The organism is Sphingomonas sp. BK345 (genome assembly GCF_014193845.1).
Lineage (GTDB): Bacteria > Pseudomonadota > Alphaproteobacteria > Sphingomonadales > Sphingomonadaceae > Sphingomonas.
Window position 1 is genome coordinate 1 of record NZ_JACHZX010000008.1, and the last position, 112,299, is coordinate 112,299.

The 112,299-nt window shown below is 70.2% G+C and carries 107 protein-coding genes, 3 tRNA genes and 1 other RNA gene (1 of these 111 only partly in view); 51 read left to right on the forward strand and 60 right to left on the reverse strand.

Annotated elements, in window-relative coordinates; translation table 11 throughout:
• Positions 1 to 146: 146 nt before the first annotated feature.
• From FHY03_RS18525 to FHY03_RS18540, 4 genes are all read right to left on the reverse strand, one after another.
• Positions 147 to 671: a GNAT family N-acetyltransferase gene (locus FHY03_RS18525; RefSeq protein WP_183932013.1), complete on the reverse strand. Its 525-nt coding sequence runs from the start codon at positions 669 to 671 to the stop codon at positions 147 to 149.
• A 1-nt stretch (position 672) separates the two neighbouring features.
• On the reverse strand, positions 673 to 1,095 hold the full coding sequence (gene ndk, locus FHY03_RS18530; protein ID WP_183932014.1) for a nucleoside-diphosphate kinase: 423 nt from the start codon (positions 1,093 to 1,095) through the stop codon (positions 673 to 675).
• A 74-nt stretch (positions 1,096 to 1,169) separates the two neighbouring features.
• Positions 1,170 to 1,610, reverse strand: a complete 441-nt coding sequence (locus FHY03_RS18535) for a DNA polymerase III subunit chi (RefSeq protein WP_183921407.1) — start codon at positions 1,608 to 1,610, stop codon at positions 1,170 to 1,172.
• A gap of 32 nt (positions 1,611 to 1,642) precedes the next feature.
• Entirely contained in the window at positions 1,643 to 3,097 is a 1,455-nt protein-coding gene (locus tag FHY03_RS18540; protein ID WP_183932015.1) for a leucyl aminopeptidase, read from the reverse strand.
• Positions 3,098 to 3,242: 145 nt separating this feature from the next.
• Between FHY03_RS18540 and FHY03_RS18545 the strand changes: the two genes are divergently transcribed.
• The 4 genes from FHY03_RS18545 to rsmA all read left to right on the forward strand — a co-directional run bounded on the left by FHY03_RS18545 (position 3,243) and on the right by rsmA (position 8,819).
• Positions 3,243 to 5,486, forward strand: a complete 2,244-nt coding sequence (locus FHY03_RS18545) for an LPS assembly protein LptD (RefSeq protein ID WP_311722321.1) — start codon at positions 3,243 to 3,245, stop codon at positions 5,484 to 5,486.
• 111 nt (positions 5,487 to 5,597) lie between these two features.
• A complete protein-coding gene (locus FHY03_RS18550) occupies positions 5,598 to 6,977 on the forward strand; it encodes a peptidylprolyl isomerase (protein WP_183920336.1) in 1,380 nt (459 codons plus the stop codon).
• Between the two features lie 34 nt (positions 6,978 to 7,011).
• The gene (gene pdxA / locus FHY03_RS18555; protein WP_221190349.1) at positions 7,012 to 7,989 is read left to right on the forward strand and encodes a 4-hydroxythreonine-4-phosphate dehydrogenase PdxA; all 978 of its coding nucleotides are present in this window, start codon (positions 7,012 to 7,014) and stop codon (positions 7,987 to 7,989) included.
• Complete coding sequence (gene rsmA, locus FHY03_RS18560) at positions 7,986 to 8,819, forward strand: 16S rRNA (adenine(1518)-N(6)/adenine(1519)-N(6))-dimethyltransferase RsmA (RefSeq protein WP_183932017.1); 834 nt, start codon at positions 7,986 to 7,988, stop codon at positions 8,817 to 8,819. Before pdxA ends, rsmA begins: the two co-directional genes overlap by 4 nt.
• Positions 8,820 to 8,994: 175 nt before the next feature.
• Here the strand turns inward: rsmA and greA are convergent, their stop codons facing one another.
• The 3 genes from greA to carA form a co-directional block, all read right to left on the reverse strand.
• Positions 8,995 to 9,471 carry a transcription elongation factor GreA gene (greA, locus tag FHY03_RS18565; protein ID WP_132907901.1) on the reverse strand — a complete coding sequence of 159 codons (477 nt, stop codon included), beginning with the start codon at positions 9,469 to 9,471 and terminating at the stop codon, positions 8,995 to 8,997.
• 75 nt (positions 9,472 to 9,546) lie between these two features.
• Positions 9,547 to 12,891, reverse strand: coding sequence for a carbamoyl-phosphate synthase large subunit (gene carB / locus FHY03_RS18570; protein ID WP_183932018.1), 3,345 nt, complete (start codon positions 12,889 to 12,891; stop codon positions 9,547 to 9,549).
• 80 nt (positions 12,892 to 12,971) lie between these two features.
• Positions 12,972 to 14,144, reverse strand: coding sequence for a glutamine-hydrolyzing carbamoyl-phosphate synthase small subunit (gene carA, locus FHY03_RS18575; protein ID WP_183932019.1), 1,173 nt, complete (start codon positions 14,142 to 14,144; stop codon positions 12,972 to 12,974).
• A gap of 95 nt (positions 14,145 to 14,239) precedes the next feature.
• On the opposite strand from carA, the gene FHY03_RS18580 reads away from it, so the two are divergent.
• The 7 genes from FHY03_RS18580 (at position 14,240) to FHY03_RS18610 (ending at position 22,765) form a co-directional block, all read left to right on the forward strand.
• Entirely contained in the window at positions 14,240 to 14,695 is a 456-nt protein-coding gene (locus FHY03_RS18580; protein WP_183920326.1) for a GatB/YqeY domain-containing protein, read from the forward strand.
• A 297-nt stretch (positions 14,696 to 14,992) separates the two neighbouring features.
• Entirely contained in the window at positions 14,993 to 16,888 is a 1,896-nt protein-coding gene (gene dnaG, locus FHY03_RS18585; protein ID WP_183932020.1) for a DNA primase, read from the forward strand.
• Positions 16,888 to 18,924 carry an RNA polymerase sigma factor RpoD gene (rpoD, locus tag FHY03_RS18590; RefSeq protein WP_183920322.1) on the forward strand — a complete coding sequence of 679 codons (2,037 nt, stop codon included), beginning with the start codon at positions 16,888 to 16,890 and terminating at the stop codon, positions 18,922 to 18,924. The genes dnaG and rpoD overlap by 1 nt, the downstream gene beginning before the upstream one ends.
• 133 nt (positions 18,925 to 19,057) lie before the next feature.
• Positions 19,058 to 19,948 (forward strand): PAS domain-containing protein, encoded by an 891-nt coding sequence (locus FHY03_RS18595; RefSeq protein ID WP_183932021.1) that lies wholly within the window; start codon positions 19,058 to 19,060, stop codon positions 19,946 to 19,948.
• A gap of 75 nt (positions 19,949 to 20,023) precedes the next feature.
• Positions 20,024 to 20,680 carry a DUF6975 family protein gene (locus FHY03_RS18600; RefSeq protein WP_183932022.1) on the forward strand — a complete coding sequence of 219 codons (657 nt, stop codon included), beginning with the start codon at positions 20,024 to 20,026 and terminating at the stop codon, positions 20,678 to 20,680.
• Between the two features lie 42 nt (positions 20,681 to 20,722).
• Positions 20,723 to 21,577, forward strand: coding sequence for a MoxR family ATPase (locus tag FHY03_RS18605; RefSeq protein WP_183932023.1), 855 nt, complete (start codon positions 20,723 to 20,725; stop codon positions 21,575 to 21,577).
• Between the two features lie 9 nt (positions 21,578 to 21,586).
• Positions 21,587 to 22,765: a VWA domain-containing protein gene (locus tag FHY03_RS18610; protein ID WP_183932024.1), complete on the forward strand. Its 1,179-nt coding sequence runs from the start codon at positions 21,587 to 21,589 to the stop codon at positions 22,763 to 22,765.
• 7 nt (positions 22,766 to 22,772) lie between these two features.
• Here the strand turns inward: FHY03_RS18610 and FHY03_RS18615 are convergent, their stop codons facing one another.
• The 4 genes from FHY03_RS18615 to FHY03_RS18630 all read right to left on the reverse strand — a co-directional run bounded on the left by FHY03_RS18615 (position 22,773) and on the right by FHY03_RS18630 (position 25,285).
• Entirely contained in the window at positions 22,773 to 23,477 is a 705-nt protein-coding gene (locus tag FHY03_RS18615) for a ribonuclease T2 family protein (RefSeq protein WP_183932025.1), read from the reverse strand.
• A complete protein-coding gene (locus FHY03_RS18620) occupies positions 23,474 to 23,920 on the reverse strand; it encodes a hypothetical protein (RefSeq protein ID WP_183932026.1) in 447 nt (148 codons plus the stop codon). The genes FHY03_RS18615 and FHY03_RS18620 overlap by 4 nt, the downstream gene beginning before the upstream one ends.
• A 64-nt stretch (positions 23,921 to 23,984) precedes the next feature.
• Positions 23,985 to 24,830: a carboxylating nicotinate-nucleotide diphosphorylase gene (gene nadC, locus FHY03_RS18625; protein ID WP_183920306.1), complete on the reverse strand. Its 846-nt coding sequence runs from the start codon at positions 24,828 to 24,830 to the stop codon at positions 23,985 to 23,987.
• A complete protein-coding gene (locus FHY03_RS18630) occupies positions 24,827 to 25,285 on the reverse strand; it encodes an SH3 domain-containing protein (RefSeq protein ID WP_260159464.1) in 459 nt (152 codons plus the stop codon). The genes nadC and FHY03_RS18630 overlap by 4 nt, the downstream gene beginning before the upstream one ends.
• Before the next feature lie 129 nt (positions 25,286 to 25,414).
• Here FHY03_RS18630 and FHY03_RS18635 point away from each other — a divergent pair, with 129 nt between their 5' ends.
• Positions 25,415 to 26,413 carry a D-glycerate dehydrogenase gene (locus FHY03_RS18635; RefSeq protein ID WP_183932027.1) on the forward strand — a complete coding sequence of 333 codons (999 nt, stop codon included), beginning with the start codon at positions 25,415 to 25,417 and terminating at the stop codon, positions 26,411 to 26,413.
• 409 nt (positions 26,414 to 26,822) lie between these two features.
• Here the strand turns inward: FHY03_RS18635 and FHY03_RS18640 are convergent, their stop codons facing one another.
• Positions 26,823 to 27,836: a hypothetical protein gene (locus FHY03_RS18640; RefSeq protein WP_183932028.1), complete on the reverse strand. Its 1,014-nt coding sequence runs from the start codon at positions 27,834 to 27,836 to the stop codon at positions 26,823 to 26,825.
• A gap of 270 nt (positions 27,837 to 28,106) precedes the next feature.
• On the opposite strand from FHY03_RS18640, the gene FHY03_RS18645 reads away from it, so the two are divergent.
• Positions 28,107 to 28,598: a nucleoside deaminase gene (locus FHY03_RS18645; RefSeq protein ID WP_183920300.1), complete on the forward strand. Its 492-nt coding sequence runs from the start codon at positions 28,107 to 28,109 to the stop codon at positions 28,596 to 28,598.
• Between the two features lie 132 nt (positions 28,599 to 28,730).
• On the opposite strand, the gene FHY03_RS18650 is transcribed toward FHY03_RS18645, so the two are convergent.
• Positions 28,731 to 30,065, reverse strand: a complete 1,335-nt coding sequence (locus FHY03_RS18650) for an AarF/ABC1/UbiB kinase family protein (RefSeq protein WP_183932029.1) — start codon at positions 30,063 to 30,065, stop codon at positions 28,731 to 28,733.
• A gap of 151 nt (positions 30,066 to 30,216) precedes the next feature.
• Between FHY03_RS18650 and FHY03_RS18655 the strand changes: the two genes are divergently transcribed.
• Positions 30,217 to 32,556 carry a GH92 family glycosyl hydrolase gene (locus FHY03_RS18655; protein ID WP_183932030.1) on the forward strand — a complete coding sequence of 780 codons (2,340 nt, stop codon included), beginning with the start codon at positions 30,217 to 30,219 and terminating at the stop codon, positions 32,554 to 32,556.
• A 408-nt stretch (positions 32,557 to 32,964) separates the two neighbouring features.
• Here the strand turns inward: FHY03_RS18655 and FHY03_RS18660 are convergent, their stop codons facing one another.
• The 5 genes from FHY03_RS18660 to FHY03_RS18680 all read right to left on the reverse strand — a co-directional run bounded on the left by FHY03_RS18660 (position 32,965) and on the right by FHY03_RS18680 (position 43,629).
• Positions 32,965 to 35,295, reverse strand: a complete 2,331-nt coding sequence (locus FHY03_RS18660) for a GH92 family glycosyl hydrolase (RefSeq protein WP_183932031.1) — start codon at positions 35,293 to 35,295, stop codon at positions 32,965 to 32,967.
• Positions 35,296 to 35,315: 20 nt separating this feature from the next.
• A complete protein-coding gene (locus FHY03_RS18665) occupies positions 35,316 to 36,725 on the reverse strand; it encodes a glycoside hydrolase family 125 protein (RefSeq protein ID WP_260159465.1) in 1,410 nt (469 codons plus the stop codon).
• A 17-nt stretch (positions 36,726 to 36,742) separates the two neighbouring features.
• The gene (locus FHY03_RS18670) at positions 36,743 to 39,082 is read right to left on the reverse strand and encodes a GH92 family glycosyl hydrolase (protein ID WP_183932033.1); all 2,340 of its coding nucleotides are present in this window, start codon (positions 39,080 to 39,082) and stop codon (positions 36,743 to 36,745) included.
• 28 nt (positions 39,083 to 39,110) lie between these two features.
• On the reverse strand, positions 39,111 to 42,233 hold the full coding sequence (locus FHY03_RS18675; RefSeq protein WP_183920288.1) for a TonB-dependent receptor: 3,123 nt from the start codon (positions 42,231 to 42,233) through the stop codon (positions 39,111 to 39,113).
• A gap of 211 nt (positions 42,234 to 42,444) precedes the next feature.
• Positions 42,445 to 43,629, reverse strand: coding sequence for an ROK family transcriptional regulator (locus FHY03_RS18680; RefSeq protein ID WP_183932034.1), 1,185 nt, complete (start codon positions 43,627 to 43,629; stop codon positions 42,445 to 42,447).
• 219 nt (positions 43,630 to 43,848) lie between these two features.
• On the opposite strand from FHY03_RS18680, the gene FHY03_RS18685 reads away from it, so the two are divergent.
• Positions 43,849 to 44,802 carry an ROK family protein gene (locus FHY03_RS18685; RefSeq protein ID WP_183932035.1) on the forward strand — a complete coding sequence of 318 codons (954 nt, stop codon included), beginning with the start codon at positions 43,849 to 43,851 and terminating at the stop codon, positions 44,800 to 44,802.
• Positions 44,799 to 47,165 (forward strand): GH92 family glycosyl hydrolase, encoded by a 2,367-nt coding sequence (locus FHY03_RS18690; protein ID WP_409314219.1) that lies wholly within the window; start codon positions 44,799 to 44,801, stop codon positions 47,163 to 47,165. Before FHY03_RS18685 ends, FHY03_RS18690 begins: the two co-directional genes overlap by 4 nt.
• 369 nt (positions 47,166 to 47,534) lie before the next feature.
• On the opposite strand, the gene FHY03_RS18695 is transcribed toward FHY03_RS18690, so the two are convergent.
• The 5 genes from FHY03_RS18695 to FHY03_RS18715 all read right to left on the reverse strand — a co-directional run bounded on the left by FHY03_RS18695 (position 47,535) and on the right by FHY03_RS18715 (position 54,172).
• The gene (locus FHY03_RS18695; RefSeq protein WP_183920282.1) at positions 47,535 to 47,960 is read right to left on the reverse strand and encodes a hypothetical protein; all 426 of its coding nucleotides are present in this window, start codon (positions 47,958 to 47,960) and stop codon (positions 47,535 to 47,537) included.
• Between the two features lie 284 nt (positions 47,961 to 48,244).
• Positions 48,245 to 48,862 (reverse strand): TetR/AcrR family transcriptional regulator, encoded by a 618-nt coding sequence (locus FHY03_RS18700; protein WP_183920281.1) that lies wholly within the window; start codon positions 48,860 to 48,862, stop codon positions 48,245 to 48,247.
• Between the two features lie 143 nt (positions 48,863 to 49,005).
• Complete coding sequence (locus FHY03_RS18705) at positions 49,006 to 50,631, reverse strand: DUF5597 domain-containing protein (RefSeq protein WP_409314221.1); 1,626 nt, start codon at positions 50,629 to 50,631, stop codon at positions 49,006 to 49,008.
• Positions 50,628 to 52,805 carry a hypothetical protein gene (locus FHY03_RS18710; RefSeq protein WP_260159424.1) on the reverse strand — a complete coding sequence of 726 codons (2,178 nt, stop codon included), beginning with the start codon at positions 52,803 to 52,805 and terminating at the stop codon, positions 50,628 to 50,630. Before FHY03_RS18710 ends, FHY03_RS18705 begins: the two co-directional genes overlap by 4 nt.
• A gap of 278 nt (positions 52,806 to 53,083) precedes the next feature.
• Positions 53,084 to 54,172: a LacI family DNA-binding transcriptional regulator gene (locus FHY03_RS18715; RefSeq protein WP_183920279.1), complete on the reverse strand. Its 1,089-nt coding sequence runs from the start codon at positions 54,170 to 54,172 to the stop codon at positions 53,084 to 53,086.
• 145 nt (positions 54,173 to 54,317) lie between these two features.
• Here FHY03_RS18715 and FHY03_RS18720 point away from each other — a divergent pair, with 145 nt between their 5' ends.
• Both FHY03_RS18720 and FHY03_RS18725 read left to right on the forward strand, forming a co-directional pair.
• Complete coding sequence (locus FHY03_RS18720; RefSeq protein WP_183932036.1) at positions 54,318 to 56,717, forward strand: glycoside hydrolase family 3 protein; 2,400 nt, start codon at positions 54,318 to 54,320, stop codon at positions 56,715 to 56,717.
• Entirely contained in the window at positions 56,714 to 57,718 is a 1,005-nt protein-coding gene (locus FHY03_RS18725; protein WP_260159426.1) for an alpha/beta hydrolase, read from the forward strand. Before FHY03_RS18720 ends, FHY03_RS18725 begins: the two co-directional genes overlap by 4 nt.
• Before the next feature lie 222 nt (positions 57,719 to 57,940).
• On the opposite strand, the gene mltG is transcribed toward FHY03_RS18725, so the two are convergent.
• The 6 genes from mltG to fabD all read right to left on the reverse strand — a co-directional run bounded on the left by mltG (position 57,941) and on the right by fabD (position 62,834).
• Complete coding sequence (gene mltG / locus FHY03_RS18730; protein WP_183932037.1) at positions 57,941 to 58,909, reverse strand: endolytic transglycosylase MltG; 969 nt, start codon at positions 58,907 to 58,909, stop codon at positions 57,941 to 57,943.
• A 12-nt stretch (positions 58,910 to 58,921) separates the two neighbouring features.
• Complete coding sequence (fabF, locus tag FHY03_RS18735; protein WP_183932038.1) at positions 58,922 to 60,178, reverse strand: beta-ketoacyl-ACP synthase II; 1,257 nt, start codon at positions 60,176 to 60,178, stop codon at positions 58,922 to 58,924.
• Between the two features lie 137 nt (positions 60,179 to 60,315).
• A complete protein-coding gene (locus tag FHY03_RS18740) occupies positions 60,316 to 60,552 on the reverse strand; it encodes an acyl carrier protein (RefSeq protein ID WP_028056834.1) in 237 nt (78 codons plus the stop codon).
• 130 nt (positions 60,553 to 60,682) lie between these two features.
• A complete protein-coding gene (gene fabG, locus FHY03_RS18745) occupies positions 60,683 to 61,420 on the reverse strand; it encodes a 3-oxoacyl-[acyl-carrier-protein] reductase (protein ID WP_183932039.1) in 738 nt (245 codons plus the stop codon).
• A 3-nt stretch (positions 61,421 to 61,423) separates the two neighbouring features.
• Positions 61,424 to 61,873, reverse strand: a complete 450-nt coding sequence (locus FHY03_RS18750; protein WP_183932100.1) for a GxxExxY protein — start codon at positions 61,871 to 61,873, stop codon at positions 61,424 to 61,426.
• A 1-nt stretch (position 61,874) separates the two neighbouring features.
• The gene (gene fabD, locus FHY03_RS18755) at positions 61,875 to 62,834 is read right to left on the reverse strand and encodes an ACP S-malonyltransferase (protein ID WP_183932040.1); all 960 of its coding nucleotides are present in this window, start codon (positions 62,832 to 62,834) and stop codon (positions 61,875 to 61,877) included.
• 209 nt (positions 62,835 to 63,043) lie between these two features.
• Between fabD and rpsF the strand changes: the two genes are divergently transcribed.
• Genes rpsF through rplI form a run of 3 tightly spaced genes read left to right on the forward strand, consistent with a single transcriptional unit; the run spans position 63,044 to position 64,302 of the window.
• A complete protein-coding gene (gene rpsF / locus FHY03_RS18760; protein WP_132907505.1) occupies positions 63,044 to 63,472 on the forward strand; it encodes a 30S ribosomal protein S6 in 429 nt (142 codons plus the stop codon).
• Positions 63,472 to 63,696, forward strand: coding sequence for a 30S ribosomal protein S18 (rpsR, locus tag FHY03_RS18765; RefSeq protein ID WP_007403456.1), 225 nt, complete (start codon positions 63,472 to 63,474; stop codon positions 63,694 to 63,696). The genes rpsF and rpsR overlap by 1 nt, the downstream gene beginning before the upstream one ends.
• 12 nt (positions 63,697 to 63,708) lie before the next feature.
• A complete protein-coding gene (gene rplI / locus FHY03_RS18770; RefSeq protein WP_183920267.1) occupies positions 63,709 to 64,302 on the forward strand; it encodes a 50S ribosomal protein L9 in 594 nt (197 codons plus the stop codon).
• 839 nt (positions 64,303 to 65,141) lie between these two features.
• On the opposite strand, the gene mutL is transcribed toward rplI, so the two are convergent.
• Entirely contained in the window at positions 65,142 to 66,920 is a 1,779-nt protein-coding gene (mutL, locus tag FHY03_RS18775) for a DNA mismatch repair endonuclease MutL (protein WP_183932041.1), read from the reverse strand.
• Positions 66,921 to 67,067: 147 nt separating this feature from the next.
• Here mutL and FHY03_RS18780 point away from each other — a divergent pair, with 147 nt between their 5' ends.
• The 9 genes from FHY03_RS18780 to FHY03_RS18820 all read left to right on the forward strand — a co-directional run bounded on the left by FHY03_RS18780 (position 67,068) and on the right by FHY03_RS18820 (position 74,418).
• Positions 67,068 to 68,108 carry a rod shape-determining protein gene (locus tag FHY03_RS18780; protein ID WP_132907502.1) on the forward strand — a complete coding sequence of 347 codons (1,041 nt, stop codon included), beginning with the start codon at positions 67,068 to 67,070 and terminating at the stop codon, positions 68,106 to 68,108.
• A 24-nt stretch (positions 68,109 to 68,132) separates the two neighbouring features.
• On the forward strand, positions 68,133 to 69,035 hold the full coding sequence (mreC, locus tag FHY03_RS18785; RefSeq protein WP_183932042.1) for a rod shape-determining protein MreC: 903 nt from the start codon (positions 68,133 to 68,135) through the stop codon (positions 69,033 to 69,035).
• On the forward strand, positions 69,032 to 69,541 hold the full coding sequence (gene mreD / locus FHY03_RS18790) for a rod shape-determining protein MreD (RefSeq protein ID WP_183920259.1): 510 nt from the start codon (positions 69,032 to 69,034) through the stop codon (positions 69,539 to 69,541). Before mreC ends, mreD begins: the two co-directional genes overlap by 4 nt.
• Positions 69,541 to 71,652 (forward strand): penicillin-binding protein 2, encoded by a 2,112-nt coding sequence (gene mrdA / locus FHY03_RS18795; RefSeq protein WP_183921400.1) that lies wholly within the window; start codon positions 69,541 to 69,543, stop codon positions 71,650 to 71,652. Before mreD ends, mrdA begins: the two co-directional genes overlap by 1 nt.
• Positions 71,649 to 72,755 (forward strand): rod shape-determining protein RodA, encoded by a 1,107-nt coding sequence (gene rodA, locus FHY03_RS18800; protein WP_183920258.1) that lies wholly within the window; start codon positions 71,649 to 71,651, stop codon positions 72,753 to 72,755. The genes mrdA and rodA overlap by 4 nt, the downstream gene beginning before the upstream one ends.
• A gap of 113 nt (positions 72,756 to 72,868) precedes the next feature.
• A tRNA-Lys gene (locus tag FHY03_RS18805) sits at positions 72,869 to 72,944 on the forward strand.
• An 86-nt stretch (positions 72,945 to 73,030) separates the two neighbouring features.
• Complete coding sequence (locus FHY03_RS18810; RefSeq protein ID WP_183920256.1) at positions 73,031 to 73,399, forward strand: DUF6481 family protein; 369 nt, start codon at positions 73,031 to 73,033, stop codon at positions 73,397 to 73,399.
• Complete coding sequence (locus tag FHY03_RS18815) at positions 73,396 to 74,061, forward strand: spermidine synthase (RefSeq protein ID WP_183932043.1); 666 nt, start codon at positions 73,396 to 73,398, stop codon at positions 74,059 to 74,061. Before FHY03_RS18810 ends, FHY03_RS18815 begins: the two co-directional genes overlap by 4 nt.
• 84 nt (positions 74,062 to 74,145) lie before the next feature.
• A complete protein-coding gene (locus FHY03_RS18820) occupies positions 74,146 to 74,418 on the forward strand; it encodes a DUF1488 family protein (protein ID WP_132907495.1) in 273 nt (90 codons plus the stop codon).
• A 496-nt stretch (positions 74,419 to 74,914) separates the two neighbouring features.
• On the opposite strand, the gene FHY03_RS18825 is transcribed toward FHY03_RS18820, so the two are convergent.
• Together FHY03_RS18825 and pspF are read right to left on the reverse strand one after the other, a co-directional pair.
• On the reverse strand, positions 74,915 to 75,529 hold the full coding sequence (locus FHY03_RS18825; RefSeq protein ID WP_183932044.1) for a superoxide dismutase: 615 nt from the start codon (positions 75,527 to 75,529) through the stop codon (positions 74,915 to 74,917).
• A 63-nt stretch (positions 75,530 to 75,592) separates the two neighbouring features.
• A complete protein-coding gene (pspF, locus tag FHY03_RS18830; protein WP_183932045.1) occupies positions 75,593 to 76,666 on the reverse strand; it encodes a phage shock protein operon transcriptional activator in 1,074 nt (357 codons plus the stop codon).
• A 175-nt stretch (positions 76,667 to 76,841) separates the two neighbouring features.
• On the opposite strand from pspF, the gene FHY03_RS21225 reads away from it, so the two are divergent.
• The 9 genes from FHY03_RS21225 (at position 76,842) to FHY03_RS18870 (ending at position 80,063) form a co-directional block, all read left to right on the forward strand.
• Complete coding sequence (locus tag FHY03_RS21225; protein ID WP_260159435.1) at positions 76,842 to 76,973, forward strand: hypothetical protein; 132 nt, start codon at positions 76,842 to 76,844, stop codon at positions 76,971 to 76,973.
• An 81-nt stretch (positions 76,974 to 77,054) separates the two neighbouring features.
• Positions 77,055 to 77,717, forward strand: a complete 663-nt coding sequence (pspA, locus tag FHY03_RS18835) for a phage shock protein PspA (RefSeq protein WP_183920248.1) — start codon at positions 77,055 to 77,057, stop codon at positions 77,715 to 77,717.
• Position 77,718: 1 nt separating this feature from the next.
• Positions 77,719 to 78,015, forward strand: coding sequence for an envelope stress response membrane protein PspB (gene pspB, locus FHY03_RS18840; RefSeq protein ID WP_183920246.1), 297 nt, complete (start codon positions 77,719 to 77,721; stop codon positions 78,013 to 78,015).
• Positions 78,015 to 78,395 (forward strand): envelope stress response membrane protein PspC, encoded by a 381-nt coding sequence (pspC, locus tag FHY03_RS18845; protein WP_183920244.1) that lies wholly within the window; start codon positions 78,015 to 78,017, stop codon positions 78,393 to 78,395. Before pspB ends, pspC begins: the two co-directional genes overlap by 1 nt.
• A gap of 31 nt (positions 78,396 to 78,426) precedes the next feature.
• Complete coding sequence (locus FHY03_RS18850; RefSeq protein ID WP_183932101.1) at positions 78,427 to 78,735, forward strand: hypothetical protein; 309 nt, start codon at positions 78,427 to 78,429, stop codon at positions 78,733 to 78,735.
• Positions 78,736 to 78,758: 23 nt separating this feature from the next.
• On the forward strand, positions 78,759 to 79,046 hold the full coding sequence (locus FHY03_RS18855) for a hypothetical protein (RefSeq protein ID WP_260159436.1): 288 nt from the start codon (positions 78,759 to 78,761) through the stop codon (positions 79,044 to 79,046).
• Between the two features lie 42 nt (positions 79,047 to 79,088).
• A complete protein-coding gene (locus FHY03_RS18860; protein ID WP_260159437.1) occupies positions 79,089 to 79,325 on the forward strand; it encodes a hypothetical protein in 237 nt (78 codons plus the stop codon).
• A 26-nt stretch (positions 79,326 to 79,351) separates the two neighbouring features.
• The gene (locus tag FHY03_RS18865) at positions 79,352 to 79,591 is read left to right on the forward strand and encodes a hypothetical protein (protein ID WP_183920240.1); all 240 of its coding nucleotides are present in this window, start codon (positions 79,352 to 79,354) and stop codon (positions 79,589 to 79,591) included.
• A 55-nt stretch (positions 79,592 to 79,646) separates the two neighbouring features.
• Positions 79,647 to 80,063, forward strand: coding sequence for a SufE family protein (locus FHY03_RS18870; RefSeq protein ID WP_183932047.1), 417 nt, complete (start codon positions 79,647 to 79,649; stop codon positions 80,061 to 80,063).
• A 193-nt stretch (positions 80,064 to 80,256) separates the two neighbouring features.
• Here the strand turns inward: FHY03_RS18870 and FHY03_RS18875 are convergent, their stop codons facing one another.
• From FHY03_RS18875 to FHY03_RS18935, 13 genes are all read right to left on the reverse strand, one after another.
• Entirely contained in the window at positions 80,257 to 80,559 is a 303-nt protein-coding gene (locus FHY03_RS18875) for a (2Fe-2S) ferredoxin domain-containing protein (protein ID WP_183932048.1), read from the reverse strand.
• Complete coding sequence (locus tag FHY03_RS18880; protein WP_132907483.1) at positions 80,556 to 81,104, reverse strand: J domain-containing protein; 549 nt, start codon at positions 81,102 to 81,104, stop codon at positions 80,556 to 80,558. The genes FHY03_RS18875 and FHY03_RS18880 overlap by 4 nt, the downstream gene beginning before the upstream one ends.
• 55 nt (positions 81,105 to 81,159) lie before the next feature.
• Positions 81,160 to 81,552, reverse strand: an RNA gene (gene rnpB / locus FHY03_RS18885) — RNase P RNA component class A.
• Between the two features lie 39 nt (positions 81,553 to 81,591).
• Positions 81,592 to 82,281 carry an N-acetylmuramoyl-L-alanine amidase gene (locus FHY03_RS18890; RefSeq protein WP_183920231.1) on the reverse strand — a complete coding sequence of 230 codons (690 nt, stop codon included), beginning with the start codon at positions 82,279 to 82,281 and terminating at the stop codon, positions 81,592 to 81,594.
• Positions 82,278 to 83,195 (reverse strand): DMT family transporter, encoded by a 918-nt coding sequence (locus FHY03_RS18895; protein WP_311722364.1) that lies wholly within the window; start codon positions 83,193 to 83,195, stop codon positions 82,278 to 82,280. Before FHY03_RS18895 ends, FHY03_RS18890 begins: the two co-directional genes overlap by 4 nt.
• 19 nt (positions 83,196 to 83,214) lie before the next feature.
• Positions 83,215 to 84,063 carry a CheR family methyltransferase gene (locus FHY03_RS18900; protein WP_183932049.1) on the reverse strand — a complete coding sequence of 283 codons (849 nt, stop codon included), beginning with the start codon at positions 84,061 to 84,063 and terminating at the stop codon, positions 83,215 to 83,217.
• Positions 84,060 to 85,148 (reverse strand): chemotaxis protein CheB, encoded by a 1,089-nt coding sequence (locus FHY03_RS18905; RefSeq protein WP_183932050.1) that lies wholly within the window; start codon positions 85,146 to 85,148, stop codon positions 84,060 to 84,062. Before FHY03_RS18905 ends, FHY03_RS18900 begins: the two co-directional genes overlap by 4 nt.
• 35 nt (positions 85,149 to 85,183) lie before the next feature.
• Entirely contained in the window at positions 85,184 to 85,549 is a 366-nt protein-coding gene (locus FHY03_RS18910) for a response regulator (RefSeq protein WP_183932051.1), read from the reverse strand.
• Positions 85,550 to 85,816: 267 nt separating this feature from the next.
• Complete coding sequence (locus FHY03_RS18915; RefSeq protein WP_183920222.1) at positions 85,817 to 86,257, reverse strand: chemotaxis protein CheW; 441 nt, start codon at positions 86,255 to 86,257, stop codon at positions 85,817 to 85,819.
• On the reverse strand, positions 86,254 to 88,557 hold the full coding sequence (locus tag FHY03_RS18920) for a chemotaxis protein CheA (protein ID WP_183932052.1): 2,304 nt from the start codon (positions 88,555 to 88,557) through the stop codon (positions 86,254 to 86,256). Before FHY03_RS18920 ends, FHY03_RS18915 begins: the two co-directional genes overlap by 4 nt.
• A 116-nt stretch (positions 88,558 to 88,673) precedes the next feature.
• Positions 88,674 to 89,525 carry a hypothetical protein gene (locus tag FHY03_RS18925; protein WP_183932053.1) on the reverse strand — a complete coding sequence of 284 codons (852 nt, stop codon included), beginning with the start codon at positions 89,523 to 89,525 and terminating at the stop codon, positions 88,674 to 88,676.
• Positions 89,526 to 89,725: 200 nt separating this feature from the next.
• Positions 89,726 to 90,370: a histidine phosphotransferase family protein gene (locus tag FHY03_RS18930; protein WP_183932054.1), complete on the reverse strand. Its 645-nt coding sequence runs from the start codon at positions 90,368 to 90,370 to the stop codon at positions 89,726 to 89,728.
• A gap of 9 nt (positions 90,371 to 90,379) precedes the next feature.
• On the reverse strand, positions 90,380 to 90,832 hold the full coding sequence (locus FHY03_RS18935; protein WP_183920215.1) for a Mov34/MPN/PAD-1 family protein: 453 nt from the start codon (positions 90,830 to 90,832) through the stop codon (positions 90,380 to 90,382).
• A 22-nt stretch (positions 90,833 to 90,854) separates the two neighbouring features.
• Between FHY03_RS18935 and FHY03_RS18940 the strand changes: the two genes are divergently transcribed.
• From FHY03_RS18940 to mtgA, 4 genes are all read left to right on the forward strand, one after another.
• Entirely contained in the window at positions 90,855 to 91,802 is a 948-nt protein-coding gene (locus tag FHY03_RS18940) for an RluA family pseudouridine synthase (protein ID WP_183920213.1), read from the forward strand.
• A 73-nt stretch (positions 91,803 to 91,875) separates the two neighbouring features.
• Positions 91,876 to 92,778, forward strand: coding sequence for an RNA polymerase sigma factor RpoH (rpoH, locus tag FHY03_RS18945; protein ID WP_183932055.1), 903 nt, complete (start codon positions 91,876 to 91,878; stop codon positions 92,776 to 92,778).
• A 1-nt stretch (position 92,779) separates the two neighbouring features.
• On the forward strand, positions 92,780 to 94,000 hold the full coding sequence (locus FHY03_RS18950) for an NAD(P)/FAD-dependent oxidoreductase (protein ID WP_183932056.1): 1,221 nt from the start codon (positions 92,780 to 92,782) through the stop codon (positions 93,998 to 94,000).
• 69 nt (positions 94,001 to 94,069) lie between these two features.
• Complete coding sequence (mtgA, locus tag FHY03_RS18955; RefSeq protein ID WP_183920208.1) at positions 94,070 to 94,744, forward strand: monofunctional biosynthetic peptidoglycan transglycosylase; 675 nt, start codon at positions 94,070 to 94,072, stop codon at positions 94,742 to 94,744.
• A gap of 186 nt (positions 94,745 to 94,930) precedes the next feature.
• Here the strand turns inward: mtgA and FHY03_RS18960 are convergent, their stop codons facing one another.
• From FHY03_RS18960 to ald, 4 genes are all read right to left on the reverse strand, one after another.
• Positions 94,931 to 95,164, reverse strand: coding sequence for a hypothetical protein (locus FHY03_RS18960; RefSeq protein ID WP_183932057.1), 234 nt, complete (start codon positions 95,162 to 95,164; stop codon positions 94,931 to 94,933).
• Between the two features lie 84 nt (positions 95,165 to 95,248).
• Positions 95,249 to 95,572, reverse strand: coding sequence for a YbaB/EbfC family nucleoid-associated protein (locus tag FHY03_RS18965; RefSeq protein ID WP_183920204.1), 324 nt, complete (start codon positions 95,570 to 95,572; stop codon positions 95,249 to 95,251).
• A complete protein-coding gene (locus FHY03_RS18970) occupies positions 95,569 to 97,200 on the reverse strand; it encodes a DNA polymerase III subunit gamma/tau (protein WP_183932058.1) in 1,632 nt (543 codons plus the stop codon). The genes FHY03_RS18965 and FHY03_RS18970 overlap by 4 nt, the downstream gene beginning before the upstream one ends.
• A 173-nt stretch (positions 97,201 to 97,373) precedes the next feature.
• Positions 97,374 to 98,459 (reverse strand): alanine dehydrogenase, encoded by a 1,086-nt coding sequence (gene ald, locus FHY03_RS18975; RefSeq protein ID WP_183932059.1) that lies wholly within the window; start codon positions 98,457 to 98,459, stop codon positions 97,374 to 97,376.
• Between the two features lie 112 nt (positions 98,460 to 98,571).
• Between ald and FHY03_RS18980 the strand changes: the two genes are divergently transcribed.
• Complete coding sequence (locus tag FHY03_RS18980) at positions 98,572 to 99,054, forward strand: Lrp/AsnC family transcriptional regulator (RefSeq protein WP_183932060.1); 483 nt, start codon at positions 98,572 to 98,574, stop codon at positions 99,052 to 99,054.
• A gap of 110 nt (positions 99,055 to 99,164) precedes the next feature.
• Here FHY03_RS18980 and FHY03_RS18985 read toward each other — a convergent pair whose 3' ends face one another.
• The 10 genes from FHY03_RS18985 to FHY03_RS19025 all read right to left on the reverse strand — a co-directional run bounded on the left by FHY03_RS18985 (position 99,165) and on the right by FHY03_RS19025 (position 105,230).
• The gene (locus FHY03_RS18985) at positions 99,165 to 100,694 is read right to left on the reverse strand and encodes a tryptophan halogenase family protein (RefSeq protein ID WP_183932103.1); all 1,530 of its coding nucleotides are present in this window, start codon (positions 100,692 to 100,694) and stop codon (positions 99,165 to 99,167) included.
• A 159-nt stretch (positions 100,695 to 100,853) separates the two neighbouring features.
• Positions 100,854 to 100,997 carry an entericidin A/B family lipoprotein gene (locus FHY03_RS18990; RefSeq protein WP_183920196.1) on the reverse strand — a complete coding sequence of 48 codons (144 nt, stop codon included), beginning with the start codon at positions 100,995 to 100,997 and terminating at the stop codon, positions 100,854 to 100,856.
• Between the two features lie 58 nt (positions 100,998 to 101,055).
• Positions 101,056 to 101,937, reverse strand: coding sequence for a hypothetical protein (locus FHY03_RS18995; RefSeq protein WP_183932061.1), 882 nt, complete (start codon positions 101,935 to 101,937; stop codon positions 101,056 to 101,058).
• Between the two features lie 2 nt (positions 101,938 to 101,939).
• Entirely contained in the window at positions 101,940 to 102,116 is a 177-nt protein-coding gene (locus tag FHY03_RS19000; protein ID WP_183932062.1) for a hypothetical protein, read from the reverse strand.
• Positions 102,113 to 103,612: a PAS domain S-box protein gene (locus FHY03_RS19005; protein WP_221190344.1), complete on the reverse strand. Its 1,500-nt coding sequence runs from the start codon at positions 103,610 to 103,612 to the stop codon at positions 102,113 to 102,115. Before FHY03_RS19005 ends, FHY03_RS19000 begins: the two co-directional genes overlap by 4 nt.
• 25 nt (positions 103,613 to 103,637) lie before the next feature.
• Positions 103,638 to 104,009 carry a CsbD family protein gene (locus FHY03_RS20795; protein WP_221190345.1) on the reverse strand — a complete coding sequence of 124 codons (372 nt, stop codon included), beginning with the start codon at positions 104,007 to 104,009 and terminating at the stop codon, positions 103,638 to 103,640.
• A 13-nt stretch (positions 104,010 to 104,022) separates the two neighbouring features.
• Positions 104,023 to 104,295, reverse strand: coding sequence for a hypothetical protein (locus FHY03_RS19010; RefSeq protein ID WP_183932064.1), 273 nt, complete (start codon positions 104,293 to 104,295; stop codon positions 104,023 to 104,025).
• A gap of 93 nt (positions 104,296 to 104,388) precedes the next feature.
• Complete coding sequence (locus tag FHY03_RS19015) at positions 104,389 to 104,553, reverse strand: hypothetical protein (RefSeq protein ID WP_183932065.1); 165 nt, start codon at positions 104,551 to 104,553, stop codon at positions 104,389 to 104,391.
• A gap of 195 nt (positions 104,554 to 104,748) precedes the next feature.
• Positions 104,749 to 104,824: transfer RNA gene (locus FHY03_RS19020), tRNA-Ala, on the reverse strand.
• A gap of 85 nt (positions 104,825 to 104,909) precedes the next feature.
• The gene (locus tag FHY03_RS19025) at positions 104,910 to 105,230 is read right to left on the reverse strand and encodes a TIGR02300 family protein (protein WP_183920184.1); all 321 of its coding nucleotides are present in this window, start codon (positions 105,228 to 105,230) and stop codon (positions 104,910 to 104,912) included.
• A 100-nt stretch (positions 105,231 to 105,330) separates the two neighbouring features.
• Between FHY03_RS19025 and aroA the strand changes: the two genes are divergently transcribed.
• From aroA to FHY03_RS19060, 7 genes are all read left to right on the forward strand, one after another.
• Positions 105,331 to 106,674, forward strand: coding sequence for a 3-phosphoshikimate 1-carboxyvinyltransferase (gene aroA, locus FHY03_RS19030; protein ID WP_183932066.1), 1,344 nt, complete (start codon positions 105,331 to 105,333; stop codon positions 106,672 to 106,674).
• A complete protein-coding gene (gene cmk / locus FHY03_RS19035; RefSeq protein WP_183920181.1) occupies positions 106,671 to 107,321 on the forward strand; it encodes a (d)CMP kinase in 651 nt (216 codons plus the stop codon). The genes aroA and cmk overlap by 4 nt, the downstream gene beginning before the upstream one ends.
• 336 nt (positions 107,322 to 107,657) lie before the next feature.
• The gene (gene rpsA / locus FHY03_RS19040; protein WP_183932067.1) at positions 107,658 to 109,364 is read left to right on the forward strand and encodes a 30S ribosomal protein S1; all 1,707 of its coding nucleotides are present in this window, start codon (positions 107,658 to 107,660) and stop codon (positions 109,362 to 109,364) included.
• A gap of 208 nt (positions 109,365 to 109,572) precedes the next feature.
• On the forward strand, positions 109,573 to 109,857 hold the full coding sequence (locus tag FHY03_RS19045; protein ID WP_183920177.1) for an integration host factor subunit beta: 285 nt from the start codon (positions 109,573 to 109,575) through the stop codon (positions 109,855 to 109,857).
• 49 nt (positions 109,858 to 109,906) lie between these two features.
• Positions 109,907 to 109,990 (forward strand) — tRNA-Leu (locus FHY03_RS19050).
• Positions 109,991 to 110,064: 74 nt separating this feature from the next.
• Positions 110,065 to 111,450, forward strand: coding sequence for an ABC transporter substrate-binding protein (locus tag FHY03_RS19055; protein WP_311722369.1), 1,386 nt, complete (start codon positions 110,065 to 110,067; stop codon positions 111,448 to 111,450).
• 5 nt (positions 111,451 to 111,455) lie between these two features.
• Positions 111,456 to 111,878, forward strand: coding sequence for a DUF4112 domain-containing protein (locus FHY03_RS19060; protein WP_183932068.1), 423 nt, complete (start codon positions 111,456 to 111,458; stop codon positions 111,876 to 111,878).
• A 3-nt stretch (positions 111,879 to 111,881) separates the two neighbouring features.
• Here the strand turns inward: FHY03_RS19060 and FHY03_RS19065 are convergent, their stop codons facing one another.
• On the reverse strand, positions 111,882 to 112,299 hold the end of the coding sequence (locus FHY03_RS19065; protein ID WP_260159449.1) for an anhydro-N-acetylmuramic acid kinase. It continues 698 nt past the right edge of the window; only the last 418 of its 1,116 coding nucleotides appear in the window; its start codon lies off the right edge, out of view — the gene reads right to left on this strand; its stop codon occupies positions 111,882 to 111,884.

Below are 112,299 nucleotides of genomic sequence, written 5' to 3' on the forward strand. Positions count from 1 at the left end.
CGCCCTCGCCGCCGTCATGCGAAAGATCGTCACCATCGCCAACGCGCGCCTCCGCGACCTCCCACACCCCGCGTCACAACTGACTTGATGACGCCATGAAAGGGGTGACGCCAGCGATCACGGCGTTGTGTAGGGAGAAACGCGCTCTACACCGCCCGCCCGTAGACGCGATCGTCGTGCCAGGTCGCGCCGACGAGGAAACGCCGTTCGCCTATCACTGCGAAACCGTGCTTCTCGTAGAAGCGATGCGCGCGCCGGTTGCCGCCGTACACGCCGAGCAGCACACGGCCGCGTCCCGCTTTGCGCGCGTCGTCGAGCGCACGCGCGATCAGTGCCGCGCCCAATCCAGTGCCGTGATACGGTGCCAGCGCGTAGATTCGCTTGAGCTCGATATCACCCGGCTTCGGCACCACTGGCAGGTCGGGTTCGGTGAGCAACGTGTAGCCCACCGGCGCGGCGCCCGGCTCGACCTCGGCCAGCGTCGCGATCCCGCCCTCGACCAGATAGCGCGCGAACGCCGCCGCACTGCTGTTGCGCCCGACGTGGGCGACGATGTCGGCGCCGTCGAGCACGCCCGCGAACGCCTCGAGGAAGGTCGCGCCCGCGACCAGCGCGAGCGCGTCCGAGTCCACGGCGCTGGCGCGACGCAGTCGCCACGCCGGCACCGTCATCTCAGCCGACGATCTCTTCGGGCTTGAAGAAGTACGCGATCTCGATCGCGGCATTCTCGTCCGAGTCCGAACCATGTACCGAGTTCGCCTCGATCGACTCCGCCAGCTCCTTGCGGATCGTGCCCGGGGCGGCGTTCTCGGGGTTGGTCGCGCCCATGATGTCGCGGTTGCGCTGCACCGCGTTCTCGCCCTCGAGCACCTGGACGACCACCGGACCCGAGATCATGAAGCTGACCAGGTCACCGAAGAACGGCCGCTCCTTATGGACGGCGTAGAAGCCCTCGGCCTGCTCCTTGGTCATCCGGATGCGCTTGGACGCGACGACGCGGAGCCCCGCTTCCTCCAGCATCTTGGTGACGGCGCCGGTCAGGTTGCGACGCGTCGCGTCGGGCTTGATGATCGAGAAGGTACGGTTCGCGGCCATGACGGTCACGGGCTCCTGCTTTTAGATAAGGGAAGTGGCGCTCCCCTAGGCGGGGGCGCGGCGCGAGGCAAGCGCTACGCCGCCTGCTCCCAGCGCCCGCTCTCGTTCTGTTTCCAATAGCGCCGCGCCACACCGGGACGCTCCGCCAGCGCTTTCCAGGCCGCGCGCGCGGGCGCGATCTGATCCTCGGCGAAGAAGTGGAACACGCGGTCGAAGTCGAGCGCGTCGTCGCGCCACGCGCCGTCCACCAGTGCGACGTGGCGCGCGCCGTTGGCGGCATCGAGCGACTCCGCAATCAGCACCGGCTGGCGCTGATCGTCACCTTCGCCCAACCGCGCGTGCGGCAGGAAGCTGACGGGCGTGTAGCTCCACAGCAGCCGGTCGAGCGCCAACCGCTGCTCCTCCTCGGCGGCGACGATCAGCAGCCGCGCGCCGTTCGCCACCACTTTCTCCGCCACCTGCGGCAGCGCGCGCTCGAGCGGCATGCGGGTCAGGTGGTAGAAGTCCACCTGCACCGTCCGCTCGCTCGGGCCGCCCGCCACCGCGCTCACGCCTCACAGGCGTCCGCGACGAAGCGGTCGAGCACGCGCACGCCATAGCCGGTCGCGCCCTTGGCCCAGGTCGGCCCGTCCTTGTCGGCCCAGACCATGCCAGCGATGTCGAGATGCGCCCAGGCGACGCCCGCGTCGACGAAGCGCTGGAGGAACTGCGCCGCGGTGATCGAGCCGGCGCCGCGCGGGCCGACGTTCTTCACGTCCGCGATCGGCGAGTCGATCAGCCGGTCGTAGGCGTCCGCGAGCGGGAAGCGCCAGAGCTGATCGCCCGAGGCACGCCCGGCGGCGAGCAGCGCGTCGGCCAGCGCATCGTCGTTGCTGAAGAGACCGCCATATTCGTTGCCGAGGCTGACGATCATCGCGCCGGTCAGCGTCGCGAGGTCGACGATCCGCGTCGGCTTGTGCTCGCGCTGCACCCAGGTGAGGCAGTCGCACAGCACCAGCCGCCCTTCCGCGTCGGTGTTGATCACCTCTACGGTCTGACCCGACATGGTGGTGACGACATCGCCCGGTCGCTGCGCGTTGCCGTCGGGCATGTTCTCGACCAGCCCCATCACGCCGATGACATTGGCCTTGGCGCCGCGCTTCGCCAGCGCGAGCATCGCGCCCGCCACCGCCGCGGCGCCCCCCATGTCCCACTTCATGTCCTCCATCCCCGCCGCCGGCTTGATCGAGATGCCGCCGGTGTCGAACGTCACCCCCTTGCCGACGAGCGCGGTGAGCGGCGCGCCCCCGCCCGCGCCGGTCCAGCGCAGCGCGAGGATGCGTGCGTCGCGACGCGAGCCCTGGCTGACGCCGAGCAGCGCGCCCATGCCGAGCTCGCTCATCTCCGCCTCGGTCAGCACCGTCGTCTCCAGCCCCAGTCCGTCCACCGCGGCGAGCACGCGCTCGACGAACGTCTCGGGGTAGAGGATGTTGGGCGGCAGCGTGGCGAGCAGGCGGGCGAGCGCGACGCCGTCGGTCACCGCGGCGCGGTCGCGCCACGCCGCGTCGCTACCCACCACGGTGAGCGAGGCCAGCGTGGGCCTCTGTTTGTCGGCGAGCTTGGTGCGATATTCGTCGAAGCGCCAGGCGCGCTGCGCCGCACCCGCGGCGAAGCGCGCCGCCGCCAGCGGCGCCGCGGCGCTAAGGTCGGCCACCGCGGCGGTGACGCCGCTAGTGAGCAGCCGCGCGGTCAGGGCGCCGCCGGCGCGCTCATAAGCGGCATCGTCACCCGCGCCGACCCCGAGCAGCAGCACGCGTCGCCCGCCGCCCTCGGCAGGGACGAACAGCTCGGCGACGCCGCCCGCCTCGCCGTCGAACCGCTGCCCCGCGGCCGCCGCGGCGAGCAGCGCGTCGCCGCCCTCGACCAGCCCGGCGGTGCCGCCGCCCTTCTGTACCGGCAGCGCCAGCACCTCGCCCGCGATGGAGGCGGTGTCGGGGCGGGTGGCGGCGAACGCGATCTTCATGCGACTGTCCTTCTCGATCATGCGCGTTGAATAGGGCCGAGCGCGTGAACTGGCAAAGCGTTGCAGCCGCGCCTGTGCGATGCGATAGGGCGGCGTTGCGCCGTCGCCATCCCGGCCGCGCGCGCGGGGGTGCAACGGAAGCGACGTGACGCGTAACGATCTTCTCGCCGGCGGCGCGCTGTGGCTGCTCGCCGCTGTCCCGGCCGCGGCGCAGGCACCCGGCGCACCGGTCGCGCCGGCGATGCCCGCCGCCTCAACCCCCGCCCCGGCCGCAGCGACCGAGACAGAGCAGGTCCAGTTCAGCGCCGCCGCGCTCGAATATGACACCGAGGCCGACATCGTCACCGCCACCGGCGAGGTACGGATGACGCGCGGCGCCGACCGGCTGCGCGCCGAGCGGGTGGTATGGAATCGCAAGACCGGCAAGGTGGTGGCGACCGGCAATGTCGCGGTGACCGATCCCGAGGGCGACATCGCCTACGGCGATTCGATCGAGCTGACCGACACGCTGCGCGACGGCATGGTCGACAACCTGCTGGTGGTGCTCGAACAGGGCGGCCGGCTCGCCGCGGTGCGCGGGACGCGCGAGCCAAGCGGCATCTACAATCTGGACCACGCCGTCTATTCTCCCTGCGCGGTGACCGATTCGGACGGCTGCCCCAAGGAACCCGCGTGGAAGATCACCGCCGTCAAGGTGACCTATGACGCCGACCGGCAGCGCGTCTCATACGAGGGCGCGCGCTTCCACCTCTTCGGCCTGACCAGCCCCTCGCTGCCGCGCTTCAGCCACTCGATCGCGCAGAGCAACGACAGTGGCCTGCTCACGCCCTCAATCGGTCTGACCCGCCTCAACGGCGCCGAGCTGGTGCTGCCGTTCAACTTCGCGCTCGGCCCCAGCCGCTCGCTCGTCATCGCGCCGCACCTCTTCTCCTCCGAGGTGCCGATGCTCGAGGCGCGCTACAGCGCGGTCAACGAGCTCGGCGCCTATTCGATCGCGGGCTATGCCACCAGCAGCCGGCGCAGCGACGACCTCTCGAGCGGCTTCGTCTCGGACACGACTCGCGCCTTCCGCGGCTATCTCGACGGCAGTGGACGCTTCCAGCTCGATCCCAACTGGAGCATCTCGGGCTCGATGCGGATCGTGACCGACCGCACCTTTCTGCGCCGCTACGACATCTCCAACGACGACCGGCTGCGCACCACGATCGCGCTCGAGCGGATCGACACCGACAGCTATTTCTCGCTCGCCGGCTGGGCGGTCCAGACGCTGCGGGTCGGCGATCGCCAGGGCATGCAACCGGTGGCGCTGCCCGAGCTGGACTATCGCCGCCGCATCACCGACGCGCCGCTCGGCGGCGTGCTCCAGCTCCAGTTCAACACGCTCGCGGTCGGGCGCAAGGCAGGCCAGGATACGCAGCGCGCCTTCGCCAGCGCGCGCTGGGACTGGCGTGGCGTCACCGTCGCGGGCCAGGAAGTCACGCTGACCGCTTATGCCCGCGGCGACGCCTATAACTCGGACGACACCGTCGCCACCGCGGTCGACCAGTATCGCGGCGTCGAGGGTTTCCAGACGCGCGCGATCGGTGCGCTCGCGGCGGACGTGCGCTGGCCCTTCGTCGGCGAGCTGTTCGGCGGGTTGCAGCGCTTCTCGCCGCGGGTCCAGGTTGTCGCCACGCCGCGCACGCGCAACATCCAGGTGCCCAACGAGGACGCGCGCGCGGTCGATCTCGAGGATTCCAACCTCTTCGCGCTCAACCGCTTCCCCGGCTACGACCGGTGGGAGGATTCGAGCCGCGTGACCTACGGCGCGGACTGGTCGCTCGACCTGCCCGGCGTCGCGATCACCACCAACGTCGGGCAGAGCTATCGCCTCAACTCGCGACCGAGCATCCTCCCCGATGGCACCGGCCTGTCGGACCGCTTCTCCGACATCGTCGGCCGCACCAACGTGCGGATCGGCGAGTTCGTCACGCTCACGCACCGCTACCGGCTCGACAAGGACAACTTCGCGGTGCGCCGCAACGAGCTCGACGCCACGGTGGGCTCGCGCCGCACCTACGCCAGCGTCGGCTATCTCCGCCTGAACCGCGACATCACCGAGCTGGAGGATCTGCAGGACCGTGAGGAAGTCCGCGCCGGCGGGCGCGTCGCGTTCGCGCGCTTTTGGTCGCTGTGGGGCTCCGCGGTGGTCGACCTCACCGACCGCGCCGAGGACCCGCTGTCGCAGGCCGACGGCTTTACCCCGATCCGCCACCGGCTCGGCGTGGCCTATCAGGACGATTGTCTCGAACTGGGCCTGACGTGGAAGCGCGACTATCGCACCGTCGGCGATGCCCGTCGCGGCGACAGTTACCTGTTGACGCTTTCCTTCAAGAACCTCGGCCGCTAAGCCCCTGTTCAGTTCGCTCCGGGCAGGAACGGCCGCTGCGGCCCTTGTCCGGGAGCCGTGGTGGACGCGATCGACGTGCGGCGACGCGATAGGGATTTCGAGACAAACGTGATGATCAAGACGAGGCGCGCGACGCTGACCCGCCGGTTGCTGGCGGCGCTGCTGATGGTGGGGACGGCCGGCGTGGCGATCGCGCAGACCGCCGCGGACCAGGACGGCGCCGAGCAGGAGGCGCAGGGCGTCGACCCGACCGGGCTCGGCCTGCCCGCCAACCTTCAGGTGTTCGGCAACGTCGACCCCAACGTCCGCAAGGCGACCGCGATCGTTAACGAGGCGGTGATCACGCGCACCGACGTCGACCAGCGCGTCGCGCTGATCGCCGCCGCCAACAACGTCAAACTGTCCGATCAGGAGCGCGACCGGCTCCAGCTCCAGGTGTTGCGCCAGCTGATCGACGAGACGCTGGAGATCCAGCAGGCCAAGACCGCCGACGTCACCATCACCAAGGACCAGATCGACCAGAGCTTCGCCCGCGTCGCCCGCAACTTCGGCAAGACCCCCGAGCAGTTCGCCGCCTTCCTCCGCGAGAACGGCTCGTCCGACCGCTCGATCCGCCGCCAGATCGAGGGCGAGCTGGCGTGGAGCCGCTATCTCAGCAAGCGGGTCGAGCCGTTCGTCAACGTCGGTGACGAGGAGGTGAAGGCGATCCTTGACCGGCTCGAGGCGGCCAAGGGCACGGAAGAGTTCCACCTCAACGAGATCTATCTCGGCGCGACGCCCGACCGGCAGGAGCAGGTGTTCACCAACGCGCGCCAGCTGATCGCCGAGATCGGCCAAGGCAAGGCACCCTTCGCTTATTTCGCGCGCAACTTCTCCGAGGCCTCGACCCGCGGCGTCGGCGGCGATCTCGGCTGGGTGCGCGCCGCGCAGCTGCCCGATGCGCTGGCTCAGACCGCGACGACGATGCAGGTCGGTCAGGTCGCCGGTCCGGTGGCCACGCCCGGCGGCTTCTCGATCCTCTACCTCGTCGACAAGCGTCGCGTCGGCAGCGCCGATCCGCGCGACTCGCGGCTCAGCCTGAAGCAGCTGACGATCAAGTTTCCCAGCGGCACCACCCAGGCGCAGGCGACCGCGCGCACCTCCGCCTTCGCCGAGGCGATCCAGAAGCTGCAGGGCTGCGGCTCGGTCGACAAGGTCGCCGCGACCCTCAACGCTGAGGTGGTCAACAACGACGCGATCCGCATCCGCGACCTGCCGCCGCAGCTGCAGAACATCATGGTCAACCTTCAGGTCGGTCAGGCCACCCCACCGTTCGGTTCGCCGACCGAGGGCGTGCGCACGCTGGTGCTGTGCGGGCGCGACGAGGCGCAGGGCGGGCAGCTGCCCGGCGCGCAGCAGGTGCAGAACCAGCTCGAGCAGCAGCGCGTCAACCTGCGCGCACAGCAGGCACTCCGCGATCTGCGCCGCGACGCGGTGATCGAGTATCGCTGAGGGCCGCCGCGTGACCCAGCCGATCGTCATCTCGATGGGGGATCCCGCGGGGATCGGGCCGGAGACGATCGCCAAGGCGTGGATGGAACGCGAGGCCCGCGCGCTGCCGCCGTTCGTCGCGGTCGGCGACGGGCGAGCGGTGGCACGCGTATGGGACGGACCGATCGCGCCGGTGAGCGACCTTGCCGTGGTGGACCGCGTCTTCGCCGAGGCCTTGCCCGTCCTCACCGTGCAGGACGCGGGCGAGATCGTGCCGGGGCAACCAGATGCCGACGGCGCGCGCTGCGCGCTCCACGCACTGGAGCTCGCCGCCGGGCTGGTACGCTCGGGCGCCGGCCGCGCCCTGGTGACCGGACCGGTGTCCAAGTCGCAGCTCTATGGCGTCGGCTTCACGCATCCGGGCCAGACCGAGTTCGTCGCCGAGCGCTGCGGCATCGCGCGCGACAACGCGGTGATGATGCTGGCTGGTCCGGGGCTGCGCGTGGTGCCGATCACCACCCACGTCGCGCTCGCTTCCGTGTCGGGGCTGCTGAGCGTCGAGCTGATCGTCGCCAAGGCACGCGTGACCGCGCGCGGGCTGACGCGCAACTTCGGGATCGCCGCGCCGCGGCTCGCCTTCGCGGGCTTCAACCCACACGCGGGGGAGGAGGGTACGATGGGGCGCGAGGAGATCGACGTGATCCGCCCGGCGATCGAGCAGCTCGTCGCCGAGGGCATCGATGCGCGCGGCCCCTTCCCCGCCGACACGATGTTCCACGCGCGCGCGCGGGAGCAGTATGACGCGGCCTTGTGCTGCTACCACGACCAGGCGCTGGTGCCGCTCAAGACGCTCCACTTCGACGATGGCGTTAACATCACGCTGGGGCTGCCGATCGTGCGCACCTCGCCCGATCACGGCACCGCCTTCGGTATCGCCGGCACGGGCGTGGCACACCCCGGCGCGACGATCGCCGCGATCGCCATGGCAGACGCCGCGGCCCGCCAGCGCGCGCTCTGCGCAGCACCGGCGTGAGTGACGGTCCAGCGCCGGCGACGCTGCCGCCGCTACGCGACGTCATCGCGCGCTATGGACTGAATGCGTCCAAGGCGCTGGGGCAGAACTTCCTGTTCGACTCGCAGCTGCTCGCCCGCATCGCGCGCGTTCCCGGCGATCTCGCCGGCGCGGAGGTGCTCGAGGTCGGTCCCGGCCCGGGCGGTCTGACTCGCGCGCTGCTCGCCGCGGGGGCGCGCGTCACCGCGATCGAGCGCGATCGCCGCTGCATCCCAGCGCTGGCTGAGCTGGGCGGGGCCTTTCCGGGGCGGCTCGTGGTGATCGAAGGCGACGCCACCGCGATCGACGCGCGCGCGCTGTTCACCAGCGCGCCGCACATCGTCTCCAACCTGCCCTACAACGTCGGCACCGCTCTGCTGGTCGGCTGGCTCTCGGCCGAGTGGCGACCGTGGTGGCAGTCGCTGACGCTGATGTTCCAGCGCGAAGTGGCGGAGCGGATCGTCGCGCCGGTCGGCGGCGACGCTTATGGTCGGCTCGCGGTGCTCGCGCAGTGGCGCGCGAGCGCGCGGATCGCCATGCCGGTGCATCGCTCGGCCTTCACCCCGCCGCCCAAGGTGATGTCGGCGGTTGTCCATATCGTGCCGGGAGAGGCGCCGGACGGCGTGCGGCTGGAGACGCTCGAGCGGCTGACCGCGGCGGCGTTCGGGCAGCGGCGCAAGATGCTGCGGCAGAGCCTGCGCGGCGTGCCCGGCGCGATCGCCGCGGTCGAGGCGGAAGGGATCGACCCGACGCGGCGCCCGGAGACGGTCAGTGTGGCGGAGTTCGTCGCCGTGGCGCGCCGGCTGGGCTGAGGGCGCCCACGCCAGGTATCGCGGCCTTCGTACAAAAGCTGTTCCCCGGCGAAAGCCGGGGTCCGGTCGCGAAGGCTGTCGTGATACTCATCGGCGTCCCCCATCTAGGCCCCGGCTTTCGCCGGGGAACAGGGAGGGCGAGCAGTGTTGAGTGCAAAGCAGTGCTAGAAGTGCCTCAGATGAACTCGATCTTCGAGACCACATAGTAACGGTCTCCCGCCGGCACCGCGACCTCGACCTCGTCGTCGACGCTGCGCCCGATCAGCGCGCGGCCGAGCGGCGAGTTGTAGCTGATGCGGCCGGTCTTGGCGTCGGCCTCGGTCTGGCCGACGATCTGGTAGCGTACCGGCTTGTCGTCCTCGTCGATCAGCGTGACCGTGGCACCGAACACGATCTTGTCGCCCGACAGGTCGCGCGGGTCGATGATCTGCGCGCGGCTGAGCTTGTCCTCGATGTCGGCGATCGACGCCTCGATCTGGCCCTGGCGCTCCTTGGCGGCATGATATTCCGCGTTCTCCGACAGGTCGCCGTGGGCGCGGGCTTCCTCGATCGCGTCGACGATCTGCGGCCGCTCGGTCTTGAGGCGCTTGAGATCAGCGTTCAGCTTCTCATAGCCCTCTTGCAGCATCGGCATCTTCTCGACCGTCGCCATCGTCTATCCTTCGAATAACACCCCCCGAGCGGCCGCGTCGTCGCGACCGCCCGCACCATCCGGATTGTCTGGGGATCAGTTGTGCGGCTGCGAATAATAGGCCTGCAGCGGACGCACTTCAAGCTTGCCCCCGGAATTGCCCGCCACACCGGCGCGGATCGCCGCCGCGGCCTGCACCGCCGCCGAGGCGGTAGTGAAATAGGGTATCTTGCCGTTGACCGCCGAGGCGCGGATCGGCTGCGAGTCCTTGAGGCTCTGCCATCCTTCGGTGGTATTGAAGATCAGGTCGATCTTGCCGTCCTTGATGCGGTCGACGATGTGCGGCCGGCCCTGCGCCACCTTGTTGATCCGCTCCACCGGCAGCCCCGCGCGCTCGAGGTGGTCCGCGGTGCCAGTGGTGGCGACGATGGCGAAGCCGGCCTCGACCAGCGCGCGCACCGCGGGGACGATCGCCTCCTTGTCGCCCTGCTTCACGCTGACGAACACCGCGCCCCCGCTGGGCAGTATCGTGCCCGCGCCGAGCTGCGACTTGGCGAAGGCGGTGGTGAAGTCGCGGTCGATCCCCATCACCTCGCCGGTGCTCTTCATCTCGGGCGACAGCACCGGGTCGATCCCGGGGAAGCGGCTGAACGGGAACACCGCTTCTTTCACCGCGAAATAATCGATGTCGCGATCGATCGCGGGCAGATCGGCGAGCTTCTCGCCCGCCATCACGCGCGCCGCGATCTTGGCGATCGGCGCGCCGATCGCCTTCGCGACGAAGGGCACGGTGCGGCTGGCGCGCGGGTTGACCTCGATGAGATAGACCAGCCCGTCCTTGACCGCGAACTGGATGTTCATCAGCCCGCGCACGGAGAGGCCGTTGGCCAACGCTTCTGCCTGGCGCTCGATCTCGGCGACGATCTCGGGCGCGAGCGAATAGGGAGGGATCGAGCAGGCGCTGTCGCCCGAATGGACCCCCGCCTCCTCGATATGCTGGAGCACGCCCGCGACGACCACCTGATCGCCATCGCAGATCGCGTCGACGTCGACCTCGACCGCGTCGCGCAGATATTGGTCGATCAGCACCGGGGCGTCGCCGGACACCTGCACCGCGGTCTGGATGTAGTCCTCGAGCTGCTGGTCGCTGTCGACGATCTCCATCGCGCGCCCGCCGAGCACGTAGCTCGGCCGCATCAGCACCGGGTAGCCGATGCGGTTGGCGACGTTGAGCGCCTCCTCGCGGCTGCGCGCGATGCCGTTGGCGGGCTGAAGCAACTTGAGCCGGTTGACCAGAGCGGCGAAGCGCTCGCGGTCCTCGGCGAGGTCGATCGCGTCGGGCGAGGTGCCGAGGATCGGGATGCCCGCCTGCTCCAGCGCGCGCGCGAGGTTGAGCGGGGTCTGGCCGCCGAACTGGACGATCACGCCGACCAGTTCGCCCGACTGCTGCTCGACGTGGAGGATCTCGAGCACGTCCTCGGCGGTGAGCGGCTCGAAATAGAGCCGGTCCGAGGTGTCATAATCGGTGCTCACCGTCTCCGGGTTGCAGTTGACCATGATGGTCTCATAGCCTTGGTCCGCTAGCGCGAAGCAGGCGTGGCAGCAGCAATAGTCGAATTCGATCCCCTGCCCGATCCGGTTCGGTCCGCCGCCCAGGATCACGATCTTGCGCCGGTCGCTCGGCTGCGCCTCGTTCTCGGGCTCGCCGAACATCGGCGCCTCGTAAGTGGAGTACATGTACGGCGTCTTGGCCTCGAACTCGGCGGCGCAGGTGTCAATGCGCTTGAACACCGGGCGGACACCCAGCTTGATGCGGTGCTGGCGCACCTCCGCCTCGGTCACGCCGCCGGTCATCGCCTTGACGGCCTCGTGGATCAGCCCCGAGCCGCGCGCGATGCCGCGCTCCATGCCGCGCAGGTTGGCCGACTGGAGCGCGAGCCAGGCGAGCCGCTTGTCGGAGAAGCCCATCGCCTTGAGCCGGCGCATGCCCGGCGCGTCGATCGGCAGGCCGTTCGCCATCACCTCGGCCTCGGCGGCGACGATCTCGGCGATCCGCTCGAGGAACCAGGGGTCGTACTTGGCGATGGCGTGCACCTCCGCGACGGTGAAGCCCTCGCGCAGCGCCTGGGCGGCGACGAGCAGCCGGTCGGGCGTCGGCGCGGCGAGCGCGGCCTCGATCTCGGCGCGCGGCGCGCCGACGAGCCGCTCGACCTGATCGAAGCCCGACAGGCCGGTCTCCAGCCCCCGCAGCGCCTTCTGCATCGACTCGTGGATGTTGCGTCCGATCGCCATGACCTCGCCGACCGACTTCATCGCGGTGCCGAGCGTCGCCTGCGCACCCTTGAACTTCTCGAAGGCGAAGCGCGGGATCTTGGTGACGACATAGTCGATCGTCGGCTCGAACGAGGCCGGGGTGGCACCGGTGATGTCGTTCTCGATCTCGTCGAGCGTGTAGCCCACCGCCAGCTTGGCGGCGACCTTGGCGATCGGGAAGCCGGTCGCCTTGCTCGCCAGCGCCGAGGAGCGCGACACGCGCGGGTTCATCTCGATGACGATGAGCCGCCCGTCCTTGGGGTTGACCGCGAACTGGACGTTGGAGCCGCCGGTCTCGACGCCGATCTCGCGCAGCACCGCGATGCTGGCGTTGCGCATGATCTGATATTCCTTGTCGGTCAGCGTCAGCGCCGGCGCGACGGTGATGGAGTCGCCAGTATGGACGCCCATCGGATCGATGTTCTCGATCGAGCAGATGATGATGCAATTGTCCGCGCGGTCGCGGACCACCTCCATCTCATATTCCTTCCAGCCGAGCAGCGATTCCTCGATCAGCACCTCGGTGGTGGGTGAGGCGTCGAGCCCCTTACGGACGATCTCGAGGAACTCCTCGCGATTGTAGGCGACGCCGCCGCCCGTGCCGCCGAGCGTGAAGCTGGGGCGGATGATCGCGGGCAGCCCGACCTTGTCGAGCCCGGCGAGCGCCTCGGCCTCGGTGTGGGCGATATGGCTGCGCGCGCTCTCCAGCCCGATCTTGTCCATCGCGTCGCGGAACTTGAGCCGGTCCTCGGCCTTGTCGATCGCCTCTGCGTCGGCGCCGATCATCTGGACGCCGTATTTTGCCAGCGTGCCGTCGCGGAACAGCGCCAGCGCGGTGTTGAGCGCGGTCTGGCCCCCCATCGTCGGGAGCACCGCGTCGGGGCGCTCCTTGGCGATGATCGTGGCGACCACCTCGGGGGTGATCGGCTCGACGTAGGTGGCGTCGGCGAGCTCGGGATCGGTCATGATCGTCGCCGGGTTCGAGTTGACCAGGACGATGCGATAGCCCTCTTCCTTGAGCGCCTTGATGGCCTGCGTGCCGGAATAGTCGAACTCGCACGCCTGGCCGATGATGATCGGCCCCGCGCCGATGACGAGGATCGAGGAGATGTCGGTGCGTTTGGGCATGCGTCAGGTCCTGCCTTCAAGGCTTCTTTGTTTCGGGCACGGGCACCGCCGCTCGCCCGCTATGTCGTCGCGTCGCGGCGTCAGCCCGCGCGCAGCGCTCCCACGAACCGCTCGAACAGGTACAGGCTGTCCTGCGGCCCGGGGCTCGCCTCGGGGTGATATTGCACGCTGAACGCCGGCCGGTCGGTCAGCTCTATCCCCGCGTTCGACCCGTCGAACAGCGACACGTGCGTCTCGCGCGCGTTGGCGGGCAGCGTCTCGCGCTCCACCGCGAAGCCGTGGTTCATGCTGGTGATCTCGACCGCGCCGTCGCTGAGCCGCTTGACCGGGTGGTTGGCGCCGCGGTGGCCCTGAAACATCTTGGTCGTCCGCGCCCCCACCGCCAGCGCGAGCAGCTGGTGGCCAAGGCAGATGCCGAACAGCGGCTTGCCCGTGCCGAGGAGCTGGCGGATCACCGGCACGGCGTATTCGCCGGTCGCGGCGGGATCGCCGGGGCCGTTGGAGAGGAAGATGCCATCGGGCGCGAGCGCCATGATCTCGTCGAAGGTCGCGGTCGCGGGTACCACCGACACCTTCGCCCCGGCCTGAACGAGATTGCGGAAGATGTTGAACTTGCTGCCGTAATCCACCGCGACCACGTGCGGCCGCGCGCCCTTGCCACCGCCGTCATAGCCGAAGCCGAGCCGCCAGATGCCGCCCTCCCAGCTGCCATGCGTCTCGCGCGTGACATCCTTGGCGAGGTCCATCCCCTCCAGCCCGGGCCAGCCGCGCGCCAGCTTGAGCAGGAGGTCGAGATCGAACTGCCCGTCGGGCGCGTGCGCCACCACGCCGGTCGGGGCCCCGCCGCCGCGGATGCGGCGCGTCAGCGCGCGCGTGTCCACGCCCGCCAGCCCGATGCGCGCGTGCCGCTCCATCCAGCCGGCGAGATTTTCCATCGCGCGGAAGTTGCTCGGCGCGGTCGGATCCTCGCGCACGATCATGCCGAGCGCGTGCGGGTTGTCGGCCTCGACGTCGTCGGGGTTCGCCCCGACGTTGCCGATATGCGGGAAGGTAAAGGTGATGATCTGACCGGCGAAGCTCGGGTCAGTCATGATCTCCTGATAACCCGTCATGGCGGTGTGGAAGCACACCTCGCCCACCGCCTGGCCGGTCGCGCCGAAGCCGCGGCCCCACGCCACCTCGCCGCTGGCGAGGACGAGGACGCCCGTCGCTCCATCCGGTCTGGGCGCGTGCGGAAACGTGGCGTCGGCCATGGCAGGCGGGCACTCCTTGTGTGGATCGGCGATGTCGCTAAGCCCCGCCCGCTAGAGACGCGCGCCGGACGCGTCAATCGGTTAAGGACACGGGTATGATTCGGGACGACATCAAGGCCGCGCAGATCGCGGCGATGAAGGCGGGCGACAAGGAGGCGCGCGCCACCATCGGGCTGATCCAGGCGGCGGTGAAGAATCGCGACATCGAACTGCGCACCGGCGCGACACCGGCGGACGACGACGCGGTGGTGGTCGAGGTGCTGCAGAAGATGGTCAAGCAGCGCCGCGAGTCGATCGCGATGTACGAGCAGGGCGGCCGCCCCGAGCTGGCCGCGGCGGAACAGGCCGAGGTGACGGTGATCGAGCGCTTCCTGCCGCAGCAGATGGACGAGGACGAGACGCGCGCCGCGATCGAGTCGATCAAGGCCGAGCTGGGCGCGGGCGGGATGAAGGACATGGGCCGCGTGATGGCCGAGCTGAAGGCGCGCCACGCCAGCACGCTCGACATGAGCAAGGCGAGCGCGCTGGTGAAGGCGGCGCTGGCGGGGTGAGGCCGGGGGCGGGGTGAGGCTTCGCGCGGGGACGCGGAGGGGCAGAGGGGCAGAGGGGCCGCGAGCGCTTCGCCCTGCCCGCCCCCTCACCCTTTCCGTCATCCCGGACTTGTTCCGGGATCCACCGAGCCGAACTTCCGGAAAGCGTCGCTCCCGCGGAACAGTGGATCCCGGAACAAGTCCGCGATGACGATGAAGAGCGTTCCGGGATGACGACCGAACGGGTGAAAACACCTCGTCCCACCGCGACACATTGCTCCCTGCGCGATCCCACGTCATAAGGGGTATAATGCGGAGGTGAGTCTCACCCCCGCCTTCCTCGACGAGCTGCGCGCGCGCACCTCGCTCACCGCGCTGGTCGGCAAGACGGTCAAGCTCACCCGCGCCGGGCGCGAGTCGAAGGGCTGCTGCCCGTTTCACAACGAGAAGACGCCCAGCTTCTACGTCAATGACGACAAGGGCTTCTATCACTGCTTCGGCTGCTCGGCGCACGGCGACGCGATCCGCTGGCTGACCGATCACCAGGGCCTCCCCTTCATCGACGCGGTCAAGGAACTCGCCGCCGCGGCGGGGATGGAGATGCCCGCGCAGGACCGCCAGTCGGCCGAGCGCGCCGAGCGTGCCAAGTCGCTCCACGACGTGATGCAGGCCGCCGCGGACTTCTTCACCCAGCAGCTCGGCGGCAGCGAGGGCGCCGCGGCGCGCGCGTTGCTCGACCGGCGCGGCGTGAGCGCGACGACGCAGCGCAGCTTCGGCTTCGGCTATGCACCCGACTCGCGCACCCGGCTTCGCGCGGCGCTGAAGGATTTCGGCGACCCCATGCTGATCGAGGCGGGGCTGCTGATCCAGGTCGAGGGCAAGGAGCCCTATGACCGGTTCCGCGGCCGGCTGATGATCCCGATCCGCGACCCGCGCGGGCGCGTCATCGCCTTCGGCGGGCGCATCATCGGCGAGGGCGAGCCCAAGTACCTCAACTCGCCCGACACGCCGCTCTTCGACAAGGGCCGCACGCTCTACAACCTCGACCGCGCCGCCGCGGCCGCGCGCAAGGCCGAGCGGCTGTTCGTGGTCGAGGGCTATATGGACGCGGTCGCGCTGGCGCAGCACGGCATCGGCGAGGCGGTGGCGCCGCTCGGCACCGCGCTGACCGAGGCGCAGCTCGAGCGGCTGTGGCGCGTCGTCGACGTGCCCTATGTCTGCCTCGACGGCGACGCGGCCGGGCAGAAGGCCGCGATCCGTGCGGCGCAGCGCGCGCTGCCGCTGCTCGCGCCGGGGCGCAGCCTCGCCTTCGTGACCCTGCCTGAGGGGCAGGACCCCGACGACCTGATGCGCGCGCAGGGGCCGGGCGCGTTCGAGCCGCTGGTACGGAGCGCGCAGCCGCTGGTCGATCGGCTGTGGCAGCACGAGCTCGCCGCCGAGCCGCTGACCACGCCCGAGCAGCGCGCCGGCTTCAAGCGCCGTCTCGGCGAGCTCGTCCAGTCGATCACCGATCCGAGCGTCCGCGCCGAATATCAGGCCGAGTTCCGCCACCGCTTCGACGAGCAGTTCGCGCGCAATCGCCAGCCGTTCCAGCAGCGCACGCCCTTCTACCCGATGGCGCAGCGCCGCCCCGGGCAGAAGTGGACGCCCCCGCCCCCGCCCGTCACCGAGGACGCCAAGCGCGTCGGCGCCGCGGGCGGGATCGACCGCGTGCTCGCCAAGGCGGTGCTCGCCGGGCTGATCCGTCATCCCGCCGAGATCGCGCGCCACATGGAAGTGCTCGGCGGCTTGCGCCTCGCCGAGGGAGCGCTCGGGCGCTTGTTCGAGGCGGTGGTGGATGTCGCGCTGGAGGATCGTCGCGGCGATCCGCTTGATAGCGGGCGGCTGGTCACCATATTGGCGCGATCCGGTTTCGATACGGTCGCGCACGACCTCTTGAGAGCCGATACGATGCCCTATTCGTTCACGCGCGCCGGCGCCGACGAGAAGCAGGCGCGCGACGACCTCGACGAGGCGATCGCGATCCTGGTCGCCCGGCCGGAGGTCGACGCTGCGCTGGCGGAAGCAACTTCCGCGATGAAGGCGCGCTTCACCGCCGAGGCGTTCGAACGACAAGTGGCCTTGGTGAATGAACAACGCGCGCTGGATGAGCGACTTGCAAATCTGGTGCAGGCAAACGAAGACGCCCGCGCGCTCGGACTTGAGGACGATTGATGGCGAAGATGAACGGTGGCGGTGGTGACGAGGGCGCGGAAGTGGCCGACGCTCCGCTGATCGATCTGAACGACGCGAGCGTCAAGAAGCTGATCGCGCGCGCCAAGAAGCGCGGCTACATCACCTACGACCAGCTCAACGAGGCGCTGCCGCAGGATCAGATGTCCTCGGACCAGCTCGAGGACGTCATGTCCGCGCTCAACGAGATGGGCGTCAACATCGTCGAGAACGAGGAAGCCGGCGAGGACGGCGAGCCGGAGGAGCGCGCCGACGACGACGAGGCCGAGCCGGTCGACAATGAGTCCGAGTCCGACGGCACCGCCCCGGCCCCCGAGGCGAAGAAGAAAGAGACGATCGACCGCACCGACGACCCGGTGCGGATGTACCTGCGCGAGATGGGCGCGGTGGAGCTGCTCAGCCGCGAGGGCGAGATCGCGATCGCCAAGCGCATCGAGGCGGGGCGCGACACGATGATCCTCGGGCTCTGCGAGAGCCCGATCACCTTCAACGCCATCATCGACTGGTCGACCGCGCTCAACGAGGGCACGATGCAGCTGCGCGAGATCGTCGATCTCGACGCGATGCTGTCCAAGGGACCGTCGGCCGAGCAGGTCGAGGGCGCCGAGGACGACAGCGGCGAGATCAGCGAGTCGAGCACCGGCCCGTCGTTCAAGGAGGAAGAGGAGCCAGAGGAGGCCCCCGCCGACGACGAGGACGACATGACCGAGCGCCGCGCGCCGCGGCCGTCCGACGATGAGGAAGAGGATAACACGCTCAGCCTCGCCCAGATGGAGGAGACGCTCAAGCCGCTCGCGCTTGAGAAGTTCGCCAACATCACCGCGATCTACCGCAACTTCTCCAAGATGCAGGAGAGCCGGCTCGACGCGATGGCGTCGGGCGCGGACCTCTCGGACGCGCAGGAGCGCAAGTACCAGAAGCTGCGCGAGGACCTCACCGCGGAGGTGGAGAGCGTGCAGTTCCACCAGAGCAAGATCGAGTATCTGGTCGACCAGCTTTACAGCTACAACCGGCGCCTCACCGCGCTGGGCGGGCAGATGCTGCGGCTGGCCGAGCGGCACAAGGTGAACCGCAAGGACTTCCTCGACCAATATATGGGCCACGAGCTCGACGAAGGCTTCCTCGACGCGGTGCGCGGGCGCGACAAGAAATGGGCCGCCTTCGCCACCAACGAGGCGCCCGCGATCGATCGCATCCGCACCGAGATCAGCGAGATCAGCCAGCAGACCGGCATGGCGCTCGCCGAGTTCCGCCGCATCGTCAACATGGTGCAGAAGGGCGAGCGCGAGGCTAGGATCGCCAAGAAGGAGATGGTCGAGGCCAATCTCCGCCTCGTGATCTCGATCGCCAAGAAGTACACCAACCGCGGCCTGCAGTTCCTGGATCTCATCCAGGAGGGCAACATCGGCCTGATGAAGGCGGTGGACAAGTTCGAGTACCGCCGCGGCTACAAGTTCAGCACCTATGCGACTTGGTGGATCCGCCAGGCGATCACGCGCTCGATCGCGGATCAGGCGCGCACCATCCGCATCCCGGTCCATATGATCGAGACGATCAACAAGCTGGTCCGCACCAGCCGCCAGTTCCTCCACGAGCAGGGCCGCGAGCCCACGCCCGAGGAAATGGCGGAGCGCCTGAGCATGCCGCTCGAGAAGGTGCGCAAGGTGATGAAGATCGCCAAGGAGCCGATCAGTCTCGAGACGCCGATCGGTGACGAGGAGGATTCGCACCTCGGCGACTTCATCGAGGACAAGAACGCGGTGATCCCGGTCGACGCCGCGATCCAGGCCAACCTCAAGGAGACGGTGACGCGCGTGCTCGCGTCGCTCACCCCGCGCGAGGAGCGCGTGCTGCGCATGCGCTTCGGTATCGGCATGAACACCGATCACACGCTGGAGGAGGTCGGCCAGCAGTTCTCGGTGACGCGCGAGCGCATCCGTCAGATCGAGGCCAAGGCGCTCCGCAAGCTCAAGCACCCGAGCCGCAGCCGCAAGATGCGGTCCTTCCTGGACCAGTGATTGCCGGCGCAGGGGCGCGCAGGACTGCTTGACCTTGATCAGCCGCGACGGTCGCTCGATCGTCGCGGCTGTTTTTACTCATGATTGATGGCGATCAATTCACAAAGATGTGAATAACATCAATTAATTGCATATGATCGACCCGGCATCCGGCCGCGACGCTCCGCGGCTTCACGTCACGGCTTCGACGCTGGTCCGGCATTTCGGCGAGTGGCAGGAGCGTGCCGCGCGCGCGCCGGTCTATGTGCTCCACCACGGGCGTCCGCGCTTGATCCTTGTCGGCGTAGAGCTCGCGGCGACGCTCGGCGGGGGCGGCCAATCGGAGCAACCCGCCGCGGCACTGCTCGATCCCATTCTCGATGCGCTCGATCTGCCGCTGCTGCTGCTCGATGGCGAGGGGCTGATCGCGCGCGCCAACACGGCCGCGCGCGCGCGCTTCGGCGATCGGGTCACGACGCATGCCGGCGTTATGGCGCTGTCGCAGCGCGACGGCGGCACGCTCGCCGCAGCGGTGCGGCGCGTGCTCGACGGTGCCGCGCGCGAGCGCGTGACGGTGGCGGCGGATCGTGCGTCCGGGCGCACGCTGGGCGTGACGGTGGAGCCGCTGCCCGACGGGTGCCTGCTGCGGATCGAGGACGAGACCGCGGCGACGGAGACGCAGGCCGCCGTGGCGGCGCGGGACTCGATCATCGCGGCCGTCGAGACCACGGGACTTGCCGCACTCGCGCGGATAAGCCTTCGCGGCTATCTCGTCGCGCCTCGACCCGCCCTGGCGGAACTGCTGGAGACGCCCCTTCCCCTCCTCGCCGGCACGCGCTTCCTTGCCCTGGTGGCCGCGACCGACCGGCCGGCGGTCGGCGAATCGCTCGAACGCGCCAGCGGGGGCGAGATCGGCGAAGTGGTGAAAGCGGCATTGCTGACCAGCGATGGCGAAGAGCTGGACGTCGCGCTCAGTTTCTGGCCGATCCGGGTCAATGGACGAGCCGAGGAGGTGGTCGCGGCGGTGGTTCGGCGACCCGCGTAAACCGCACCTTTACGTCGATCAGCTAGCTCGCAGCGCGCGGCCGAGGCGCGCCGCGATAGCGTGGAGGCAAGAAACATGGCGGACGCGAGTCAGCGCCCCGAGGACGGTCCGGCCGACCTGATCCTCGCGATGGTCGCGCGCGACGGCACCGCCGCGTCGCGTCACGCCCAGGACCTCGCCGACCCGAATGTGCCGTTGCGCGACCTCGCCGACGCGATCCACGCTCTGTGCGTCGTCCACGGCACCTTTCCCGGCATGGTCGATCACGCCACCGCGCACGGCGCCGACACGCTCGCGCCGGCGTGGCTCGCGCGCGCCGCGAGCGTGATGGCGGCAGAACGCGCCCTGCTGGTACGCCTCGCCGCCGCGGCAGGCCCGCTGCCTTCGACGCCGGGTCAGGCGAGTGCGGCCGCCGCGATCCTGCAGCAGCGCGACACGCTGGCGCTGCTGGCGCGCTCGGACCGGCTCGGCTGTGCCACCGGCGCCGCCGCCGCCTTCGTGCTCGACTGGGTCGCGATCAGAGGCCTGCTCGAGCGCTGCGCGGTACGGCTCGGCGAGGAGGCCACATCCAGCTTCGCGGCCGCGCGCGATGAGGCGGTCGCGATGCTGCACGGCCTGACCCTGGCGCCGGCGCGGGTGCGCGCGCTCACCTTCGGCGCCGAGCAGTTGCTCACGCAGCATCGTGGGCTGTGGCAGCTGCTCGAGTCGCGCGCCGCCGCACGGGGCGGCTGAGCCGGCTTGCCAGCCGCCGTTGGGCACCGCATGACGGCGCGAATGGAACGCTTCGAGGGCACCGGCGACTATGTCGCCACCGATGATCTGAAGGTGGCGGTCAACGCCGCGGTGCGGCTGCGGCGCCCGCTGCTGGTCAAGGGTGAGCCCGGCACGGGCAAGACCGTGCTCGCGCACGAGATCGCGCGCGCGACCGGCTATCCGCTCATCGAGTGGACGGTGAAGTCGACCACCAAGGCGCAGCAGGGCCTCTACGACTATGACGCGGTGGCGCGGCTGCGCGATGGCCAGCTCGGCGACCCGCGGGTCAACGACATCGCCAATTACATCCGCCGCGGCAAATTGTGGGAGGCATTCGAGCGCGACACGCCCGCGGTGCTGCTGATCGACGAGATCGACAAGGCCGACATCGAGTTCCCCAACGACCTGTTGCAGGAACTCGATCGCATGGAGTTCCACGTCTATGAGACCGGACAGACCGTGCGCGCCGCCCAGCGCCCTATCGTGGTGATCACCTCGAACAACGAGAAGGAGCTGCCCGACGCCTTCCTTCGTCGCTGCTTCTTCCACTACATTCGCTTTCCCGATCGGGCGACGATGCAGGCGATCGTCGACGTCCACTTCCCCGGCATCCAGACCGCCTTGGTCAGCCGCGCGCTCGACCTGTTCTACGAGGTGCGCGAGGTGCCCGGGATCAAGAAGAAACCGTCGACCAGCGAGCTGCTCGACTGGCTCCGGCTGCTGATGCACGAGGACCTGCCGCTCGAGGTGCTGCAGCAGCGCGACCCGACCAAGGCGATCCCGCCGCTGCACGGTGCTCTGCTGAAGAACGAGCAGGACGTGATGCTGTTCGAGCGGCTCGCCTTCATGGCGCGGCGGCATGCGCCGCGGCCCTGAACGGGCGCGATGTTCCTCGCCTTCCTCGATGCCCTGCGCGCCGCGGGGATCCCGGCGAGCCTCAAGGAGCATCTGCTGCTGCTCGAGGCGCTCGATGCCGCGGTGATCGACCGTTCGCCCGAGCAATTCTACTATCTCAGCCGCGCGATCTACGTGAAGGACGAGGCGCTGCTCGACCGCTTCGACCAGGTCTTCGCCGCGGTGTTCCGCGGCGCGCTGCCGCTCGAGGGCGTCGCACCCGCCGAGCTGCCCGAGGAGTGGCTCCGCGCGCTCGCGCAGCGCCATCTCACTCCCGAGCAGCGCGCGGCGATCCAGTCGCTCGGTTCATGGGATGAGATCATGCGGACGCTGCGCGAGCGGCTCGCCGAGCAGCACGCGCGCCATCAGGGCGGCAGCAAGTGGATCGGCACCGGCGGTACCAGCCCGTTCGGCAACGCGGGCTACAACCCCGAGGGCGTCCGCATCGGCGGCGAACCGACCCAGGGGCGCGCGATGAAGGTGTGGGAGCAGCGCGCCTTCCGGGACCTCGACTCCTCGCGCGAGCTCGGCACGCGCAACATCAAGCTGGGATTGCGCCGGCTCCGCCGCTTCGCCCGCGCCGGTGCCGCGGAAGAGCTGGACTTGGACGCTACCGTCGACGGTACCGCGCGCCAGGGCTGGCTCGACGTGCGCCTGCGCCCGGCGCGGCGCAACGCAGTCAAGCTGCTGCTCTTCCTCGACGTCGGCGGCTCGATGGACCCGTTCGTCAGCGCCTGTGAGGAGCTGTTCTCCGCCGCTACCAGCGAGTTCCGCGACCTCGAGTTCTTCTACTTCCACAATTGCGTCTACGAGGGCGTGTGGAAGGACAACCGCCGTCGTTTCGACGCGCGCACGTCGACGCTCGAGCTGCTCCACACCTATGGCCGCGACTATAAGCTGCTGTTCGTCGGGGACGCGGCGATGAGTCCGTACGAGATCACGCATCCCGGCGGCTCGGTCGAGCACCACAATGACGAGCCCGGCGCGGCCTGGCTGCGGCGACTGACCGAGGCCTATCCCGCCGCTGCCTGGCTCAACCCCGCGCCGGAAGCGCACTGGGATTATTCCGCCTCGACCGCGCTGGTCCGCGACCTGCTGAACGGGCGCATGTTCCCGCTGACGCTCGACGGGATCGACGCCGCCACGCGCGCGCTGGCGCGCCGGCGTTGAGCGCGGCTCAGCCGCGCCAGATCCGCAGCGGGGCGCCCGGCCTCAGCCCGCCCTGGTGCGCCGGGCAGCGCGTGTAGCGGAAGGCCTCGTCGACGCAGAGCCAGAGCTCGTCGAGCCAGCCCTGCTTCGTCGCGGTCACGCGCATCATGTCGGCACGCATCCCCGGATTGACGCGCGCCACCGCGGCGGCCATCGCGCCCGCGGTCAGCGACCGGCGCGACAGCGCCGCCATGTCGGGGAAGCGGAGCCGTCCGTACATCGCGTTCGATTGGCGGAAGTATCGCTCCGGGGAATAGCCTGCCATGCAGGTGCCGTGCTTGGCCCATTCGTGCTGGAGCAGCTGCGCCGAAGGCGTCGCGCAGAGATGGCGGCGCAGCACCGCCGCGGGCAGGATCGCGGTGGAGCGACAATATTGCGGCCACGCCTTGCCCTCGCCGTCGGGCCAAAGCCCGTGGAGCACGAAGCCGAAGCGGTTGGCCGAGCCGCACTGGAAGCGCGCGTCCCGCCCATCGCCGTGGTCGCGACAATATTGCGGGCTCCACGTCACCGCCAGCGTGTAGCTGCCGATCGGCACGCGTCGCGCCGGCTGGCTGGCGCTCGGCAGATCGGGGCGCGGCGCCGCGACCGTGTCGGGCAGCGCGCAGGAGAGCGCCTGCGCGCCAGCGCTCCCGGGTAGCGCCACCAAGGCCGCCGCGGCCATCCAGCGAGTCATGACAGCTCCTCCCTATGGCCGTCGAGATCGTCCTCATCGTCGCCCTCGTCCAACCCGAACCAATCGCGCGCCGCGGGCGCGAACAGCTGCGCCGCCGCGGTCATCTCCAGCGGAACGCGTACCAGCCCGAGCAAGGTCGGCAGCGCGAGCGGCGCACTGAACAGGCCGGGCAGCAGGCCGAGCAGATGGAGCGTCGTCAGCAGCACCACCATCCAGCGCACCCAGGCCACGCCGCGGCGTGCCACCGCATACCACTGGAACAGCGCGATGACGACGTTGAGCCCCAGCGCCGCGACGAGCATCCAGCCGAACCCGGCCGTCCGCGGATCGGTCGCGAGCCGCGTCGACAGCTGGTTCCAGGTCAACGCCCAGATGAGCAGCCCCAGCGCGAAGGAGGTCAGGTACAGCCGCTCGAAACGGACGATCGGGGGCGGACGCGTCACGATGACCTCACATGGTTGCGCGCGCGCTCTGCGCCGCCGCGTTCGTCGACGCAAGCGGGCAGGCTCACGCCGCGGCGACGTCGAGCCCGATATCCGCCGCGGGCGCCGACTGGGTGATGCGACCGACGCTGACATAGGTCACGCCGCTCGCGCCGATCGCCCCGATCGTCTCGAGCGAGACCCCGCCCGAGGCCTCGGTCGGCACGCGCCCATCGACCAGCGCCACCGCCTCGCGCAGCATCGCCGGAGGCATGTTGTCGAGCAGCAGGTGGGTCGCCCCCGCCTCCAGCGCGGGCGTGATCTGGTCGAGCCGGTCGACCTCGACGATGATGTCGACGATCCCGGCGGCGCGGGCGAGCGCGGCGGCGGGGCCGACCCCACCGGCGACCGCGACGTGATTGTCCTTGATCATCGCCGCGTCCCACAATCCCATTCGGTGATTGCGTGCGCCGCCGGTGCGGGTGGCGTATTTCTCGAGCCGGCGCAGCCCCGGCAGTGTCTTGCGCGTGTCGAGCAGCGTCGCGCCGGTGCCCTCCAGCGCCGCGACATAGGCGCCGGTCAGCGTCGCGATCCCCGACAGATGCTGGATCGTGTTGAGCGCCGAGCGTTCCGCGGTGAGCACCGCGCGCGCCGCGCCGGTGACGCGCAGCAGCTTGGCACCCGGCGACACCCGGTCGCCGTCGCGCACCAGCGGCTGGATCGTGGCATCGGGGTCGAGCCGGCGGAAGAAAGCGGCAGCGAGCGCCACGCCGCAGACGATGATTGCGTCGCGGCTGTCCATCACCGCGGCGAAGCGCGCCGCGGCCGGGATCACCGCGGCGGAGGTGATGTCTCCCACCCCGCCCAGGTCCTCGGCCAGCGTCGAATCGACGAAGGCGTCGGTGTCAAACCCCTCCAGCACAAAGCTCATGGCAACACCTCGCCGGGCGCGACGCCCCACAGCCGCTCGGTCTGGACGAAACCGGCCTGGCCGTGGACGTCGAAGCGGCACCAGCCGTTGCCGCACTGGCTCAAGCGCCCGACCACGCCGGGCTGCGCGCGCCACAGCACGTGCGGGCCGCCGGGGCGGTCGCGCAGCTCGGCGGTCTCGCCGCCGGTGACGATCGCGGTGCGGGTGTGGCTCACCAGCGTGCCGAGCATCCAGCCCTGCGTACCGCCCGGGTCCTCGACCTTGCGCCACTCCTTGAACACGGCGACGACGCGCACCGGCAGATCGGCGCGGACATAGACCCAGCTCGACGGGAAGGTGCGCCCCGGCCCGGTCCGCATCCGCGCGCGCGACGGGCTGAGGGAGGCATAATAGGGCGGCTCGCGCAGGTCGGGCGCGGCGTCTGCCGCCGCCCCGCACGCCATCGCCGCCGCCATCACCGCCGCCATCGCGGCGCGCCGTCCCGCTGAGATCCCGCTGTCCACGCGCGAGTCTGTAAGAGGCGCGCGGCGCGCCAGCAACCGCTTACCGTTGACGCCCGCGCGGGGCTGCGCCACTCCGGGCACATGGCCGATCCGCGACGCTGCGCCCATCCCAAGGTGACCGTCACGCGCGAGCTGCCCGAGGTCGTCATGCAGCGGCTCGAGCAATTGTTCGACACGAGCAACAACCGCGGCGACCGCGCGCTCTCGCGCGACGCGCTCGCCGCTGCGATGGCCGACAGCGACGTGCTGGTCCCCGCCGTCACCGACACGATCGACGCCGCGCTGATCGCCGGCGCGGGCGAGCGGCTGCGCCTGATCGCCAATTTCGGCGCGGGGGTGAACCACATCGACCTGCGCGCCGCCCGCGCGCGCGACATCATCGTCACCAACACGCCCGGCGTTCTCACCGAGGACACCGCCGACCTGGTGATGGCGCTGATCGTCTCGGTGCCGCGCCGCCTCGCCGAGGGCGAGAAACTGGTGCGCTCGGGCCAGTGGACCGGCTGGAGCCCGGGCGGGATGCTGGGCTATCGCATCGGCGGCAAGGCGCTGGGCATCGTCGGCATGGGGCGGATCGGCCAGGCGGTGGCGCGGCGCGCGCGCGCGTTCGGGCTCTCGATCCACTATCACAACCGCCATCGCCTGCCCGCGGCGGTCGAGCGTGAGCTCGGCGCGACCTGGCATGCCGAGCTCGACGGCCTGCTCGGCACGGTCGACGTGCTGACGATCCACACTCCCCTTAATGCCGACAGCCGCGACCTGATCGACCGGCAAAGGCTGGCGCTGCTGCGCCCGCACGTCTTCGTCATCAACGCCAGTCGCGGCGGCATCCTCGACGAGGACGCGCTGGTCGACGCGCTGGAGGCGGGACGGCTCGCCGGTGCCGGGCTCGACGTGTGGCGCCACGAGCCCGAGATCGACCCGCGGCTGCTCGCGCTGCCCAACGTCGTCATGACGCCGCACATGGGCTCGGCGACGTACGAGGGCCGCGTCGCCTCGGGCGAGCGCGTCATCGCGAATATCCGCAGCTGGGCCGACGGCCATCGCCCGCCCGATCAGGTGCTGGAGGGCTGGGCCTGAGCCCTCGCCGCGGCGCGCGAATGTTGAGAAAGTTGAGCCGCTGGACGGCATCGCGCGCGGGACTCAACATTCGCCCGACATCAGGCAGTGTCGAGATGCTTCGCTCTAAGTGTAGACGGAGCCAAGCTTTCTCACTTCGATGACTGGTCCTTGCCGGTTTAGGGTGGCGCGAATGTTGAGTCATGTGGGAGGCCCGGCGAGATCCGAGAGGGAGGCTGCGCGACGTTTAAGTCTACGCGGCGCGATGATCCGAACCCCTCCCCTTCAGCGGAGGGATCGGGGTGGGGCGTGACCGATAGCGCCGCGCTCGCGGCAGCGCCCCACCCCTCCCCTGACAATGAGGGATGAGTCACCGGACACCGCCCAGCTCTATCGCATCCGCTCCCGCGTAGGACAGCCCCACCTGCGGTCAGCGCCCGAAGGCGGCGCGGTACACCCGCGCCACTCTCGGCAGGTGGCCGTCGGTCAGCTTGGCGTTGATGCCGCCATCGGAGCGATCCCAGTAATTGTGGTGCGACAGGCGCGATCCCTGCGCCACGATCCAGGCGGCGAGCAGCTGCGCGAAGACGGCGGCGCGATCGTCGTCGACGCCCCATTCCGACAGGCCGATCAGCTTGCCGTGGCGCGCGCCGAAGCTCGACAGCCAGGCCAGACCGAACGGCTGCGACAGGCGATAGCCGAAGATCGACCGGCCGCCGTCGCGCATGTTCTGGTCGTCGTACTGGCCCTGGTAGTAGAGATCGAGGCTGACGACGTCGACCACGTCGTCGCCGGGATAGCATTGCTCCGGGTTGATCCCGCCCTCCCCGATGTTGGGGCACCAGTCGAAGTAGAAGCGGTGCGAGACCTGGCGGAAGACGCCGGCGATGCGACGCCACGCCGCGACATAGAGCCGTGCCGCCCAGCGCCCGCCCGCGTCGCGCGCGGCGAGCGACTGCGACGGCAGGTTGAACTCCCACGGCAGGCGCACGTAGATGCGGCTGTTCCCGCGCGGATAGGCGGCGAGGATCGCGCTGGCGACGCGACGGTAGAGGTCGTCGCGCTGGCCCGCGGCGACGCTGTCGTAACCGCCCGGACCGCCGACCGGCACCGACCATTGCACCCGCCGACCCTGCGCCAGCACCTCGCGACCGACGCCGGCGATGAAGTCGATCGACTGGTCCAGCTGCCCCCAGCTGTCCTGGTTGAAGTAGAGCAGGTCATGGTCCTGCGGTCGGCCGAGCCACTGCGCCCATCGCCGCATCGCGGCGGGATCGTTGCCCGTGATGGCGCCGAGCTGACGCGTCGGAATGCCGTCCTGGCGCAGGCCGGGCACCTCGCCGGCATGGCCGCGGCACGCCACCAGCGCGGTTGCCGCCGCGCCCGCGCCCAGCCGCAGCGCATCGCGTCGACTTGTCTGCCGCGGCTGATCGGTATCAAACATCATCTTCCTCCTCGAACCCCGTCGCCCGGGTAGAAGTTGCTGCGACTGCGAGATAGCCTGCGGGCCGCCCGCGGCCGCTCCGCTCGCGCCGCACCGACCACCGTTCACCGGCTTCCGTGCCCCGGCTGCGACGAATCGCGGACGTCGCCGTGCTCTGCCCGATCACCAGAGCTACAGCCGCTCACCACTAAGTCGTTGTTATTTGTGGGTCAGCCCGCAGCGGCTGGGACCGACCGCGGCGCCGCGGCGTTGAGCGCGGCGGAGGTGTGCATGACCGAGGAAGACGAACGCTGGATGCGCGAGGCGATCGCGGTGGCGCGCTCGAAGGGATCGGACCCGTCGACCTCGCCGCTCGGCTCGGTGATCGTGCTCGACGGCAAGGTGCTGGCGGCCGAGCGCAACCAGACCCATGAACTGCCCGACGCGACCGCCCATGCCGAGATGATGGCGATCCGCCGCGCCTGCGAGAACAGCGGCGAACTCGAGCTGCGTGGCGCCACGCTCTACTCGACGCTGCAGCCGTGCGGCATGTGCACGATGGCGTCGATCTGGTCGAAGGTCGGGCGGGTGGTCTACGGCGCCGGCCGCGAGGACGTCCACGCGATGTACTGGGAGGCGCAGCACGTCGACACCTTGTCCTTCATCGCGGACGCCTATCGCGACGACATCGTGATCGAGGGCGGTTGCCTGCGCGAGGAATGCGCCTCGCTCTATTACCCGCCCGACGCCGATCTGCCCGCGGAGGAGCAGGCGAACCTGTGAGGCGGTTGCGCTCCGCCGGATCGCCCGCACTCGGTCGAGCGCTGCCCTGCCCTCTTCCTCCTGCGTCATCCTGAAACAAGTTCAGGATGACGCAGGATGAGATGAAGCGGCGGCGCTCCCGGCCGCACCGCCCTACCCCATCGCCGCCGCGCCCAGCCCGCGATAGCGCTCTACCATCGCGCGCACATCGACCCGCGCGCCGAGCCGCGCGCACAGCAGCGCGGTGCCGCTCACCTTGCGCTGGACGAACAAGGTATCGATCGGCGGCAGGTGCCAGGTCGAGCGGTCGCGCGCCACCACGGTCGCCTCCTCGCGGATCACGCCGACGAAGCGGCGATCGCCGAAGTCGAACAGGCCAGGCCGGCCGAGCTCGCCCAGGATCACATCGATCATGCGGTTGACCGCCGCGCCGTGGCGCTCCACCGCGGCGCGGCCGAGGAAGCCCGCGGCCAGCGCCGCCTCGCGCACGCGCGCGCCGTCGCCGTCTAGCCCCGCCATCAGCAGCCGGTGATAGCCCGCACGCGTCTCCGCGCGCCCCGGCCGCGCCGCGCCAAAGTCGAGCAGGACCAACCGCCCCGTTTCCGCCTGCCAGCGGTAGTTGGCGAAATTGGGGTCGGTTTGCATCACGCCCCAGTCGAACAGCTCGCGCAGCACCAGCCGCACCAGCGCCGCGCCGGCGGTGTCGCGCGTCTCCTGCGCCGCCTCGGCGAGCGTCTCAACCGGCGCACCCGCGACGAAGTCCATCGCCAGGACGCGCTCGGTGCTCAGCGCGGGCTCGGCCGCGGGCAGCACATAGCCGGGGTCGTCGCCGAGCAGGTCGCGGTAGCGCTGGAGCATCGCCAGCTCGCGCGCGTAATCGGCCTCCTCGCGCAGCTGGCGCTTGGCTTCCTCAAGCAAAGGCCCCAGGTCAAGCTCGCGCGGCAGCAGCCCGGTGACGCGCAGCAGCGTCGCGACATTGTCGACGTCGGCGTCGATGCTCTCCGCCACGCCGGGATATTGCACCTTGATCGCCAGTACGCGCCCGTCGCGCAACTCGGCGCGGTGGACCTGGCCGATCGAAGCCGCGGCGATCGGATGCGCCTGGAAGTGGCGGAAGCGCTTGCGCCACCCCTCGCCCCATTGCTGCGCCAGCACGCGGTCGAGCTGCGCCGGGGGCATATGGTGCGCGTTCTCGCGCAGCCGCGCCATGATCGCGGTGAGCTCCGCGGGCAGCACGTCGCCTGCGTCCATCGAGATCATCTGCCCCAGCTTCATCGCCGCGCCGCGCAGCTGGGAGAGCTGGTCGGCGACCCGCGCGGCATTGGCGGGGGTGAGCAGCAGCTCGTTCATGCGCGGCCGCTCGCCGGCGGCGAGCCGCCGCGCGCCCTCGGCGATCACACCGCCGGCGACGCCGCCGGCGAGCTTGCCGAATCCGCCCAGTCGCGACCATCGCCCGCTTGGCACCGCGCGTCCGCGCTCGTCCACCATCCGCTCACTCCTTCGCGCGCCTGCAACGGCCGGGCGCGGCGTTCGGGTGCACGCGGCAACACACACCATTGACAAGCAAATTGATTTATCCGTCTAATCAGAAGCGTAGCCGGGTGGCAGCGGATCACCCTGCGCGGGCGGGAGAGTGACGATGCGGCGAGCGACACGATGGGCGGGCGCGGCGGCGCTCGCGGCGCTGACGGCGAGCGGCGGTCACGGCCAGCAGGCCGGCCCCTCCGGCGTCGATCTCGCCGACCCGCGCGTCGGCACCGCGCCGCTCGACCGCCCCGAGCTGATCGGCAACGCGCCGCCGCCGGGCGAGCCGACCTATTCGGGCATCACCTCGCCGGGTGCGCGGCTGCCGCACAGCGCGGTCGAGGCGGCACCGGTCAACGTCAACGTGCCGCTCACCTACCCCAGCGGCGTCGCGACGCCCTATTACTACAGCAATCCGACGATGATCGGCTTCACCGCGGGCGGCGGGCCGACCTATGGCGGGCGCGCGCAGCCCTTCGTCATGCCCGTGGTCGGCGACTGGACCGTGCCGCCGGCCTCGACTGAGGCCTATTACGACAAGACCAAGGAGGTGGCATCGCCGGGCTATTATGCCGCCGATCTCACCAGTATCGGCGTCAAGGCCGAGCTGACCGCGACGCGCGCCACCGGGCTGATGCGCTTCACCTTTCCCGCCACCGAACGGGCGCACCTGATCCTCAATCTCAACCGCCGCGGCGGCGCGATCGAGGTGGTGAACGACCGCACCGTGCGCGGCGCCGCCACCGCCAACGACGATCACGACGCGCGCGACGGCCGCTATTTCGTCGCGATGTTCTCCAAGCCGTTCAAGCGCTTTGGCACGTTCCGCAAGGATCCTGGCGGTGGCCAGGGCTATGGCATCGGGGGCGCGGACGTGATGCCCGACGCGCGCACGATCGAGGGCGGGTTCGCCGGCGCCTACGCCGACTTCACCACCCGCGCGGGCGAGCAGGTGCTCGTCAAGATCGCACACGGCGCGAGCTACGCCGACGCCGAGGCGCGGCTACGCGCGGAGAGCCCGGGCTGGGACTTCGACGGCATGCGTGACGCCGCGCGCGCGGCCTGGTCGGGGCTGCTCGACCGCGTGCAGGTGAGCGGCGGCAGCGAGAAGCAGCGGCGGCTGTTCTATTCCACCCTGTTCCAGTCCTTCGCCAGCCCGCGGCTGATCGCGCGCAAGGGCGAGCGCTTCGCCGACAGCAATGGCAAGGTGCAGACCGCGACGCACGACCGCTACGGCCCGGTGCCGTTCTGGGATACCGGGCGCAACCAGATCGTGCTGCTCGAGCTGCTCGAGCCCAAGGTCGTGCAGGACATCATGGCGTCCGAGCTCGACATGGCGCGCGAGCGCGGCTTCATGAACACCTCGTTCCACGGCGACAATGCGGTCTTCCTGTATCTCGGCGCGATGCGGCGCGGCATCCCGTTCGACTATGCCGCGGCCTATGAATTCATGCGCAAGAACGCGACCGACGCCGCTGGGCCGCGCGGCTATCTCGCCGAGTACATGCGCCGCGGCTGGATCTCGGACGAGGTGCCCGCGGGCAACCCCAGCCCGCCCTATGCGGGCGGCAAGGCAGGCGCGGCGACCACGCTCGAATATGCCTGGGATGATCACGCCATGGCCGAGCTGGCCGAGCGGCTCGGGCGCCGCGACGACGTCGCGCTGTTCCGCCGCCGCGCCGCCAACTGGCGCAACGTGTTCGACAAGCGCAGCGGCTTCGTCCGCGGCCGCACCGAGGACGGCAAGTGGATCGCGCCGTTCGACCCGCAGGAGCCCTATTACAACTTCATGATGAAGGAGGCGTCGGGCTGGTCGACCCTGTGGCTGGTGCCGCACGACGTCGGCGGACTCGCTGGCGCGCTCGGCGGGCGCGCCGCGTTCAACGCCAAGCTCGACCGCTTCTTCGCCACCCCCTACACGCCGAAGGGGATCTGCCGCGACTGCACCGGGATGGTCGGCCAGTATGTCCAGGGCAACCAGCCCGACCAGCACGCGCCTTTCCTCTACGCCTGGGGCGGGCAGCCGTGGAAGACGCAGGCGCTGACCCGCCGCATCCTCGACACGCTGTACGGCAGCGACGCCTCGGGCTTCGGCTATCCCGGCATGGACGACCAGGGCGCGACCTCGTCGTGGTACGCACTGACGGCGATGGGCTTCTATCCGGTCGACCCGTCGAGCGACGTCTACATGCTGGCGAGCCCGGTGTTCGACCGCGCCGCGGTGACCCTCGGCAACGGCAAGGTGCTGGAGATCGTGGCGAAGAACAACGGCGCGGCGAACCCGTACATCCAGTCGGCGACACTCAACGGGCGCCCCTGGACCAAGGCGTGGTTCCGCCACGACGACGTCAAGGACGGCGCACGGCTCGAGCTGGTGATGGGGCCGTCCCCCAACAAGGCCTGGGGCAGCGCCCCCGCCGACGCGCCGCCGACGCTCACGCCGATGCCGCGGTAGGTACGGGGAGGCGTGGCGGTCGTCTCGGGGTGGTCAGCGGCGGTAGTCGTCACGACGCCGCCCCCCGCCACCCCGGCGGACGCCGGGGTCCAGTCGGGGGACGCACGTGGCGCTCACGAGGACCTTCCCACCTGAGCCCCGGCGTCCGCCGAAGCGATGCGTTTGGGGGGCACTCCCGTGTTCCTGCGCGCGCAGGAACCCAGGGCCACGAATGCTGGCGCCTGACGCCCTGGGCTCCTGCGTACGCAGGAGCGCGGCACGGCCATGATCGGGATGGTCGACCGCCACCAACCTGTTCCCCGGCAAAGGCCGGGGCCCAGTTGCGCGACGGCCGTGACTCCCACGGCGACCTTCCCACCTGGGCCCCGGCCTGCGCCGGGGAACGCCATCAGCGAGAGGGCGTGATTCTCACCCCCGCGCCATGCGCCCGAACGACGGCGGCCGGTCGCCTGGCGCGGTGCCGAAGCGCGACGGCGCGGCGCCCATGGTGAACTCGAGCGTGCCGCCCCTCACCAGGTCACGGTGCGCGATCCAGTTGCGCGTCCAGGGCCGTCCGTTCCAGCGCACCGACTGGACATAGGGCCGGTCGGGCGCGTTGCCGAGTGCGCGCACGCGCAGCCGGCGCCCGCCGCCCAGGTCCAGCTCGGCCGCGTCGAACAACGGCGAGCCGAACACATATACCGCGCTGACCGGATCGACGGGATAGAAGCCGAGCGAGCTCAGCACGAACCAGGCGCTGGTCTGGCCGCAATCGTCGTTGCCGATCACGCCGTCGGGGTCGGCCTTGTACATCTCGTTGCACAGACGCCGCACCATCGCCTGCGTCTTCCACGGCGCGCCCGCGAAGGCGTAGAGATAGGCGACGTGCTGGTCGGGCTCGTTGCCGTGCGCGAACTGGCCGACCAGCCCCGAGATGTCGGGCGGCGCGTTCTTGGGCAGCGTCGAGGGCGCGCTGAACAAGGCGTCGAGCTTGGCGATGAACGTGGCGTCGCCGCCGAAATGCTCGATCATGCCGTAGCTGTCGTGCTGGTTGAGGAAGGTCGCCTGCCAGCCGTTGGCCTCGGTATAGTCGCGCTGCTTCTCGGGCGCGTGGCCGAGCTGGATCGGATCATAGTCCTTCCACCAGCTGCCGTCGGCGAAGCGCGGGCGCGCGAAGCCGATCGACGGGTCGATCACGTTGCGCCAGTTGCGCGCGCGCCGGCGCAGCGCGGCCGCGTCGGCGGTGGCGCCCGCGGCCTCGGCGATCACCGCCGCGGCCCAGTCGTCATAGGCATATTCCTGCGTGCGGCTGACCGACTCCCAGGTCTTGTCGGCCGGCACGAAGCCGAGGTCCATGTACCATCCGCGCCCGAGCGAGCTGTCCGAGTCCTTGAAGTCGCGGTCGAAGGCGCGGCGGCGGAGGTTGGGCCAGGCGGCGGCGTAATCGGCCTTGATCCCCTTGGCGCAGGCCTCGGCCATCACCGACACCGCGTGCCAGCCGATCATCGTGCCCGTCTCGACTCCCTGGAGCGGCCAGACTGGCGGGCCGTAGGGGCTCTCGACCGTCTGGCGCACGAGATCGCGAGTCAGCAGCCCGGCCTGCTCGGGCTTCACCAGCGTGAGCAGAGGGTGGAGCGCGCGATAGGTGTCCCACATGGAATAGGCGGTGTAGGCCGCCTCGCCAGCGGGGGCACGATGGACCTGGCGGTCGAGCCCGACGTAGCGGCCGTCCCGGTCGGTGAAGAGCGTCGGTCCGACGAGGCAATGGTAGAGCCCGCTCGCCATGATGGTGCGCTCGGCCGGGGTGGCGCCCGCCACCTTGATCGAGCCGAGCTCGCGCGCCCAGCGCCGCCGCGCCGCGGTGGCGGTGGCGTCGAAGTCCCAGCCGGGCGCTTCCTCGGCGAGCGCCTGCCTGGCGCCCGCGACGTCGACCGCGGAGATGCCGGTCTTGATCAGGATCGGTGCGCCGCCCGCCTGATCGTAGAACAGCGCGACCTTGAGCTTGGCGCCCTCGGCGGCGCGCGCCCCGGCGGGCAGCGGCCGGTCGTCGTCGCCGTAGAACTGGACCCGGTCGGGCTGGCGCGAGAGCCGCATCGCGAAGTGGATGCGCCGCCCCTTGGCCCAGCGATGGACGCGGCGGCTGCCGGTGAGCAGCCCGTCGGCGTCGAGTTGGAGCGACGCCTCGTCGACCAGCACGCCCTTGTCCCACACGTCGAGCACCATGTGCGCGAAGTCGACCAGGATGTGCGCCGGGCCGTCGGGGAAACTGTGGCGATGCCAGCCGGTGCGGTCGGTGACGGTCAGCTCCGACAGCACGCCGCTCTCGAGCCGGACGCGATAATAGCCCGGCTCGGCATGCTCGTCGGAGAAGCGCTGGCGGTAGCCCTGGTCGGGGTCGCTGAGCGGTCCGGGCTGGAGCTGGACGGGCCCGCGCGTCGGCACCACCAGTACGTCGAGCATGTCGCCGATGCCGGTGCCCGACAGGTGGGTGTGGCTGAAGCCCATGATCGACGTGTCGGTGCGGTGATAGCCCGAGCAGGAATCCCAGCGGGTGTTGTCGGTGTCGGGGCCGAGCTGGACCATGCCGTGCGGCATCGTCGGGCCAGGGAAGGTGTGGCCGTGGCCGCCGGTGCCGATGAACAGGTCGGGCGCAGCGGCCGCGGGCGCCGCGCCGCCCTGCGCGCGCGCGACGGCGGGGAGCGCGCCGGTCAGGCCGAGCGCGGCGGCGGAGGCGAGCGCCTCGCGGCGGGTGGTGGTCATCTCGGGTCCTTCGGGGTCGGTCAGAGCGGCGTGGCGAGCAGCGCGGGGCGACGCCGCTCCAGATCGAGGATGAGGTCGCCGAACAGCCCGTTGGCCCAGGCGAACCAGGGGCGCGTGAACTTGGCCGGATCGTCCTTGTGGAAGCTCTCGTGCATGAAGCCGGTGCCGGCATGCGTCGCTTTGAGCCAGCGCAGGCATTGCAGGATTTGCGCGTCGTCGTCGCTGTCGAGCGCGCGGCTGACGATCGACATCGGCCAGATCATGTCCATGCCGACATGCGGCCCGCCGATCCCCTCGGCCGCGCTGCCCTTGAAGAAATACGGGTTGCGCTCGCTCCACGCCAGCGCCTGGGTGCGGCGATAGAGCGGGTCGTCGCGCCGCGCCGCGCCGAGCAGCGGCAGCGCCGAGAGGCTCGGCACGTTGGCGTCGTCCATGAAGATCGCGTTGCCGTAGCCGTCGACCTCATAGGCCCAGACCTCGCCGCCCTGTCCGTCGGGCATCCTGCCGTGCGCCGCCAGCGCGGCCTCGACCTCGCTCGCCAGCGCCTCGGCATCGGCGGCGCTGGTGGCGTCACCGGCGGCCTCGCGCTGCACGGTGGCGAGCATGCGCAGCGCGCTCACCGCGAACAGGTTGGACGGGATCAGGAAAGGGTAGAGGCAGGCGTCGTCGGAGGGGCGGAACATCGAGTGGATCAGCCCGACCTTGCGCGTCGGCGCGCCGCGCCCCTCGAACATCAGCGTCTCGGTCGGCGAGAGGTTGAGCCGCTGGAAGCGGTACGGCCCGTCGTCGCTCCTGCGCTGCTGCTGGCGCAGCGTCGCCACCGCCAGCGCCATCGCGCGCTGCCAGGTGGCGTCGAACGGCGCCTTGTCGCGCGTCGCGGTCCAATAGCCGTGTGCCAGCCGCATCGGGTAGCAGAGCGAGTCGATCTCCCACTTCCGCTCGGCGACGCCCGGCTTCATCTCGGTCTTGTCGTCGCGCGCGCCCAGGTTGGAGCGCGCGGTCGGGTCCTCCATGAAGGCGTTGGCATAAGGGTCGATCAGGATGCAGCGCGCCTGGCGCTGGATCAGCCCGTGGAAGAGCCGGCGGAGCGGCGCGTCCTTGGGCGTGAGATGCACGTAGGTCTGCAGCTGCGCCGAGCTGTCCCGCAGCCACAGCGCCTCGATGTCGCCGGTGATGACGAAGGCGTCGGGCTTGCCGTCGACCGTGCCGACCTTGGTGACCGTGGTGTCGAGCGTGCTCGGGTAGCAATTCTCGAACAGCCAGGCGAGCTCGGGGTCGGCGATGCGGCGCTTCACGCGCGCGATCTCGGCCTCGACCGCGGCGCTGGTGAACTTGCGCTGCGCCTTGGGCGGGCGCTTGCTCGCGAACGCCTGCGCCGCGGCAGGGCGCGGCAGCGCGGCCGCGACCGCCGCCGCCCCCGCGCCCGCCATCAGCTCGCGCCGCGCGATCACTTCGCTGCCCCGGGCGCGCTCATCGAGAAGGGCCGGTCGGCCTTCGCGGTGCCCCATTGCTTGTTGGGCGTCGGGCCCATGACGAAGCGCAGTGTACCGCCGGCCTGGAGCGCCTCGCGCGACAGCCACGGCTTGGCATAGGGCGCGCCGTTGAGCGTCGCCGACTGAATGTAGACATTGTCGCGGCTGTTGTTCTCGGCCTCGATCGTCAGCACCTTGCCGCCCGGCATGGTGACGCTGGTACGGCGGAACAGCGGGCTGCCGATGGCATATTGCCCGACCGTCGGGGTGACCGGATAGAAGCCGAGCGCGGAGAAGACGTACCAGGCCGAGGTCTGGCCATTGTCCTCGTCGCCGGGATAGCCGTCGGGCGCCGACGAGTAGAGTTTCCGCATCACCTCGCGCGCGTGATATTGCGCCTTCCACGGCGCGCCGGCCCAGTCGTACAGGTAGATCATGTGCTGGATCGGCTGGTTGCCGTGCGCGTACTGACCCATGTCGACGATCTGCATCTCGCGGATCTCGTGGATCACCTGCCCGTAATAGCTGTCGTCGAAGATCGGCGGGGTCGAGAACACCGAGTCGAGCCGCGCGACGAACTTGTCGTCTCCGCCCATCAGGCCGATCAGCCCCTGCACGTCCTGCATCACCGACCAGCTATAGTGGATCGAGTTGCCCTCGGTGAAGGCGTCGCCCCATTTGTACGGGCTGAACGCGGCCGACCAGCTGCCGTCCTTGTTGCGGCCGCGCATCCAGCCGCTCTGCGGGTCGAACAGCTTGCGATAGTTCTGCGCGTGCTCGGCATATTTCTTGGCGTCGGCGGTCTTGCCGAGCGCGGCGGCCATGCGCGACAGCGAGAAGTCGGCGGTGGCATATTCGAGCGTACGCGCGGCATTCTCGTTGATGCCGACGTCGTAGGGGACGTAGCCGAGCTGGTTGTACAGCTCGACGCCCTCGCGCCCGACCGCGCTGAGCACCTTGCCGCTCTTGTCGCGCGGGCGCCCCTCCGACGTGGTCGCGTTCTTGACCATCGCCTCGTAGAGCGTGTTCGCGTCGAAGCCTCGCACGCCGTTGAGATAGGCGTCGGCGATCAGGTTGGCCGAGTTCGACCCGATCATCACGCTGCGGTGCCCCGGGCTCGCCCATTCCGGCAGCCAGCCCGACTCCTTGTAGGTGTTGACCAGCCCCTGCATGATCTCGCCGTCGCGCTCGGGATACATCAGCGCGAAGAAGGGGAAGACCGCGCGCCACGTGTCCCAGAAGCCGTTATCGGTGTAGAGCGGGCCGTCGTGGACCTTGCCGTCGTACGGGCTGTAGTGGATCAGCTTGCCGTCTGCGCCGCGCTCGTGGAACTCGCGCGGGAACTGCAGCATCCGCCACAGCGCCGAGTAGAAGGTGCGGCGGTTGTCGAGATCGGGGTCGTCGACCTTGATGCGGTCGAGCTCGGCCGACCAGGCGGCGCGCGCCTTTGCCCTGGTCTGGTCGAACGTGTCGCGCCCGATCTCGCCGTCGAGGTTGCGCTGCGCCTGCTCGGCGCTGATGAACGAGGAGGCGACGCGCGCGCCGACCTGCTCGCCCTTCTTCGTGGCGAAGCTGATCACCGCGCCGACGTGGTCGCCCTCGGCGCGACGCCCCGCCGTCAGCGTGCCGCTGCCGTCGAAGGTCTGGCTGACGGTGAAGGGCTTGTCGAACTCGACCACGAACCAGTTGCGGAAGTTCGCCGGTACGCCGCCGTGATTGTTGCTGACATAGCCGGTGATGCGGCGCCGCGCCGGGTCGACCGACACCATCGAGCCGCCGGCATAGCCGTCGAGCAGGACATGCGCGTCCTTGGTCTCGGGGAAGGTGAAGCGGAAGTGCGCGGCGCGCGCGGTCGGCACGATCTCGGTGGTGACGTCATAGTCGGCGAGATAGACCTTGTAGCCCCACGCGCGGCTCTCCTCCGCCTTGTGGCTGAACCAGGAGGCGCGCTCCTCCTCCTTCGCCTTCACCGCGCCGGTCATGGGCAGCAGCGCGAAGGCGGCATAATCGTTCATCCACGGGCTCGGCTGGTGCGTCTGCTTGAACCCGTTGATCTTGTGGGCGCTGTACGTGTAGCCCCAGCCGTTGCCCATCTTGCCGGTGACGGGCGTCCAGGCGTTCATCCCGAAGGGCACCGCGATCGCGGGATAGGTGTTGCCGTAGGACAGCTCGTAGCTGCTGTCCGTCCCCATCAGCGGATTGACGAGGTCGACCGACTCCGGTGGCGCGTCCTGCGCCACCGTCGCCGCGGGGGAGAGCATCATGGCGGAGGCGCACAGCGCCGCGATGATGCCCCGGCGCCGCGCGCTTGCCATGTTCACTCTCCCTGAGACGTATCGATGATCAGAACTTGAAGGCGGCGCCGAGATAGAAACGGCGGCCGGCGTAGGTGTTCGAGACGAAGCGGTCCTTGGTGTCGTTGCCGAGATGCTGGCGCTGCTCCGACTTGGTGAGGTTGATGATCGAGGCGGTGATCTGGACGTTCTGTATCACGTCGAATGCCGCGTTCAGATCGACCTGCTCATAGGGATCGTCGTAGTAATTGATCCCCGACAGGAGCCCGCGCACCACCTCGCCGCGACGATTGTACGACGCGCGCAGCAGCACCGGGCCGTGCTCGTAGAAGACCGAGGCGTTGAGCTGCGTCTTGGCGCTGTTGACCAGCGGCGACGTGCCCAGGTCGGTACCGTTGAGCGAGATGTCGGCCGTCGACGTGTCGTTGTAGGTAAAGTTCACCTGCGCACCGAGGCCGAAGTCCAGCGTGTGCTGGGCATAGACCTCGACGCCCTGCGACACCGCGCTGGAGCCGTTCGCCTGGGTCGAATATTGCTGCACCGTCACCGTCTCGCCGGCGACCTCCTGCGGCAGGTCGATGACGACGGGCACGACGAAATCCTGCACGTCCTTGCGGAACAGGGTGAAGCCGAGAACCGAACCGGGATGGAAATACCATTCCGCGCCCGCGTCATACTGCCACGCCCGGAAGGGCTTGAGGTTGAAGTTGCCGCCGTTGCCAAACCATCCGGGCAGCGCGCCGAACTCGGCACGATCGAACGTGAAGGGGTCCGAGTTGAAGGTGAGCGAGCGCGCCGCGCCCAAGTCGTTGTATCCCGGGCGGCTCATCACCTTCGACGCTGCGGCGCGCAGCAGCAGGTTGGGAATCACCTCCCACGAGATGTTGAAGCTCGGCAGGAAGTCGGTGTAGCTCTTGCTCTCCGCATTCTGGGTGAAGACGCGCTGCTGACGCTGCGCCTCCGGGATCACCAGGCAGTTGCCGTCCTCACCGAAGGGCTTGTTCGGATCGAACTGACCGCCCGGCCCGTTCACGCAATAGTCGTTCTCATAGGTCAGCGTATCGCTCGACACACCGCTCTGCTTGGTATTCACGACGCGCAGGCCGATGTTGCCGCGCACCGTTTCCGTCTTGAAGTTGGCCTGAGCGTAGCCCGCCCAGATCTTCTCCTCGATATCGTAGAGGTTCTGCGGCTCGGGCACGCGCACCGGGCCGTTGTACTTGCCGTTGAGGTAATCGATGTAGTTGCCGATGTTGATCGCCGGGAAGGCGCTCGTCTCGAACCCGCCGGCGATGTTGCCGAGCGAATTGGGGTAGAAGACTTCCGGCAACGCCAGCGCGCCGCCCGGCGTGTCCTGGAAGCGCAGCGTGTTGGCGGCGTCCGAGTACCATTCGAAGCGACCGGTCTCGCGGTGGACGCGACCGTCGCGCCACTTCACGCCCGCCTGGATCGAGGCGAGGAACGGCGAGTCGAAGCTGCGCGTCACGTCGGCCTGGGCATAGCGCTGCGAGATCGAGTTGTTGGTGAAGCCCGAGCCCGTCGAGCCGAGATCGATCTGCGCCACGCCGTTGAGCATGTTCTGGAGAATGTCAGGCGAGAAGTTCATCGCGATCGACTGATCGGTGAAGTTCCAGGCGCTCAGGCTGTTGCCGTTGACGGTGCCGTTGCGCGGCTTGGCCTGGGCATAGAATTGGAACGAGGGGCCGCCGGTCGACCGCGTCTTGCCGAACACGACATCGACGTTGAGGTGATCGAGGTTCCACTTGGCGTGGACGTCATAGGTGTTCGACACGCTCTTCTCGCGCGCCAGATAGTTCTGCGGCGCCGGGGTCTCCATCGTGCAGGGATTGGTGTTGGCGCGGCACAAGGTCCCCTCGGGCGGCACCTGGAAGGTCGCACCGGTCAGGATCGTCCCGCTCTTGTCGAGCGTGCCGCCGGTGAAGAAGTTACCGTAACCCCACTCCGGGATCTTGATGACGTTGCGGGTGTAATCGCCGTCGAGCTGGAAGCGGAAGTAGTTGGCGGTGATCTCCAGATTGTCGAACGGCTTGGCCTGCATAGTCGCCTGGATGCCGAGGCGTTTGCGCTTCTGCTCCTCGATCGTCTCGCTGACCGATTGCGGCGCCCAGTAACCGTCGAACACCGTGCCGCCGAGCGTCTTCTGCCCGCCGTTCACGCCGTCGTTCCAATAGTCGATCGCGGCGTCGTTGCCGAACGGGTTGCCGTTGACGTCGACCGCAGGCTTGGCGGTGCGATCGTTGGTCCACCAATGCCAGCTGTCGGCATTGGCGCTCAGCGTGCGGTTGGTGCGCTCCTGATAGGTCGCGCCGACGAGGAAGCCGAGCGTCTTGCCCTCATTGTGCCACGACAGCAGACCGGAGACGTTCGGCTCGGTCTTCTTGCTGACGTCGGCGTAGGTGCCCTCGGCCGAGACGCTGCCCGACCAGGGCTCGAGGTCGAAGGGGACGCGCGTGTGGTTGATGATGACGCCGCCGACGCCGCCCTCGTCGAGCCGCGCCTCGGACGATTTGAACACCTCGACGCTCCCGATCAGCGTCGACGGCAGCAGCAGATAGTTGAACGAGCGCGAGGGATCGCCGGTGTCGGTGCCGGCAATAAAATTGCCGTTGAGCTCGGTCAACGTCAGGTCGCTGCCAAGGCCGCGGATGCTGACGCGGCTGCCCTCACCGCCGTCGCGCTCGATGATCACGCCGGGGACGCGCTGGAGCGAGTCGGCGACGTTCTTGTCGGGGAACTTGCCGACGTCCTCGGCGGTGATCACGTCGACGAAGGCGTTGGCCTCGCGCTTGCGGCTGAGGCTCTGCTCGATCGAGCGGCGATAGCCGGTGACGACGATGTCGCCGCCGCCCGCGGCACCCGAGTCAGCGGCGGAGTCGGCGGCGTCGGCCTGGAGCTGGCCGGGGCTGTCGAGCGTGCTGTTCGCGGCGGGCGCGGAGACCTCGCCGGTGTTGCTCGACGGCGCCGGGACGGTCGTCTGGTCGGGTGCCTTGTCGGCCTGCTCGGCCTGCGCGCCGGCGGCGGTCGATGGGCTGGTCTGCTGCGCCTGCGCGCTGCCGACGATCCCCGCGGCCAGACTCACCCCTGCCAGCAGCAGCGGCATCCGACGACGCAGCGGCGCGCGCGACGGGGTTTGGGCAGTGAAACCTCGCATTAGTCCATCCCTCCTCTTCGCGGTGGGATTCGTTGCCCCGCCGCGTCCCTCGACCGGACCGCCGCGAGCGCGCCAGCGGCGCGCCGCACCCCTCATACCGAGCGGCGATCACGAGGTTAATCAGACAATAGCAAAAGCAAATTGTCAAATGGAAGGATTGAGAACGTTCGCGCAAACCTTTGCGAAGAGGTACTTTAAAGCCGAGGTGGCCTTATTCCACCGCCTTCCACAGCGCGCCGGGCTTGGGCAGGAGGAAGTGGCTGAACGGCAGGATGGCCGCGCCGACCGCGGGCGCGTCCTCGGACAAGGCGGCGCGCTCGACCGGCGCCACCGCAGGCGCGTCGGTGATCTCGCCGAGCAGCGCGTTGACCCGCTCGGCGAGCGACTCGACCAGCGCCGCCGGCAACCGGCCCCCGATCAACACCGCGGCGGGGTCGATCAGGCAGCTGATCGCGTCGAGCGGGGTGCACAGCTGCCGCGCCGCGCGGTCGAGCCAGGCGTCGACGCTGGCGCTCGCGGCGTCGCTCGCGTCGGGCGCGAGCGCGGCGGCGATGGCGACGCCGTCGCGCGCGAGATGCTCCTGCAGCCCGGAGCGCGACACCAGCTTCTGCACCTGCTCGCGCGTGCCGCCCTCGCCCGGCGCGAGCATGAAGCCGAGCTCACCGCTGCGCCCGTGCGCGCCGCGCGCGTAGACGCCGTCGCTCACCACGCCCCCGCCGAGCCCCGAGGAGATCAGGATATAGAAGAAGTTGCTCAGCCGCTGCCCGCGCCCGAGCTGCATCTCGCCGGTCGCCGCGGCCGCGGCGTCATTCTCGACGAACACCGGCAGCGCGAGCGGCTCGGCGAACAGCGCCGCCATGTCGACCCGCTCCCAGGCGTCATAGGCGGCGGGCCGGCCCGGCAGGTCGACCGAGCCAAGATCGTCGGGCACCGCGACGCCGAGCCCGACCAGCTTGGCCGGATCGACCCCGGCGCCGCGCAGCATCGGCTTGATCGAGCGGCGATAGAAAGCGCGCACGTCGTCGGGCAGCGCAAAATCGACCTCCTCCGACCGGCGGGCGAGCGTCTCTCCGGCGAAATCGACCAGCACGAGCGTGATATGATCGCGGTCGACGTTGACCCCGATCGAGTAGCAGGCGTCGCGTTTGACCTCGAGCTTGGTCGGCGGCTGGCCGCGGCCGCCGCGGCGCTGCCCCGCCTCCTGGATCAGCCCGTCCTGGAGCAGTCGCCGCGTGATATTGGCGATCGCGGGTCCGGTCAGCCCGGTGATCTGCGCCAGCTCGACCCGCGTCAGCGAGCCACCGACTCGGATCGCGTGGAGCGTCACCCGTTGGTTGTGATCGGCGGCGCGCTCGAGGTTGGTGCCCGAGAGGCGCGGCGCTGCACCCCCGCTCACGCCGCCCGCCCCGTGGTCTCCCGCCCCGCCGCCGATCGTCGCATCCTGTCGTCCCCTGAACTGTTATCGCTCCCGTTCCAGCGCCTTTCGCCCAGCACCGCAAGCAAGAACAGCCGCCACGTCGAATTTGAATTATGCAATTTGGTGTTCTAAACGCCTTTGTTCAGGATCAACGCGCGGCCTTCACGCGCGGCGGTGCAAGGGACGGGGGAGAGGGCGATGCGATATCAGGCGGACGGGCCGGCGGCACGCGCGCTGCTCGCTGGGGTGGAGCTGGGCGGCACCAAATGCGTCGCGACGCTGGCGCATTCGCCCGACGCGATGCTCGACCAGGTGACGCTGCCGACGCTTGCCCCCGACGAGACGCTGCCGGCGCTTGCCGCGGTGCTGGCGGGCTGGCGCGAGCGTCACGGCCTCGCCGCGGTAGGCATCGCCTCCTTCGGGCCGGTATGCCTCGATCGCGCCTCGCCGCGGTACGGCCATGTGCTCGCGACGAACAAGCCGGGATGGCGCGACGCCGACGTGCTCGGCACGGTCGCCGCCCCGCTGGGCCTCCCGACCGGGTTCGACACCGACGTCAACGGCGCGGCGCTCGCCGAGATGCGCTGGGGCGCGGGCCGCGGGCTCGACGATTTCGCCTATGTCACCGTCGGCACGGGCGTCGGTGTCGGGCTGGTGGTGCACGGCCGGCCGACGCGCGGGCTCGGCCACAGCGAGATCGGCCATATCCGTGTCCCCCGCGCGCGCGGCGACGACGCGCCGAGTGCCTGCCGCTACCACGACGATTGCGTCGAGGGGCTCGCCTCGGGCAGCGCGCTGCGGCTGCGGCTCGGCGACCGCGACGTCGCGACGGTCGGACCGGACGACCCGGTGTGGGAGCCCATCGTCGACGTGCTCGCGGCGATGTGCCACGCGCTGGTGGGCAGCACCGGACCGCTGCGGATCGCGATCGGGGGCGGCATGCCGGTCAAGCAGCCGCACCTGCTGCCGCGCATCGCGGCGCGGCTCGAGGCCAGTTTGGCGGGCTATATGGAGCTCCCCGAGGACGGCTATATCGTCCCGCCCGCGCTCGGCGACCGCGCCGGTCCGCTCGGCGCGATCGCGCTCGCGGCCGACGCGCTGGAGGAAGCGGCCGACGTCGCCGCGCGGATCGAGGCGGAGGCGATGCTGTGAGCCGGGCCGCGCGCCCTCGCCCGTTCCGCCATCGCCTTGCCGCCGGGAGCGCCGCGCTCGCGCTGCTCGGCGCTCCCGCGCTCGGGCAGCAGGCCTCCTCACCTGCCAGCACGACCGCCCCGGCGCGCACGATCAACGCGGTCGACCCGTTCATCGGCACCGGCGGCGAGGGCCACACCTTCCCCGGCGCGGTGGCGCCGTTCGGCATGGTGCAGCTGTCGCCCGACACCGACACCAGCTGCGTCATCCGCGAATGCTACGCGCACGCCGCCGGCTATCGCCACGACGATCCGACGATCGAAGGCTTCAGCCACACGCACTTCTCGGGCGCGGGCCATTCCGATCTCGGCGACGTGCTGGTCATGCCGGTCAGCGGCGACGCGGTGGCGATGGACCCGGGCACGCCCGCCGCGCCGGGCTACCGCTCGCGCTTCGACCATGCCAGCGAGGTGGCGCGCCCCGGCTATTACGCGGTGACGCTCGCGGCACCGCAGGTGCGCGCCGAGATGACCGCCGGCACGCGCGTCGGCGTGCACCGCTATACCTTCCCCGCGGGCAAGGCGGCGCACCTCGTGCTCGACCTGCGCCGCTCGCTCTACAACTACCCGGGCAAGGTACTGTGGTCGGGGCTCCACCTGCGCGGCGACGGCACGCTGACCGGCTTCCGCGAGACGCGCGGCTGGGCGCCGGGACGCAAGCTGTTCTTCGCGATGCGCTTCTCGGCGCCGCTCACCGGCCACGCCTTGGTCGATCGCGACGGCGACGTCCCCTACAAGGGTTTCCAGGCCCCCGGCCGCGGCAGCGACGTGCTCGCCGAGAAGCTCGGCAAGCAGCTCGAGGCGCGGCTCGACTTCGGCGCGCTCGACCGCCCGCTCGAGGTCCGCGTCGCGCTGTCGGGGGTGGACGAGGCCGGCGCCGTCGCCAACCTCGAAGCGGAATCGGGCGACTTCGACGCGGTGCAGGCGCGCACCCGCGCCGCCTGGGACGCGGCGCTCGGCGCGGTTGAGTTCGAGGCGCCCGCGCCGACCCGGACGATCGTTGCCACCGCGCTCTACCACAGCCTAATCGCGCCGAGTGTGTGGAGCGACGCCGACGGGCGCTACCGCGGCCCCGACGATCAGGTGCATCGCGCCGAGGGCTATACCTTCCGCTCTACCTTCTCGCTGTGGGATACGTTTCGCGCCGAGCACCCGTTGCTGACGCTGGTGCAGCCGGCGCAGACCACCAACGACGTGGTGCGCTCGCTGGTCGACAGCCAGCGCTACAGCCCACACGGCATCCTGCCGGTGTGGCAGTTCGCCGGGCGCGAGACCTGGACGATGATCGGCTATCACGCCGTGCCGGTGATCGCCGACGCCTATCTGAAGGGCTTCCGCGGCTTCGACGCGAATGCCGCGCTCGACGCCATGGTCGCCAGCGCGGACTATGCCCCGTACGGCGGGCTCGGCGATTACATGAAGCTCGGCTATGTGCCGATCGATCGCGAGCCCGAGGCGGCGTCGAAGACGGTCGAATATGCCTATGACGACTGGACGATCGGGCGGATGGCGCGCGCGCTCGGCCGCACCGACGTGGCGCAGCGTTTCGAGCTACGCGCGACCAACTGGCGCAACAGCTTCGACGTGAGGACCGGCTGGCTCCGCGCGCGCAAGAGCGACGGCAGCTATCGCACGCCGTTCGATCCCACCGCGATCAACTACGGCTCTGACTACACCGAGGGCAATGCCTGGCAGTACAGCTGGTTCATGCCGCAGGACCAGGCCGGGCTGTTCCGGCTGCTGGGCGGCGACCGCAAGGCCATCGCCAAACTCGACGCGATGTTCGACTATGACAATTCCAAGCTGGACTACAGCCATGCCGAGGACATCGCCGGCCTGATCGGCCAGTACATCCATGGCAACGAGCCGAGCCACCACGTCGCCTATCTCTACACGTACGCCGGCGCGCCGTGGCGCACGCAGGAGCGACTTAAGCAGATCGTCGAGACGCAATATCACGCGAGTCCTGAGGGCTTGAGCGGGAACGACGATCTCGGCCAGATGTCGGCCTGGCTGGTGTTCACCGCGCTCGGCTTCTACCCCGTCGCGCCGGGCAGCAACCAATATGTGATCGGCCGCCCGTTCGTCGCGCGCGCGACGCTGCGGCTGCCCGACGGCAAGCGCTTCACGGTGGTCGCGGACGGCCTGTCGGACGCGAACCGCTACGTCGGCGCGGTGGCACTCAACGGCAAGCCGCTGATGCGCAGCTGGATCGCGGACGAGGAACTGCGCGCCGGCGGGGAACTGCGCTTCACCATGACGGCGCGGCCCAACAAGGCGTGGGGTGCAGGACGCGCGGCGCGGCCGTTCTCGACGACGCGCTGAACGGGCGCTCCCAACCCCGTTATCCCGGCTATGAGCCGGAATCCATGGTGCCGCGTACATGATCGCCCGTTGAGGCGCGCGGGCAGATGCATCCCGGCTCAAACATGTCCTGAGCGACGCTGCAGGCGGCGTCGAAGGGGCCGGGATGTCGGTGAGGGTGAGCGATGATACCTGGAGCATCGCACTGACGACCGGCCGGGTTCCGCTGATGGCTGATGCACCTATGCGGACCGGTGCTCCCGCGCACGCGGAGGTCCAGAGCGACAGGCGGTGACGTTAAAGACCCTGGGCTATGGCGTTCGCCGGAGCACGCGGACGATCCGGACGAAATGGGCCAGGCTCCGAGCTGCCGTCGTCGCCGGGCCCCTCTCAGCGGCGCTCGGGCCGGCGCAGCCGCGCGCTGCTGATGCTGGCGAGCAGCAGCTCATAATGGTCGTTGGTATAACCCGCGGCGAGGAAACCCTTCACCGCGCTCACCGGCACCGCGAAGCCCTGGTGCCAGGCATGCACCGCGAGCCGGCGCAGCGCCTCCAGCTTGGGATCGGCCAGCCGCGGGTTGGGCTGCTTGCCGAACAGCACGCCCATCGCCACCGCGATGCGGCCGGGCTCGCGCAGCGACGATAGGCGGTCGCGGCGGGCGAGCGACACCACCAGCCACTCGAGCGCGCTCAGCGCGGCGCGGTCGGCGGTGACCTCGGGCTCGGCGGTCGGTGCGACGGTGTCGGACGCGAGGTGGCGCTCGGCGGTGAGCGCGGCGGCACCGCCGATGGCGGACGTGAAATCGATGAAGGCCATGTCGTCTCTCCCCTTCGGAGTATGCGGGGCGCACGCCACCCGCCGGAGAACCGGGGCGAGAGCGCCGTGTCAGTCTAGAGCGAGGGTGCCGCGCGGTGGACGCGCCACCGCGCCGGCGATCAGGTCGCTGGGTCGTGGGTGAGCGGTCGTGCCATCGCGGCGTCCCTCCGGTGAAGGTGCCGCCGGAGCGTCACCGCCGTTTCTATACTGTGTGGTATAGAAAGCCTTGCCGACAGCGTCAACGCTTTATGTACCGGTCGGTAGCGTTTTTTCTTACGAGCGGCTCAGCGGGTCGGCCACATGGCGAGGCTGGTGTCGACCACCTGCTCGAGTTCGGCGCGTGTCGCACCCGAGCCGGCCTGCACCGCCATGCCCTGCAAGATCGCGTACAGATATTGGCAGAGCGCCTGCGGCGTGATGTGCGCGGGAAACTCGCCGGCCTGCTGTGCCTGCTCGAACCGTTCGACCAGCGCCTTCTGCGACGAGGCGCGCCGCGCGATCACGTCGTCCTTGATCGACCGCTGCTCGTCGCCGCAGGCGGTGGCGTGGATCACGCCCATGCAGCCCTTGGGGCCGCCGCTGTTGCACTGCGCCTCGATCGCGCCGCGCATGAAATGCTCCGCCACGGCGCGCGCGGTCGGCTGGTTGAGCGCCTCGCGCGTGTAGGAGAGCTTCTCCGCCTCGTAGAGGTCGAGCGCCTTGTGGAACAGCGCTTCCTTGTTGCCGAAGGCGGCGTAGAGGCTGGGCTTGGTGATCCCCATCGCCGCGGTGAGGTCGGCCATGGAGGCGCCCTCATAGCCCTTGGTCCAGAAGACGCCGAGCGCCGCCGCGAGCGCCTGCTCGGTACAGAACTCGCGCGGACGGCCCTTGACGGCGGAACAGGCGGTGGCAGTGGATTCCATAACGGCCGGTATGTAATGCGCCGGCAACGCCGCGTCTAGGTCGGCGCGGCTCGGCTCGTCCCGTCGCGGCGCGCGGAGTGGTCGGCGGGCGAGAAGGTCAACCTCGTCTCACCCCTGCAAAGATAACGTTCGCCGCCGATCGCTCAGCGATAGCGACCCATCGTCACCTTCAGCACCTGGGGGCGATCGACCAGGTTGATGCCGTAGTCCGTCTGGTCGCCGTTCCACACGCGCGACATGACCCATCTGCCGTCCGTGAAGCCGCCCTCCTCGACTCGCACCACCATCCCCTCCCCGCTCGCGGCGGAGAAGGTGACTCGCGCGTGGTCGCCCACCAGCAGGAACTCGTCGTCGGAGAGCTGCGCCACGGCGACGCCGCCGACCGGCTCGTTCGCCCAGGGTGCGGGGTCGGCCTTGAGCCAGGTCCACTCGCGCATGCCGAACTGCCACTCGCCCCAGGTCGCCGCGATCTTCCAAGCGCCGAGCGTGGTGGAGACGACGGCCCCGTCGTCGGGCTTCGCCGCGCCCCAGGTCGGGCGCGAGGCCGCGATCCGCGCCCAGTCGCGCGCGATCGGCGCCAGGGTCCCATAGGGCAGCGCGATGGCGTCGAGCGTCACCGGGTCGAGCGACTTGGCGCCGAGCGGGAAGTTGAAATAGCCGGTCGCGTCCATGCCGAACGGCGCATAGCCGATCGCCCCCCGCCCCAGCGCGGCGTAGAAAAACCGCGCGAACTCGCGCGCGTTGCCGATCTCCGGCACCATCAGCGCATTGTCGGGCCGCGCGTATTTGTCGAGATATTGGACGACGTTGGCGCTCTTGCGGTCGTAGATATCGGGCGCGGCGAAGTCGATCGCGGGTGCCGCCGCCTTCCAGATGTCGAGCACGTCCTGCTGCGGCCCGCCGCTTGCGACGCCGTCGGGATCGGGCACGTTCGACGGCCCCGCCAGGGCCGCGTTGACGTACATCGGCAGCGGCTTGGCCTTCTTCCCGGCCGCGGCGATGGCGTTGACATAGGAGGCGACGTACCAGGTGTTGAAGGCGCGGTCGGCCTGCGCGCCGAACGCCTGCGCCCAGGTGCCGCGCTTGCCGGTGCGCTGCGCCAGCGCGGCCGGGATCGGCTGCGCGAACAAGCGGTTGCCTTCCGCGCCATAGTCGCGCGGGTTGCGATAGCTGCCCGTCTCATTCTCCGGCTGGACCATCACGACGGTGTGCTGCTGGTCGTTGTCGCGGAGATATTCCATCACCTTGACGAAGGCGCGCCGGTCCGCCGCCAGTGTCGCCTGCGAGAGCGGGGTGAGCACGCCGTGATCCTTGCCGTCGCGCGTCTTCATCCGCGGGAAGCGGCGGTTGTCGAGCTTGACCCAGTCGGGTGTGTAGCCCGGGCTGGTGTTCTTCCACGTGCCGAACCACAGCAGCACCACGCGCTTGTCGTGCGCGCGCGCCTGATCGAGCAGGGTCTGGAGGAAGGACAGGTCGAACTGCCCCTCGTGCGGCTCGACCTGCTGCCAGGCGATCGGGATCTCGATCGTGTTGGCGTGGATGCGGTCGAGCACCGGCCACACCTCGGGTAAGGCCGCGGCATAGTTGCTCGAGTTGTTGACCTGCGCGCCCAGCATCAGGAAGGGCGCGCCATCCACCAGCAGCGCGTGGCGCCCGTCCTGACTCACCAGCCGCGGCAGCGGCGCGGCCTGCGCGCTCGCCCCCGTCGCCGCCAGCGCGACCGCCCCTGCCGCCGCGAGCATCGCGGCGCGTCCCCACCGTCCGATCATTCACCCTCCCCCTTCGGATCGCCGTACATGATGCCGCGGCCATCGGTGCCGACATAGACGCGCCCGTAGCGCCGCGGGTCGCCGCTGATCACGCGCAGCCGCAGTCCCCAGCGATGTGCCGCGTCGTTGATCTGCACCCACCGCGCGCCACCGTCGGTCGAGCGATAGATGCCGCGCGTGCCGTCGACGGTCGCGATCGCGTAGAGCGCCGGCCAGGCGCTGCCCGGCGCCGCCTTGCCGAGCCCGTAGCGGTCGATCTGCGCCGTGGAGCCGGCCCGCGCCCAGTGCTCGCCGACGTCCTCGGAGTGATAGAGGGCGCCCGCGACGAGCAGCCACAACGCCCCGGCGCGCCCCGGCACTGCCACCAGCGGGTTGGCCGCCTCGCGTCCCACCGCGCGCGCGCCCGACAGGTCGGCCGGCAGCCCCTGCCCGGCGGCGGGCGCGAAGCTGGCACCACCGTCGCCACTGCACAGGATGCGACCGCGCTCGGTGTCGACCGCGTAGAAGCGCTGCGGGTCGGCCTTGTCCGCGGTGACGCGCGCGCCGTCCGGCAGGCCCGTGACCGCGCGCCACGTCGCGCCGCGGTCGCGGGTCAGCAGCGGCCGGTCGCTCTCCACCAGGAAGGTGGCGCCGTCGGCCGAGACGGTGATCGCGGCGCCGCCCGTCTGCGCGCGCGCGGGCGTGCCGTCCGGGCGCGGCGTCGTCTCGCTCGCAGGCAGGCGGAGCGGCGTCCAGCGCTCGCCGCCGTCCTGCGACCAGGCGAGCGAGGTGTCCGGCACCACCGGCTTGTGCGTGTTGCCGCTGCGGACCAGTACCAGCGGCGCCGCGCCGGCATAGTCGAGCGAGTTGGTGTTGGTGAGGAACGGCGTGCGATGGACGTGCGCGGGCGAGCGCGTGAGGTCGGCATGGCGGAAGCCGCCGAGGTCGCCGAAGCCCGAGACCAGCGGCGCGCCGCCGGTCGGGCTCACCAGCGTGATGATCGCGGTCTGCTCGATCCCGCGCGTCCACGGCGCCCAGCGCATCGTCCCCGTCCGCGCGAAGGCGTCGGTGGCGTAGACGGTCGCGCCGGTGACATAGGCGGCGTGCGCGGCATCGAACGGATCGATCGCGAGCCCGGCGATCCAGTGGCCGAAATTGGCCCGCCCGTCGAAGTCGAGGAACGGCGTGGCGCTGACATCGCGCGTGCTGCGGCGCCACAGCTCGTCCCAGTGCGCGCCCGCGTCGGTGGAGCGCCACACCGTGTCGACCGGCTGGTAGCGGTTGACCGTGCTCACCGCGAGGACGCGCGGGTCCTGCGCCGAGACCGCGACGCCGAAGAAGCCGCCCGGCACCTCACCCGCGGCGCGTGGCGGAGTGACGTCGCGCCACGAGCCGGCGTCGGGATCGTAGCGCCACACCGCGCCGTCTCTGACGCCGTTGGGGCCGATCGCGTCGCTGTAGCTCAGCGTGACGACGCCGTCCCCGCCCACCGCGGCCTTGACCGGGAGCAACGCGGCGCGCGGCCCGCCTGCGACCGCGCGCCACGTCGCGCCGCCGTCGTCCGAGCGGAACAGGTGGCGCTCGCCCGGGTCAGCGCTGCCGACGAACATGCGGCCGCGGTGCGCCGGATCGAACAGCACGAACGACAGTCCGCCATGCGTCGTCCGCGGCCGGTCGGGGCGACCCAGACCGGCGAGCGGGAAGCTCGCCACCTTCCGCCACGTGGCGGCTGAGTCATCACTGCGCCACAGGCCGTCGTGGCGCGAGCCGAAGAACAGCGTGGCACGCGCGTTGAGGTCGATCGCGAGCCGCTCGCCCAGACCGCGCCCGTCCTCGTTGCCGCCCATCGCGAACGGCACCGGCGTGGTGCGCCAGTGCACACCGCGGTCGCTCGAGCGCAGGATCGCGGCGGGGCCGCGTGCGCTCATCCCGACCGCGAGATAGACGAGGTCCGCGTCGACCGGATCGGGCGCGACGCTCTCCACGCCCATGTAGCTCGGCTCGGCGACGTCGTCCTGCAGCGGCACCCAACGGCGGGCGGCGGCGTCCCAGCGATAGGCGCCCCCCATATCGGTGCGCAGATAGGCGAGCCCGCGCTCCGCGCGGCTGAAGACGATGCCGGGCGCGAACCCGCCGCCGCCCACCGTCACGTTGCGCCAGGCGTAAGGGAGGATCGGCGCCGCGAGAACGTTCATCGGAGGCGCCGCGATCATGGCAAGGAGCATGGCAACCGACCGGATCCTCACCCCTTCTCCCTTTCGCGCGATTTATCAGATCACTTGAGCGAGATTCCGCTATGGCATGGAAGGTACCGCTACCACAATGGCCTGCTACAGTCTTCCGTCGCCATGGCGGCACCCTGAAGTTGTTCCAAGATCCGCGTCGCAGCAAACTTCATGGTTGGTGTTGCTCGCGGGACAGTGGATCCTGAACCGAGTTCAGGATGATCCCTGAGGACAGGCCGCGCTACCCCTCACCGCGCCCGCGCGCCCGGTCGACGCCGCGGCGCCGCGTCCGACTGGCGTCGCACCAACGTGTGATCGAGCACGAGCTCGGGTGCACTGGCCGATGGATCGTCGCGGCGCGCGCGCAGCATCTGCGTCAGCATCTGCACCGCGGCGCGGCTCATGTCCGCGATCGGCTGGTGGATCGTGGTGAGCTCGGGCCAGATCGTCGTCGCCAGCGTGCTGTCGTCGAAGCCGACCACGGTGAGGTCGCCCGGCACGTCGAGCCCGCGCCGATGCGCCACCGCCACGCTGGCGGCCGCCATGTCGTCGTTGCTCGCGAAGATCGCGCTCGGCGGCTGCGCGATGTCGAGCAGTTCCTCGGTCGCATCGAGACCCGAGCGGTAACTGAACAGCCCGCGCGCGATCAGCGCCTCGTCGATCGGCAGCGCCGCTCCCGTCAACGCGTCGCGATAGCCTGCCAGCCGCTCCTCGCTGGCAGTGAGATTGGGGTTGCCGGTGATGAAGCCGACGCGCTGGTGCCCGAGCGCCAGAAGGTGTTCGGTCATCGCACGCGCCGCGGCGCGGTCGTCGATCGAGACGCGGCCGATCCCCGCGGGCGAGCTGCTCGTCGCCACCACCACCGTCGGCACGCGCGCGCCGAGCAGCACGTCGAGCACCAGCGGCGAGTCGCACAAAGGCGGCGGGAGGATGATGCCGTCGAGACCCGAGGCGACCAGGCGCGCGGCGACCTCGGCCTCATGCTCGCCGGGGTCGCATTTCTGCACCACCAGCTGGATGTCGCCGCGCCCCGCCTCGTCGAGGCTGCCGAGCAGGAAGGCGCTGAGATAGGCCTCGCTGGGATTGCTGTAGAGCAGGCCCAGCCGCACCTGCGACGCCCCCGCCAGGCTGCGCGCGGCGCGGTTGGGCGCATAATCGAGCCGCTGGATCGCCTCGCGCACCGCCGCGCGCGTCGCCTCGCGGACGTTGTTCTCGCCGTTGATCACGCGCGATACCGTCATGGTCGAGACGCCGGCGAGCTGCGCCACGTCGGCGATCGTCGGTGCCCCGGTCTGGCGTGATCCGGTGCCGCGGATCCTGCGGATGTCCCCACTCATGGCTGCGATACGTACCAGTAAAAGCCGGCGCGCCTAGTCGCCGCGACGAAAATGCTGATAGCGTTCTCAGGCCACCGCTTCTATGTTCACGCCGTCTAGGGGATCGCACCGCCAGGGGCCGGCGACCCGTCTCGGGAGGGGAAGAATGGGGCGTTTCTCGCAGTTCTCGCTGGCGTTGCTGCTCGCCGGCAGCGCCAGTGCCGGCGTCGCGCAGGTGGCGCATCCGGATCGCTGGCCCGCGGCCAAGAGCATCGGCCTGGTCGACGCCGCGACGGAGGCCAAGGTCACCGCTTTGATGAAGCAGATGACGCTCGAGGAGAAGATTGGGCAGATGATCCAGGCCGACATCGGCTCGATCAAGCCAGAGGACCTGCGCCGCTACCCGCTCGGCTCGATCCTGGCCGGCGGCAGCTCGCCGCCGCTCGGCAGCCCCGACCGCTCGCCCGCCGCCGCCTGGGTCGCCACCTCGCGCGCGTTCAACGCGGTGGCGCTGGAGCAGCGCGCCGGCCATGTCGCCATCCCGCTGATGTTCGGCGTCGACGCGGTGCACGGCGACAACAACGTGGTGGGCGCGACGCTCTTCCCGCACAACAGCGCGCTCGGCGCGATGCGCGATCCCGCGCTGATCCGCCGCATCGGCGCGGTCACCGCCGAGGAGACCGCCGCGGCGGGGATCGACTGGGCGTTCGGCCCGACCCTGGCGGTGCCGCAGGACGATCGCTGGGGCCGCGCCTATGAGGGCTATTCGGAGGACCCCGCGGTGGTCGCCTCCTATGCCGGCGCGATGATCGAGGGGCTGCAGGGCGTCCCCGGCCAGCAGGGCATCCAGCGCGGCCATGTCGCTGCCAGCCCGAAGCATTTCCTCGGCGACGGCGGCACCAAGGACGGTGTCGATCAGGGCGACACCCAGGTCGACGAGGCGACGCTGATCAAGGTGCACGGCGCCGGCTACCCACCCGCGATCAAGGCCGGCGCGATGACGGTGATGGCCAGCTTCTCGAGCTGGAACGGCCAGAAGATGCACGGCAACCACTCGCTGCTGACCGACGTGCTCAAGGGGCGCATGGGGTTCGAGGGCTTCGTCGTCGGCGACTGGAACGGCCATGGCCAGGTGCCGGGCTGCACCAATAGCGACTGCCCCGCCACCTTCGCCGCGGGGCTCGACATGGCGATGGCGCCGGACAGCTGGAAGGGCATGTTCGACACCACGCTCGCCGCGGTGAAGGCGGGCAAGCTGCCGATGGCGCGCGTCGACGACGCGGTGCGCCGCATCCTGCGCGTCAAGATGAAGCTCGGCCTGTTCGACGCGACGCGGCCGTGGGAGGCGCGCGGCGCGACGGTGGGCTCGGCCGAGCACCGCGCGGTGGCGCGCGAGGCGGTGGCCAAGAGCCTCGTGCTGCTCAAGAACAACGGCGTGCTGCCGGTCAAGGCGAGCGCCAACATCCTGGTGGTGGGCGACGCCGCGGACGACATCGGTCGCCAGGCCGGGGGCTGGACCTTGTCGTGGCAGGGCGACGGCAACACCAACGCCGACTTCCCCGGCGCGACCTCGATCTACGCCGGGATCGCCGCCGCGGCCAAGGCGGGCGGCGGCACCGCGACGCTGTCGCGCGACGGCAGCTTCGCCACCAAGCCCGACGTTGCGATCGTCGTCTTCGGCGAGCAGCCCTATGCCGAGATGCGCGGCGACGTGCGCACGCTGGAGTTCGAGGCCGGCGACAAACAGTCGCTCGCGCTGCTCAAGAAGCTGAAGGCGGCGGGCGTGCCAACCGTCTCGGTGTTCCTCTCGGGCCGGCCGCTGTGGGTGAACCCCGAGCTCAACCAGTCGGACGCCTTCGTGGCGGCCTGGTTCCCGGGTTCGGAGGGCGAGGGCGTCGCCGACGTGCTGGTCGGCGGCAAGCGCGACTTCACCGGCAAGCTCTCCTTCAGCTGGCCCAAGAACGCCGGCCAGTTCACGCTCAACAAGGGCGCGCCGGGCTACGACCCCTTGTTCGCGTTCAGCTACGGGCTGAGCTATGCCAGCCGCGGCAGCGTACCGACGCTGAGCGAGGAGGCGGGGGTCGACGCCAGCCTCGCCAACACCAGCCTGTTCTTCGCGCGCGGTCGCGTACCGGCACCGTTCCAGCTCGCGCTCGATCCGACGGTAACGCGTACCGCGGTGGACAGCGCGACCGCGCAAGAAGGTGCCGTGCAGCTGAGCTGGCGCGGCCCAGGCAGCGCGCGGATCACCGGCCCGGCGCTGTCGCTCGTGCGCGAGACCAACGCCGACCTCAATCTCCAGGTCAGCTACCGCATCGACCGCGCCGCGACCGGGCCGGTGTCGCTGGCGCTGGGCGCCGGCAAGGTCGATGTCGCGCGTGCGCTCGACTCGGGCGGCGGCTGGCACGTGCTGCGCGTCCCGCTGAAATGCTTTCGCGCCGCGGGCGCGACCATGGACTCGGTCGATACGCCGATGGCACTGACCGCGGCCGCGCCGTTCACGGTCGCGATCTCCGATATCCGGCTCGCCACCGACCCCGCGGGTGCGGTATGTCCGGGCGCATGACGATGGACCTGCCTCGGAACCTGCCCAGCCGCCGCGCCGTGGTCGCCGCGCTCACCGCCGCGCCGCTCGCCGCGCCCCTCGCCGCCGCCGCGGCGGCCGCGCCGGACGATATTCCGGGCGCGACGATCCTGCTCTGGCCCGACGCCGCGCCCGGCGCGCCCGCGACGTTGCCAACGCCCAAGATCGAGCAACGATCGAAGGACGCGGGCTTCAACGATCGCTGGGTCACCGGCGTGGCGCGGCCGGGGTTGACGGTGCGACGTCCCGCGCGCGCCAACGGCGCCGCGGTGCTGCTGATCCCCGGCGGCGGCTATGGCTTTATCGCGTGGGACAATGAGGGCGAGGAGCAGGCGCGCTGGCTCAACAAGCTGGGCGTCACCTGCTTCATCCTCTCGTACCGGCTGCCCGCAGAGGGCTGGGGCAACCGCGCGCTGGTACCGCTGCAGGACGCGCAGCGCGCGGTGCGCGTGATCCGCGCGCGCGCGGGCGAGTTCGGGGTCGATCCCAAGCAAGTCGCGGTGCTGGGGTTCTCCGCGGGCGGGCATCTCGCCGGCAGCCTCGCCACGCGTCACGCCGAGCCGGTCTACGCTCCGGTCGACACCGCCGACGAGCAGCCGGCGCGGCCCGATCTCGCCGGGCTGATCTACCCGGTGGTCACCTTGGCGGAGACGTTCACGCACGAGGGTTCGCGCGACAACCTGCTGGGCACGCCGTCGAGCGACGCGCTGCGCCGCGACGCGTCGGTCGAGCGCCGCGTCACCGCGGACACGCCGCCCGTCTTCCTCGTCCATGCGAGCGACGACAACACGGTGCCGATCGAGAACAGCCTGGTGCTGTACCGGGCGCTGCTGGCGGCGAAGCGGCCCGCCGAGTTGCACGCCTTCGACCAGGGCGGGCACGGCTTCGGCACGCGTCTGCCCGACAGCGCGCCGGGATCGGTGTGGCCGAAGCTGTTCGCCGCTTATGCCGCTCGGCACGGGGTGCTCCCGGCGGCGGTGTGAGTCGGAATCGTCACTGGGCGCGGCCGGCATACGATCGTTGCGCCTCCCCCATTATTCCTGCGAAGGCAGGAATCCAGCTACGCAGAGCTTGCGGCTAGAAGCGAGACGTTCGCGTGTCTGGATCCCCGCCTGCGCGGGCATGACGAGGGTGGAGAAGACGGGAGCGGCCGCTCCACAAGGCCGTCGCTTAACCTGAACCCGTCCAGTGTGGCACCTCCGCCCTCACATCTCCCCGCGCGCGCGCCGGATCGCGAACCAGCGCTTCACGTTGGCGTTGTGCTGCTCGAGCGTGTCGGCGAAGACGTGCCCGCCGCTGCCGTCCGCCACGAAATACAACGCGCGCGACGGCGCCGGATCGAGCACCGCGTCGATCGACAGCCGCCCCGGGTTGGCGATCGGCCCGACCGGCAGTCCGGTCGAAGCATAGGTGTTGTAACCGTTCTTGGCGCGGAGCTCGCTCTGGCGGATGCGGCGGCCGAGCGGTCGACCCTTGGTGATGGGATAGATCACGGTCGGATCGGCCTGGAGCGGCATGCCGAGCCGCAGCCGGTTGGCATAGACCGACGCCACCATGCGCCGCTCCGCGGGCTTGCCGGTCTCCTTCTCGACGATCGAGGCCAACACCAACGCCTGCTGCGGCGTCGTCACCGCCGCCGTCGGCTTGCGCCGCGCCCAGGCCGTGGCGAGATAGTCGCGCATCGCGCGCTGCATCCGCGCCAGCACCGCGGCGCGCGGCTCGCCGCGCTCGAACGAATAGCCATCGGGCAGCACCGAGCCCTCCGCCGGTACCGCGACGTCGCCGCTGAGCGCGTCGGCGCGCAGCAGCACGTCGCGCACCATCACCGCGGGCAGGCCCTCGGGGATTACCACCAGCCGCTGGACCACCTTGCCGCTCTGGAGCAGCGCCAGCACCTGCGACGCGCTGGCCCGCGCGGGGATCGCATATTCGCCCGCGCGGATCGGCGTCGCGCTGCCGAACAGCCGCGCCTGCAGGCGGAAGCGGTGCGCCGAGGCGATCACCCCCGCCCGCTCGAGCGCGGTGGCGGCGCCCGCCAGCGAGCTGCCCTCGGCGACGGTCACGGTGGCGTCACGCCGCAGCGGACCGGCGCCCTTCCATCCCTGCGCGATCCACACGCCCGCGCCGAACAGCAGCAGCGCGACGATCAGTCCCAGGCAGCCGAGCCGGCGCATGATCCAGCGGCCTCAGATCGTCTTCATCACCAGCGAGGCATTGGTGCCGCCGAAGCCGAAGCTGTTGTTGAGCACCGCGCGCACCTCGCGCCGGCGCGCGACATGCGGCACGAGGTCGACCCCCTCGGCGCCTTCGGACGGATTGTCGAGGTTGAGCGTCGGCGGCACGATCTGGTCGCGCATCGCCAGGATGCAGAAGATGCTCTCCACCGCGCCGGCGCCGCCGAGCAGGTGCCCGATCGCCGACTTGGTCGAGCTCATCGACAGGCCACCGATCGCGTCTCCGAAGAGCCGCTTTACCGCGCCCAGCTCGATCATGTCCGCCATCGTCGAGGTGCCGTGCGCGTTGATGTAATCGATGTCCGACAGCGCGAGGCCCGACTTGCGCATCGCCATCTCCATCGCGCGATACGCGCCCGACCCTTCCGGCTCCGGCGCGGTGACGTGGAAGGCGTCGCCCGACAAGCCGTAACCGACCACCTCGGCGTAGATCTTGGCGCCGCGCGCCTTGGCCCGCTCATATTCCTCGAGCACGACCACGCCCGCGCCCTCGCCCATGACGAAGCCGTCGCGGTCGCGATCATAGGGGCGGCTGGCCTGCTCGGGCCGGTCGTTGAAGCTGGTGTTGAGCGCGCGCGCCGCGGCGAAGCCGGCGATGCCGATCGGGCACACCGTGCTCTCCGACCCGCCCGCGAGCATCACGTCGGCGTCGTCCAGCGCGATCATCCGCGCGGCGTCACCGATCGAGTGCGCGCCGGTCGAGCAGGCGGTGACGACCGCGTGATTGGGCCCCATCAGCCCGTATTTGATCGAGACCTGACCCGAGATCAGGTTGATGAGGCGGCCGTGGACAAAATGCGGGCTGACCCGCTTCGGTCCCTTCTCGGCCAGCACCAGCGACTCGCTCTCGATGCCCGGCAGACCGCCGATGCCCGAGCCGATCGAACAGCCGGCGCGGAACCGCTCGGCCTCGCTCATCTCGGTGAGACCGGCGTCCTCCAGCGCCTGCCCCGCCGCGTCGATGCCGTAGACGATGAACGGATCGACCTGGCGCTGGATCTTGTGATCGACCCTTTTGTCGGGATCGAAGCCCCAGGGATGCTCCGCCGGCTTCACCTCGCACGCGATCGTGCACTTCTGGTCCGACGCGTCGAAGCGCGTGATCGGGCCGGCGCCCGACTTGCCCGCGATCAGATTGGCCCAGCAGGTCTCCACGTCGGCCCCGAGCGGGGTGACGAGGCCGAGACCGGTGACGACGACACGGCGCATAGACGTTCCTTCTTCCCCGGCACTGCGCCACGCGTCGCGCCGCCGGTCCTTCCAAACGAAACGGCTCCCCACCCCCTAGCCGAGGACGGAGAGCCGCTCAGATCAGCTCGCTAGAGCGGGAGGTCTCCCCCCGTTCCTCAGCCCTTGTGCTCGTCGATATAGGTGATCGCGTCCTTCACGGTCGAGATCTTCTCGGCCGCATCGTCGGGGATCTCGACGCCGAACTCTTCCTCGAACGCCATCACCAGCTCGACGATGTCGAGGCTGTCCGCGCCCAGATCGTCGATGAAGCTGGCGTCCTCGGTGACCTTGTCGGCCTCGACGCCGAGATGCTCGACGACGATCTTCTTCACGCGGTCGGCGGTCTCGCTCATAGCTTTCCCTCTTTCAATTGGGGGGTAGGTTTCGAATTGCTGAACGCAGGTAGAACGGGCTCGCTCCCGTGGCAAGGGTGCGAATGGCTCGCGACCCCCCCCTCGCCTCCGCGTTTGCCGTCCCGGTGGCTCAGACCATCGCCATGCCGCCGTTGACGTGCAGCGTCTGGCCGGTGACGTAGCCGGCCTCGCGCGACGCCAGATACACCACCGCGGCGGCGATGTCCTCGCCGCTGCCGAGATCGCCCGCGGGGATGCGGCCGAGCAGCGCGCTCTTCTGCGCCTCGGGCAGCACCTCGGTCATGGCGGAGCGGATGAAGCCCGGCGCGACGCAGTTGACGGTGATATTGCGGCTGGCGAGCTCCTGCGCCAGCGCCTTGGACATGCCGACCAGCCCGGCCTTGGAGGCGGCGTAATTGGCCTGGCCCGGGTTGCCCGTCTGCCCCACCACCGAGGTGATCGACACGACGCGGCCGAAGCGCGCCTTCATCATCGGCTTGGCGGCGGCGCGGATCAGGCGGAAGGCGGCCTCGAGGTTGACCCGGATGACCTGGTCCCACTCGTCGTCCTTCATCCGCATCGCGAGATTGTCGCGCGTGACACCGGCGTTGTTGACGAGCACGTCGAGCTTGCCGAGTGCCTCGACCGCGCGCGGCACCAGCGCGTCGACCGCGGCCGCGTCGGACAGGTTGCAGGCGAGCGCGACATGATCACCGCCGAGCTCGTCGCGGAAGCGCTCCAGCTTGTCGGGGTTCGAACCCGACAGCGCGAGGCGGGCGCCCTGCGCGGCGAGGCCGCGCGCGATGGCGGAGCCGATCCCGCCGGAGGCGCCGGTGACCAGCGCGGTCATGCCTGAGAGATCGAACATGCTTCACTCCGTATTTTGGTTCACGCGGAGGCGCGGAGACGCGGAGGGTCGATAGCGGTTGACGATCCGTCGCACCCCCTCCTTCAACGTCTCACCCCCGAAGTTGATGAGCAGCCCGACGGGCTGCTCGATGAGTCTCAGATATGTCAGAAGCTGCTTGCCGTGTACCGGCACCAGCTTCTCGACCGATTTCACCTCGACCACTAATCGGTTGTCGACCAGCAGGTCGATCCGAAAGGCCGCCGGAAAGACCTGCCCTTCGAAGCAGATGTCGACCGGGTGCTGCCGGGAGACAAGATAGCCGAGCGCCGCCAGACGCGCCGCGAGCACCCTCTCATAGACGCTTTCCAACAAGCCCGGTCCAAGCTCGCGGTGAAGACGAAGCGATAGGTCGAGAACGTCACCGCTGATCGCGCCGATATCCCTCGCTTCTTCTCCGCGCCTCCGCGTGATCTCACATCCTTTTTAGCAGCGCCTCGACGTCGTCCATCGATACCACACTGACCGCCTCGACATCCGGCGCGATGCGCTTGACCATCGGCGCGAGCACCTTTCCGCCGAACTCGACGAACTCGGTCACCCCCGCCTCCACCATCGCCAGCACTGACTCGCGCCAGCGCACGCGACCGGTCACCTGCTCCACCAGCAGCCGCCGGATCGCGCCGGGATCGGCCACCGCGGCGGCGTCGACGTTGGCGAAGACCGGCACCAGCGGCGCGCGCAGCTCGGCCTCGGCCAGCGCCGCCTCCATCGCCTGCGCCGCATCCTCCATCAGCGAACAGTGGAACGGCGCCGATACCGGCAGCAGCACCGCACGCTTGGCGCCCAGCTCCTTCGCCAGCGCGACCGCACGCTCCACCGCGAGGCGATGACCCGAGATCACCACCTGCGACGGGTCGTTGTCGTTGGCGACGGTGCAGACCAGCGGCTCGCCGCCCTCAGCGAGGATCGAGTCGACCGCGGCGCCCGCGATCGTCTCGGCCTTGGCGACGTCGGCGCCGAGCAGCGCCGCCATTGCCCCCTCGCCCACCGGCACCGCCGCCTGCATCGCCTGACCGCGCCGCTTGAGCAGCCGCGCCGTCGTGGCGAGGTCGAAGGTCTCGGCCGCGCACAAAGCGGTATATTCGCCGAGCGAATGACCCGCGACATAATCGGCCTTGTCGGCGACCACGACGCCGCCCTCGCGCGTCAGCACACGCAGGGTGGCGACGGCGTTGGCCATGATCGCGGGCTGCGCGTTCTCGGTCAGCGTGAGCTCGTCCGCCGGCCCCTCTGCCATCAGGCGGCGCAGGTTCTGGCCGAGCGCCTCGTCGACCTCGCCGAACACCTCGCGCGCGACCGCCGAGGCGTCGGCCAGCGCGGCGCCCATGCCGACTGCCTGGCTGCCCTGACCGGGGAAGATGAACGCGCGCATCGTGCCTCTCCTTGGAAAGGCTGCGCTGCTAGGGCGGCGCTCCCGGCCGGTCAACCGCGGGCCCTTGCGCGCGGAGGGGTTCTGCGGCATAGCACGCCTACTCGGGGCGGGAAGCTACGGCTTCTTCCGCCCCTTGCTGTTGCACGACAGCCGGAGGGGCGTGGCACATGGGGTGTCCGTCAGCGATCGGCCAACATTGAGGTACATGCATGGCTCTGTACGAGCACGTGTTCCTTGCGCGCCAGGATCTGGCACAGGCGCAAGTGGACGCGCTGGCGGAAGCCGCGACCAAGGTGGTCACCGACCACGGCGGCACGGTCGTCAAGACCGAGACCTGGGGCCTGCGCAGCCTCGCCTATCGCATCGCGAAGAACCGCAAGGCGCATTACGTGATGCTCGAGATCGACGCGCCGGGCGACACCGTCGCCGAGCTGGAGCGTCAGACCAGCATCAACGAGGACGTGATCCGCTACATGACCGTGCGCGTCGACGAGCACGAGCAGGGTCCGACCGTGATGATGCGCAAGCAGGAGCGCGACCGCGAGCGTCGCGGCGAGCGCGGGGAGCGTGGCGACCGCGGGGATCGTGGTGATCGGGGCGACCGTCCGCGTCGTGACCGCGAAGAGGAGAACGCATAATGGCGCGCCCGTTTTTCCGCCGCCGCAAGTCGTGCCCGTTCAGCGCCAAGGACGCGCCGCGGATCGACTATAAGGACGTGCGTCTGCTGCAGGGCTTCGTGTCCGAGCGCGGCAAGATCGTCCCGTCGCGCATCACCTCGGTGAGCGCGAAGAAGCAGCGCGAGCTGGCGCAGGCGATCAAGCGCGCCCGCCACCTGGGCCTGCTGCCCTACGTCGTGAAGTAAGGAGAAGAGCAGATGGATATCATCCTGCTTGAGCGCGTCGAGAAGCTCGGCGGCATCGGCGACGTGGTGAAGGTGAAGGACGGGTTTGCCCGTAACTACCTGCTGCCGAACAAGAAGGCGCTCCGCGCCAACGAGGCCAACCGCAAGGTATTCGAGGCCAATCGCGCGCGCATCGAGGCCGACAACGCCTCGCGTCGCTCGGACGCGGAGAAGGAGGCCGGCTCGTTCAAGGACGCGCAGGTCACGCTGATCCGCCAGTCGTCGAACACCGGCCAGCTGTACGGCTCGGTCGCGGTGCGCGACCTGGTCGAGGCGCTCGAGGCCGACGGGCACAAGGTGACCAAGAGCCAGGTCGTGCTCGACCGCCCGATCAAGGCGATCGGCGTGTACGATGTGCGCGTGCAGCTTCACCCCGAGGTGGCGGTGACCGTGAAGGTCAACGTCGCGCGCTCGCCGGAAGAAGCCGAGATGCAGGCGCAGGGCGTCGACGTCATGGCGCAGGTCTTCGAGGAAGGCCGCGACCAGGGCGGCTTCACCGAGGATTACGATCCCAACGCCGAGCCGGGCGCGACCGCCGAGGCGCAGGACGAGCCGGCGCAGGGCTGAGCCTCGCGCCACCGTTCGCGCTGAGCAGAAAGGCCCGCCCGGAGCGATCCGGGCGGGCCTTTCCGTTGGGCGCCGTGGGGGGGTGGGGGAAACGACGCCCGGGGGGCTCTTGGTTCAGGGCACCGTCACGACCGCGCCGACGACCGCGGCAAGCGGCACAAGTGCTAGAACTAGCGGCATAATTTTGCTCATGGCGCGACCTGTTGTAATGGATCGTCGGGGAGAATGCCTGCCGCGCGCAAAGGTTGCGGCAGGCTGAACGAAAAGGCGCTGCGACAAAGCGTTCCCTCGTGCGACCAACGACGCGGCGGAACGGAACGCGCGCGATCCGGGCGGGTTGATCTTGCAGTGACGTCAACCGCGCATCGGATCGGGTGCGATGGTGGTCTTGGTATGAGCGTAAGGACATTCGGGTCGTGACGGCGGCGGACAGAGACAGGAGAGAGCGCCTCACTGCGCTGGGCAAGGTATTGCGCACGAGCGCAATGGTGCCGACCGACACCTATATCACGCACGACATCCCGCTGTTGCTGACGCGACTGTCGCAGGTGCCGGCGAGTGGGACGAAGCGGGAGGATTAGGCTTCGCGCTATCATCTGATGGCGTCATCCCACGGCGCCACTATACCGCGTCATTTCACAGCGCCTTCTCCCGGCGTCATCACACGGCGCCATGTACCGGCGTCATCCCACGTCTCCATCTCCCGGCGTCATCCTGAGCTTGTCTCAGGATCCACCGGTCTGCGAGCGCCGCCGCGTTTGCTCACGCGGCACCGTGGATCCTGAAACGAGTTCAGGAAGACGCCGGTGAGGGGTGACGGCAGCGCGCGCCCCCCCCCATCACCGTCGCGCGAACAGTTTCTCGATGTCGGGGAAATCGAGCTTCACCCAGGTCGGGCGCCCGTGGTTGCACTGGCCCGAGTGCGGCGTCGCCTCCATCTCGCGCAGCAGCGCGTTCATCTCCGCCAGCGAGAGCGCCCGCCCGGCGCGGACCGAGCCGTGGCACGCCATCGTCCCCGCCACAGCGTCGAGCCGCTCGCGCAGCGACAGCGCCTCGTCGTAGGCGGCGAGCTCGTCGGCCAGGTCGGTCACCAGCGCGGTCGGGTCGCCGCTGCCGAGCAGCGCGGGGGTGGCGCGCACCAGCATCGCGCGCGCGCCGAACCGCTCGAGCTCGAGCCCGAACTCCGCCAGTTCGGCCGCACGCGCCTCGAGCCGGTCGCAGGCGGGCTCATCGAGCTCCACCACCTCGGGGATCAGCAACGCCTGGCTCGCCACGCGCCCGCCGGCGAGCGCGGCGCGCATCCGCTCCAGCACCAGCCGCTCGTGCGCGGCATGCTGGTCGACCAGCACCAGCCCGTCCTGCGCCTCGGCGACGATGTACGTCTTGTTGACCTGCCCGCGCGCGGCGCCGAGCGGAAAGTCGTCGCGCTCGGGCGGCGGCGCCCAGCTCGCCTCCGCGCGCGCCTGCGGCGGCGGCGTCAGGAAGGTGGTGCGATGCTCGCGCAGCAGCGTGCCGCCGGGCGACGGCGCGGCCATCGCCGCGTGATCGAAGCCGAACGCGGGCGCCGCGACCGCAGCGGTCGGCTCGGACCGCCACAAGGCGCCGATGTCCGCCGGGGCCGAGTGTGCGACCCGGTGGCCCGCGGCGTCGAGCGCGCGGCGCAGCCCCGACACGATCATGCCGCGCACCAGCGCCGGGTCGCGGAAGCGCACCTCGGTCTTCGCCGGGTGGACGTTGACGTCGACCTCGCTCGCGGGGACGTCGAGGAACAGCGCCACCACGGCGTGACGGTCGCGCGGCATCATCTCGGCATAGGCACCGCGGATCGCGCCGATCAGCAGCCGGTCGCGCACCGGTCGGCCGTTGACGAAGAGATATTGGTGATCCGCGACGCCGCGGTGGAAGGTCGGCAGCCCCGCCACCCCGCCGAGCACGTGCCCATCGCGCTCGAGGTCGACCGCCACCGAATTGTCGGCGAGCGCGCGGTCGGTCAGCGCCGCGACTCGCCCCGGCCGCCCCTCCGCCGCGGGCACCGCCAGCACGCGACGGCCGTCATGCTCGACCGCGAAGGCGATGTCGGGGCGTGCCATCGCGAGCCGTTTCACCACATCGAGGCAGCTGGCATATTCGGAACGTGGCGAGCGCAGGAACTTGCGCCGCGCGGGCACGCGAGCGAAGAGCCCCTCGACCACCACGCGCGTGCCGGGCGGCAGCGCGGCGGGCGCGTCGCCCTCGACGGTGCCGTTGTCGACGGTGCGTGCCCAGCCCTCGGCGCCGCGCGGGCGGCTCTCGATCGTCAGCCGCGCCACCGAGGCGATCGAGGGCAAAGCCTCGCCGCGGAAGCCCAGCGTCCGCACCGCCTCGATCGCGTCGTCGGGCAGCTTGGAGGTGGCGTGGCGCTCGAGCGCGAGCGCGATCTCGTTGGGGGTCATGCCGCAGCCGTCGTCGGCCACCTCGATGCGCTCGACACCCCCCGCCGCGAGCACCACCGCGACCCGCGTCGCGCCGGAGTCGATCGCGTTCTCGACCAGCTCCTTCAACGCGCTGGCCGGTCTTTCCACCACTTCGCCCGCGGCGATGCGATTGACCAGATGCGAGGGGAGCCGGCGTATTGACACAGCGCAGCACCTAGCCCAAGCCGCCGCTTCCCGCGACCCCGCAGATAGAATTGCACGCATGATTCACGGCGGCGGCGCGCGGATCGGATATAGACGAACATGGCCGGTCAAGTCGCCCGGCGCGCACAGCAACGGACCCCAACCGCAATGGTATTCTCGCGCTTGTTCAAGATGACCTCGCACGACATGGCGATCGATCTCGGCACCGCGAACACGGTGGTGTACGTGCGCGGGCGCGGCATCGTGTTGAACGAGCCGTCTGTCGTCGCGGTCGAGACGGTCAACGGCCAGAAGCGGGTCAAGGCCGTCGGCGAGGACGCCAAGCTGATGATGGGCAAGACCCCCGGCTCGATCGAGGCGATCCGCCCGCTGCGCGACGGCGTCATCGCCGACATCGACGTCGCCGAGCAGATGATCAAATATTTCATCGAGAAGGTGCACGGGCGCCGGCGCTTCATGCGCTGGCCCGAGATTGTGATCTGCGTGCCCTCGGGCTCGACCAAGGTGGAGCGGCGCGCGATCCGAGACGCCGCGCAGAACGCGGGCGCCAGCGCGGTCTATCTGATCGAGGAGCCGATGGCGGCGGCGATCGGCGCGGACATGCCCGTCACCGAGCCGGTCGGCTCGATGGTGGTCGACATCGGCGGCGGCACGACCGAGGTGGCGGTGCTGTCGCTGCGCGGCCTCGCCTACACCACCTCGGTTCGCGTCGGCGGCGACAAGATGGACGACGCGATCGTCAGCTACGTCCGCCGCAACCACAACCTGCTGATCGGCGAGGCCACCGCCGAGCGGATCAAGCAGGAGCTGGGCTGCGCCAAGCCGCCGATCGACGGCATCGGCAAGACGGTCCACATCAAGGGCCGCGACCTGGTCAACGGCGTGCCCAAGGAAATCCAGATCAACCAGGCGCAGATCGCCGAGGCGGTGAGCGAGCCGGTCGCCGCGATCGTCGACGGCGTCCGCATCGCGCTCGAGAATACCGCGCCTGAGCTCGCCGCCGACATCGTCGACCAGGGCATTGTCCTGACTGGCGGCGGCGCGCTGCTGCAGGGCCTCGATGAGGTGCTGCGCGACGAGACCGGGCTGCCCGTGACAGTCGCGGACGACCCGCTGATTTGCGTCGCGATCGGCACGGGCCGTGCGCTCGAGGACCCGATGTTCCGCGCTGTTCTTCAGAACGGGTAAGCTCGAGGCGAGGAGATGGCGGCAATGGCGCCGTCACGGGATCGGCGTCCGGGCTTCTCGCGGCGCGCGCAATATAGTCTGTTCCTGACCTACATCCTCGGTATCGCCGGGGCGGTGGTCGGCGGCGTACTGCTCGCGCTGTCGACCTTCAACCCGGTCGCGTTCAACGCGTTGCGCTCGGCGGTCGCCGAGCTGACCGCGCCGCCCGCCGCGCTGCTGGCGGGCGCGGGGAGCCAGCTCGCCTCTGTCCCGGACGCGATCGCCAGCCACTTCCAGGTGCGCAGCGAGAACCGACAGCTGCGTGCGCGGCTGAACCAGGCGCGCGGCGCGCTGCTCGCCGGCCGCCAGGCGCAGATCGAGAATGTGCGGCTGCGACGCCTTCTCGTACTGCGCGATCGGCTACCGGAGACGATCGCGGCGGCGCGGATCGTGAGCACCAGCGCGTCGAGCACACGCCGCTTCGGGCTGCTCAACGCTGGCAGCTTCCAAGGCGTGGCGGACGGCCAGCCGGTGACGGGACCGGAGGGGCTGATCGGGCGCGTGCTGTACGTCGGCCCTGATACCGCGCGCGTGCTGCTCATCACCGACCCGGAGAGCGTCGTACCGGTCCGCCGCACCCGCGACGGCCGCCCCGCGCTGGCGGCCGGTCGCGGCGACGGGCTCGTCGACGTGCGCACGATCGACACCGCGGACGGGCGCTTCCGCCCCGGCGACCTGTTCGTCACCTCGGGCACGGGCGGCATCTTCGTCCCCGGCGTGCCGGTCGCGCGGGTGCTGCGCGCCGGTACGGACAGCGCGCCGGCGCGGCCGTTCGCGCGCCCCGACTCGCTCGACGTCGCGCTAGTGCACCGCGCCTTCATGCCGCCGCCCCCTTCCCCGCCCGCTCCCGCGCCCAAGCCGTCGCCCACTCCCACGCCTGACCCGTGACGCTCCCCGCGCGCCCGCTGTTCAAGGAACCGCTACCGCCCGGCCGCGCGCGCCTGCTCCCCTGGGCGAGCGTGCTCGCCGGCTCGCTGGCGACGACGCTGCCGTGGAATGCCTCGCTCGGGCTCCTGCCGCCGCTGGGACTGCTGATGATGCTGTCGTGGCGGCTGCTTGCGCCACTGTCGCTGCGCGTCTGGGCACCGGCGCTGCTCGGGCTGTTCGACGATCTCGTCTCGGGTCAGCCGCTCGGCAGCGCGATGCTGCTGTGGACGCTGGCCTTTTTCCTGGTCGAGGCGCTTGAGGCGCGCTCGGGCGTGCGCGACTTCGCGCAGAGCTGGGCGATCGCCGCGGTGGCGATCGCGCTCGCGCTGGCGGGGGGACGGCTATTCGCGAGCCCGCTCTCCGCCTATGTCGACGGCGTGCTCGTGATCCAGATCATCCTCTCCGTCCTGCTCTTCCCCGCCGCCGCCCGGCTGGTGGCGTGGATCGACCTCAAGCGGGCACGCTGATGGCGCGGCCGCCGCGCGTCATGACCGAGGCCGCGCAGGCCTACAGCTTCTCGCGCCGCGCCTGGCTGCTCGGCGCGGGCCAGATCGGGCTGGGCGGGCTGCTGATCGGGCGCATGGGCTATCTCGCGATCACGCAGAACGAGCATTACAACCTGCTCTCCGAGCGCAACCGCGTGAGCATGACGATGATCCCGCCGCGGCGTGGCTGGATCGTCGACCGCAACGGCCAGCCGATCGCGAGCAACCGCACCGACTTCCGCGTCGACGTCATTCCCGACCGGCTCGAGGACAAGGAGCGCACGCTGGCGCGGCTGCGCGCGCTGCTCGGGCTCGACGACGAGGAAGTGGCGCAGATCGAGGCCGAGCTGAAACACTCGCCCGGATTCCGCCCGGTCGAGATCGCCGAGAACATCGACTGGGACCGCTTCGCCGCGGTGCAGGTGCGCCAGCCCGAGCTGCCCGGCGTGGCACCGTCGCGCGGCTTCGCCCGCCACTATCCGCAGGGCGCCGCGGTGGCGCATCTGATCGGCTATGTCGGCGCCGCGACCTCCGAACAATATAAGAAGGTGCGCGACCCGCTCTATCTCACCCCCGGATTCAAGCTCGGCAAGGACGGGCTGGAGAAGACGATGGAGCCGCTGCTGCGCGGCACCGCCGGCGCCAAGCGCGTCGAGGTCACCGCACGCGGCAAGCTGGTCAAGGAGCTCGCCACCCGCCCCGACGTGCCCGGGCGCACGCTGCGGCTGACGATCGACGCCGGGTTGCAGGAATATGCGGCGCGGCGGCTCGGCACCAACTCGGGCTCGTGCGTGGTGTTCGACTGCACCAACGGCGAGATGCTCGCGATGGTGTCGATGCCGGCCTATGATCCCAACAGCTTCTCCGAGGGAATCAGCCAGCTCGAGTGGAAGATGCTCAGCGAGAACGACCACGTTCCGCTGATGAACAAGGTGACCCAGGGCCTCTACCCGCCGGGGTCGACGGTCAAGCCGATGAACGGGCTGGCGCTGCTCGCCGCGGGGATCGACCCGAACGACCGCGTGTTCTGCTCGGGTGCGTTCCAGGTCGGCAACGGCGTGTGGCACTGCCACAAGCGCCACGGCCACGGCCCGCTCGATCTCAAGAACGCGATCATGCAGAGCTGCGACATCTACTTCTACGAGATGGCACGGCGCGTCGGCTACGACAAGATCGCGCCGGTGGCGCGCGCGCTCGGGCTCGGCCAGAAGTTCGACCTGCCCTTCGCCACCCAGCGCTACGGCACCGTGCCCGACAGCGAGTGGAAGCGGCGCAAGTACAAGACCGAGTGGAAGGTCGCCGACGCGATCAACGCCTCGATTGGTCAGGGCTACGTCCTCGCCAACCCGCTACAGCTCGCGGTGATGGCAAGCCGGCTCGGCTCGGGGTTGGAGCTGCAGCCGACGCTGATCCGCGACCCGTTCAAGCCGCGCGCTCAGCCGATGGCGATCGACCCCGACCATTTCCGCCTCATCCGCGAGGCGATGTACGGCGTGGTCAACGCCGGCGGCACCGGCGGCGCGGCGCGGATGCAGGTGCCCGGCGTCGCGATCGCGGGCAAGACCGGCACCGCGCAGGTGCGCCACATCAGCACGGCGGAGCGGCGCAGCGGCGTGCTCAAGAACGGGCAGCTGCCGTTCAAGCTGCGCGACCACGCCTTGTTCGTCTGCTTCGCGCCCTATGACAATCCGCGCTACGCCGCGGCCGTGGTGCTGGAGCACAACGGCCATACCGTGCGCAACCTCGACACGCCGATGATCGGGCGCGATATCATGACCTATCTGTTCGACCGCGAGCGCGCGCTGAAGAGCCTCGCCGAGGTCGAGCCGACCTGGGGCGGCGACATCCGCACGCGGATGGCGGCGGAGGCTGCGGCCTATCGCGCCGCGCACGCCCCGCCCCCGCCGCGCCCCGACCTCGACGACGTCGCCGCCACCGGCTCGGACGCGGTCGCCGCGGCGACCGACGCGTTGAACGCCACCGCCGAGGCGCAGGCGGCCGATACCGCGCGCGGCGATGGCCCCGCACGCACCGGCTCGCCCGAGCCCGACAGCGAGAGCGGGCGCGGCGACGGCGGGACCGGACGCGAGTGAGCGGCTTCGTCCCCGCCCCGCTCGCGGCGCTGCCGTGGCGCGTGCTGCTGCTGGTCGCCGGGATCGGCGGCTTCGGGCTGATCGTGCTCTACTCGGCCGCGGGCGGCAGCATGACTCCCTGGGTGGTGCCGCAGGGGCTGCGCTTCGTCGTGTTCCTCGCGGGCGCCGTGGTGCTGTCGCGCGTGCCGCTCGACTGGTGGAAGCGCTCGGCCTTCTGGATCTACGCGGTGATGCTGGTGCTGCTGATCATGGTGGAGCTGCTCGGCGCGGTGCGCGGCGGCAGCCAGCGCTGGCTCGGCTTCGGCCCGATCCGCATCCAGCCATCCGAGCTGATGAAGCTGGCGATCGTGCTGGCCTGCGCGCGCTTCTACGCGCTGCTGCCCGCGACCGAGACTCGGCGCTTCGCCGCTTTGTGGCCCGCGGCGGTGCTGATCGGGTTGCCGGCGATGATCGTGATGGCGCAGCCCGATCTCGGCACCGGGCTGATGATCTGCGCCGGCGGCGCGACCGTGATGTTCCTCGCCGGCATCCCGCTGCGGCTGTTCGCCGGCGGCGCGCTGGCCGCCGCGGTCGCGATTCCCCTCGCCTTCGAGTACGTGCTCCACGATTACCAGCGCCACCGCGTGCTGATCTTCCTCGATCCCGAGAGCGACCCGCTCGGCACCGGCTATCACATCAGCCAGTCGAAGATCGCGATCGGCTCGGGCGGACTGTTCGGCAAGGGCTTCCTGCAGGGCACGCAGAGCCACCTCGACTATCTGCCCGAGGGGCACACCGACTTCGTCTTCGCCACCATGGCGGAAGAATGGGGGTTGGCGGGCGGCGCTTTCCTGATCATCGCCTTCCTGCTCGTCATCCGCTGGGGCATCAACGTCGGCGTGCGCGCCGAAGACCGCTTCGCCAAGCTGGCCGCGGCGGGGCTCGCGACGACGATGTTCTTCTACATGGCGATCAACCTGATGATGGTGATGGGACTGGCGCCCGTGGTGGGCATCCCGCTGCCGCTGGTCAGCTTCGGTGGCTCGGCGCAGATGACGGTGCTGATCTCGCTGGGCATCCTGATGGGGATCGATCGCTCCTCCAAGTTGCGTCAGCGCTGGTGAGCGGCTTTTCTCGCCGCAGCGCGAAAATAGGGGTTTGCAAAGCCGGAGCACGTTGGTAGAGGCGCGCTTCCCGATCGCGGGGCGGCACCAACCGCTTCCTCCCCGCCGGTCACGGACGCATAGCTCAGTTGGTAGAGCAGCTGACTCTTAATCAGCGGGTCCTTGGTTCGAGCCCAAGTGCGTCCACCAGTTTTTTCAACGGCTCCGCAGCGATGCGGGGCCGTTGTGCTATGGGCCGGGACATCAACGGCCCCTTCGACGGAGACGACTCAGGCATGGCAGGCTTCAAAGCCCCCGATTTCAACGACCGCGCACAGGCGGCACGCGAGGCCAAGCAGAAGGCGCTCGAGCTGCTCAAGAACCGGCCCGCGCCCGACCCCGAGCAGGTGGCGGCGCGCGCCGCCGCGCGCGCGGCCAAGGAAGCGGCCGAGGAGGAGAAGCGCGCCGCGCACCGCGCCGCGATCGAGGCGAAGAAGGTCGCCAAGGAAGAGGCGCGCCGGCAGGCCGAGGCCGAGGCCGCCGCGGCCGAGCAGGCTGCCGCCGAGGCCGCCGCCAAGCGCGCCGTGTCGCTGCCGACCGCGGCCGAGCTCAAGGCGGCGCGCGACGCCCGCTACGCCGCCCGCAAGGCACGTCAGCGCAAGTGATCCAGCGCGAGCTGGTCGGGGTCGCCGAGGTCCCGGGCGGCCCGCCGCTGCGCCTGTTCCGGCGCGGCGCCGATCACATGATCGTGCTCGACCGCAACGAGCTGATGACCACGCGCATGAGCGGCTCGGAAGAGGCGCTCGGCACGATGACGTGCGATCGGCTTGGCGATCGTCCTGCGCCGCGATTGCTGGTCGGCGGTTACGGCATGGGCTTCACGCTCCGCGCCCTGCTCGGCCGGCTCGGTGCAGACGCCGAGATCCTCGTCGCCGAGCTGGTGCCTGGCATCATCGACTGGGCGCGCGGGCCGATGGCCGAGCTCACCGCAGGCTGCCTCGACGATCCCCGCGTCACGCTTGAGATCGGCGACGTCGGCGCGGTTATCCGGCGCGCGAGGCATCGCTACGACGCGATCCTGCTCGACGTCGACAACGGCCCCGACGGACTGACGCGCGAGGCGAACGACTCGCTCTATCATGCGGGCGGCCTCGACGACGCGCGCGCGGCGCTGGCACCGGGCGGGGTGCTCGCGATCTGGTCGGCCGCACCCGACCCCGCCTTCGCGCGCCGGCTGGCGCGCACCGGCTTCGCGGTGGACGAGGTGAAGGTGCGCGCGCGCTCCAACGGCAAGGGCGCCACCCACGTCATCTGGTTCGCGCGCTGACCCGATCATGCGGGTCGCGGGAACACCCGCGCCGGCTGCGGCTTTACCGCTCTTCTGTAGCTGCTGCATTCAAAGGGAGACGTTATGGCCGCGAACGAGCTGGAGATCGACAACAACTCGCTGCTCGACAACATCGACGAGCGCCAGGTGGAGTTCACCGCCGAGGTCGATGGTGACGAGCAGGAGTTCGCCGTGCAATATGACGTGCTCGAGGCGCTGAGCGGCGACGCCCCGGACGGCGACGCAATCGACATGTTCAACCGCTTCGTCGACGCGATCAGCGAGGCAGCGCTCTCGGCGCTGTCGCGCGGGAATGGCACCGGTCTCGTGATCGTCAGCGAGAACGATCTGGAATAATTCGGAAAGTTCGTTTGTCGGGCGGCGCAACAACACCATTGCGCGGCTCGCCGACTCGCGTCACTCTCCTGTCACAACGATAGCCGCACGACGGCGAGGAGAGGATCATGGACGTACCCAGCGCGCTGGTAGTGGCGGTCGGCGGGATCGGGGCTCTGGCCACGCTCGGCATGGTCGTGGTGTTCGCGCGCCGCGCACCGGATACACCGCGGCGCTGAGGGTGGTTCGAGCGGCGCGTCTCGCGAGGAAGCGAGGGGTCTTTCGAAAAGCTGAGTTTTCCTAAAAACCTTCTCCGTAAGGCGAGTGCGCGCGCAGCGCGTCGGTGGGGCGTTCGGGGTGGTGAGTCCAACAAACCTCGCGACGCGCGACACCCTCCGTCAGGCCCTCGGCCTGCCACCTCCCCTTGCAGACGAGGACCTCTCCCGGCGAGGTTCGAGAAGTCGCCGGCAGGAGCGCCACCCCGGTCTCCCCGGGGCGGCGCCCTTACTCATTTACCTCAGGCCGCAGCAGCGTCGAAGCGACGACCCACCTCGTCCCAGTTCACCACGTCCCACCACGCCTTGAGGTAGCCCGGCCGGTCGTTCTTGTAGGTGAGGTAATAAGCGTGCTCCCACACGTCGTTCCCCAGGATCGGCGTGCCGCGGTCGCTCACCACGTCCATCAGCGGATTGTCCTGGTTCGGCGTCGACGTGACCTTGAGCTGGCCGCCCTGGTCGACGATCACCCAGGCCCAGCCCGAGCCGAACTGGCCCGCGCCCTTGGTGTTGAAATCCTCCTTGAGCTTGTCGAGCCCGCCATAAGCGTTGATCGCGTCGGCCAGCTTGCCGCTCGGCCCGCTGGTGCTGCCGGGCTTCCCCATGATCTTCCAGAAAAAGTCGTGGTTCCAATAGCCACCGCCATTGTTGCGCAGCAGCGGCGGCAGCGACGAGATCTGGCCCAGGATCTGCTCGATCGACTGGCCCTCCAGCTTCGGGTCCGCCGCGACGCCCTCGTTGAGCTTGTCGGTGTAAGCCTTGTGGTGCTTGTCGTGGTGGAAGGTCATCGTCTCCTTGGAGATGACCGGCTCCAGCGCGTCATAATCGTACGGCAGCGGCGGGAGTTCGAAAGCCATGGGATCCTCCTGTGGGTTCGCGTGCGCAACGCGACGCCCGCCCAAATGGCTCCCGCGCGATCGTTACGCAACCGCCCCGATCAGGTCGTGGCGGCGCAGCGCGTGCCGCAGCTGGTCGTAGCTCAGCCCCAGCGCCTCGGCGGTGGCGCGCTGGTTGAAGCGGTTGTCGGCGAGCGCCTTGGCGAGCAACTCGCGCTCGAACCGCGCAACCCGGCTCTTGAAGTCGGACGGGCCGACCTCGCAGGCCGCCACCTCCTCGTCTTCCGGCTCGGCGGGCGCCTCGCGCGACGGCTCGCCCGGCGATGTGCCCGCCGCGGCGGCTGATGGCGGCGCGCTCGACGCTGCCGGCCGCGGCGTACCGGGACGATAGGGCGAGGCGAAGGGATCGAACTCGATCTCGCCGATCGCACCGCCGCGTTCCCAGCGGTAGACCGCGCGCTCGACGACGTTGCGCAGCTCGCGCACGTTGCCGGGCCAGCGATAGGAGCGCATCAGCTCCATCGCCTCATCGGTGAACCCCTCCCATTCGTCGCGCCCGAGCTCGGCGGCCATGCGGCGCCCGAAGAAGTCGGCGAGCACCGCGATGTCGCTGCGCCGCGCCCGCAGCGGCGGCAGCGTCACCACCTCGAACGACAGCCGGTCGAGCAGGTCGGCGCGGAAGGTGCCGGCGTCGACTCGGTCGGGCAGATGCTCGTTGGTCGCGGCGACGATGCGGACGTCGACACGGCGCGGGCGCGAGGCGCCGATGCGGGTCACTTCGCCATATTCGACCGCGCGAAGCAGCCGCTCCTGCGCCCCCATCGACAAGGTGCCGAGTTCGTCGAGGAAGAGCGTGCCGCCATCGGCCTCCTCGAAGCGGCCGACACGGGCCTTGGTCGCGCCGGTGAACGAGCCCGCCTCATGCCCGAACAGCTCGGCCTCGATCAGCGTCTCGGGCAGGGCTGCGCAGTTCATCGTCACCAGTGGCTGGTCCCAGCGCTGGCTGAGATGGTGGAGCCGCTCTGCCACCAGCTCCTTGCCGGTTCCGCGTTCGCCGATCACCAGGACCGGACGGTCGAGCCCCGCCGCGCGGCTGGCGCGCTCGAGCGCGTCGAGGAAAACGCCCGATTGACCGACGACCTGAGTGGTTCGCTCCATGCGCCAACTTCTGGCGCAAAACGCCAAGCGCTGGCAACCGTCGAAATCTTCCTAGTGGCTTGAAGACGTGCTGGTGCGACCGAAAATGGCGGAAAAGCTAGGCTGACGAGCGTGCGGACGGATTTGGCACGCTTCCTGCAAAGCTTCCGGCAACTCAGGACGAAGGAGACACACCATGACCCGCACCGATCGCACCAGCAAGCTCGCCGCGCTCGCCCTCACCCTCGTCGTCAGCGCCACCATGGTGCTCGGCGCCGTCGGTCCGGCGACCGCGCTCGGCGACGCACCGATCCACCGGGTGGCGTGACACGCCGCGCGGCACGGCACCCTCCCCGCCGCCCGCGCGATCCGCTACAAGGGACCGACTGACGCAGGAGTCCTTATCGAGATGGGCATTTTCTCCCGCACCCGCGACATCGTCGCCGCCAATATGGCCGAGCTGCTCGAGCGAGCGGACGACCCGGCGAAGATGGTCCGCATGATCATCCTCGAAATGGAGGAGACGTTGGTCGAGGTGCGCGCCTCCGCCGCCCGCACCATCGCCGATCAGAAGGAGATGCGGCGGCACATCCAGAAGCTGGCCGAGATCGAGGCGAGCTGGACGGAGAAGGCCGAGCTGGCGCTGTCGAAGGATCGCGAGGACCTCGCGAAGGCGGCGCTGGTCGAGCGCGGCAAGGCGGCCGAGATGGGTGCGCAGCTGCGCGACGAGGTCGCCACGCTCGACGAGGCGCTGCGCTCGTCCGAGGAGGACATCGCCAAGCTGCAGAACAAGCTGCGCGAGGCGCGCGCCAAGCAGAACGCGATCGCGACTCGTCTGGAGAGCGCCAACACCAAGGCCAAGCTGCGCGAGATGTGGAACGGCCCCAAGACTCACGACGCGTTCAGCCGCTTCGAGGTGCTGGAGCGTCGCGCCGACGAGGCCGAGGGTCGCGCCGAGGCGATGGGCCTGACCCCGCGCACCCTGGACGACGAATTCGATGCACTGCGCTCCAGCGACAAGATCGACGCCGAGCTGGCGGCGCTCAAGGCCAAGCTGAACCGGGAGAATTGAGGTGGAAGACGTCTTTGTCCCGTTGATCGCGATCACCTCGCTGTTCATCGGCCTGCCCTGGCTGATCCTTCACTATGTGACGCGGTGGAAGACCGCGCCGCGGATGACCGACGAGGACGAGCGGCTGCTCGACGAGATGTACAATCTCGCGCGCCGGCTCGAGGATCGCGTCAACACCGTCGAGCGCATCGTCGCCGCCGACAATCCCGATTTCCGCCCGGGCATGGCCGATTACCGCGGCCAGCCCGACTATCGCCTCGACCAGCCCGCGACGCGCTCGATCGATCGGAGGAACTGATGTCCGACAGTCGTACCAAATTCTACCTCGATCCGCAGAACCGCCAATGGAAAGGCGTCTGCGCCGGGATCGCCGATTATACCGGTATCGAGGTCATCTGGGTTCGGGTGGCGATGGTGCTGCTGACGCTGGCGGGCGGCTTCCCGTGGACGCTGATCGCTTATGGCCTGATCGCCTGGATGGCGGAGCCCAAGCCCGCCGGCCTGTACCAGGACCGCGAGGACCAGAAGTTCTGGCAGGGTGTGCGCTCCAATCCGAAGCGCTCCACCGCCGAGGTGCGCGCCAAGTTCCGCGAGATCGACCGGCGGCTCGCCGACATCGAGCTGCACTATACCAGCCGCAACAGCGCACTCGCGCGCGAGATCGACAGCCTGCGCTGACACGGCGCGAGAGGGAGGCACGGACATGGACATGGGTTGGATGGTGCCGGTGGGGATCGTCACCGCGGTGAGCGCCTCGCACGCCTTTCGCACCTGGGTGCGCGCGCGCCACGGCTATCCGCTCGACGACGACCGGCGCGGCCGGCGACGCCATGGCGCGCACGCGCTCGCCGGCGACACGATCGGCGCCGATCGCAGCGTCGCGCTGCTGGAGGCCGAGAACGAGCGGCTCACGGGCAAGGTCGGCCGGTTGGAGGAGCGGATCGCGGTGCTGGAGCGGATCGCGACGGATCCCGCAGTGCGCACCGCGCGCGAGATCGAGGCGCTGCGCGACCGCTGACGCCATAACCGGAGGAACACGCCATGTGGTTCGAACAGCTCAACGGTTTCACCCTCTTCATGCTGGCCTTCGTGGTGATCGGCCTGCCCGTGATCCTCGGCGGGGGCGGCGAGATGTTCCGCCGCTGGCTGACCCACAAGGAGCGGATGGCGCAGGTCCTGACCGAGGCCACCGCGGAAAGGGCCGCGCAATATGCGGCGCAGACCGAGCGGCTCGAGGCACGCGTCCGCGTGCTGGAACGGATCGCCACCGACCGCGGCGCCGACGTCGCGGCTCAGATCGAACAATTGCGCGACGATCGGCTCAACTGAGCCGCGCGCGCCACGAGGGAGAGTAAGATGGGTCCGTTCTCGATGGTCATCGCCATCGTCTTCATCCTGATGATCGGCCGCGTACTGCAGGAACGCTACCGCGCGATCGGCCGGGTGCGCGACGGCGACGGCGCCGGTTACCCGAGCATCGACGTCGCCCGCTCGCAGGACGACGTGCGCCAGCTCAAGGAGCGCGTCGCCGTGCTCGAGCGCCTCATCACCGACAACCACGGCCGCGCCGATCTGGAACGCCAGATCGAGCAGCTGCGCAACCGCTGACCTCAACCCGTACGGAGACGGCAGCCATGTCCGATCCCACTTTCTACCTCAGCATGGCAGCGACCGGGCTCGCCGGGCTGGCGATGCTGATCTACGCCGCGCTCAACGGCTGGCGCGGCTGGCTCCAGCTTCAGCACGAGCAGCTCGGGCACGAGCGCGTGGGCCACGCCCCGGCGCCGCCCAGCGCGGGCGCGCGGATCGAGATCGCCGATCTCAAGGAGCGGATCCGCAAGCTCGAGGCGATCGCGGCGGGAGTGGACCTCTGACCGGTGCAGCTCTGCGCGGTTGCGGCGCGCGCGTGCGGCGGCTAGCCCGCGCGCGATGACCGACACCGCTCCCACGCTCGACGCGATCCGCGAGGAATATGAGTTCGTCGAGGGCGATGACCGCTACCGCCTGCTCGTCGAGCTGGGCCGCTCGCTCGAGCCGATGCCCGCGGCGCTCAAGACCGAGGCGACGCTGGTGCGGGGCTGCTCCGCCTCGGTCTGGGTCTATCCGACGGTGGCCGAGAACGGCACGCTCCACTTCCTCGCCGACAGCAACGCCGCGATCACCAAGGGGATCATCGCCCTGGTCCTGCTGACGGTGCAGGACCGCGCGCCGGGCGAGATTCTGGCGACGCATGTCGAGCGCGAACTCGAACCGTTCGAGCTCAAGGCGCAGCTCAGCTCGAACCGCACTCAGGGCATCCCGAACATGATCGCGCTTATCCGCGAGACCGCGAGGCGCTACGCTTGAGGCAAGCGGGTGGCGCGTGACATCCGCGCCTCCGTCCTCTCCGCCGTCATGCTGAACTCGTTTCAGGATCCACCTGCCCGCAGGCGCCGCCGGCGGTGGATGCGCGGCACCGTGGATCCTGAAACGAGTTCAGGATGACGCGGAAGAAGGGCGACCATTGCGCTCCCTCGCCAGTGCGGCCACCCGTGTGCTCTCACCCTTCGCCGCGCAGCCCCGCCGCCAGCGTCGCGATATCGGCACCCGCCTCGACCAGCCGCCACCGATCGGGCGCCCGCGTGTCGACCAGGGTCACCGCCCCGCGCGGGCACACCCCGAGGCAGCGCACCTCGACCACGCCGAGCGCCGCCTTGCGCCCCTTGCCCAGCCCCGGCTCGTCGCGCAGCGCCTTCGCGAGCGACCGTTTGCCCTTGCGACCGAAGCCGCCGCCCAGCTTCTTCGAGCATTTGCCGCAGACCAGCAGCGCGCCGCCCCAGCGCGCGCGTACCTCGTCCCTCACGCCTCTGCCCGCGGCTTCCAGGTGCGCGCGTCCTCGGCGGCGCGCAGCACCTCATAGGCCGCCTGGATCGCCTGGAAGCGCTTGGCCGCCTCGGCGTCGCCGGGCCGGACGTCGGGGTGGTTCGACTTGGCCAACCGGCGCCACGCCAGCCGCACGTCGTCAAAGGATGAATCGACCTCGAGCTCCAGCACCTCGAGCGCGCGCATCTCGTCGCGCGAGCGCGTGCCGTCCCCCGGCCCCGCCCAGGCCTGGTGGCGCGATTGCTGATAGCCGCCGGCGTCGCGGCGCTCGTCGGCCTCGCGCGCAGCGGCCTCCTCGGCGGAGAGGCCCTCGAAATAGTTCCAGCCGCGATTGTACTCGGCCGCGTGCGCCTGGCAGAAGTACCAGCGATCGGGGCTGTTGGGCGACTTAGGTGCTGGGCAGTCGCCGGGCTCCTCACAGCCGTGGCGATCGCACAACCGCACGTTCGCCGCTTCGCGGCCCGCGCCATAGCCGCGCCAGCGCGGGAAGCCCCAGTCGTTCGAGCGGGTGGGAATACGTGCCATGCGCCCCGGCACATAGGGTCCGCCGCCGCGCGCGCCAAGCGAGCGCGGCGGCGAAAATGCCAGGGGGCCTGTAAGCCGGGTTCTGTCCATCCCTCGCGGGACTGGGCGACCATTCCTCTCGGCGCGCCGTCGCCGACGCGCTCCAGCAACCAACCCGGGCGGCGAGCGGGAACACGCCCCGGACGCGCGAACGCGCCCCTGCCGCCCCTATTCGGTCTTGCTCCCGGTGGGGTTTACCGTGCCACGACCGTTGCCGGCCGCGCGGTGCGCTCTTACCGCACCCTTTCACCTTGGCCCGGCCGAAGCCGTGGCCGTCTGCTCTCTGTTGCACTGTCCCTGACCGCGGGCTCGCGCCCTTGGCCGGCGGGCGTTACCCGCCACCGTCGTTCCGTGGAGCCCGGACTTTCCTCGGCACGCTGTTGCGTGACGCGGCCGCCCGGCCCCCTGGCGCGGTCGCCCTAGCGGCTGCCGCGCCGCCTGGGAAGCGTCAGTCGTCGCCCCGCGGCCGCGGCAGCAGCAGCGCGAGCAGGATCATGCGGCACTCGGCGTCGATCTCCCCGTCGATCAGCTCCGGGCGGAAGCGCCGCTGGAATGCCATGATCGCCGCCATGCGGTCGGTGACGTCATAGCCGAAGCGCTCGAGCGCGAGGCAGAAGGCGGGCTCGCTCCAGAACGGGTCCATCAGGTTCTTGGTCGGCCGCGGCAGCGCCAGCCGCAGCCGCGCCAGCCGGTGCCACGGGAACAGCTCGCCCGGATCGCGCTTGCGCGCGGGTGCGACGTCGGAATGGCCGACGATATTGCCGCGCGTGATCTCGTAGCGGTCCTTCAGGTGCGCGACGAGCCGGATCACCGCGTCGACCTGCGGCTCGGGAAAGGCGCGGTAGCCGAACTCATGCCCGGGGTTGACGATCTCGATCCCGATCGCGGCCGAGTTGACGTCGTCGACGTCGCGCCAGTGCGACGCGCCGGCGTGCCAGGCGCGCTTGTCGTCCTCGACCAGCCGAAGGATCGTACCGTCCTCGTCCACGACATAGTGGCTCGACACCTCGGCCGCGGGGTCGCGCAGCCGCGCGACCGCCTCCTCGGCGCTGCGCATCCCGGTGTAATGGAGCACGATCATCGAGATCGGCAGCTTGCGCTCGTTGAAATTGGGCGACGGCGCCTCGACACATCTCATGCTCGTCGCTCACCCTTTGCCGCCGTCCGGATCGTCACGATCGCCACCCCCAGCATCGCCACCGCGCCCCCGGCGACCATCGGCCAGGTCAGCGGCGTGCCGAACCAATAGGATGCGGCGGCGACGCTGACCACCGGCGCGGCGAGCGTCAGCGGCGTGACGGTCGAGACCGGGTGGCGCTGCAACAGCCACATCATCGAACCGTGGCCGAGCACGGTCGAGCCGATCCCGGAGAAGGCGATCGGCAGCAGCGCCGCGATCGGCGTTCGCGGCAGCCGCGCGATCGCCCCCGGCTCGAACCACCACGACGCCGCCGCCAACGTCAGCGTCCCGAGCAGACCGATCCACGCGTAGATCGTCAGCACCGGCACGCCGACGAGCCGGCGCTGGATCAGCGAGCAGATCGCCCACACCAGGCTGCTCGCCGCCGTCAGTGCCAGTCCCAGTCCCTCGCGCGCCGCGGCAGGATCGAACACCAGCAGCCCCACGCCGGCGAAGGCGAGCAGGATCCCGATTACGCGCGGCGCGTGGATCCGCTCGCGCAGCACCGCGATCGCGAGCAGCAGCGAGAAGGGCACGCCAAGCTGTCCCGCGATCGCGAGCGCCCCGACATTGTCGGACACCGCGAGGCTGAGATTGATGAAGACGTAGAACAGTCCGCCCGAGAGCACGCCCAGCGCGAGCAGCGGCACCATCTTGCCTGGCACGACGCGCAGCGCACTGGCGCAGACCAGCAGCACGATCAGCTGGCGCAGCATGCCCGCGGTGATCGGCGGGACGAGCGCGACCGCCTCCTTCACCGCGACGATGTTGAGCCCCCAGAGCAGGTTCATCATCACCACCACGGCGAGATCGCGCGCGCCGAACGTGGTGGCGGACGGCGGGGCGGCGGTGATCGGGTCGGCGCTGCTCACGCCCCGTCGAATCGCGGACTTAGCGAGCGGTGTAAAGCTGCTCCGGTGTGTCGGGCGCGCCGACCCGCTCGTAGAAGCCGCGCGCGCGCCGGCACGGGCGCAGCCGCTCCGACTGGCCGATCACCGTCTCGCCCGCGCCGAGCAGCAGCACGCCGCTGGGCTTGAGCGCGGCGGCGAGCCGCTCCAGCACCTGCTCGCGCAGGTGCGGCGCGAGGTAGAACAGCACATTGCGGCACAGGATCAGGTCGAATAGGCCGGCCGGCGCCGGGTCGGTCACCAGATTGTGGCGGCGATAGGCGATCGTCGCGAGCAGCTTGGGCTGCGCCACCCACTGATCGTTCGGCGCGCTCTCGAACCACTGCACCATGCGCCGGATCGGCAGGCCGCGCTGGATCTCGAACTGGCTGTAGCTGCCCGCGCGCGCGCGGGCGATCGCGGCGGCGGAGACGTCGGTGGCGACGATCTCGGGCATAGGCCCGCCCGCCTCGGCGAACAACATCGCGAGCGACAGCGGCTCCTGCCCCGTGGCGCAGGCGGCGCACCACACGCGCGCGGGCGCCGGCTGCTCCTGCACCAGCTTGGCGGCGGCCTCGATCACGCCGGCGTCGCGGTAGAAGCTGGTCTCCTGGTTGAGCAGCGAGTCGACGATCCGGTCCGCCAGTGCGGTATCGTGACGTTCCATCAGCCTCGCCGTGAGTTGTTCGACCCGATCGAGCCCGAGCGACTGAAGCAGCGGCTTCAGCGCGGCGTCGAATTTCCAGCTGCGGCCGGCGGCGATGCGCTGGCCGGTGCGCGCCTCGAGCAGCGCGGCGAAGACCTGTGCCGAGCCCGCGTCGATCGTCGGCTGTCCCTGCGCCGCCGCGCTCACCGCCCGCCCCCCGCAGCGATCATCGCGCCGAGCTCGGCGGGCGACATCACGCCCTGCGCCAGGCCAGCCTTGGCGACCGCGCCCGGCATGCCCCACACCACCGAGCTGCCGCGATCCTGCACTAGCACGGTGCCGCCCGCGTCGCGCACCGCACGCGCGCCCTCGAGCCCGTCGCGGCCCATGCCGCTCAGCACGATCGCGAGCAGGCGCGGGCCGTAGACCGCGGCGAGGCTCGCGAACATCGGATCGACCGAGGGCAAATTGCCGGTCGGCGCGGGCACCTGCGACAGCCGCGTGGCCGCCCCGCCGTCGTGGAGCGCGTGCGCGACGAGGTGGGCGTTGCCCGGCGCGATCACCACTTCGCCGGCGCGGACGCGGCCATGATCCTGCGCGATGACGCTAGGGCGCTTCGCCGAGACGCCGACCTGGGCGGCGAAATAGGGCGAGAAGGACGGCGGCAGGTGCTGCGTGACCAGGATCGGCTGGGTCACCGCGGCGGGCACCTCGGCGAGCAGCGAGGCGAGCGCGTGGATGCCGCCGGTGGAAGCGCCGATCGCGATCGCGTCGAAGGCGGGCGCCGCCGGTACGAGCGGCGCGGGAGCGAAGCCGCGGCGCGCCGGTTCGATCACGGCCACCGCGCCGGCCGGCGCAGCAGGGGCGGCGAGCACGTCGAGCCGCGCCAGCAAGGTGTCGCCGAAGCGGCTGGCGAAGGCACCCGCGACAGGCTTGACCAACGTGTCGGCCGCGCCGAGCGCGAGCGCGCGCATCGTGACCTCGGCGCCCTCCGCCGCGGTGCTCGACACGATCAGCACGCGCGCGCCGGCCCCGGCGACGAGCAGCTGCGGCAGCGCGTCGATCCCGCTCTGTCGCGGCATCTCGAGATCGAGCAGGATCACGTCGACCCGCTGCGTCGCCAGGAAGGCGAGCGCGCGCGAGGCGTCGCCGACCGCGCCGGCCAGCTCGAACCGGCCGCTCGCCTCGATGTAGCGACCGAGGGCGGCGCGCGCGACCGCCGAATCGTCGACGATCAGCACGCGCGGCGCCGCGCCGCGCGACGAGGCCAGAGAGGACGCGAACTGCGGCATGGCAGCGATCGGCGCGGGTGCGGCGGGCGTCGGCGTCAGGCGACGCCGACGATCTGGAGTTTGCTCTGCAGCGTCTCGCGATCGAACGGCTTCATCACATATTCGTCGGCGCCGGCCTCGATCGCCGCGCGGATGTGCGCCATGCCGTTCTCGGTGGTGCAGAACACCACCTTCGGGCGCGCGGGCAGCGGCTCGTCGCCGAGCGCGCGGAGGAACTCCATGCCGCTCATCACGGGCATGTTCCAGTCGAGCAGGATGACGTCGGGGCAGGAGGCGCGGCAGGCGGTGAGCGCCTCGCGGCCGTCCCCCGCCTCCGCGACGGTGAAGTCGAGCGTCTCCAGGATATGCCGGGCGACCTTGCGGATCACCTTGGAGTCATCGACGATCAGGCAAGTCTTCATGGGGCAGTCCTGCGATACCAAGCGTGGCCTGCTTGTGCCGCGCGAGGGGTAAGTTTGACGTTAACGGCGACACGAAAGTTGTTCCGGTCGCGGTGTCACAGGGCACTGAATGGATGACACCGCGGATTCAGTTTCATCCGCCATCCCGGACGTGATCCGGGATCCATGCTCGCGCTTGCGTGAAGCCGGAAGAGTGCGCGGCGCCATGGATGCCGGGCCAAGCCCGGCATGACGAACCGGAGACGCTCGCCCCCTGGCTTGGCCCGGTCAGGCCAGCGCGCTGGCGCGCGCGACCAGCCGATCGACGTCGAGCGCCAGCAACGTCTCCTGCTGCCCCTCGCCGATGCCGGTGACGAAATCCCACTCGCCAGCGGTGTCCAGCCCCGCTGGCGCAGCGCCGAGCTGGAAGGTGGAGACGTCCTCGAGCGAGTCGACGGCGATGGCGTAGAGATGGCCGTCGACGATCGTCGCCACGGCGCGGCCACCCTCGCGACGCGTCTCGTCGGGACAGCGAGCGACCCCGAGCAGCGTGCGCACATCCAGCACGGTGGCGACGCGGCTCCGCATCGCCGCCAGCCCGATCACCGAGGCGGCGGCGCCGGGCGCGGGCACCACCGCGCCGACCTCGACCACCGAATCGACCCGCTCGGCGTCGAACAGCACGCCGCAGCCGCCGATCCGCGCCACGAGTTGCAGCGATCCGATCATGCGCGATGCTCCTTCAGCGCGGCGATCAGCGCGCCGCGATCGTAACGGTAGAGTGGCTGGCCGCGCGAGCGGCTGAGCCGCAGCGCGGGCACCGGCGCGCTGTCGGCTTCCTCGTCGATGGCGAGCGCGATGGCGGGGCGCTCGCCCGGGTTGACCGCGCGGACCACCCGGTAGCCGGCCTGCTCGATCGTCGGTTTGAGGAAGGCCTCCATCCATGCACCCTCGCTGCCGTAGAGCAGGCAGAGCGGACGCTCGGCCGCGACGGGCAAGGCGGCGAACAGCGCGAGCGGGTCGACCATTTCGATCGGCTCGCCCGCGACCACCGCCAGCCCCGCGATGATGCCGTGCGGATCGGCGGCGGGCGACAGTTCGTCGGGCAGCGGCACGATCTCGACCGCCTCCTCCACGGGATAGGCGAGCTCGAGACCGTCGGCCTGGAGCCGCAGCACGGTTCGCACGGTCTCAGCGACCACCCCCTGGCCCGCCCAGACCGGCACCGAGCGGCCGTCGATGGTCAGCCAGGTGCCGCCCGCGAGCGAGCGCACCGCGCCGGCGGCGACCTTCTCGATCCGGTCGACCGCGTCGGACACGATCAGGCGGCGCTCGCCGTCGACGTCGAGGAAGAGCAAGGCCCGCACCGGCTCGACCGCGACGGAGGCGGAGGCCTGCGCCTGGGCCTGCTCGAAGGTCAACCCCGCCTTGGCGGCGATGCCGGAACAGTCGAGCAGCAGGATCGGCAGACCATCGTCGGGCAGCATCTGCCCGGCGTAGAGGCCCGCGCGCATCACCGCGGGCGCGGCGGGCTTGACGACGAGCTCCTGCGTGTCGCGCACGCCGTCGAGTGCGAGCGCGAAGCGGCCCTCGCGCAGGGAGACGATGGCGAGATAGCGCGGCGGCTCGGCGGGCGCGCGATCGAGCAGGTCGCCCAGCTCGACCATCGGCAACCGCTGGCCGCGCAGCAGCACGATCGAACCCGTCCCGACGCGATCGACCCGCACCGCGCCGCCGTCGACCGCGACGATCTCGTCGACCGACTGGCGCGGCACCGCGAAGCGCGTGCCCGCGGCGTCGACCAGCACCGCGTTGAGGATGGCGAGCGTCAGCGGCACCTCGAGCGATACGGTGAGCCCCTGCCCCGGACGGTTGACCAGCGAGATGCGCCCGCCGGCCTGTTCGACATTCGCCTTGACCACATCCATCCCGACGCCGCGGCCCGACAGCGCGGTGACCTCGTCGCGCGAGGACAGGCCGGGCTCGAAGATCAGTCGCAGCCGTGCCTCCTCGTCGAGCCCGCGCAGCTCGGCGGCGCGCGACGGCTGGTCGCGCAGGATCTTGGCGACGAGCCGGTCGGTGTCGACGCCGCGGCCGTCGTCGACGATGTCGATGATGATGAGGTTGCCCGCCTGTCGCGCGACCACGCGCAGCTCGCCGGTGCCGGGCTTGCCTGCGAGGATGCGATCGGCGCGGTCCTCCAGCCCGTGATCGACCGCGTTGCGGACGATATGAACGAGCGGATCGCGCAGCAGCTCGATCATCTCGCGGTCGAGCTCGACGTCGCCGCCCTCGATCACCAGCGACACCGCTTTCCCGAGCGAGGAGGCGGAGTCGCGCGCCAGCCGCGGCAGCGCCGAGAAGAGCGCCTCGACGCGCTGCATGCGGGTGCGGGTAACGGTGTCGCGCAGCTCGTCGACCGACAGGCTGAGCCGCTCGAGCATGGCTTCCAGCCGCGGGTCCTCGATCAGGCGCAGGTGGCGTGCGAGCTGGTTGCGCGCCAGCACCATGTCGGACACGCCGCTCATCATGCGGTCGAGCAGGTCGACCGAGAGCCGCACCGAGCGCTTGTGCCCGGCGCGCTGCGCGGTAGCGGCGAGCATCGAGGGGTCGGGCGGCGTCGCCGTGCTCGGGACCGCGACGGCGGATGTGGCGGCGGCGGGAACGGCATCGAGCGCGGCGATCAGCAGCGCCTCGCCGCCGTCGTCGAGCGACTCGCCCGCGTCGATCGCCTCGACCAGGTCGCCGATCCGGTCGATGATCGCGAGGATGGCGCTGACGAGCGCGCTGTCGGGCACCCGGTCACCGCCGCGGACCGCGGCGAGCGCGTCCTCGGCGGCGTGGCTGAGTCGGGCGAGCCGCGGCAGGTCGAGGAAGCCGCAGCTGCCCTTGATGGTGTGAACGAAGCGGAAGATCGAGTCGAGGCGCGCCCGATCGGTCGGATCGGCTTCCCAGCCGACGATCTCGCCCGAGAGCGCCTCGAGCGTCTCGCGCGTCTCGGCGATGAATTCCTGCAGCAGATCGTCCATGCGGCCCCGTCGCGTCCTGTCGGCGAGCGCGGCCATGGCATAGGGGCGGTTAAAAGGGTGTTTACTGAGGGGGCGGCGGCGCGACACCGGCTAGCCTATGCCGCGCCGTACCCTTTCTACTTGAGCGTGCCCGTCAGGCGGGTCGACGCCAGTGTGCCGTCGTCCTTTCTAACCGCGACAACCATCGCCAATTCCTTGCCGCCCGGTCCGAACGGCCGTCCGCGGAACTCGCCCGTCACCTTGCCGTCGCTGCTCTGGAACGTGCCCTTGATGTGCTTCGTCGCGTCGATCGTACCGGTAAGCGCGACGTCCGTCGCCTGACCACCGTCATGGATCAGCGGGACGGTGCCGGCGATCGTGCTCTTCGCCAGATCGACGGTCAGCGGCGCAGGCTTGACACCCGCCTTATTGCCCTCCTCGCCGATCAGGGCGGCATAGGTGAGCGTTCCCGTCCCGTTGATCTCCGCCGGATTGGTCGGCGCACCGATGACGAAGTGGCGATACGTGCCCGCGTCAGCATATTCGGCGAACACGAAATATTGGTATGATGACAGCGCGCTCGGCAGTCCGAGCGCAACTAGGCGTCCACCACTCTGTATGTAAAGCCCCGAACCGCCGCTGATACCAGGAAAGGCGAATACACCCCCGTTCGGAAGATCCGAGCTGTCGGCGAAGGTGATCTTATTTTCACTTTTGACGAAAGAAGTGACGGCAGTATCGGACGACGAAAACTCTGCGGTCTTGAATTTGCCGTCCACGGCCGTGGCCGAAAACCGATCATAACCCTTGAAGGTCCGATCGATCGTGAGATCGGCGGCCTTCTCGTACGAGTAGGTCTGCGGCGTGGGTGAAGGCGTCGGTGAGGGGGTCGTCGTTCCAGCCTTATTGCTGCTTGCTGTGGCGGACGCCTTCGCATCCTTGCCGTCATCGCCGCAAGCGCTCAGCATCAGCATCAGCGTCAGCGTCATCGCGGTCGCCGTCATTGTCCGTCGCATCATAAATCCTGCCCCAGGAAAATCTCACATCCGCACGATGGGATGCGAGATCATTCTAGAGCGAGCCCGGTTCTCGCGTTGTTCCTCCAGTGCCTTTATGGGTCAGCTACTTAATTGGCTGCACTCAATGGCTTGTCGCTGCGGCTCGCCGCCTTGAGCCGGGCGGACGACTTTTAGCGGTTCGGCAGCGCCGCCCCGAACAGCAGCGTGCCGTCCACCGCGTCACTCACCATCACCGAGCCGCCCGCGTCGGACGCGATCGTGTTGACCAGGAACGCCGCCGCCGCGCGCGGGGTGATCGCCGCGCCGTTCGCGCCGTCGGTCAGCGTGGCGCGCAGCTCGGGGTCGAGCACCAGCCGCGGACCCTCGGCGCGCAGCACGATTTCGGTTGTCTCGGCGCTCTCCTCCACCCCGATCGTGACCGTGCCGCCCCGCACCAAGGTGTCGCCCGCGATCAGCGCGAGATTGAGCAGCACCTTCACCGCCGCCTTGGGCAGCTCGGGCTCCTCGATCAGCCATTGCAGTTGCAGCCGCTTGTTGTCACCGAGCAGCCCCTCCACCGCCTGACGCGCCTCGCGCACGTCGACCCGCTCGCCGAAGCCCCCCGCCGCGCCGAACGCCAGTCGGAAGAACTTGAGCTTGTTGGCGGACACCCGCGCGCTCTCGTTGAGCAGCTCGAGGCAGCGCGCGCGCATCTCGGGATCGGTCTCGTCGTTGAGCAGCTCCAGCCCGTTGTTGAGCGCGCCGACCGGAGAGAGCAGGTCGTGGCACAGGCGCGAGCACAACAGGGAGGCGAAGTCGACCGGGCTGATCGTCATGTCGAGGAATTACTCCGCGCGGGGGGCGTCGCCGCCTTGTGGCGGCTCGTGCCCGGCTCCGCAACCGTCGTCGCGCATCGCGACCGGAACGAAGCGGCCGTGCAGCGCGCCGTCTTCGACCGCGCGCCATGCTGTCACCGCCTCGCCCGCCACGATGAGCCACAGGCTGCCGTCGGGTATGGCGTCGGCGGCGTCGCGCGGCGAGGGACTCGCGTCACCGCTCGGGTGCGAATGGTAATGGCCGAGCACCGCCGGTGCGCCGGCGCGCGCCGCGCGATGCGCCGCGAGCAGCGCGGCGGGATCGAGCTCGAAGCGCGTCGCCGGGGTCGCGGCGACGTTGCGGCACGGCAGCGCCCGCTCCACGTGCTCCCCGCGACCGAGCAGCAGACCGCAGACCTCGTCGGCGCTGCCGGCCGCGGCTGCGATCAGTTCGTCACGCAGGCGGATTGAAATATCGACCATCGTCGCCACATAGCATGGAGCAATGGACCGGGGGGTTTCCATCATCTCAGCGACGATCGCACCCTCCTCGGACGGGTGGCGGCTCGATCGTGCGCTCGCGGAGGCGGTGCCGACGCTGTCGCGCGAGCGGCTCAAGGTGCTGATCAACGCGGGTCAGGTGACGCAGGACGGCGCGGCGGTGCGCGATCCGTCGCGCAAGTCGCGCGCGGGCGACGCCTATGCGGTCGCGGTCCCTGCCCCCGCCCCCGCGCACAACGAGGCGCAGAACATCCCGCTGGTTGTCGCGTACGAGGACGATCACCTCATCGTCGTCGACAAGCCTGCCGGTCTGGTCGTCCACCCGGCGGCGGGCAACCTCGACGGTACGCTGGTCAATGCGCTGCTCCACCATTGCGGCGGGTCGCTCTCCGGGATCGGCGGCGTGGCACGGCCGGGGATCGTGCATCGCATCGACAAGGATACGTCGGGGCTGATGGTGGCGGCCAAGACCGACCGCGCGCATGAGGGCCTTGCCAAGCAGTTCGCCGCGCACACGATCGACCGGCGCTACCGCGCGATCGTCAACGGCCGGCCGATGCCCGCGGCGGGCAGCGTCGACGCGCCGCTCGCGCGGTCGGCCGCCAACCGCAAGAAGGTTGCGATCGTCGCCGGTGGCAAGCGCGCGGTGACTCACTATTCGCTGCTCCAGCCGCTGCGCGACGCAGCGTTGGTCGAGTGCCGGCTCGAGACCGGGCGGACTCACCAGGTGCGCGTTCACATGGCGTCGCTCGGCCACGCCTTGCTGGGCGACCCCGTTTACGGTAGAACGAAACCAGCACATCGCGGCGTGATCGAAACGCTCGGTTTCCGCCGCCAGGCCTTGCACGCCGCCCGCCTCGGGTTCATCCACCCGATTACTGGCGACGCGCTGTCGTTCGACAGTGCGATGCCGCGGGACATGCAGGAACTGTTCAGTCAGCTCGTCGTATAGGTGCGAAGCGCGCGCCGTCTGGCACTAGTCCGGACATCGTCGCGTTTCCCGCCAGGAAGGGAGATCAAGGATCATGGCAGCACGCAGCAACGTCCCGGCGACGATCCCTGCGCTCGGCGGGGAGCAGAGCCTCAACCGCTATCTCGCCGAGATCAAGAAATTCCCGATCCTGGCGCCCGAGCAGGAATATATGCTCGCCAAGCGCTTCCAGGAGCATGGTGATACCGAGGCGGCGGCGCAGCTCGTCACCAGCCATCTGCGCCTCGTCGCCAAGATCGCGATGGGCTATCGCGGCTATGGCCTGCCCGTCAGCGAGCTGATCTCCGAGGGCAATATCGGGCTGATGCAGGGCGTGAAGAAGTTCGAGCCCGATCGCGGCTTCCGCCTCGCCACCTATGCGATGTGGTGGATCCGCGCCTCGATCCAGGAATTCATCCTGCGCTCGTGGAGTCTGGTGAAGATGGGCACCACCGCGGCGCAGAAGAAGCTCTTCTTCAATCTCCGCCGCATGAAGGCGCGGCTCGACGCGTTCGAGGACGGCGACCTTCGTCCCGAGGACGTGCAGAAGATCGCGACCGATCTCGGCGTCACCGAGGCCGACGTGGTCAGCATGAACCGCCGCATGGCGATGGGGGGCGACACCTCGCTCAACGTCTCGATGCGCGAGGACGGCGAGGGCCAGTGGCAGGACTGGTTGCAGGACGACGCGCCGCTGCAGGACAAGGTCGTCGCCGACCAGCAGGAGGCGGACGTGCGCCACGACATGCTGGTCAACGCGATGAGCGACCTCAACGATCGCGAGAAGCACATTCTTACCGAGCGGCGTCTCACCGACGATCCCAAGACGCTGGAGGAGCTGAGCCAGGTCTATGGCGTCAGCCGCGAGCGCGTCCGCCAGATCGAGGTGCGCGCGTTCGAGAAGCTCCAGCGCGCGATGATGCGGCTCGCCGGCGAAAAGCGGCTGCTGACCGTCTGACGTGGCGCGCGGCGCGGATGCGGTGGTCGTCGGCGGCGGGGCCGCCGGCATCGCCGCGGCGCGCCACCTTCACGACGCCGGTCGCGACGTGTTGCTGCTCGAGGCGGGCGATCGGCTCGGCGGGCGCGCCCGTAGCATCGCGATCGGGGGGGCGACGCTGGACCTCGGCTGCGGCTGGCTCCACTCCGCCGGACGCAATCCCTGGACCGGGATCGCGCGCGCGCGCGGCTTCACCGTCGCGACCGACACCGCGCGCTGGGGCGAACAGTGGCGCGACCTCGGCTTTCCGCGCGACGATCATCGTGCCGCCAACGCCGCACGCGAGCGGATGACGGCGGCCGCTCATGCCTTGGCGGCAGCGCCCGATCGCGCGCTGGGCGCGGCGGTGCCGTCGGATGAGCGCTGGCGGCCGCTGCTCGACGCCATCTCGCGCTTCGCCAACGGCGCCGCGATCGACGACGTCTCGCTCCATGACTGGCTCGCCTATGAGGATGCCGCGACGGAGGACAATTGGGCGGTGCGCGAGGGTTACGGCACGCTGATCGCAGATCATGCGCGTGGGCTGCCGGTGCGGCTCGGCTGCGCGGTGACGCGGGTCGATCACCGCGGCGCGCGCCTACGTGTCGAGAGCGCGGCCGGAACGATCGAGACCGAGGCGGTGGTCGTGGCGGTCCCGACCCCGGTGCTGGCGCGCGGCGGGATCGCCTTCGAGCCCCCGCTGGCCGACAAGGTCGGCGCCGCGGCCGGGCTGCCACTCGGCGTCGCCGACAAGGTGATGCTGCGCGTCGACCGGCCCGACTGGCCCGCCGACTCGCACCTGATGGGCAATCCCCATTCGGCGGATACCGCGAGCCATCGCCTGTCGCCCTTCGGCTACCCGCTGATCGAGAGCTTCCTCGGCGGCCCGACCGCCGACGCGCTGGAGGACTCGGACGCCGCTGCCGCCTTCGTCGTCGACGAGCTGGTCGCGCTGCTCGGCGGTGAGTGGCGCGTGCGGCTCCATCCGGTCACCGCGACCCGCTGGCGGCACGAGCCGTGGATCGGGGGCAGCTACTCGCACGCGGCGGTCGGCCACGCCGGTGCGCGCGCGGTGCTCGCGGCGCCGGTCGACGCGCGGCTGTATTTCGCGGGGGAGGCCTGCTCGCCGCACGATTTCTCGACCGCGCACGGGGCATATGAGACCGGGATGGCGGCGGCGCGGGCGATCCTCGGCGAGGTGTGAAGGCGTCGGTACACTGACAGCCTCTCTCCATGCTTCTCACCGCCACGCGCGCCCGCTACCACGCGTCACATGTTCCGCCTGCTCCGGCTCCTGCTCAAGCTCGTCCTCGGCTTCATCCTGGTCTCGGTCGCCTGGGTGCTCCTCTACGCCGTCGTGCCAGTGCCGTTCACGCTGACCATGGCGGGCGACCTGTTCGCCGGACGCGGCGTCACCAAGGAGTGGCGTCCCCTCGCCGCGATCGACCCCGACATGCCCCGCGCCGCGATCGCCGGCGAGGACAGCAAGTTCTGCACGCACCACGGCTTCGACTGGGGCGCGATCGCGGGCGCGGCCATGCACAATGCCGAGGGCAAGCGCATCCGAGGCGGCTCCACCATCAGCCAGCAGACCGCCAAGAACGTCTTCCTGGTCCAGGGCGGCGGCTATGTCCGCAAGGCGCTGGAGGCGTGGTTCACGCTGCTGATCGAGACATTCTGGGGCAAGCGCCGGATCATGGAAGTCTATCTCAACGTCGCCGAGACCGGGATCGGCACCTACGGCGTCGAGGCCGGCTCGATCCGCTATTTCCGCCACTCGGCCGAGCGGCTGAGCCCGATCGAGGCGGGACGGATCGCCGCGGTGCTGCCACTGCCCAAGAAGCGCGCCGCGATCGACCCGAGCGGCTTCGTGCGCCGGCACGGCGACCGGCTGGCGCGCTACGTCGGGGTGGTGCGCCGCAACGGGCTGGACGCTTGCCTGCGATGAGGCGTGGCGTGGGGGCTTAGGCGCAACCTTGACCCACTCCAGCGCCGTCATCTCGGACTTGGTCCGGGATCCACCTCGCCTCACTCTCAGGAACCGAGGTGCTCGCGACACGGTGGGTCCTGAAACAAGTGCAGGATGACGCTGCCAACTGAGGTGCGGTCACTTCTCAGACCCGCCACGGTTCCATTACTTCGCGGCGCGGTCCACGGCGGCGCCGGCTTTGTCGGCGGTGTCGCCGACGCTCTTCGCCGCCGAGGTGATCGCGTTGTTCTTGGCGACCTCACTATCGTTGCGGACGAGCAGCAGATAGGCGCCGACGATCACCGCCAGCAGCACCGCCAGCCCGATCAGCACGCCGCCGCCGCCGCGACGCTCGATCACCGTCGTGTGCGGGGTCTGGGTTACGCGGTCGTCGCTCATGGCATCCTCCTCTCACCTGAGTGAGCGAAGGAATGCGAGCGACGGGCGCTTGTTCCCGCCGCGCAACAATCCGACTGTCCCGCCTCAGAACGGTAGCTTGAACCCCGGCGGCAGCGGCAGACCGCTGGTCATCTTCGACATTTCGGTCGAGGAGACCGCGTCCGCCTTGGTCCGCGCGTCGTTGAACGCGGCGGCGACGAGGTCCTCGAGCATCTGCTTCTCCGAGGGCACGATCAGCGAGTCGTCGATCGCGACGCCGATGATCCGCCCCTTCGCCGAGGCGCGGACCTTGACCAGCCCGCCGCCGGCGACGCCCTCCACCTCGATCGTGTCGAGGCTGTCCTGCGCCTTCTGCAGTTCGTTCTGAACGTTCTGGGCCATCGCCAGGATGTCGTTGAGATCCTTCACGTGATACTCCGCTTGGCTGGTTTGGGGTCGATCAGTTCGGCCTCGGGAAAAGCCTCGAACGCGGCCGCGACGATCGGATGCGCGCGCGCCGCATCGTGGCGCGCCTGCACCGCGTCCTGCTCCGCCTCGAACATCGTCGGCGCGCCGGGTGCATCCGCGACCGCGATCTTCCACGGCATGCCGGTCGCCTCGCGCAGCACCGCGGCAAGTTCGGTCAGCGTGTCAGTGGAGAGCGGACGCGCGCCGCTCAGTACGATCTCGGGCGGGGCGTAGCGGACCAGGCTGGCGCCGCGCTTGAGGCGGACGAGCAGCTCGAGCTTGTTGAGGTCGTCGAGCAGCGCGAGCACGCCCGCGAACTCGCTCGGTACGCGGTCCGCCGGCGACGGCGGTGCGGGCGGCGCCACCGGTGCGGCGGCGGGCGCCGGCATCGCTCCGCCCGCGAGCCGGCGCGCCAGCTCGCCCGGATCGGGCAGCGTCGAGGCGTGGATCGCGCGCAGCAGCGCCATCTCGGCGGTCTCGATCGGCAGCGCGGCGCGCTGGACCTCCTCATGCCCCTTGAGAAACAGCTGCCACAGGCGGTGGAGCAGCGGGAACGACAGCTTGTCGGCCCAGTCGCGATAGGCGGCGCGCTCCTCGGCGGGCTGCGCCATATCATCGGGCGCGCCGACCTTGATCTGGGTGACGCCGTGCACCGCCTCGAGCAGGGCGCGGATCACGCCGAGCGGGTCGACGCCGAGATCGTACTGGCGCCGCAGTGCGGCGAGCGCTCCCGGCGCGTCGCCCGCCAGCACCAGCCCGAGCAGGTCGCGCACCGCGCTGCGGTCGGACAGGCCGAGCATCTCGCGCACCGCGTCGGCGCTGACGCCGCCGCCGGCCAGGTCGGCGTGCGCGATCGCCTGGTCGAGGATCGACAGCCCGTCGCGCGCCGAGCCTTCCGCGGCGCGCGCGATCAGCGCCAGCGCCTCGGGCTCGGCCCGCGCGCCCTCGGCCTCGACCACGCGCGCGAAATGATCAGCGAGCAGGGTCGCGGGGATGCGGCGGAGGTCGAAGCGCTGGCAGCGCGACAGCACGGTGACCGGCACCTTGTTCACCTCGGTGGTGGCGAACAGGAACTTGACGTGCGCGGGCGGCTCCTCGAGCGTCTTGAGCAGCCCGTTGAAGGCCGCTTTCGACAGCATGTGGACCTCGTCGACGATGTAGATCTTGTAGCGCGCCGAAACCGCGGCGTAGCGCGACGCCTCGATGATCTCGCGCACGTCGTCGATGCCGGTGTGGCTGGCGGCGTCCATTTCGATCACGTCGATATGGCGCCCCTCGGCGATCGCGCGGCACGGTTCGCATACGCCGCACGGGTCGATCGTCGGGCCGCCCTGCCCGTCGGGACCGACGCAGTTGAGCGCCTTGGCGATCAGCCGCGCGGTCGAGGTCTTGCCGACGCCGCGGACACCGGTGAGCAGGAAGGCGTGCGCGATGCGGTCGCGCTTGATCGCATTGGCGAGCGTCTGCACCATCGCGTCCTGGCCGATCAGCGCCTTGAACGACTGCGGGCGATATTTGCGCGCCAGCACGCGATAGGGCTGTGCGCCCGCGGGCGGCGGCGGGGTCTCGAGATCGAGGGATTCGGCCATCGCCGCCGGATATAGGGCGTGGCCTCGCGCTTGTCGAAGGATGCGGGCGCGGCGAGGCTCATGCCCGCGCGCCGGTCATCGCGACGCGCGCAACAAGACCGAGCTTGGGGTCGGCGGTATACCGACCCCGCACGCACGAAGGTCACGGTGGCGCGGCGAAGCGCGCCTTGGCCTCACCCTTGGCCGAGCGCCTCCGCCACGACGCGGTTGACGATCCGTCCGCCGCGCACGTTGACGCCCTCCATCAGCCCGGCGTCCGCCTCGGCCGCGGCATAGCCCTTGTCGGCCAGCGCGAGGCCGTACGGCAGCGTCGCATTGTTGAGCGCGTGGCTCGAGGTGAGCGGCACCGCGCCGGGCATGTTGGCAACGCAATAATGGATCACGCCATCGACCTCATAGGTCGGCTCGGCATGCGTGGTGGCGTGGCTGGTCTCGAAGCAGCCGCCCTGGTCGATCGCGACGTCGACCAGCACTGCGCGCGGCTTCATCAACGCGAGCATCGGCCGGGTCACCAGCTTGGGCGCCGACGCGCCCGGGATCAGCACCGCGCCGATCACCGCGTCGGCCTCGGCCACCTCATGCTCGATCGCCTCCAGCGTCGAGACTCGCGTGCGCACGCGCCCGCCGAACAGCTCGTCCAGCTCGCGCAGCCGCGGGATCGAGCGGTCGATCACGGTCACCTCGGCGCCGAGCCCGACCGCCATGCGGGCGGCATGGGTGCCGACCACGCCGCCGCCGAGCACGACGATCCGCGCCGGCTGCACGCCCGGCACGCCGCCGATCAGCACGCCGCGCCCGCCGTTGACCGCCTTGAGCGCGGTGCCCGCCGCCTCGATCGACAGCCGCCCCGCGACCTCGCTCATCGGCGCGAGCAGCGGCAGGTGGCCGCGCCGGTCGGTCACCGTCTCATAGGCCACCGCGGTGACGCCCGATGCCATCAGCCCCTTGGCCTGCTCAGGATCGGGTGCGAGGTGGAGGTAGGTGAAGAGGATCTGATCCTCGCGCAGCTGCACCCATTCGCTCGGCTGCGGCTCCTTCACCTTGACGATCATCTGCGCGGTGGCGAACACCTCCTCGGCGGTGTCGACGATCGCGGCGCCGGCAGCGCGATAGGCCTGGTCGTCGGCGGCGATGCCCGCCCCCGCGCCGGTCTGCACCACCACCTCATGACCGCGCGCGACATATTCGCGCACCGCGCCGGGCGTGAGGCCGACGCGATATTCGTGGTTCTTGATCTCCTTGGGTACGCCGACGCGCATGTTCCAGGCTCCTCTATCCTGCGCGCAGGATAACGCTGCCGCCACGCCGAGTCCGCGCGAAGTAGCAGGCGCGCGGGTGACTTTCCGCCGAGTTCATGCACAAAGTGAGTACATGACGCAGGAATCCACCGCTCTCGACCGAATCGACCGCCGCCTGATCGCGCTGCTGCTCGGCAACGCGCGGGCGACCGCCTTCACGCTGGCCGAGGCGATCGGCCGCTCCGCCACCGCGGTGGCGCGGCGCCAGCGCGCACTGGAGGAGGCCGGCGTGATCACCGGCTATGCCGCACGGCTCGATCTCGCCAAGCTGGGCTGCGCGACGATCGTCCACATCAAGGTCACGCTGGAGAGCCAGCGCAAGGACGTGCTCGACTCGTTCGAGCAGGCGATCGCCGCGAGCCCCTCCGTGGTGCGCTGCGACCTGATGTCGGGCAGCTACGACTATCTGGTCACGGTGCGCGCACGCGACCTCGGCGACTTCGCGCGGATCCACCGCGAGGAACTGTCGCGACTGCCGGGGGTGACGCAGATGGAGTCGGGCTTCGTGCTGCGCGAGGTCGTAGCGCCGCGATTGCCGCTGACGCTGCTGGAGTGATGGGTGAGACGATGGGCGCGCGGCGCCCGAGTGAACCTTCTGCTAGCGTTGAACCGCGATGGTCCGTCTCGAGCCCGCGTCTGGCCGTGAAGACGACCACCCCCGCGCCTCTATTCCGCCCCCGCCATGAGCCCCACCCGCCGCAGGTAATCCGCGTGGGTCGGCAGCGTCGCCACCGCGGCGGCGCTGGCGGCGTGCATCTGGCGCAGCGCGGCGGCGACCTTGGCCTCGTCGAGCGCGTCGACGGCGGGTTCGTGATCGGTCGGCATCAGCCCCTGACCGAGCCCCACCGCGACCCAACTCGCGGTGGTGAACAGCTCGGCGGTGTCGCGGAAGATCCGCCCCTTGCCCGCGAACAGCGCCATCCGCCGCCGCAGCGTCTCGGGCACGTCCATCGTCCGCACCGCGTCCCAGAACGGCGTGTCGTCGCGCCGTGTCGCTTTGTAGTGGAGGATGAGGAAGTCGCGCACGTCCTCGTACAGGTCACGCATGTGGCGGTTGTACTCGTCGCGCTCCTCTGGATCGAAGCGGCGGTCGGGAAAGAGCGCGATCAGCTTGGCGATGCCGGCCTGGACGAGGTGGATCGAGGTCGACTCGAGCGGCTCGACGAAGCCGCTGGCCAGCCCCAGCGACACGACATTTGCGTTCCACGCCAGCGTCCGCCGCCCCGCGACGAACGACAAGCGGCGCGGCGCCGCCTGCGGCTCCCCCTCGAGCGCGCCGAGCAGCGCCGCCTCGGCCGCGTCGTCGTCGAGGTAACGGCTGGCGTAGACATAGCCGTTGCCGAGCCGGTGCTGCAGCGGGATGCGCCACTGCCAGCCGAACGGCCGCGCGGTCGCGCGCGTGTAGGGTTCGGGGTCACCCGGCAAGGCGCAGGGCACCGCCACCGCGCGGTCGCACGGCAACCAGCGGCGCCAATCCTCATAGCCCGTCGCCAGTGTCTCCTCGATCAGCAGCCCGCGGAAGCCGGAGCAGTCGACGAACAGCTCGCCCGCCACCTCACGGCCGTCGGCGAGGCGCAGCGCGGCGACCTGCCCGGTCGCGGCGTCGCGGCGGACCGACACGACGCGCCCCTCGACTCGTGTCGCGCCCGCCGCCTCGGCGTAGCAGCGCAGGAAAGAGGCGTAGCGTGCCGCGTCGAAGTGGAAGGCGTAGCGCAGGTCGCGCAGGGGCGCGGGCGAGTCCGGTGCGGGCCGCGCGAAGCGACCCGCGCGCGCGGCGACGCCGCTGATCGCCCAATCAGCGATATCGGGCACGGCGCCGCCGGCCTCGCGCGCGCGCCGTGCCGCGCGCAGCCAGAGCTGGTGGAAGTGGATGCCCTGCAGGTCGCGACCGTGTGCGCCGAAGGGGTGCAGATAGCGCTCGCCCAGCGCGCCCCAGTCGACGAACTCGATGCCGAGCTTGAACGTCCCCGCCGTGGCGCGCAGGAAGTCGTCCTCGTCGATGCCGAGCATCTGGTTGAAGGTGATGAGCGGCGGGATCGTCGCCTCTCCCACGCCGACGGTTCCGATCTCCTCCGACTCGACCAGCGTGACTCGCGTCACGCCGTTATCGAGGAAGCGCGACAGCGCCGCCGCTGCCATCCAGCCCGCGGTGCCGCCGCCGAGGATGACCACGTCGCGGATCGTATGCTCGTTGATCAACCGCTCGCCCCCTGCCGCGGGGGACGCGGCGCTATGCCGTCTTTGGCGCAGCCGGGTCGCGGCGGGAAGCGGCCGCGTCGCCTCGACGTGACGCGAGCGGCCGGGTCGCGCCCGTCGACGCGACCCGGCTGCCCCTATCGCGCGGGCAGGCGGCGATCACTTCTTCTTGCTGGTCCCCGACGCGTCGGACACGGCATTACCCGCCGACTCGAGATCCTTGCCCGCCCCATGCACGGTGTTGCAGGCGGTGAGCGCCAGCAGTGCGCCGAGGCCGATGCCCAGGCCAATCGTCTTGGTCATATCAGGCTCCTTGCAGAAAGAGGGCGGCGGGCCCGATACGCCGGCCCGCCGCCGGTCATCAGCGCAGACGGCGGCGAGTCGCCGTCGTCGCGCCGAACGCGGCCGCACCGGCGCCAGCGAGCAGCGCGAGCACGAGGATGAAGGAGGTGCCGGCGGCAGCACCGGCGGCGGCGTCGGTGGCGGACTTGGCGGTCTGCACCGCGTCGTTCTTCGCCTTGACGACGTCCTGCTTGGCGCGAGTGACCTGCGCCTGCGCCTCGGCGCGGCTGATCTTGCGCTGCGCCGCGACGATGTCGACGATGCGGCCCTCGGCGCGCGCGCCATCGGTGCCGCCGCGTGCCAGCGCCGGGAGCTGTTTGGCGATCTCCTTCTGCGCCTGCTCCGGCGTCATCTGCGCCGGGTCGCCGGGCGCGTCGGCGAGATAGGCCGATGCCTCGTCGCGCACGTCGCCCTGGTCGATGCCCGCGATCTGCGTCACCTTCGGTGCCGCCGCGCCGACGGTCGAACCCGCCGCGCCGGCAACCGCGCCGACCGTACGGAACGCGCCGCCGATGATGCCGCCCACCGCGGAGGTGAGCAGGTAGAGGGTGAGGATCAGCGTGACGCCCCACACGACCAGCCCGTGGACGAGCGCGTCGAACCGCTCCGTCACGCCCGACAGCCGCGCCGCGGCATAGCCGCCCGCGCCGAGCGCGACGACCGTGGTGATCAGCCAGTAGAGCCCCGCGCCGATGCCGAACCCGGTCGCGCCCGGCGTCGTGCCCTCGACCGGGTCGACCATCGAGAGGCCGATGCCGGTGCCCAAGATGCCGAGCAGCAGCTGTACCGCCACCGCCAGCACCACGCCCGCGAAGATCGCGCCCCAGGACACGCGCGTGCCGGCGCGCGCGAAGGCCCTCTCGTCCAGCGGCGCGTAGCCGCCCGTCACATTCGTCGCCATAGTCACTCCTGTTCTGTCGGTTCGCGGGCGGGGTCGGGCGTGCATCCCGCCTCCTCCTGCTGCGCGCGCCCCTCGCGCACTGCGGCATCATCGCCGATCAGCTTGCCGATCGCCGCGCGTGCCGCTCCCTTGGCGCGACGACGGTCGGCCGCCTCGCCCCGTTCGGGATTCTTCGTCATGCCGACACCTCCCGCGGCCCGACCGCGACCGTCTCGCTCTCGAACCCGCGCGCGCGTGCCCAGGCAGCGGCCGCGGTGCGGCGATTGACCCCGATCTTGGCGTAGATCCGCGCGACATGGTTGCGCACGGTGTTGCCGGAGACGCCCAGCGAGCGCGCGATCGACTTGTCATCGAGCCCACGGCAGATCAGCGCCAGCACCTCGCGCTCGCGTGCGGTGAGGTCGTCGATCCCCGCCCCGCCCAGATCAGGCTGGGGCGCGCGCAGTCGCGCCAATTTGTCCATGATCGAGCGGCTGAACCAGCTGGTGTCCTTCATCACCGCCTCGATCGCCTCGACCAGTTCGAGCTCGGTCGCCTTGCGCTGGGTGATGTCCTGGAAGGCCCAGAGCAGGCAGGCATCGTCGCCGAGTGTGATCGCCTCGGTCGAGACGAGGCAGTCGATCGCGCCGCCGTCCTTCGCGGTGATGCGCGCCTCGTGCGCGCGCAGGTCGCGTCCGTCCTCGATCACAGCCTCGATGCTGGCGCGCACCGCGTCGCTCGACCACAGGCCGGCGTCGGCGAGCGAGCGACCGATGATCTCGGTCGCGGCATAGCCGGTTAGCGCCGTGAAGCTGGCGTTGACCTCGCACAGAAGATGGCCGTCGCGCGCGCCGATCGCCATCGGTACCGGCGCCATCTGGAAGGTACGGGTGAAGCGCTCCTCGCTGTGGCGCAGCTGCGACTCCGCCTTCCGCCGCGGCTCGAGGTCGGCGAAGGTGAACAGCATGCAGGGCTGGTCGCCCATCTCGATCGGCTGGCCGGCGACGATCACCAGCTTGGTGCCGCCGCCTGGCAGATCGAGCTCGGCCTCCATCTGCGGGATCGTGCGCCCCACGGCGAGCCGCTCCTTGGCGAGCTCGCGGCGGTCGGCGCGGCGCAGCACGTCGATGTCGTAGACGGTCTTGCACAGCACTTGGTCGCGCGTGTGACCCGTCATCTCGAGGAAGCCCTGGTTGACCTTGACGTATCGGAGGTCGGCGAGCCGACAGATCACCGCCGGTGCCGGGTTCGCGTTGAACGACTGCTCGAACCGGTCCTCCGCCTCGTAGCGCGCGGTGACGTCCTGGATCACCAGCACCACGCACGACGGCGCGTCCTCGTCGCCGTCGTTGAGCACGAGGCTGCGCACCTGGTGGACCCAGCGCGGCTCGCTCTCGCCCGCGACGGTGACCTCGACCACCACTTCGGAGAAGGAGTCGCCCGCCACCACCCGCTCGATCGGATAGTCGTCGGCCTCGAGCCGGTGGTTGTTGCGGTAGCGCAGCTGGAAGCGCGCGCGATACGCGTCGACGGTGTCGCCGAGGTCCTCGAGCCGCTCGACCCCATGCATCGCCAGCGCCGCAGCATTGGCCCACAACAGGGTCTCGTCGGGATCGATCAGGATCACGCCCTCGTCGAGACCGGCGATGATCTGGCGGAGGTGGCGCAGATCCGCGGTCTCGCGGAGGGTTTTCAACGACGGTGACACGCGCGCTCCCGGGTCAGCCGCGCTGGCCGCTGGCGAGCCAGCCGAGCGCGAACCCGCCCAGCGCGGCGACCGCCGCCCACAGCAGCCGCTCGTCGCCGCCCCGCACCGTGGCGCGTGCCTCGTGCGCGCCCCGCCGGGCGACATCGGCCGCGCGCGTGGCGGCGTCGCCGGCCCTCTCGCGCACCTCTTCGATCAGCCCCGGCGTGGCGTCGGCAACGTCCTCGGCGGCCGATTGAGCGCGGCCAAACAGCTTCTCGGCACCGCCGGCGACCTCATCCTTGACCCCGCTGACCTGCCAGTCGCGGCTGTCGACGGTGTCGCCGATCGCCTTCTCGACCTTGCCGCCGAGATACCGGGCACCACCGTGAAGCTCATGCTTGTTCATCTTGATTCTCCTGTCAGATGCTCGAACGGGTCGGCGCCGCCCCGCGCGACCGGGGCGAGCGCTGGCTCGTGGAGGCGATCGTCGCACGATCGATCCCACCCGCGTCGCGCCCTTCGCAGCGACGTGGCTTGGCAGTGGCGAAGCGGGCGGGATCGCGGCCGCCGCGGCGATACGCTGCCGCGGTCGTGCCGAGCGGGTGACGCGAGCGACCGGCCGACCGGAGCACCGCGACGACCGCGCCGAGCGGCGCCGGAACAGCAGCGATCCGATCAACGAGGTGGCGCACGAACAACCCTCCGGGCCGGACACGACATGCATCCGGATCGGGAGCTAAACCTATCGCAGATTAGGCCGTTCCTGGTAACTTTGCGCTTAAGGACTAGTCCTGTTGTACCAGGCGTTCGCCGTTCGCACGCGCGCGGTACAGGTCGGCGAAGCGCTGGTGCAGCACGCGCGCGGCATCGTCGCTGGCGCGCGCGGCGCGGATCAGATGCTCCTCGGAGCCGCGCAGGAGATACGCCCGGTCGATCTTCTTGGCCGCCATGCTCGCCTCGTTCCTCGATCGCGGCCGTTCAGGCCGGAACACCGACCTAGGCGGCGCGCGGAGACGAGAAAATGAGCGTGAAGTACCAGCCGACTAGTAGGCCGGACTGGTAGCACGCGAAGGTCGCGGCGGCGCGAAGATCAGCGCTGGGGGGTACGACCCGGCAGCATCGGCGCGGGCGGCGGGACGAGGGAATGGTGGAGCCGAGGGGGATCGAACCCCTGACCTTCGCAATGCCATTGCGACGCTCTCCCAGCTGAGCTACGGCCCCATTCCGTCCCGGGAGGCAGCCCCCTAGCCGGGGGCCGCTGGCTTGGCAAGCGGCCTGAGCCGCCTGCCTCGCATTTTTTTCGGTCTTAGTTGTTCTCGTCTTCGTCGCTGCTGGTCTCGACGCCGAGATCGTCGTCGCCGCCGAGGTCGACCTCGTCGTCGGCCGAGGGCTCCTCGTCCTCGTTGGTGTCCAGATCCTCGTCGTCACCGGCGAGATCGCGATCGGGCTCCTGCTTGTCGGGCTTGGCCTGCTCGAACGGCAGCGGCTGCTTGGACTTGAGGATCGGTTCGGGCTCCCACGCGTGCCCGCAGTTGATGCAGGTGACGGGGTCGTCCTTCTCGAGGTCGTAGAAACGCGTCGCGCATTTCGGGCACGTACGCTTCGTGCCCCATTCCGGCTTGATCATGCCGTGCAAAGCCTTTCGGATGGGTGGATCGACGATGGGTGGCCGCCGAAGTGGGGCGCGCCTTGCCATAGCACAAGCCGGCTGGCAAGCACCGCGCACCATGGCGCATTCCCCTCACACCTCCCCTTCCCCACGCGTGATCCGCGCGCCGGCCCGACTGAGCGGCCGCATCCGTGTTCCCGGCGACAAGTCGATCAGCCACCGCTCGCTGATGCTCTCGGCCCTGGCGGTCGGCGAGAGCCGGATCGAAGGCCTGCTGGAGGGCGAGGACGTGCTCGCCACCGCCGCGGCGATGCGCGCGATGGGAGCGACGATCGCGCGCGGCGACGACGCGGTGTGGCGCGTTCAGGGGGTGGGCGTCGGCGGGCTGCTCCAGCCCGCGCAGGCGCTCGACATGGGCAATTCGGGCACCTCGACGCGGCTGCTGATGGGGCTGGTGGCGAGCCACGCGGTCAGCGCGACGTTCGTGGGCGACGCCTCGCTCTCGGGCCGGCCGATGGGACGCGTGATCACGCCGCTCGCGCAGATGGGCGCCGACATCACCGCGGCGCCCGGCGGCCGGCTGCCGCTGACGGTGCGCGGCCTCGTCCCGGCGGTGCCGATCGTCTATGAGCTGCCGGTCGCCTCCGCGCAGGTGAAGTCGGCGGTGCTGCTCGCCGCGCTCAACACGCCGGGCATCACGCGCGTGATCGAGCCGGTGCCGACACGCGACCACAGCGAGCGCATGCTCGCGGGGTTCGGTGCGCGCCTCACCGTCGAGCAGGGACCGCGCGGCCGGGTGATCGCGCTCGAGGGCGAGACCGAGCTGCGGGCGCAGTCGATCACGGTGCCGGGCGACCCCTCGTCCGCGGCGTTCTGGATGGTCGCCGCCTCGGTCGTCCCCGACAGCGATGTCGTGATCGAGAACGTCGGCCTCAACCCGACCCGCGCCGGGCTCGTCACCGCGCTCCGCATGATGGGCGCCGACATCGCGGAGCTGGAGCCCCGCACGGTGGGCGGCGAGCCCGTCGCCGACCTGCGCGTGCGCCACGCCGCGCTGCGCGGGATCGAGGTGCCCCCCGATCTCGCGCCGTCGATGATCGACGAGTATCCGGTGCTGTTCGTCGCCGCCGCCTTCGCCGCCGGCGCGACCGTCGCGCGTGGTGCGGAGGAGCTGCGCGTCAAGGAGAGCGACCGGATCGCCGCGATGCGCGTCGCGCTCGAGGCCAATGGCGTCACCACCGTCGAGCACGAGGATGGGCTCACCGTACACGGCAACGGCGGCGAGAAGATCGCGGGAGGCGCCACCGTGGCGACCCAGCTCGACCACCGCATCGCGATGAGCATGACGGTCGCCGGCCTGTACGCGCGCGACTCGATCACGCTCGACGACGCGAGCCCGGTCGCCACGAGCTATCCCGCCTTCTATCAGCAACTCGCAGAGCTTTCCGGAGAGACGGCGTGATCATCGCGGTGGACGGGCCGGCGGCCTCGGGCAAGGGCACGATCGCGCGCGCGCTGGCCCGTCATTATCATGTCCCCCACCTCGACACCGGCCTGTTGTACCGGGCGGTGGCGCTCACCGTCATGCGGCTCGAACTCGACCCGTCGATCGAGGCCGACGCGGTCGCAGCCTGCGGCTTCGACGAGGATCTGCTCGCCGACGCGGCATTGCGCGACGACGCGACCGGGCAGATCGCCTCGATCGTCTCGGCGCATCCGCTGGTCCGCGCGGCGCTGCTCCAGCGGCAGAAACGGTTCGCGCACCAGCCCGGCGGCGCGGTGCTCGACGGGCGCGACATCGGGACGGTGATCGCCCCCGACGCCGACGCCAAGCTGTTCATCCGCGCGACCCCTACGATCCGGGCGCAGCGCCGCCATGCCGAGCTGCGCGCGCGCGGCGACGACACCAGCTACGACCAGGTGCTCGCCGACATCCGCTCGCGCGACGACCGCGACAGCTCGCGCGCCACCGCCCCCCTGGTGCCCGCGATCGACGCGGCGCAGCTCGATACCAGCTTCCTGTCGATCGAGGCCGCGGTGGCCAAGGCGATCGCGTTGGTCGAGGGGCGGCTGGCGCGCGCCGCCGCGGTGGCCGCGCCGCCGGCGTGAGGGTGGTGCCCGGTGCGCGGGCAGCGCGGTAACATGGGTCGCCCCACTTCTCCGCCGTGCCAGCGATCGGGCGGTGGCAGCACCCCGGCTGCCTCTGCGGCTCCGGCTTGTCCGTCCTCGCCTTATCCGCTATATGGCAATGGTCCGGTGGGCTGGGGCTCGCGGAGGCATGGCGCGACAGGCAGGTCCTCTCGCGCCTTTTCGCTTATGGGCGGCGTCTCCTCGCACCTCGTGCCGACACGGATGTCGCGCGCGGCATGCGGCCGCCGCGACGGTGATGGCCAAGACCAGCGGACCCAACCGCTTGGCCGGAAACACGACTAGGACGAAGCATTTATGGCCTCTACGGCAACTCCCTCGCGCGACGAATTCGCGGCGCTGCTCGATGACATGTTCGGCGGTGCCGACAGCTTCGAGGGCCGCGTGGTGCTCGGCACCGTGACCGGCATCGAGAACGACCTGGCGGTGATCGACGTCGGTCTGAAGAGCGAGGGCCGCGTGCCGCTGCGCGAGTTCGCGCCGGCGCCGGGACAGAAGGCCGAGCTCAAGGTCGGCGACGAGGTCGAGGTCTATGTCGACCGCGTCGAGAACATGCACGGCGAGGCGATGCTCAGCCGCGACCGCGCGCGCCGCGAGGCCGCCTGGGACAAGCTCGAGCTCGAGTTCAGCAAGACCGCGCGCGTCGAGGGCGTGATCTTCGGCCGCGTCAAGGGCGGCTTCACCGTCGACCTCAACGGCGCGGTGGCGTTCCTCCCCGGCTCGCAGGTCGACATCCGCCCGGTGCGTGACGTCACGCCGCTGATGGACATTCCGCAGCCGTTCCAGATCCTCAAGATGGACCGCAAGCGCGGCAACATCGTGGTGTCGCGTCGCGCGGTGCTGGAAGAGACCCGCGCCGAGCAGCGATCGGGCCTGATCCAGTCGCTCCACGAGGGCCAGATCATCGACGGCGTGGTGAAGAACATCACCGACTACGGCGCCTTCGTCGACCTGGGCGGGATCGACGGCCTGCTGCACGTCACCGACCTCAGCTACAAGCGCGTCGGCCATCCGAGCGAGATGATCAACATCGGCGACACCGTGAAGGTGCAGATCATCCGCATCAACAAGGACACGCAGCGCATCTCGCTGGGCATGAAGCAGCTCGAGAGCGATCCGTGGGACGGCGCGTCGTCCAAGTACCCGGTCGGCGCCAAGCTGTCGGGCCGCGTCACGAACATCACCGAATACGGTGCATTCGTCGAGCTCGAGGCGGGCATCGAGGGCCTCGTCCATGTGTCCGAGATGTCGTGGACCAAGAAGAACGTCCACCCCGGCAAGATCGTGTCGACCTCGCAGGAGGTGGACGTGGTGGTGCTCGAGGTCGACGAGGACAAGCGCCGCATCTCGCTGGGCCTGAAGCAGGCGCAGAACAACCCGTGGGAGGCGTTCGCCGCCGCGCACCCGATCGGCTCGACCGTCGAGGGCGAGGTCAAGAACGCGACGGAGTTCGGTCTCTTCATCGGTCTGGACAACGACGTCGACGGCATGGTCCACATGTCCGACATCGCCTGGGGCGTGTCGGGTGAGGATGCGCTCAACCTGCACCGCAAAGGCGAGACCGTCCAGGCGGTGGTGCTCGACATCGATCCCGAGAAGGAGCGCATCTCGCTCGGCATGAAGCAGCTCGAGCGCGGCGGCCCCGTCGCGGCGGGCGCGGGCGATCGCTTGGGCAAGAACCAGGTCGTCACCGTCACCGTGCTCGAAGTGCGTGACGCCGGTCTCGAGGTGCAGCAGGGCGATGACGGCGCGACCGGCTTCATCAAGCGCACCGACCTCGGCCGCGATCGCGACGAGCAGCGTCCGGAGCGTTTCCAGGTCGGGCAGAAGTTCGACGCGATGGTCACCGGCTTCGACCGTTCGAAGAAGCCCACCTTCTCGATCAAGGCGATGCAGATCTCCGAGGAGAAGCAGGCGGTGGCGCAGTACGGCTCGTCCGACTCGGGCGCGTCGCTGGGCGACATCCTGGGCGAGGCGCTCAAGGCACGCGACACCAAGAAGTAAGCTATTCGACGCCGCGAGGTGACGAGCGAGGGGATCGGCCGCGAGGCCGGTCCCCTTTCTTGTTCGAGCCTCTTCCGGCCCGATGGTAGCGCTCAACCGTACAACACTGACCCATATTGCTGAAAAGCGACCAGATCGGTGCTATCGCGCGGGGAAGCTTATCTGTATCAACCCGGCTCGCTTAGTATACGCCGGAAGTGGACGCAGGATGATACGCTCGGAGTTGGTGCAGCAGTTGGCCGCCGGTAATCCGGAGCTGGCGCAGCGCGACGTGGAGGCGATCGTGGCCACCTTCTTCGACGAGATCACCGCGCGGCTGGCCAGCAACGGCCGCGTGGAGCTGCGCGGCTTTGGGGCCTTCTCCACGCGCGCGCGCGACGCGCGCGTCGGGCGCAATCCCCGCACCGGCGAGACGGTCGAGGTCGACGCCAAGCGCGTGCCCTTCTTCAAGCCCGGCAAGGAGATGCGCGTTCGCCTCAACGTCAGCGAGTGACGCGCCGGGTTGACGCGGTCCGTCGCAACCGCTTCGTGGGCGACGATGGGCGGACGTGGCGGAATCGGTAGACGCTGGGGACTTAAAATCCTCTGCCATCGGCGTGCGGGTTCGAGTCCCGCCGTCCGCACCATCCTCGGGCGAGCGACCGCGGCGGCGCTCCTGTTCACCACCGCCAGCTGCGGGCGGCGCGCCGACGTCGGACCGGTGGTCGTCAGCGTAATCGGCGGCGCGGCGCAACTTCCCGGCCGGGGCCGAGCGCGACTGAGCGAGCCCGAACGGTTGCTCACCGACTCGCTCGCCGAGGGCCTCGTCCGGCTCGACGCTTCGGGTCAGGTCGAGCCGGGAGTGGCCGAGCGCTGGATCGTCACCGACGAGGGCCGCAGCTACATCTTTCGCCTGCGCGACGCGCATTGGGCGGATGGCGCACCGGTGCGCGCGGCGCAGGTGGTGGCGCTGCTGCGGCGCGAGATCAACGCGCGCTCGGGCAACCGGCTCGCGCCCTATCTCACGGCGGTCTCGTCCATCGTCGAGATGACCCCCGAGGTGATCGAGGTCGAGCTGACGCGACCGCGCCCTGACCTGCTGAAACTATTTGCCCAGCCGGAGCTCGCGCTGGTGCGCGATCGCCCGCGCCCGCCCGGCGGTGCGGGGCCGTTCCGACAGCGCGCCGAGCGCGCCGGGGGGCTGCTGCTCACGCCCGCGCTCGATCCCGAGCGCGAACCGGAGGAACCCGGCCCCGCGCCGGAGGACGACGTGCTGTTGCGCGGCGAGCGCGCCGCCAGCGCGATCCTGCGCTTCGTCGAACGCCAGTCGGACCTCGTCGCCGGCGGCACGATCGCCGACTGGCCGCTGCTGCGCGCCGCCAATCCAGCCCCGATCAACGTCAAACTGGATCCGGCGGCCGGACTGTTCGGCCTGGCGGTGGTCCGGCGCGACGGCTTCCTCGCCGACGCCGCCAACCGCGGCGCGGTCGCGATGGCGTTCGACCGCGGCGATCTCGTGGCGAGCGTGTCGAGCGACTGGGCAGCGCGCGAGACCGTTCTGCCCGAACAGCTCGACTCCGCCGCGCCTCCCGCCAACCCGGGCTGGAGCACGGTCCTCCCCGAGCAGCGCCAGGCCGCCGCCCGCGCGCGCGTGAGCGCGTGGCGGCTCGCCGACGGCGCGGCGCCGACGCTGCGGCTCGCGCTGCCCGGCGGCGCGGGCGGGACGTTGCTGTGGGCGCGGATGGCGCGGGACCTGTACGCGATCGGCGTGAGGCCAGTCCGCGTCGCCGCCGACGCGGCCGACGCCGACCTGCGCCTGGTCGACGAGGTCGCGCCCTATGACAGCGCGCGCTGGTATCTGGCCGAGGCCTGTGTCGCCTGCGCGGACCCGGCGCGCGAGGCGATCGAGGCGGCGCGGCGCGCGGACACGCTCGACGCGCGCGCTCGCGCCAGTGCCAATGCCGATCGGCTGCTGACCGACGACGTCGCCTTCATCCCGCTGGCGCGACCGTTGCGCTGGTCGCTGGTAGCGCTGCGGCTGCGCCAATGGCAGTCCAACGCGCGTGCCTGGCACCCGTTGAACCGGCTGCGCGCCGACACCAATTGAGTCGCATGAACGCTCGCCCCAGGCTGCTGACCGCGCCGCTGCTCGACTCGCTGCCGACCGGCAGCGACCCCGCATCCGTGCGCCGTCGGGTCGAGGCGGTGGAGCAGCTGCTCGAGGGGTTGTTCGTGATCCCGGGCATCAACCGTCGTGTCGGGCTCGACGCCATCATCGGGCTGGTGCCGGTGGCGGGCGATCTGGTCACCGCGGCGATGGGCATGTGGATCGTGTGGGAGGCGCGCAATCTCGGTATGGGCCGCGCCGCGCTGATGGGTATGACGGCGCGGATCGGCTTCGACACCTTGCTCGGCGCGGTTCCGCTGATCGGCGACGCGGCCGACCTGATGTATCGCTCGAACACGCGAAACGTGAAGCGGATCAAGCGCTATCTCGACAGGCACCACCCCGCGACGGTGACCGTCACACGCTGAGCCTCAGCGCGCACGGGGCCGGAACACGGTACCGCCGCACAGCGGACGCGGCGCACCGGTGGTGCCGGGAAAGCTGATTGGCAGGCCGCGCAACGTCCGTACCGCCATGAAGGCGAAGCCCTCCGCCTCGAGCGAGTCGCCGTTCCATCCGAGCACGTCGACCGGCTCGACCGGCAGGCCGGTCTGCTCGGCGATCATCCGCATCAGGGTCGGATTGAGCCGCCCGCCGCCGCCGACCAGCAGCCGCCGCGGCGCGCGCGGCAGCAGCCGCAGCGCCACCGCGACACTCGCCGCGGTGAAGGCGGTCAGCGTCGCCGCGCCGTCGGCCAAGCCCAGGCCGCGCGCCGGTTGTATCGTGAAGTCGCTGCGGTCGAGCGACTTGGGATAAGCCGCGTCGAAGAAGGGGTGATCGAGCATCGCG

Excerpts from the sequence above, each read along its gene's own strand:
- FHY03_RS18525 (WP_183932013.1), bottom strand. The coding sequence starts at position 671 with ATGACGGTGCCGGCGTGGCGACTGCGTCGCGCCAGCGCCGTGGACTCG.
- ndk (WP_183932014.1), bottom strand. The coding sequence starts at position 1,095 with ATGGCCGCGAACCGTACCTTCTCGATCATCAAGCCCGACGCGACGCGT.
- FHY03_RS18540 (WP_183932015.1), bottom strand. The coding sequence starts at position 3,097 with ATGAAGATCGCGTTCGCCGCCACCCGCCCCGACACCGCCTCCATCGCG.
- FHY03_RS18550 (WP_183920336.1), top strand. The coding sequence starts at position 5,598 with ATGATCAAGACGAGGCGCGCGACGCTGACCCGCCGGTTGCTGGCGGCG.
- pdxA (WP_221190349.1), top strand. The coding sequence starts at position 7,012 with ATGGGGGATCCCGCGGGGATCGGGCCGGAGACGATCGCCAAGGCGTGG.
- greA (WP_132907901.1), bottom strand. The coding sequence starts at position 9,471 with ATGGCGACGGTCGAGAAGATGCCGATGCTGCAAGAGGGCTATGAGAAG.
- carB (WP_183932018.1), bottom strand. The coding sequence starts at position 12,891 with ATGCCCAAACGCACCGACATCTCCTCGATCCTCGTCATCGGCGCGGGG.
- carA (WP_183932019.1), bottom strand. The coding sequence starts at position 14,144 with ATGGCCGACGCCACGTTTCCGCACGCGCCCAGACCGGATGGAGCGACG.
- FHY03_RS18580 (WP_183920326.1), top strand. The coding sequence starts at position 14,240 with ATGATTCGGGACGACATCAAGGCCGCGCAGATCGCGGCGATGAAGGCG.
- rpoD (WP_183920322.1), top strand. The coding sequence starts at position 16,888 with ATGGCGAAGATGAACGGTGGCGGTGGTGACGAGGGCGCGGAAGTGGCC.
- FHY03_RS18595 (WP_183932021.1), top strand. The coding sequence starts at position 19,058 with ATGATCGACCCGGCATCCGGCCGCGACGCTCCGCGGCTTCACGTCACG.
- FHY03_RS18600 (WP_183932022.1), top strand. The coding sequence starts at position 20,024 with ATGGCGGACGCGAGTCAGCGCCCCGAGGACGGTCCGGCCGACCTGATC.
- FHY03_RS18605 (WP_183932023.1), top strand. The coding sequence starts at position 20,723 with ATGGAACGCTTCGAGGGCACCGGCGACTATGTCGCCACCGATGATCTG.
- FHY03_RS18610 (WP_183932024.1), top strand. The coding sequence starts at position 21,587 with ATGTTCCTCGCCTTCCTCGATGCCCTGCGCGCCGCGGGGATCCCGGCG.
- FHY03_RS18615 (WP_183932025.1), bottom strand. The coding sequence starts at position 23,477 with ATGACTCGCTGGATGGCCGCGGCGGCCTTGGTGGCGCTACCCGGGAGC.
- nadC (WP_183920306.1), bottom strand. The coding sequence starts at position 24,830 with ATGAGCTTTGTGCTGGAGGGGTTTGACACCGACGCCTTCGTCGATTCG.
- FHY03_RS18630 (WP_260159464.1), bottom strand. The coding sequence starts at position 25,285 with ATGGCGGCGGCGATGGCGTGCGGGGCGGCGGCAGACGCCGCGCCCGAC.
- FHY03_RS18635 (WP_183932027.1), top strand. The coding sequence starts at position 25,415 with ATGGCCGATCCGCGACGCTGCGCCCATCCCAAGGTGACCGTCACGCGC.
- FHY03_RS18640 (WP_183932028.1), bottom strand. The coding sequence starts at position 27,836 with ATGTTTGATACCGATCAGCCGCGGCAGACAAGTCGACGCGATGCGCTG.
- FHY03_RS18645 (WP_183920300.1), top strand. The coding sequence starts at position 28,107 with ATGACCGAGGAAGACGAACGCTGGATGCGCGAGGCGATCGCGGTGGCG.
- FHY03_RS18650 (WP_183932029.1), bottom strand. The coding sequence starts at position 30,065 with ATGGTGGACGAGCGCGGACGCGCGGTGCCAAGCGGGCGATGGTCGCGA.
- FHY03_RS18655 (WP_183932030.1), top strand. The coding sequence starts at position 30,217 with ATGCGGCGAGCGACACGATGGGCGGGCGCGGCGGCGCTCGCGGCGCTG.
- FHY03_RS18660 (WP_183932031.1), bottom strand. The coding sequence starts at position 35,295 with ATGACCACCACCCGCCGCGAGGCGCTCGCCTCCGCCGCCGCGCTCGGC.
- FHY03_RS18665 (WP_260159465.1), bottom strand. The coding sequence starts at position 36,725 with ATGGCGGGCGCGGGGGCGGCGGCGGTCGCGGCCGCGCTGCCGCGCCCT.
- FHY03_RS18670 (WP_183932033.1), bottom strand. The coding sequence starts at position 39,082 with ATGGCAAGCGCGCGGCGCCGGGGCATCATCGCGGCGCTGTGCGCCTCC.
- FHY03_RS18675 (WP_183920288.1), bottom strand. The coding sequence starts at position 42,233 with ATGCGAGGTTTCACTGCCCAAACCCCGTCGCGCGCGCCGCTGCGTCGT.
- FHY03_RS18685 (WP_183932035.1), top strand. The coding sequence starts at position 43,849 with ATGCGATATCAGGCGGACGGGCCGGCGGCACGCGCGCTGCTCGCTGGG.
- FHY03_RS18695 (WP_183920282.1), bottom strand. The coding sequence starts at position 47,960 with ATGGCCTTCATCGATTTCACGTCCGCCATCGGCGGTGCCGCCGCGCTC.
- FHY03_RS18700 (WP_183920281.1), bottom strand. The coding sequence starts at position 48,862 with ATGGAATCCACTGCCACCGCCTGTTCCGCCGTCAAGGGCCGTCCGCGC.
- FHY03_RS18705 (WP_409314221.1), bottom strand. The coding sequence starts at position 50,631 with ATGATCGGACGGTGGGGACGCGCCGCGATGCTCGCGGCGGCAGGGGCG.
- FHY03_RS18710 (WP_260159424.1), bottom strand. The coding sequence starts at position 52,805 with ATGAACGTTCTCGCGGCGCCGATCCTCCCTTACGCCTGGCGCAACGTG.
- FHY03_RS18715 (WP_183920279.1), bottom strand. The coding sequence starts at position 54,172 with ATGAGTGGGGACATCCGCAGGATCCGCGGCACCGGATCACGCCAGACC.
- FHY03_RS18720 (WP_183932036.1), top strand. The coding sequence starts at position 54,318 with ATGGGGCGTTTCTCGCAGTTCTCGCTGGCGTTGCTGCTCGCCGGCAGC.
- FHY03_RS18725 (WP_260159426.1), top strand. The coding sequence starts at position 56,714 with ATGACGATGGACCTGCCTCGGAACCTGCCCAGCCGCCGCGCCGTGGTC.
- mltG (WP_183932037.1), bottom strand. The coding sequence starts at position 58,909 with ATGCGCCGGCTCGGCTGCCTGGGACTGATCGTCGCGCTGCTGCTGTTC.
- fabF (WP_183932038.1), bottom strand. The coding sequence starts at position 60,178 with ATGCGCCGTGTCGTCGTCACCGGTCTCGGCCTCGTCACCCCGCTCGGG.
- FHY03_RS18740 (WP_028056834.1), bottom strand. The coding sequence starts at position 60,552 with ATGAGCGAGACCGCCGACCGCGTGAAGAAGATCGTCGTCGAGCATCTC.
- fabG (WP_183932039.1), bottom strand. The coding sequence starts at position 61,420 with ATGTTCGATCTCTCAGGCATGACCGCGCTGGTCACCGGCGCCTCCGGC.
- fabD (WP_183932040.1), bottom strand. The coding sequence starts at position 62,834 with ATGCGCGCGTTCATCTTCCCCGGTCAGGGCAGCCAGGCAGTCGGCATG.
- rpsF (WP_132907505.1), top strand. The coding sequence starts at position 63,044 with ATGGCTCTGTACGAGCACGTGTTCCTTGCGCGCCAGGATCTGGCACAG.
- rpsR (WP_007403456.1), top strand. The coding sequence starts at position 63,472 with ATGGCGCGCCCGTTTTTCCGCCGCCGCAAGTCGTGCCCGTTCAGCGCC.
- rplI (WP_183920267.1), top strand. The coding sequence starts at position 63,709 with ATGGATATCATCCTGCTTGAGCGCGTCGAGAAGCTCGGCGGCATCGGC.
- FHY03_RS18780 (WP_132907502.1), top strand. The coding sequence starts at position 67,068 with ATGGTATTCTCGCGCTTGTTCAAGATGACCTCGCACGACATGGCGATC.
- mreC (WP_183932042.1), top strand. The coding sequence starts at position 68,133 with ATGGCGCCGTCACGGGATCGGCGTCCGGGCTTCTCGCGGCGCGCGCAA.
- mrdA (WP_183921400.1), top strand. The coding sequence starts at position 69,541 with ATGGCGCGGCCGCCGCGCGTCATGACCGAGGCCGCGCAGGCCTACAGC.
- FHY03_RS18810 (WP_183920256.1), top strand. The coding sequence starts at position 73,031 with ATGGCAGGCTTCAAAGCCCCCGATTTCAACGACCGCGCACAGGCGGCA.
- FHY03_RS18820 (WP_132907495.1), top strand. The coding sequence starts at position 74,146 with ATGGCCGCGAACGAGCTGGAGATCGACAACAACTCGCTGCTCGACAAC.
- FHY03_RS18825 (WP_183932044.1), bottom strand. The coding sequence starts at position 75,529 with ATGGCTTTCGAACTCCCGCCGCTGCCGTACGATTATGACGCGCTGGAG.
- pspF (WP_183932045.1), bottom strand. The coding sequence starts at position 76,666 with ATGGAGCGAACCACTCAGGTCGTCGGTCAATCGGGCGTTTTCCTCGAC.
- FHY03_RS21225 (WP_260159435.1), top strand. The coding sequence starts at position 76,842 with ATGACCCGCACCGATCGCACCAGCAAGCTCGCCGCGCTCGCCCTCACC.
- pspA (WP_183920248.1), top strand. The coding sequence starts at position 77,055 with ATGGGCATTTTCTCCCGCACCCGCGACATCGTCGCCGCCAATATGGCC.
- pspC (WP_183920244.1), top strand. The coding sequence starts at position 78,015 with ATGTCCGACAGTCGTACCAAATTCTACCTCGATCCGCAGAACCGCCAA.
- FHY03_RS18850 (WP_183932101.1), top strand. The coding sequence starts at position 78,427 with ATGGGTTGGATGGTGCCGGTGGGGATCGTCACCGCGGTGAGCGCCTCG.
- FHY03_RS18855 (WP_260159436.1), top strand. The coding sequence starts at position 78,759 with ATGTGGTTCGAACAGCTCAACGGTTTCACCCTCTTCATGCTGGCCTTC.
- FHY03_RS18860 (WP_260159437.1), top strand. The coding sequence starts at position 79,089 with ATGGTCATCGCCATCGTCTTCATCCTGATGATCGGCCGCGTACTGCAG.
- FHY03_RS18865 (WP_183920240.1), top strand. The coding sequence starts at position 79,352 with ATGTCCGATCCCACTTTCTACCTCAGCATGGCAGCGACCGGGCTCGCC.
- FHY03_RS18870 (WP_183932047.1), top strand. The coding sequence starts at position 79,647 with ATGACCGACACCGCTCCCACGCTCGACGCGATCCGCGAGGAATATGAG.
- FHY03_RS18880 (WP_132907483.1), bottom strand. The coding sequence starts at position 81,104 with ATGGCACGTATTCCCACCCGCTCGAACGACTGGGGCTTCCCGCGCTGG.
- FHY03_RS18890 (WP_183920231.1), bottom strand. The coding sequence starts at position 82,281 with ATGAGATGTGTCGAGGCGCCGTCGCCCAATTTCAACGAGCGCAAGCTG.
- FHY03_RS18905 (WP_183932050.1), bottom strand. The coding sequence starts at position 85,148 with ATGCCGCAGTTCGCGTCCTCTCTGGCCTCGTCGCGCGGCGCGGCGCCG.
- FHY03_RS18910 (WP_183932051.1), bottom strand. The coding sequence starts at position 85,549 with ATGAAGACTTGCCTGATCGTCGATGACTCCAAGGTGATCCGCAAGGTC.
- FHY03_RS18915 (WP_183920222.1), bottom strand. The coding sequence starts at position 86,257 with ATGATCGGATCGCTGCAACTCGTGGCGCGGATCGGCGGCTGCGGCGTG.
- FHY03_RS18920 (WP_183932052.1), bottom strand. The coding sequence starts at position 88,557 with ATGGACGATCTGCTGCAGGAATTCATCGCCGAGACGCGCGAGACGCTC.
- FHY03_RS18925 (WP_183932053.1), bottom strand. The coding sequence starts at position 89,525 with ATGACGCTGACGCTGATGCTGATGCTGAGCGCTTGCGGCGATGACGGC.
- FHY03_RS18930 (WP_183932054.1), bottom strand. The coding sequence starts at position 90,370 with ATGACGATCAGCCCGGTCGACTTCGCCTCCCTGTTGTGCTCGCGCCTG.
- FHY03_RS18935 (WP_183920215.1), bottom strand. The coding sequence starts at position 90,832 with ATGGTCGATATTTCAATCCGCCTGCGTGACGAACTGATCGCAGCCGCG.
- FHY03_RS18940 (WP_183920213.1), top strand. The coding sequence starts at position 90,855 with ATGGACCGGGGGGTTTCCATCATCTCAGCGACGATCGCACCCTCCTCG.
- rpoH (WP_183932055.1), top strand. The coding sequence starts at position 91,876 with ATGGCAGCACGCAGCAACGTCCCGGCGACGATCCCTGCGCTCGGCGGG.
- mtgA (WP_183920208.1), top strand. The coding sequence starts at position 94,070 with ATGTTCCGCCTGCTCCGGCTCCTGCTCAAGCTCGTCCTCGGCTTCATC.
- FHY03_RS18960 (WP_183932057.1), bottom strand. The coding sequence starts at position 95,164 with ATGAGCGACGACCGCGTAACCCAGACCCCGCACACGACGGTGATCGAG.
- FHY03_RS18970 (WP_183932058.1), bottom strand. The coding sequence starts at position 97,200 with ATGGCCGAATCCCTCGATCTCGAGACCCCGCCGCCGCCCGCGGGCGCA.
- ald (WP_183932059.1), bottom strand. The coding sequence starts at position 98,459 with ATGCGCGTCGGCGTACCCAAGGAGATCAAGAACCACGAATATCGCGTC.
- FHY03_RS18980 (WP_183932060.1), top strand. The coding sequence starts at position 98,572 with ATGACGCAGGAATCCACCGCTCTCGACCGAATCGACCGCCGCCTGATC.
- FHY03_RS18990 (WP_183920196.1), bottom strand. The coding sequence starts at position 100,997 with ATGACCAAGACGATTGGCCTGGGCATCGGCCTCGGCGCACTGCTGGCG.
- FHY03_RS18995 (WP_183932061.1), bottom strand. The coding sequence starts at position 101,937 with ATGGCGACGAATGTGACGGGCGGCTACGCGCCGCTGGACGAGAGGGCC.
- FHY03_RS19000 (WP_183932062.1), bottom strand. The coding sequence starts at position 102,116 with ATGACGAAGAATCCCGAACGGGGCGAGGCGGCCGACCGTCGTCGCGCC.
- FHY03_RS20795 (WP_221190345.1), bottom strand. The coding sequence starts at position 104,009 with ATGAACAAGCATGAGCTTCACGGTGGTGCCCGGTATCTCGGCGGCAAG.
- FHY03_RS19015 (WP_183932065.1), bottom strand. The coding sequence starts at position 104,553 with ATGGCGGCCAAGAAGATCGACCGGGCGTATCTCCTGCGCGGCTCCGAG.
- FHY03_RS19025 (WP_183920184.1), bottom strand. The coding sequence starts at position 105,230 with ATGATCAAGCCGGAATGGGGCACGAAGCGTACGTGCCCGAAATGCGCG.
- aroA (WP_183932066.1), top strand. The coding sequence starts at position 105,331 with ATGGCGCATTCCCCTCACACCTCCCCTTCCCCACGCGTGATCCGCGCG.
- rpsA (WP_183932067.1), top strand. The coding sequence starts at position 107,658 with ATGGCCTCTACGGCAACTCCCTCGCGCGACGAATTCGCGGCGCTGCTC.
- FHY03_RS19045 (WP_183920177.1), top strand. The coding sequence starts at position 109,573 with ATGATACGCTCGGAGTTGGTGCAGCAGTTGGCCGCCGGTAATCCGGAG.
- FHY03_RS19060 (WP_183932068.1), top strand. The coding sequence starts at position 111,456 with ATGAACGCTCGCCCCAGGCTGCTGACCGCGCCGCTGCTCGACTCGCTG.